Source organism: Brucella rhizosphaerae, assembly GCF_002252475.1.
Lineage (GTDB): Bacteria > Pseudomonadota > Alphaproteobacteria > Rhizobiales > Rhizobiaceae > Brucella > Brucella rhizosphaerae.
The window spans coordinates 804927-918076 of sequence record NZ_NNRK01000034.1; the positions used below are offsets into that span (position 1 = coordinate 804927).

A 113150-nucleotide genomic window follows, 5' to 3' on the forward strand; every position below is an offset into this window, starting at 1 on the left:
ATCAATTTCGGGTGTGCAGACATGGCTCGCTCTTCCGGAGCAGCTGGAAGAAATCAACCCGGAATTCTTCCACACCAATGCGCCTGATCTGCCGCTGATGGAAGATCGTGAGTTTAAAGGGCGTCTGATCATCGGTTCGATGCATGGTGTTAATTCGCCCGTTATCCAGCACGCAGAAACGCTTTACGCGGATATTGAAGTGTTGCCCGGCGGGCGGTTCCATATTCCGCCAACCACGGAAGAACGCGCAATTTACACGCTGCGCGGCAATGTTGGTATTGCTGGTGACGTGTTTCCGTCTGATCGACTTCTGGCTTTCCGACCTGGCGACGATATTGTGGTTGAAGCCGGACCGGAAGGCGCGCATTTTATGCTTTTTGGCGGCGCAGCACTTGGTTCAAAGCGCTATATCTGGTGGAATTTTGTCTCGTCTTCCAAAGAACGCATTGAGCAGGCAAAAGAAGAATGGCGCACGGGCCGCTTCGATATCGTGCCGGGTGACGAGGAAGAATTCGTACCTTTGCCTGAATGATGTCGCATAGGACACGATGTCCCGCCCGGCTTGATCTGAGGCTTGATACTGTTATACCGACCACGCTTGGAGCGCATCGCGAAAAGTGTGAAACGGTTTTCGGACTAAGATGTGCGCTAAAACATATGACCAGGGTGTCGATCCGATAAAATCAGATTGAAACGCGCTCTGAACACCCAACCGGATAGATAGGGTAAGCAATGTCCCGACCCATAACCCCGCTGCTCGACAAGGCACCGACACCGGACGCTTTGCGCGCGTTGCCGGAAGCGGACCTGCCGCAGCTTGCGCAGGAATTGCGCGCTGAGATGATCGATGCCGTTTCTACAACCGGCGGGCATCTGGGTGCAGGTTTGGGTGTGGTTGAACTGACAGTAGCTCTGCATCATGTCTTCGATACACCGCATGATCGCATCATCTGGGACGTTGGACATCAGACATATCCACACAAGATTCTAACCGGCCGCCGCGACAGGATTCGTACCTTGCGCCAGGAAGGCGGTCTTTCCGGCTTCACCAAGCGCGCCGAGAGTGAATATGATCCATTTGGTGCGGCGCATTCTTCAACGTCTATTTCTGCCGGTCTTGGCATGGCGGTCGCGGCTGACCTGTCTGGCGAAAAGCGCAATGTGATTGCCGTCATCGGCGACGGCTCCATGTCGGCTGGTATGGCTTATGAAGCGATGAACAATGCTGGCGCCCTCGATGCGCGCCTCATCGTCATTCTCAACGACAATGACATGTCGATTGCGCCGCCAACTGGCGCGATGAGCGCCTATCTGGCGCGCCTTGTTTCTGGCAAGACTTATCGCAGCGTGCGCGAAGCCGCAAAGCAGATCGCCAAAAAACTGCCTAAATTTTTGCAGGACAAGGCTCGCAAATCGGAAGAGTTCACACGTGCCTTCTTCACCGGCGGCACGATGTTTGAAGAGCTGGGCTTTTACTATGTCGGTCCAATCGATGGCCATAATCTTGACCACCTGTTGCCAATCCTGAAAAATGTTCGCGACGCACAGGAAGGTCCTGTGCTGATCCATGTGGTTACACAGAAGGGCAAGGGCTATGCGCCCGCCGAAGCCGCTGCCGACAAATATCACGGCGTCAATAAGTTTGATGTGATTACCGGCAAGCAGTCGAAGCCGCCCGCAAATGCGCCAAGCTATACCAAGATTTTCGGCACCAGCCTGATTGAAGAAGCGCGTCACGACGACAAGATCATTGCGGTTACAGCTGCGATGCCAACAGGCACGGGGCTGGATCTGTTTGGCGAAGTGTTTCCGCAGCGTACTTTCGATGTCGGTATTGCCGAACAGCACGCAGTGACCTTTGCGGCAGGCCTGGCCTCCGAAGGCTACAAGCCGTTTTGCGCGATCTATTCGACCTTCCTTCAGCGCGGCTATGATCAGGTCGTGCATGATGTGTCGATCCAGAACCTGCCAGTGCGTTTCCCGATCGACCGCGCCGGTCTGGTTGGAGCCGATGGCCCGACCCATGCTGGTTCCTTCGATACCGGCTTCCTCGCAGCCCTTCCGGGCTTCGTGGTGATGGCTGCATCTGACGAGGCGGAATTGCGCCATATGGTGCGCACGGCTGCGGACTATGATGAAGGCCCGATCTCTTTCCGCTATCCGCGTGGCGATGGTGTTGGCGTCGAACTGCCCGAACGCGGAACCGCGCTTGAAATTGGCAAGGGCCGTATCGTGCGTGAAGGCACAAAGGTTGCACTTCTCTCCTTTGGTACGCGTTTGCAGGAATGCCTGAGTGCGGCTGATGAACTGGCTGCCTCCGGTCTTTCCACAACTGTTGCCGATGCGCGTTTTGCCAAGCCGCTTGATCACGATCTCATCCGCCGTCTCGCGCGCGAGCACGAAGTGCTGGTGACTGTTGAGGAAGGGGCTGTTGGTGGCTTTGCTGCGCATGTCCTGCAATTCCTTGCAACCGATGGCCTGCTGGACCGAGGGCTTAAAGTTCGCGTGCTGACGCTGCCTGATGTCTATCAGGATCATGCCAAGCCGGAAGTCATGTATGCCAATGCTGGTCTCGACCGCGCGGGCATAGTGCATACTGTCTTTGCTGCTTTGGGTCGCGAAGAGCTGACCGCATCCTTCCGTGCCTGATATTTCGCCCGATAAGAGCTTGCGGCTTGATCAATTGCTGGCCGAGCTTGGACTATTTGCGACGCGCTCACGTGCGCGCGATGCGATCCAGCGCGGTACGGTGAAGGTTGACGGCAAGCCCGTCACCAAACCGGGGCAGAACGTCGCGCGCACGGCGAAAATCGCGGTCGATGATCCGGCCAGCGCCTATGTTTCTCGTGGCGCACTAAAGCTCATAGCGGCGCTCGATCACTTCAATCTTGATGTGCGGGGCCGGACTGCACTGGATATCGGCGCATCGACTGGCGGCTTTACGCAAGTGTTGCTCGAACGCGGCAGCAGCCATGTCATCGCTATTGATGTCGGTCACGACCAACTGCATGAAAGCCTGCGCAAGGATGCTCGCGTCACCAACAAGGAAGGTATCAACGCGCGTGCGCTGGAGCTTTCGCACCTTGATGAACGCGATATCGATTGCGTGGTGTCAGATGTCAGTTTCATTTCGCTGAAACTCGCTTTGCCCCCGGCATTGGCCTTTGCGCAAAAAGGTGCTATCTGCGCGCTTCTCGTAAAGCCGCAATTTGAAGCTGGCCGCGAGGCTATCGGCAAGGGCGGCATTTTGCGTGACCCGGCAGATGGCGAACGCATAGCAGAAGAACTGAGATCATGGCTTGAGACGCAGCCCGGTTGGCGAGCGCTCGGTCTTTGCCCATCGCCCATTGAGGGCGGTGACGGCAATCGTGAATATTTATTGGCAGGAAAGAAGGACTAATGACGACGCAAATTACAATCCGCTCGATAGGTGCGGGCGGCGATGGCGTCGCCAATCTTCCCGATGGTCAGCTCTTTGTGCCTTTCACACTGCCGGGCGAAGTGGCTAATGTGGCGCGTGACAAGAACCGCGCGACAGTTATAGCCCTTCTTGAAGCCTCGGATGAGCGGCAAGATCCCGCTTGCCAGCATTTTGAAGATTGTGGTGGTTGCGCTTTGCAGCATTGGCAGGATGAGCCTTATCGCTTGTGGAAGCGTGAGCTTGTCGTCTCAGCGCTGAGAGGCAAAGGGCTGGATGTTGAAGTTGATCCACTGGTCACATGCGAGCCGCGCTCGCGTCGCCGTGCGACCTTTGCTGCCCGCAAGACGGAAAAAGGTGTGCTGTTAGGCTTCAACCGCCACCAGAGCCATGAGATTATCGATATCGTCGAATGCGCCGTCACTGTGCCGGAAATCATTGCACGGCTTGATGAGCTGCGCGAAGTGGGTGCGCTGATTGCTCCCGGTTCTAAGCCATTCAAGCTCGCTGCAACTGTGACGGAGTCCGGGCTTGATCTCGCAGCAAGTGGCTGCGGCAAGCTGAGCGATGAGCAGCGCCGTGCGCTCACAGCCCTTATGATGAAAAAGGACTTTGCGCGGCTTTCGCACGAAGGCGAAATCATCGTAGAGCCGAAAAAGCCGGTCATTCAGTTCGGCAAAGTGCCAGTTCCGGTTCCGCCCGGTTGCTTTCTGCAAGCAACGGTCGAGGCTGAAGAAGTGATGGTGTCGCTGGTCCTTTCGCATCTTGGCAAAGCCAAGCGTGTTGCCGACCTCTTCTGCGGTGTTGGAACATTTGCACTGCGGATTGCGGAAAAGAGTGCGGTCCACGCGATTGAGAACGATGCCCCGGCTCTTGCAGCGCTGGATCGTGGCGTGCGCCACGTGCAGGGACTGAAGCCTGTTTCGATCGAACGGCGTGATCTTTTCCGCCGTCCACTGATGCCAAAAGAATTGCTGCCTTACAATGCCGTGGTATTTGATCCGCCACGCGCAGGTGCTGAAGAACAAGCACAGGAACTGGCAAAATCCAAAGTGGAGAAGGTGGTTGCAATCTCGTGCAACCCCGTAACGCTCGCCCGCGATCTCGCCATTCTGGTGAATGGCGGCTATCGCATCACCCGCGTCACGCCGATTGACCAGTTTCTCTGGTCATCGCATGTCGAAGCTGTGGTGACGTTGGTGAAGAAGTAATCTTAAGTGAAAATGCCGGGCCTTAAGCCCGGCATTTTTTTAAAATCAGCCTGCTAATTCGTCAAAATTGGCGAGAATAGCCGTCCAGCCCTTGATGTGGCCATCGCGTGAATCAGGGTTGCGGAATTTCACCTGTTTCAGAGTGATGTCTGTTGTTTTCGGATCAATTTCCGTCAAATCGACCGTCACCACACTATCGTCGAGTGAATGGGGAGACCCCCATGTAAACGATAGCCGTGAATGAGGATCAATCTCCAGATATGTGCCCGAATGCATCACGTCGCGGTCGACCGTGTGCATCAGAATGGAAAAACGTCCGCCTTTCACCGCATCCGTCTGGACATCTGACGGCTTGGTGCTGTCGGTTGGTACGCGCATGAATTGCGCAAGGGTAGATGGCGAGAGCCATGCATTGAAGACCGTTTCACGGGGGGCGGCAATCCTGCGATTGACTGTCAGTTCGAGCTCACTCATTTTCTTGTTCCTTCGAAACGAGTATATCGTCCAGCGCCTCAAGGCGCAGTTCCCAGACAGACTTCAGCTCCGCGAACCATGCTTCCACCTCTCGCACTGGTTCAAGTTCGGCAGCGATGAAATGCTCGCGGCCCAAAGTCTTGCGGGTGACCAATCCTGCCTCTTCCAACACCTTGATGTGCTTGGAGACTGAGTTGAGCGACATGTCGAAATGAGCGGCGAGTGCAGTCACTCTTGAAGCACCTTCCTGAACCAGAAGTGTCAAGATATGCCGACGTGTAACGTCTCCGACGGCCTTGAGAATATGTGACAGAGCATCATCGTTCATTATTCACCCGTAAGGTTGAATATACAGTATTCCAAATGATAGTCAACCGTATGGTTGAATATTGTGAATCTTTGCCATAGCTGCTCGTTGGAAGCAACTCAAGCTTGCCGATGTGGCGAATATGCGCGGTCAATTTTATCACTGAGTGGATAAGGCGAGATCCACTGCCGCTTCCGCATGTAACCGCGTTGTGTCGAAAACTGGCACTGGGCTGTCCTGCTGACGGACAAGCAGCATAATTTCTGTGCAGCCAAGGATAATGGCTTCGGCGCCACGCTCGACCAGACGATGGATGACCGCGCGGTATTTTTCGCGTGATGCATCGCGCACTTCACCCACTACCAGCTCCTGATAAATAATGTCATGCACAGTCTTACGGTCGGCATCATCCGGCACAAGGACTTCAAGCCCATGTTTGGAGATGAGGCGGCCTTTGTAGAAATCCTGCTCCATCGTGAAGGCGGTGCCAAGAAGTCCTGCTTTTGAAAAGTCGGCGGCCTTGATCTTCTCGGCAGTCGGATCGGCAATATGAATGAGCGGGATCGATGTGGCGCTTTCAACGTCAGCAGCCATTTTGTGCATGGTGTTGGTGCAAATCAGAATAAAATCTGCACCACCTTTTTCGAGGTTCTGTGCGGCCTCGATCATAAGCTCTTTCAGCTCATCCCATTTGCCTGCATGCTGAAGCTGTTCGATCTCACCAAAATCCATCGACCACATCAGGCTTTTTGCCGAATGCGTGCCGCCAAGCCGGGCGCGCATTTCCTGATTGATGATGCGATAATATTCCTGCGAGCTCTCCCAGCTCATGCCGCCGATCAATCCGATTGTCTTCATCAGTGCCTCCCGGATACAGTTAAGGGCGGATTGCTCCGCCCTTGTCATTTAATCACGCATTGTGGGTAATCACGCATTGTGGGTAATCGCGCATTGCGGGCCAGAGCCGCGCTTACATCTTTTCGATGATCTTCGGATCGCCCTCATGCGCTTTGCCATTGGCGGCGAGGATCGCCGGGACGATGTCTTTGGCCTGATCGATAACCAGAGGCTTCACCTGATGTGCGGTGTGAAGGAAGCCTTCGTTTGTCATATGCTCAAGAAGTGTGAGCATTGGCTGCCAGAAATTGTTGATGTTCGCGAAGACCATCGGCTTGCGATGCTTGCCGAGCTGCGCCCAGGTCATCATTTCCACGATTTCTTCAACCGTGCCGATGCCGCCGGGAAGGGTGACGAAAGCATCAGACTTCTGGAACATCAGATGTTTGCGCTCGTGCATGTCGCCGACAATGATGAGCTCGGTCAGCTCCTGCGCCTTTTCAAGGCTTGCTTCCTTGTCGAGCAGGAAGGTCGGGATGATACCGGTGACTTCACCGCCAGCTTCCATCACGCCTTGCGCGACCGCGCCCATGATGCCGCGCGTGCCGCCGCCATAAACAAGGCGAATGCCATGTTCGGCAAGCGAGCGACCAAGCGTCAGGCCTGCCTCACGATAGATGGGGTTCAGGCCCGTTGAAGAGCCGCAATAAACACAAATGGATCGAATCTCAGACATGATTTCTTGTGCTCTTTTGCTGTTTCAGCGTCAAGCTTTGGTGTGGGTGAAATGGTCGGATTGGCTGGACATTTTCAAGCATCACTATATCTCTTGAGGGGTAGAATTTTGACAAGGAGTTGAATTGTTCATGCGCAAATGGATTTTATTGTTTGGTCTTTCGCTGGCGGCGTCCAGCGCATCAGCGGGTGAAATCAATATAACGTTGCCCGACAATATCGAGGTGACGACCAACTCCGTCCTCTACACTTGCGGCGATAAGAATGTCTCGGCCACTTACTATAATGCTGGTGATGTTTCCTTGGCCGAATTGGAGATGGAGGACCATACAGTGGTGGCTGCCAACGTAATTTCTGGCTCCGGTGCCAAATATGCAGGTGGCATTTACATCTGGTGGACCAAGGGTGAAACCGCAGATTTATATAATTTGATGGACGATCCTGAGCAGGAAAAGCCAATCAGCTGTGTTGAACAGTAATTTTTCTGCAATAAACACCTCATAACTTGCGCAATTCTGCTCGGATTTCTTGTAGGTCAAAGCAAAAGGCGATAAACCCATTGATTAATTTATCTCATGTGGGTCCCGGGCCGAAATGCAAAACTACAGATATGGGGTTATCGGTGTTCTTCTCGTCCTCGTTCTAGGCGGGGGCGCTTATTATTGGAATTCTCTGAAAGAGCATGGCGCAACGTCAGGTGCAGGCATAGTAGCGACGGCTCCCGAAACGGGTGCCGCGCAAAAATCAGCCGAGGCGCAAGCGCCTGCAGCTCAGCCGGAACAGCAGAAGCCCACGGAAGTTCAGCCGCAACAGGCGGCTGAACAGACTGCACCAGACGCTCCCAGGGAGACGCCGAAAGACGCAAAGGTCCCAGCTTTCGATATTCTGCGCGTCGAACCTGATGGCTCTGTTGTTATTGCAGGGCAGGCTGCAGCCAATGCTGATGTCGAGGTTATCTCCGGCTCCAAAGTACTGGGCACGACCAAGGCCGGCGAAAACGGTGACTTTGCAATTGTTCTCGATCAGCCACTTGATCCGGGCGACCATCAGCTGGTGCTCCGCGCAGGTGGTTCAGGTGCCAATGTTGCAACATCTGCGCAGACTGCAATCGTCTCTGTGCCCGACAGCAATAGCGGTCAGGTTCTGGCTCTTGTTGAAGAGCCGGGTCAGGCAAGCCGTCTGATCACCAAGCCGGAAGCGCCTGCGCAGCAGACGACGTCTTCACCAGCGGCGGGCACAACGACGACGGAACAGGCGCCGCAGGCGAAATCTGATCCAGATGCGCCGATTGCCATTGAGGCCGTAGAAATCGAAGGCGATAAGGTTTTCGTTGCAGGCAACGCGAAGGGTTCCAAAGAGGGAGCCAGCGTTGTTGTGAACGCCAATGACATCATGCTGGGCTCCAGCGCGATCTCGCCGGAAGGTCGTTTTCTGGTGCAAAGCCAGAAGTTGCTGGCAGTTGGTGATTATATCATCCGCGCCGATCTGGTTGATAGGAGCGGACGGGTGATCGCAACTGCACGCGTCCCTTTCCGTCGCGAAGCTGGCGAGAATATCTCAGCAGTGGCCTCGGGAACGAGCAACCAGAATAGCGGTACAGAAGACGCATCTGCGAGTGCACCATTGCAGAAGGTGGAAGGCTCGGTGATTATCCGCAAGGGTGATAATCTCTGGACCATCTCAAAGCGCACTTACGGCAAAGGCACACGCTATACGACAATCTATCTTGCCAATCGCGACCAGATCCGTAATCCGGATCTAATTTTGCCTGGACAGGTCTTCGTGATGCCGCAGCAGCCGCTGGGCGATGATGAAGTGCAACGCCGTCTGCAGGATTCCCCAAACTGACCTAAAGCGGCAATATCTGTTTTGTGAACGCAGTGTCCACCTTAACGCGTCTCGAAAATGTGCAACGTTTTCGGATAATGCGTGCATGAAAACAAACAATTTCAGCATCTGAACCGCCCCAGGAAATCGATTTCGACTTTCGAGGGGCGTTTTAGAATGGACGCTTCGGAATCTTGCCTTTTTGGGTATAATCGTATATCGTCGATTTACGATGAATATTTCCATAGAGATGGTGCCCGATGTTATGATGTCGGGTGTAGATGACGATGCCGCAGCGCGCATATATGCAGCGTTGGGGCATCCTGTGCGTATCCACATTCTCCGGCAGTTGATCCTCGAGAATGCCTGTTGCTGCAAGGATATCGTGTGCAGGCTCGACCTTGCCCAATCGACTGTCTCGCAGCATCTCAAAGTTCTCGTGCAGGCGGGACTGATTGATTACCGGCCAGATCGCCAGACATCGCGTTACAGCGTCAACGGGCAGCAACTGACTGCCATTCGTTCGCATCTCGCAGCCTTCCTCAATGGCTGTTGCGACCAAATAGTCTGATTTGAAAGAAACATCATGAGTGCCCCCAAAACTGTTTCTGCCGATTCCGGCGAAACGTTCAAAACACTGCGAAATCTCTGGCCTTATATGTGGCCGTCTGAGCGACCGGACCTGCGAATGCTCGTGGTCTGGGCGACATTTTATCTGGTGATTTCCAAGATCGTACTGATCCTCGTTCCCTACTTTTTCAAATGGGTAACGAATGCGCTGAACGGTCAGCTTGATGCGCCAAATTACGTTCCCATTATCCTGACCGGCGCAGTCATGCTGGTGCTGGCCTATAATGCGGCGAAGATCATACAGGCAGGTTTGAACCAGCTTCGTGATGCGTTATTTGCCAGCGTTGGCCAATATGCAGTGCGCCAGCTTGCCTACAAGACCTTTGTGCATATGCATCAGCTCTCGCTGCGCTTTCATCTGGAGCGACGTACCGGCGGGCTTTCGCGGGTCATCGAACGCGGTACCAAAGGCATTGAAACGATTGTACGTTTCACAATCCTCAACACGCTGCCGACCATTCTGGAATTTGCGCTGACGGCAGTGATTTTTGCCTTCGCTTACGGCTTTTCCTATCTCTTTGTAGTTGCAGCTACGGTCGTGGCTTATACCTGGTTCACAATCAAGGCGAGCGACTGGCGTATCAATATTCGCCGGGAGATGAACGACTCCGATACCGATGCCAACACCAAGGCCATCGACTCGCTGCTCAATTTCGAAACCGTGAAGTATTTCGGCAACGAGACCATGGAGGCCAAGCGGTTTGATGCGTCCATGGCGCGCTATGAAGATGCAGCAACCAAGACATGGACCTCGCTCGGCTGGCTAAACTTCGGTCAAGCGGTGATCTTTGGTGTTGGCATGGCGATCGTCATGGTGATGTCCGCACGTGAAGTGCAGGCTGGCACCCAGTCGTTAGGCGATTTCGTCTTCATTAATGCCATGCTGATGCAGCTTTCCATTCCGCTCAATTTCATCGGCTTCATCTATCGGGAAATCCGTCAGGGTCTGACCGATATTGAGCAGATGTTCGATCTCCTCGATGTGCAGCAGGAGGTTCAGGATAAGCCTGATGCACGTCCTCTCGACGTAGACAAAGGCGCTATCCGTTTCAATGATGTGCATTTTGCCTATGACGCCAACCGCCCAATCCTTAAAGGCATCAGCTTTGATGTACCGGCGGGTAAGACGGTGGCGATTGTCGGCCCATCGGGTGCGGGCAAGTCCACGATTTCGCGACTACTGTTTCGCTTTTACGATGTACAGTCGGGTTCTGTTACGATTGATGGGCAGAATGTCCGTGATGTGACGCAGGAAAGCCTGCGCAAGGTCATCGGTATGGTGCCGCAGGACACGGTGCTGTTCAATGATACCATCGCCTACAATATCCGCTATGGGCGCCCGGATGCGACAGAAGAGGAAGTGGAAAAGGCTGCAGAGATGGCGCAGATTTCCGGCTTCATCAGGCATCTGCCGGAAGGCTATCAAGCCATGGTGGGCGAGCGTGGTCTGAAACTTTCAGGTGGTGAAAAGCAGCGTGTTGCGATCGCTCGGACGATCCTGAAAGCCCCCCCGATCCTTATCCTCGATGAGGCGACATCGGCGCTTGATACGGCAACTGAGCAGGAAATTCAGTCCGCACTTGATATCGTCAGCCGTGGCCGCACCACGCTTGTCATTGCTCACCGTCTCTCAACGGTAATTGGTGCAGATGAAATCATCGTTCTCAAAGACGGTCTGATCGCCGAGCGAGGCACACATCGTGTCTTGCTCAAGGCGGATGGCCTCTACGCTTCAATGTGGAACCGCCAACGTGAAGCCGATGAGGCAGAAGAACGCCTGCGTCAGGTGCGTGAAAGCGATGACATGGGTGTGGTCATACGCGGCGTTCCCGCAGCCGAATAAGCAAACGACTGTCAGGGTGCGATCACGAACCCTGACAGTCGTGAATAAATTGCGAAATACGTTTCGATTTTGAACAGGATGAGTTAAAACCGGGCCAAGCTATCGCATCGTGCCGTTGATCAGGGGAGATTTTCGGCAGGGCGATGCGCATATAATTCACTAGAGCGTATGGTGCGTTATTACGTGTGCCGCGCTCCAGAAGGAAAAGCGATGAGCCTGTCTGATACTATTCGTAACACTTTCGTGCCCATCCATCGTGAAGGTTATCCGTTTATTGCGGCCTTTTTCGTGGTCTCGCTCATTCTGGGCTGGTTGTGGAATCCGCTATTCTGGATTGGTCTGGTTCTCACCATCTGGTGCATCTATTTCTATCGCGATCCTGAACGCGTCACGCCGATTGCCGATGATCTCGTCATCAGCCCGGCTGATGGCAAAGTTTCTTTCGTTGGTCCGGCAATCCCGCCTGCTGAACTGGATCTTGGTGCCGAACCGTTAATGCGTGTTTCGGTTTTCATGAACGTGTTCTCGGTTCATATCAATCGCGCACCGGTCCGTGGTCGCATCGAAAAGATTTTCCACCGTCCGGGAAAATTTCTCAATGCAGAGCTTGATAAGGCCAGCACTGAGAATGAGCGTAACTCTGTTCTGATCGACAGTGCAAACGGCAAGGTCGGCGTTGTGCAGATCGCGGGTCTGGTCGCACGCCGTATCGTCTGCTGGTCGCGCGAAAGTGACAGTCTTTCAGTGGGTGAGCGCTTTGGTTTGATCCGCTTTGGCTCGCGTGTCGACGTGTATCTGCCAGCAGGCGCTTCCGTGCGCGTCGCTGTCGGCCAGACCGCCGTTGCTGGCGAAACCGTTCTTGCTGAATTCGGTAGCGAGCGCGTTGAACCTGTGGTGCGGATCGCCTGAGCCGATGGAAACACCGTTCCCACCCTTCGAGCCTAATGGCCGCGTGGATTCATCCCGCGGCCCAAGACTTTCGCAGATCCCTCTGCGTATCGTAATTCCGAATGTCATTACCGTCCTCGCCATTTGTGCGGGCCTGACTGGTATTCGTCTTGCGTTTGAGCATCGCTTTGAACTTGCTGTGGCGATGGTGCTGATTGCTGCTTTTCTTGATGGTATCGATGGCCGTGTGGCCCGCATGATGAAGGGCTCGTCCAAGTTTGGCGAGCAGATGGATTCACTGGCCGATATCGTCAATTTTGGCGTCGCACCAGCATTGGTTCTCTATGTCTATGTGCTTGATCAGGCCCGGTCTTTCGGCTGGATCGCAGCACTTCTCTACGCAATTGCCTGCTGCTTGCGTCTTGCACGCTTCAATGTGATGCTGGAGGACCCGAACCGTCCCGCATGGCAGAGCAATTACTTCATAGGTGTTCCTGCACCCGCTGGCGCCATGCTGGTGCTGCTGCCAGTCTATCTGGGCTTTCTTGGTTTAACGCCAAGTAAGGGGCTGGCTTTCGGCGTTGCAATTTACACGGTTGCAATTGCTTTCCTGTTGGTGAGCCGTCTCCCGGTCTATAATGGCAAGTCTGCGGGAAGCCTTGTGCGTCGCGATATTGTCATGCCGCTTATTCTGACCGTGGTCATTTATGTGGCTTTCCTGATGAGCTTTACCTGGCACACACTGACACTGACTGCTCTGAGTTATGTCGCATTCCTGCCGCTCAGCCTGCTCGCATGGAACCGCCGTGAGGCTGCTGATCGCAAGGCTGCGCTTGAGAAAGAGCTTTCAGAAGAGACCTGATCGCAGGTATTCGCAGATGAAATTCACGCGCTCCTGCACCGATGACTTCGGCAGGAGCGCGATTTCATATCCCAGCTCCGTATAGATTTGCTCCATAGCGTCGAATGTGCGCAGGGCTTCGTCGAAGTCCTGTTTGCGCTCGGCATCCTGTCCGAAAATTTCCGACCACGGCGGAGCCAGAAACACTGTTCTGTTATATTGAATCACTTTAGCAGCTTCATACATATGTGGCGGTACGGGCAATTCGCAAAGCCTCAAATAGCCGATGACATCCGGTATACCGCGATCAAAAAAGACCTGACTTACAAGAGCTTGCGCAGCTTTATGAGAACGCATTTCCCACGATAACATTAACTCGGCAAAGAGTACGCGATCATCCCAGGGCAGCGCTTTGCCGTCAATTGCGACCTGATCCTGAATAATAGCGCGGCCAGCTTCCATCGTACGGGAGAAGCCTAGTTGTTCAAGCGCATCAATGAGCGTGCTTTTGCCCGATCCAGGACCGCCACTGATAATAATGAAATGCTGATTGTCGTGAGACATTTGTCCTCCTTGTGAAGATGCACAAAAGCGCGCGCAGAAGCACGCAGCGGAGCAGTTTTGTCGGGTGGGGGCGTCCGCTTTAAAAAAGGGCCGAAAGATACGGCGAGAGCGGAAATGTATAAAAAAGAGTAGCTCCGGCCCTGGTGTTGCGCAAGGCCGGAAAAGTAAAAATCAGGATGGCATGTGATAGTCGAGGAAGCGGTCTTCACGAACGTCAAACAGCTTGCCGGTAACATCGAGCGCCGGATCGGCAAGCTTGACGATTCTCTCAGCAACAGACTGCGGGGTCGGCAGGGTATCGGGGTCTTCACCCGGCATTGCCTGCGCACGCATGGCAGTACGGGTCGCGCCCGGATTGACCGAGTTGACGTTCAGCTTCATCTGCCTGGTTTCTTCTGCCCAGCTCCGCGCCATCACTTCGACTGCAGCCTTGGAAGCCGCATACGGCCCCCAGAAAGCACGGCACGAATGGGCGACGCCCGATGAAAGCAGGATTGCGCGTCCTGCATCTGACGCACGCAACAGCGGGTCAGTTGTGCGGATCAAGCGCCATACGCTGGTCACATTGACATTCATGACCTTGTCGAAAGTTTTGGCTTCAACATGGCCGATAGGAGAAATCGTGCCGAGAACACCGGCATTTGCGACCATGATGTCGAGCTTGCCCCAGCGCTCATGAATAGAGCCACCAAGACGATCAATTGCTTCCATGTCGGTGATGTCGAGCGGTACGAGCGTAGAGCTGCCGCCAAGCTTGCGAATATCGTCGTCGAGTTCTTCCAGTCCCCCAACGGTACGTGCAACAGCGATCACATGTGCGCCGCGTTTTGCCAGTTCAAGTGAAAGAAAATAGCCAATGCCGCGCGATGCGCCCGTTACTAAAGCCAGACGGCCTGTAAGGTCGATGCTCATTCCAGTCCCCAATTTCAGTCATGAGATTAGCATAAAAGCGAGGCGGCCTTTGGGGCCGCCTGCATGAAGGATGTCTGATCAGCCGTTGCTGGCGAGCAGAGACAACGTATGAACGTTGCTTTCGCCTTCCTGATCCAGAAGGCGGGTTGGGTATTCACCCGTGAAATAGTGATCGGTGAAGGCGGGCGCCTTTGGATCACGTGCTTCACCGCCAACGGCCTTGTAAAGACCGTCAATAGAAAGGAACGCAAGCGAATCCGCACCGATATAACGGCACATGGATTCAAGGCTGTCATGCTGGTTTGCGAGCAGCTTTTCACCATCAGGCGTATCAATGCCGTAGAAGTCCGGATGAAAGATCATCGGGCTTGCAACGCGGATATGCACTTCCTTCGCACCTGCATCGCGGATCATCTGCACGATCTTGACCGAAGTGGTGCCGCGCACGATGGAATCATCCACCAGAACGACACGCTTGCCTTCAATCATCGCACGATTGGCCGAATGCTTGAGCTTTACACCAAGGGCACGGATCTGCTGTGTTGGCTCGATAAAGGTGCGGCCAACATAGTGATTGCGGATGATGCCATATTCGAACGGGATGCCGCTGGCTTGCGCAAAGCCCAGTGCGGCAGGTGTGCCGCCATCGGGCACTGGCACGACAACATCGGCCTCGACACTGGCTTCAGCGGCCAGGTTGATACCCATATTCTTGCGCGCGACATAGACACTACGTCCGCCAACAACTGAATCCGGGCGTGCGAAATACACATATTCAAACAAGCAAAGCCGTTCAGGCTGTGGATTGTCTGCCTTGATGCAATCGGTAGTGATCGAGCCATCTTTCTGGATTTCGCAGATGATGACTTCGCCGTTTTCCACGTCACGAATATATTTTGCACCGATAATATCGAGCGCACAGGTTTCGGAGCAGAAGATCGGCTTGCCGTCGAGTTCGCCCATGACGAGAGGACGAATGCCGACTGCATCACGAGCAGCAATCAGCTTCGTGCGGGTCAGCGCCACCATGGCATAGCCGCCTTCAACCTGACGGATTGCATCGACAAAGCGTGCGCTGGATGAGACCTGACGCGAGCGCGCGATCATGTGCAGCACGACTTCTGTGTCGGACGTTGCCTGAAAGATTGCGCCGGAGGCAATCAGCTGCTTGCGCAGTGTAATGCCGTTGGTGAAGTTGCCGTTATGGGCAATCGCGATGCCGCCAACTTCCAGCTCTGCGAACAAAGGCTGCACATTGCGCAGGATCGTTTCGCCAGTCGTGGAATAACGCACATGACCGATAGCGCGATCGCCGGGCAAGCGGTTCAGTGTGGAAGCATCGGTAAAGTGGTCGCCCACCAGTCCCATATGCCGTTCAGAATGAAAACGACGGTTGTGGTAGGAAACGATACCAGCAGCTTCCTGTCCGCGATGCTGAAGGGCATGCAGGCCCAGAGCGGTCAACGCTGCGGCGTCCTCATGGCCAAGAATGCCAAATACACCGCACTCTTCATGCAACGTATCATCGTCCAGCATAAAGGAGTTTTCGTCATGCGATTGTTGGAACATTGTCCGCAAGGCCTTTCGATTGCGGTTACTAAAAGCAACATTTACAGGAAAAGGCCGCGTTTTAAAAGCGATCCCTTGCATGCTGTGCGTTTCAGCCGCTGATATAGGGTAGGACTTTGGCTAAAAACAGATGAAACCGACAGCTTTATGCTGCCGGTTTCAAAAAAGGTTCATTCCGGATCAGTTTGCAGCCGGTGTATCGTCCGGCACAGGCGTCTCGCTTGGATCGCCAGTCTGGCCACCTGCTGGTGCCGGAGTTTCCTGTCCGGGCCTGAACTTTTTGATTGCTGATTCTGGATCGGCGGGCAGAAGATCGATCAGCTGTTGGCCGAAGGAATCAAGCATCGGTTTGGATTTGGCGTTGTTGACCCATGCAGGCTGGTTGGTTGGAACAAGCCAGTTGAAGAAAAGCATCGCAACAACAACAAGAAGCACGCCGCGTGCGGCACCGAACAGAAAGCCGAGCGTGCGGTCGAGCGCACCGATGCGGCTGTCAATGATGAAGTCTGCTATCTTCATGGTAATCAGTGAAACAACGATCAGAACCACAAGGAAAACTGCGCCAGCGGCTGCGATCTTTGCGATGGTTTCATTGTTGATATAGGGCTGAAGGAAAGGCAGTACCGGCATATAGAACAAATATGCCGCTGCGGCCGCAGCTGCCCAGGAAACCAGCGAAAGCACTTCGCGAGAAAAACCGCGGACCATCGCAAGAACGGCCGAAACCAGCGTTATTCCGAGTAGAATTCCATCAAGTAACGTAATCGGCATTCTGGCCTGTCCTTAATTTATACGCAGCGTGGCTTTTGTTTGCGGGCACCTGCGGGGCAGTCAAACTTGCGGGAGCATAACATTGGAAAGTTGACGAAATCTTCCGCCGTTAAATCCCATTAAATTCAATGGTCTGCAACCTGATGTTTGCAGATGAAGGTTATTTTTTACCCGGACCCGATGCTGCGATACGTGCAACGAGATCGGGCAGGGCCGTTGTTTCCATAAGTCCGAAGTTGCGATCTTTCCAGAGTTCGCTACTTCCACCGGGCACAACTGCTTGTCGGAAGCCGAGTTTTTCGGCTTCCTTCAGCCTCTGTACTGCATGTGACACGGCACGAACAGCGCCAGAAAGACTGATTTCGCCGAAATAAACACTATCTGGCGGGAGAGCAATACCGGCAATGGAGGAAACGAGTGCTGCAGCCACCGCAAGATCGGCTGCGGGCTCGCTGATACGATAGCCACCAGCAACATTGAGATAGACATCATGCTGGCCAAAACGAACGCCGCAATGCGATTCGAGCACGGCCAAAATCATGGCGAGACGGCTTCCATCCCACCCGACAACGGCGCGACGCGGCGTACCAAGTGAGGAGGGAGACACAAGCGCCTGTATCTCGACCAGAACCGGGCGAGTGCCTTCCATTCCAGCAAAGACTGCCGCACCCGGCGATTTTGCATTGCGCTCGCCAAGGAACAATTCGGATGGGTTCGAGACTTCGCGCAAGCCGCCATCCGACATTTCAAACACGCCGATTTCATCGGTCGGGCCGAAGCGGTTTTTGACGGTGCGCAAAATCCGATACTGATGTCCGCCTTCGCCTTCAAAATACAGAACCCCATCAACCATGTGTTCGACAACGCGTGGTCCGGCAATCTGGCCTTCTTTGGTGACGTGACCAACAAGAACGACTGCTGCGCCTGTCTGCTTGGCATAACGGATCATCGCCTGTGCGGAAGACCGTACTTGAGTGACCGTTCCGGGGGCAGAGTCTGCCATGTCGGTCCAGAGGGTCTGAATGGAATCGATAATGACCAGATCAGGTCGCTTGCCGTCGGAAACGGTGGCAAGAATGTCTTCGACATTTGTTTCAGCTGCAAGTTCAACGGCACTGGAAGCAACGCCAAGTCGCTGGGCGCGCAGACGTATCTGTGCAACCGCCTCTTCGCCCGATACATAGACAATGCGATGGCCGTGGTTTGCAAGAGCGGCAGCAGCTTGCGTCAGCAGTGTTGATTTGCCGATACCCGGATCGCCGCCGATCAGGACTGCGGAACCACGCACGAACCCGCCGCCCGTTACACGGTCCAGTTCGCTGATACCGGAGATGATGCGTGGTGCATCCTCGATGTCGCCCGAAAGCGAGGTGAGAGCGACTGCACGGCCCTTGCGTTTTGAAAGCATGGAACCGGGACCGGAACCAATGCCGCTATTGGTGCCTTCTTCGACAAGCGTATTCCACTCGCCGCATGAGTCGCACTTACCCGCCCAGCGCGTGTGAACCGCGCCGCAATTCTGGCAGATGAACTGTACGCGTGCCTTGGCCATCAGGCACGCTCCGTCTTGATCGCGATTTTATTCATATTGCTCCGGGATATAAGATCCCTCGGCCAGATCTGCAAATCGCGTAAACTCAGCCTGGAAGGCGAGTTTGACAGTGCCGGTCGGTCCGTGACGCTGCTTGGCGATAATCACGTCAGCAGTACCGCGCACTTTCTCGAAGTGCTGCTTCCACTCTTCATATTTAGGGTCGAACTCGTCACGCGGTTCGAGGTTCTTGACGTAGTATTCTTCGCGGAACACGAAAAGAACCACGTCGGCGTCCTGCTCGATCGAACCCGATTCACGAAGATCGGAAAGCTGCGGACGCTTGTCTTCCCGGCTTTCTACCTGACGCGAGAGCTGCGACAGAGCGATGATTGGAACATTGAGTTCCTTGCCCAGTGCCTTGAGGCCCGTGGTGATTTCAGTGATTTCCTGCACGCGGTTTTGTGACGAGGATTTTGATGAACCCGTCATCAACTGAATATAGTCGATAACAAGAACGTCAAGCCCGCGCTGGCGTTTCAAGCGGCGAGCGCGCGCTGCAAGCTGCGCAATCGAAATACCACCGGTCTGATCGATAAAGAGCGGGATTTTCTGCATAACCTGCGAACAGGCAACGAGCTTTTCGAAGTCTGTCTCGGTAATGTCACCACGACGAATTTTCGACGACGACACTTCCGTTTGTTCGGAAATGATACGCGTTGCGAGCTGTTCTGCCGACATTTCGAGCGAGAAGAAGCCAATAACGCCGCCATTTTTGGCCTTCATGGTGCCATCGGCCTGTTGCTCGGCTTCATAAGCATTGGCGATGTTGAACGCGATATTGGTGGCAAGCGACGTCTTGCCCATGCCAGGACGACCGGCGAGGATGATCAAGTCGGAAGGCTGCAAGCCGCCCATCTTGCCATCAAGCATGTGAATCCCGGTGGAGACGCCGGAGAGGTGGCCATCGCGCATGAAAGCGGCGTTCGCCATATCCACGGCGGTTGTAACCGCATCCTTGAATGCCTGAAAGCCACCGTCGTAGCGCCCTGTTTCAGCAAGCTCGAAAAGGCGGCGTTCTGCGTCTTCAATCTGCTCCTGCGGGGCGTTGTCGACGGGCGCATCATAGGCGACATTGACCATATCTTCGCCAATGCCGATGAGTGCGCGGCGCGTCGCAAGATCATAAATCGCGCGGCCATAATCTTCGGCATTGATGATGGTCACGGCTTCTGTCGCCAGACGCGCAACATACTGGAATACGGTCAGATCACCGATCTTGCCCTCATTGGGCAGGAAGGTCTTCATCGTCACCGGATTGGCCATCTTGCCAACACGGATCAGGTCCGTTGAAATTTCGTAGATACGACGATGCAGAGGCTCAAAGAAATGAGTGGGCTTCAGGAAGTCCGAAACCCGATAAAAAGCGTCGTTGTTGATCAGAATGGCGCCAAGCAGTGCCTGTTCCGCTTCAATATTGTGGGGTGCCTCACGATAAAGCGCATCTTTTTGCTCGCGCGCATCATCAAGTTTGCGTACCGCCGCTTCCGCCATGATTCTCTGGTCCTGTCTCTGATCTTTCCAGCTAGACCTGAAGTGAAGCCAAACGCAACGCAGCCTCAAGGTGATTCCTGCTGGAAGTCATAAGCTATACCATGATTCACAGGCATCCACAGTTTGCGGTTCAATCTTTTGCACGGGGGTTGACGTGTGTTGTGATGCATAAAGGCTGCTGCTACGAAACCAGAAACCGACCTCAGAGGGATTCTTTTATGCGTTTTCGCTTCTTATCGGCATGGCTGGCCGCCATCGCCTCTTTGTCATTCCTGTCTTTGCCGGCGACAGCAGCTGAACCGATCAAGGTAAAAGTTTTCATCGCTGCCATGTTTGAAATTGGTGAGAATAGCGGTGACAGGGCAGGCGAATTTCAAAACTGGTATGAGCGCTATTGGAAAGACGCGAAGCCTATTGAAGTCAAAGGCGCTTTGAAGCCGGTTTATTGCAACGAAGATGGGGTGTGCGGCGCAGTTCTTGGTATGGGTAAGGTCAACTCATCCGCCAGCATGCAAGCCATTTTGCTCGACCCGGCCTTCGATTTCTCGAAAAGCTATTATGTTCTGTCAGGCGTGGCCGGAACTCCACCGTCGCGCGGAACGATCGGCGATGTGAGCTGGGCGACCTGGCTTGTCGATTATGACCTCGGACATCGCTGGGCGCCTGAAGAGGGAAAGCCGGGTGAGCCAGTTTTCATGCCGCGCAAGGGCTATGAGGATTATCGCGTCTTCAAACTCAATCCAGACCTGATCGCCACAGCCATGCGCCTTGGCAAAGACGTGAAGCTGGAGGATTCGAAAGAAGCCCAAGCCTATCGCATGCGTTATCCCGACAAGGCTGCACAGGCAGCCCCATCCCTGAAAGAGGGCACCCATGTAACAGGTGATACCTTCTTCCACGGTCCCGGATTGTCAAAGGAAGCACAGTACATTTCAAAGCTGTATGGTGCCGACGATTATCTGATCACGGAAATGGAAGCGGCTTCGATTACGCTCGTTATCAAACGCCAGTTTGGCACAGACCGTATCCTCAGCCTTCGTGGCGCAGTGAATTTTGATCAGGGAAACCCGAACGAAACGACCTTGCAGCATCTTGATCCAGCGCCCGGCGAAACCGCTGGCGGCTTTGCTGAAACCGTCAGGAACATCTATCTGGTCGGTTCTCCGGTGGTTGATGAAATCGCCAGTCATTGGGACACGTGGGAAGCAGGCGTCCCCAAAGCCGAGTAAGCAAAAAAGGGCTGTCTGGTTCACTCAGGCAGCCCTTTCTGGTTGTGCTGACTGTTATTAGGCCTTTACGCGCTTGTTTTGTGCCTGCGTTTCGCTGTTGGCTCCTTTAGGTGCGCTGTCGAGCCGCTTCAATCGCTTTTCTTCCGCCTCGATGTAATTACGCGTTAGCGGCACAGCCTCTTGTTTGTGGGCAATCTGGATGTGAAAGACCATCATGTTCTGCCAGCGGAAAGCACTTTCCGACGCAGCCAGATAAAACTCCCACATACGGCAGAAACGTTCGTCATAGAGTGCCTTTGCCTCGTCCCGCCGCTCCATGAAGGCAAGCCGCCATTCTTTCAGCGTTTCAGCATAATGAAGACGCAGGATTTCGATGTCAGTGACGTAAAGCCCAGCCTTTTCGATATGCGGCAGCACTTCGGACAGAGCCGGAATATAGCCACCGGGGAATATGTACTTGCGGATGAATGGATTGGTCGCTCCCGGTCCGTCAGCCCGGCCGATGGCATGCAGCAGGAACACACCGTCTTTCTTGAGAAGCCGCGCGGCATGTTGGAAATATTCGGCAAAGTGGCCGACGCCGACATGCTCAAACATGCCGACTGAAACCAGTCGATCAAACGTATCGTCGATATTGCGATAGTCGGTCAGTTCAAATTTTGCGCGTGCATCGAGCCCTTCGTCCACGGCGCGTTTGTTGGCGATGGCGTGCTGTTCTGCCGACAATGTAACGCCGGTTACATTGGCTTTGAGAAAGCGGGCAAGGTAGAGGCCCATGCCGCCCCAACCGCAGCCGATATCAAGCACCTTATGATCTTCCTTGACGAGCAGCTTGGCTGCGATATGCCGCTTTTTGGCAAGCTGTGCTTCAGCAAGTGTTGCATTGGGTGGATCAAAATAAGCACAGGAATACTGCTTGTCGGGATCCAGAAACAGATCATAAAGCGCGCCCGAAAGATCATAATGGCTTTTGATATTGCTTGATGACCGGGCAATCGTGTTCATCTGCTGGAATCGACGAAACAGTATCCGGAACTTTCCTGCAGCCTTCATCCACGGTTCTGTTGCGGCTGAAGGGCCGGTGTTCTCAAAGACGATCCTGAGCAGCGTATAGATATCGCCTTCGACGAAATCGATCTCGCTATCCATGAAGCATTCTGCAAGCTTCAGTTCAGGGTTGAGCGCTACGGCGCGCTCGGCATGGCGGGTATTAAAACGGATATGAACCGGTTGTCCGGTTTTGTCTCCATACTGAGAAGCAGACCCATCAGAATCGGTAACCGTCAGGTCACCTATTTTGATCATATGCAAAAGAACAGTACGCAGCATTCCATACATCGGCCCCATCTCCTTTTAGAGATTGAAGCAGAAAGCAGGCGTAAACGTCCATGCGGTTGCATGGCAGACGGCTTGTTGCCTTTAAAGCCGCGCTGTCATCAGATTTTCAGGCAATATCCCTTTGGTCAGTCTCTCTTTGGCCGGCCTCTGGCTGTTCGCCTGAGCAAACGCGGACGTTTCCGTCAGCACCCTCTCCAATCCAATACTAATACAGAGAATAGGCAAAATTTCTGATCTGAAAAGAGAAAATGCCCGACGGAGACCGCCGGGCATGATCATAAAAAGTTTACCACCATTGGAAACATCGCTGAAGAGCGTTGCTTCCGTGGTGATTGAACCGGGCAGATTAAGCCTCGTCTTCGCCTTCTTCGTCTTCGTCGAAGACTTCATCAGCAAGTGGGGCTTCTTCGATGCCGTAGATGGCTTCGATCGAAGTCAGGTCTTCACCCTTTGCCTGACGTTCGGCTTCTTCAGTCGAGCGGGCGATGTTTACGGAAACCGTAACTTCGACTTCAGGATGCAGGGAAATAACAATGTCATGCACGCCAATTGCCTTGATTGGCTGCTTCAGCTCAACCTGATTGCGGTGCAGCGAGAAGCCGTTTGCAGTGATGATATCAGCGATGTCGCGGGTCGAAACCGAACCGTAAAGCTGACCGGTTTCACCAGCCGAACGAACAACGATAAACGATTCGCCGTTGAGCTTGGTTGCAACTGCTTCAGCTTCGCTCTTACGCTCAAGGTTCTGAGCTTCGAGCTGTGCGCGCTGGCCTTCAAACTTCTTGCGGTTGGCTTCGTTGGCACGAAGAGCCTTGCCCTGTGGGAGAAGGAAGTTACGGGCAAAGCCGTCCTTGACCTTAACGGTGTCGCCCATCTGACCGAGGCGGCTAATGCGTTCCAGAAGAATAACGTCCATTTGAGTTTCCTTTCGAGTGTATCAATTGGTTTATTGGTTATCGGCGTTCGGAATTTTCGAGATTGGCGCGCCGCGCGATGTATCGAAAAGACCAAAAACCATGAAGACAAAAAGCAGAAATGCGAAAAGCACGATCGCCACATAGACTAACCACAGCACTACGGGTCGCCATGCTTTGCCGCGCGAGCGGTGATGGAAAGTTGCAAGACCTGCGATCATGAAGCCAAAGCTCAGCGCACCAACAACAACGGTTGCAACGAGACCAGCAACGCCGGGCAAAAACGCAACCGCAAGAGCCACGGCAAAAACAAGCAATGCCTGACGCGGCATGCGCATTGTTGCAGGCCAGTCATCACGTGGACGGCGCAGACGACCCGAGAGGGCTGTCAGACGCAGAGCCAGATAGAGGTTGCCGACGAGAATGGCGAGACATGTCGCTGGCTGAATTGCAGGGAGCGCCACCATCAGAAGTGCGCTGACGCTCTGGCGCATTTCATCGCTGGCGGTAAATTGCGGGTCAGCTTCGGCAAGGCGGTCGATCAGCGTGTTTGCAAGTTCTCGCGCCATGTCCGGCCCGAAACCCACAATGAAACCGATAATGATGAAGCTTGCAGCCACCATCAATGCCAGACGGAAGACGATATCCGAAAGTGGATACCAGACCATCACGTCTTTGGGGCCGCCGAGTTCAGAAGCGGGCCGGGCAAGGCCTGAAAGATAAGCACCGATTGCAGCAGGCGCGTAACTTGTGAGCGCCATGAGCAGTGCTGCCATAGGGGCGGCAAAAATGCCGACGGCAACGGTGGCAGCAGCAGCAGCTACAAGCCCTGCGCTCGAACCCCAGCCAAGAGCGGCAACAAAAATAGGCAACGGTGTCAGGAAATACAGAACCACGGCCATTCCCGACTGGGCAATGACGCCAGACGACATCAATGCCGAGGCAAGCCCCGCCAGAATGCCGACACCAATGATGGTTCCATTGAATTTCATAAACTCGCTGTCCTGCTCCGGCTATTCCGGTTTTGCAGTTAGAGGTGCCGACAAAGTCGCGTTCACCCCAACTTGGGATTTAATTACTTCGCTTGTGCCCTTCACAAGAACGAAGATCGGGAGACGGCGAACCGTCTCCCAAAAGTCTTACTTCACAACGTATGGGAGCAGGCCGAGGAAACGGGCACGCTTGATCGCCTTGGCGAGTTCGCGCTGCTTCTTCTGGCTGACAGCCGTAATACGGGAAGGAACGATCTTGCCGCGTTCAGAAATGTAACGCTGCAGGAGCTTGATGTCCTTGTAGTCGATCTTCGGTGCGTTTGCGCCGGAGAACGGGCACGTCTTGCGACGGCGATGGAAAGGACGACGGGTCGGGATCTGATTGATATCAACCATGATTATGCTCCTTCACCAGCTTCGTTGTCACGTGGACGGCGTGGGCCACGATCACCGCGGTCGCCGCGATCACCACGGTCGAAACCGCCTTCGCGTGGACGGCGTGGGCCGCGGTCGTCACCATCGCGTTCACGACGATCGTCGCGGCGCGCAAGCATAGCCGACTGGCCTTCTTCGTGTTCTTCAACGCGAATGGTAAGGAAGCGCAGAACGTCTTCGTTGATGCGCATCTGGCGTTCCATTTCAGCAACGGCAGCAGCCGGAGCGTCAATGTTTACGAGCGTGTAATACGCCTTGCGATTCTTCTTGATACGGTAGGTGAGGGGACGAAGACCCCAGTTTTCTACCTTACCGACCTTGCCGCCATTAGCTTCGAGGACACCCTTGTACTGTTCGACGAGAGCGTCGACCTGCTGCTGGGAAATGTCTTGGCGGGCAAGAAGCACATGTTCATAAAGAGCCATTGGCTTTGCCTTTCTTCTGTTACATCATGCTGGCACTAACGGCTAAGCCTCTGCGACTTCTCTTTTGCCGGAAAACCGGAGAAGAAAGGACGCTTGGGTAAAGACAATCGAGAGCGGGGACACGGGAAGCAGAAGCACTTACGACTTCCACGGAAAGTTCAACAAATAGTTGAAGAACAGACCGCTCCTCCGTTCAGCCCCCAGCTAATGCCAGCAACGAACGGGCGGCTAATACGTGTTTTTCCCCGGGTTTGCAAGCCGCATAACCTCGAAAAACCGACAATTACTTGACTTTTCAACGCATGATGGGGCACATCGCGCAAAATTGTCAGATCAAGTGAGGCATTCATGGCAGTAGCATTCACCTTTCCCGGACAGGGTAGCCAGGCAGTAGGCATGGGCAAGGCTCTTGCCGAACAGTTTGCTGAGGCACGCGCCGTTTTCGAGGAAGTGGACGCGGCACTGGGCGAAAAACTCTCTGCCACAATGTTTGAAGGTCCTGAAGACGTTCTCACGCTGACAGCCAATGCGCAACCCGCACTTATGGCGGTCTCCATTGCCACATTGCGCGTCCTGGAAGCGCGCGGATTTTCGCTGAAAGACAAGGTTGCTTATGTCGCCGGTCATTCACTCGGTGAATATTCCGCACTTTGCGCAGCCGGTACATTCTCTCTGGCAGATACCGCTCGTCTCCTGCGCATTCGCGGCAATGCGATGCAAAAGGCTGTTCCGGTCGGTGAAGGCGCAATGGCTGCTATTATCGGCCTTGAGCACAGCGACGTTGAAGCCATCTGTGCAGAAGCAAAAGCTTCTGGTTCGGTGCAGATCGCCAATGACAATGGCGGCGGCCAGCTGGTTATCTCGGGTTCCAAAGCTGCGGTGGAGCTGGCCGCAAAGCTAGCGTCCGAAAAGGGTGCCAAGCGCGCAATCATGCTGCCGGTTTCTGCCCCCTTTCATTCAAGCCTGATGGCACCAGCGGCAGAAGCCATGCGCGAAGCACTCGCAAGCGTTGAAAAGCACAACCCTATCGTACCACTCATTGCAAATGTGCGTGCGGCACCTGTGACAGATGCCAATGAAATTGCCGATCTGCTGGTAGAGCAGGTCACAGGTCAGGTTCGCTGGCGTGAAACCGTTGAATGGTTCGCGGCCAATGGTGTGACTACGCTTTATGAAGTAGGGTCGGGCAAAGTGCTGACCGGTCTTGCGCGCCGCATCTCCAAGGATGTTGCTGGCGTAACCGTTGGCTCAGCCGAAGAAATCGATGCAGCACTCGCTGCACTTAATGCATAAGAGGATCTGAGATGTTTGATCTGACTGGCCGCAAGGCTCTCGTAACCGGTGCGACTGGCGGTCTGGGCGAAGCGATTGCTCGCGCTCTTCATGCACAGGGTGCCATCGTTGGCCTGCACGGCACGCGCGAAGAGAAGCTGAAAGAACTTGCTGCTGAGCTCGGCGATCGCACTTTCGTCTTTCCGGCCAATCTTTCTGACCGCGAAGCTGTCAAGGCGCTTGGCCAGAAAGCTGAAGATGAAATGGGCGGCGTTGACATTCTCGTTAACAATGCCGGCATCACCCGTGATGGCCTTTTCGTGCGCATGAGCGATGAAGATTGGGATGCGGTTCTCAATGTCAATCTGACATCGGTTTTCAACCTGACGCGTGAGCTGACCCACCCGATGATGCGCCGCCGCAATGGACGTATCATTAACATTACGTCGATCGTCGGCGTGACTGGCAATCCGGGTCAGGCCAATTATTGTGCTTCCAAGGCCGGTCTCATTGGCTTCTCGAAGTCTCTTGCACAGGAAATCGCAAGCCGTAATGTCACAGTCAACTGCGTGGCGCCGGGCTTTATCGAATCGGCGATGACGGACAAGCTGAACGAAAAGCAGAAGGAAGCGATCATGGGTAGCATCCCCATGAAGCGGATGGGCGTGGGTGGCGATATTGCTGCGGCTGTGCTTTATCTGGCAAGCAACGAGGCTGCATACGTCACAGGTCAGACCTTGCACGTTAATGGCGGTATGGCTATGATTTAAAAGCCTTTTAAGGGCTCTTGAATCGGTATTTTACGGTATATAAAGTCTTAAAGTCGGGCTCTGAAAAGCAAAATGCGCTTTGCCTTGTTCAAGAAGCATGGTAATGCGCCCGACGAGAGTTTCGGCATTTCGATTGCGAGGTGCCGTTTTCCTGTTCCGTAAGGAATATCCACAGGGTGATTGTCAGGGTGAGTGAACTCAAAACTTGGCAGGCATCTTATAACTTGATTACAATCATGCATGCCGCTAACCAAGGCAGAGCAAGTTAACAACAGGTCGAGGTTCCGACATGAGCGATACCGCAGAGCGCGTCAAGAAAATCGTTGTTGAGCATCTGGGTGTAGATGCAGACAAGGTCACCGAAGGCGCAAGCTTCATTGATGATCTTGGTGCAGACAGCCTCGACACCGTCGAGCTCGTCATGGCTTTCGAAGAAGAATTTGGCGTTGAAATTCCTGACGACGCTGCAGAAACGATCCTCACGGTCGGCGACGCTGTGAAGTTCATCGATAAGGCTTCTGCCTAATCTGAGCTTTCGGGGCTGGGATTCTACCGAATCCCGGCCCTGCTTGTCTTCTGGTGGGCGACTGTAAGCAGCCCATCCAGAAAACACCGACTGCCAATAGCCGGTTGTGGCTGCGGCAAATTACGGCCGGTAATGTGCCGGTAATTCAGATTGAGCATCGTCCGTATGAGGCACTGTTTGCCTGCGGGATGGCTCCAACGAAGTTTATCAAATTTAAGGGGTGGATATGAGGCGTGTCGTCATCACCGGTCTTGGTCTGGTGTCGCCGCTTGCTAGCGGTGTCGAAGAGACTTGGAAGCGTCTTATTGCCGGTCAAAGCGGTGCTCGCCGCGTCACGGAATTTGAAGTTGATGATCTGCCTTGCCAGATCGCCTGCCGCATTCCCCTTGGTGATGGCACCAATGGCACCTTCAATCCCGACCTCCACATGGAGCCGAAGGAACAGCGCAAGGTTGATCCGTTCATCGTTTATGCCGTTGGCGCTGCCGATCAGGCATTGGACGATGCCAACTGGCATCCTGAAAGCGATGAAGATCAGGTGCGCACAGGCGTTCTGATCGGTTCGGGCATCGGCGGTATCGAGGGTATCGTTGAGGCTGGCCTTACGCTGCGTGACAAAGGTCCGCGCCGCATTTCACCATTCTTCATCCCTGGTCGTCTGATCAATCTGGCCTCTGGCCATGTTTCGATCAAGCACGGACTTCGCGGTCCAAATCATTCGGTCGTCACAGCTTGCGCAACCGGCACACACGCCATTGGCGACGCTGCCCGTCTGATCGCTTTTGACGACGCAGACGTTATGGTCGCCGGTGGCACGGAATCGGCGGTCAGCCGCATTTCACTCGCAGGTTTTGCTGCGTGCAAGGCGCTTTCCACTAAGCGTAATGACGACCCGACCGCAGCTTCGCGCCCTTATGACACTGACCGCGATGGTTTCGTTATGGGTGAAGGCGCTGGCGTTGTCGTTCTTGAAGAGCTGGAACATGCTTTGGCGCGTGGCGCTAAGATCTATGCCGAAGTCATCGGCTACGGTCTGTCGGGTGATGCGTACCACATCACTGCGCCAACCGAGAGTGGTGAGGGCGCAGAACGCTGTATGATCGCCGCGATCAAGCGTGCGGAAATCACGCCTGACCAGATCGATTATATCAATGCCCATGGCACATCGACCATGGCGGATACGATTGAACTTGGTGCAGTCGAGCGCGTTATAGGCGATGCAGCCTCGAAGGTTTCGATGTCTTCAACCAAGTCGTCTATCGGTCACTTGCTGGGCGCTGCGGGCGCTGCGGAAGCGATCTTCTCGACGCTCGCAATTCGTGACAACATTGCGCCTGCGACGCTTAATCTGGACAATCCAGCGGTTGAAACCAAAATCGATCTGGTTCCGCACAAACCGCGCGAACGGAAGATTGACATTGTCCTGTCGAACTCTTTCGGCTTCGGCGGCACCAATGCTTCGCTGGTTCTGCGCCGTTATTCTTGAGCGATTGAGCTTTAAAAAACGGATCTGTTCAAAAACGCGGGGATTTCTCCGCGTTTTTGCCAAAATATAACCCAATGCGATGTTTAAACTTGCTAATTGCGTTTAGTGTGATCAGACAGAATTGTTTGATTTGTATGCCCTTTCGCACGGGTTTCAGGACGAGGTGATGGTGTGAGTTCAGAAGAAAAGCCCGGAACCAATCCTGCTGAGCAGCAGCCGCAAGCTGCAGCCACGCCCGAGCAAGCCGCGGCAAGCAAGCCCTTCGTGCCAAAATCTGCCTCTGAAGCTCTGCGTCCGGAACCGGGTACGCCACCGCCGCGTAAGCGTTCACGTCATGCGCGCAGCCAGATCGTCGTCTTCATGAACTTCATGCTGTCGCTGATCGTGCTGGTATTGTTGGGCGCTTCGGCGCTGTTTTACTTCGGGAAAGTTCAGTTCGATTCCAAGGGTCCGCTGACGGCTGAAACGACGTTCCTCGTCAAGCGTGGAGCAGGTGTTTCGGAAGTCTCCAACAGCCTTGAAGGTCGCGAAATTGTCAGTGATGCGCGTATTTTCCGCTACGGCATGCGCGCTTACGGTCATGAGAACGATCTGAAGGCAGGCGAATATGCGATTCCCGCCGGTGCGACTATGCGCGATGTGATGGAGCTCCTCATCAGCGGCAAGTCGATCATGTATCCGCTGACCATTCCTGAAGGTCTGACCGTCAAGCAGGTATTTGACCGCATTTCGGTCGATCCAACTCTGCTTGGTGACATGCCAAAAGATATGCCGCCAGAAGGTGGATTGTTTACAGATACGCTCAATTTCACGCGCGGAACGACGCGTGAGGAGATCATCAACCGCATGATCTCCTCGCAGCAGAAACTGATCGATGACACATGGGCGAAACGCCGAGCTGACCTGCCGGTCAAGGACAAGAATGAATTTGTGACGCTGGCGTCGATCGTCGAGAAGGAAACAGGCATTGCATCGGAGCGTCCGCATGTGGCGTCCGTCTTCGTGAATCGTCTCAACAAGGGTATGCGCATCCAGTCCGACCCGACTATCATTTATGGTCTGTTCGGCGGTGCGGGCAAGCCATCCGACCGTCCGATCTTCAAGTCGGACATCGAAAAGCCAACGCCATACAACACTTATGTCATCAACGGCCTGCCGCCGACACCGATTGCCAATCCGGGACGGGCAGCGCTCGAGGCCGTGGCCAATCCACTTGATACGGAAGATCTGTACTTCGTGGCAGATGGTACCGGCGGTCACGTCTTCTCCAAAACCTTGGCCGAACACAATGCCAATGTGCGTAAATGGCGCGCGGTTGAGCAGGAAAAGAACCAGCTACAGCAGCAAAATACCGCCCAATAATTGGGCGGTTTCCCGATTTGTGAATGCCTAAAAAAGGAATGTAAGCATGGCGCTCCAGAGCATGACAGGATTTGCGCGCCACGCGATGCAGTATGGCGCGGCTGATAGTGAAGCGCGTATCGTGTGGGAAGTACGCTCTGTGAACGGCAAGGGGCTGGATTTGCGCCTGCGTCTGCCGCAAGGCCTGGAAGGCGCTGAGCATGCCGTTCGGTCGCTTCTGGCGCGCTATTTTTCGCGTGGCAATTTTCAGGCTAGTCTCAATATTGAGCGCTCAGAAGCACAGGCTGGCTTTGTAATTAATCAAGCCATGCTCGATGAAGTGCTGAAGCTAGGCGCAGAATTGCAAGCCAGACACGGCCTTGCACCGGCAAGTGTCGATGGTGTTCTGTCGTTGCGCGGCATTATCGATCAGGCACAGGTGTCGGAAGACGACAATGCGCGCGCTGGCCTTGAGGCTGCAATTATCGCGGCGTTTGAAGCTTCACTCAAGGCAATCACCGACGCCCGATCGCATGAAGGTCAGTCACTTTTCACTATTCTGTCCGGTCATGTCGATGCAATTGAGCGGCTGACACTGGCGGCGCGGAATGATCCGTCGCGCAGCGTTGAAGCGATCCGCACCCGATTGGCAGGACAGGTATCGTTGTTGATGGATACGGGGCGCGATCTTGATGAGACGCGGCTTTATCAGGAAGCGGCATTCCTGGCGACCAAAGCGGACATTCAGGAAGAGCTGGATCGGCTGGAAACGCATGTGACATCTGCGCGCAAGCTGCTTGCAGATGGCGGACCGATTGGGCGCAAGCTTGACTTTCTTTCACAGGAATTTAATCGCGAAGCGAATACATTGTGTTCGAAATCGAATGCAGCATCGATTACGGCAATCGGCCTTGAGCTGAAGGCAGTCGTTGATCAGTTTCGCGAACAGGTACAGAATCTGGAGTAACGGAAAATGGCCATCTCTTCGGTTGAACATGGCATTGCACGCAGAGGCCTTATGGTGGTCATCTCTTCGCCTTCGGGCGCGGGGAAATCCACAATTGCGCGGCAGTTGCTCAACGATCCGGATATGAAGCTTTCGCTGTCAATTTCCGTTACGACACGCGAACGCCGCCCGAGCGAAATCAATGGCGTGCATTATCACTTCATCACCAAACGTGAATTCGAGCGGCTGCGCGACAATGACCAGCTGATCGAATGGGCGGAAGTGCATGGCAATTTCTACGGCACGCTGCGTCAGACGGCTGAGGAAGCACTTGCCGATGGTCAGGACATGTTGTTCGATATCGACTGGCAGGGCGCTGAACAGTTGCAGGCCAAGATGCCTGCCGACGTTGTTTCGATCTTCATTCTACCGCCGACCATGCGCGAATTGCAAAACCGTCTCAACCGCCGCGCGGAAGATACGGCGGACGTGATCGAAACACGGTTGCAAAATGCGCGTTTTGAAATCCAGAAATGGGTGAAGTACGACTATATCGTCATCAATGAAGACCTTGAGCGTTCCTATGCAGGCATCAAGGGTATCATTGTTGCCGAACGCCTGCGCCGCGACCGTCGTCCGGGTCTCTTTGATTTCGTCACCGGACTTCTGGAAGAAAACCCTGCGGCTTAAAGCATCTGAGCCAAAAGTGCGAAGCGATTTTGCGTAGGATAATGCTGAAAAACAAATAGATAGAGCGGTTCCAACTGTTCAGTCTTAGCTGGAGCCGCTATCAAAGTGGGGAGGGCGGGGATTTGAGGCCAGTCGTTATTGTTACAGGTGGCAGCAGAGGCATTGGCGCTGCCACTGCAAGCCTCTTTGCCCGCGAAGGTTATGATGTCTGCATCAGTTATCTAAGCGATGCAGGCGCAGCGCTTAGCATCGTAAAAACCTGCGAGGGTTTTGGGGCGAAAGCAATTGCCGTTCAGAGTGATGTGGCGAACCGCCAAGACGTTGAAGCATTGTTTTTGGCCTGCGATGAGGCACTCGGGCCAGTTTCCTGCCTTGTGAATAATGCGGGCGTCATCGGACAGAATACCCGCATCCAGGGGCTTCAGGACGATGCACTCGAGCAGACCTTCAGAACCAATGTTTTTGGGTTGTTGTATTGCACGCAGGAAGCGACGCGCCGCATGTCGACCATTGATGGTGGTGCTGGCGGAACGATTATCAATATCTCATCTGTGGCGGCGGTTTTGGGAAGTCCGGGCGAGTACGTGCATTATGCTGCATCGAAAGGTGCTGTTGAAACTATCTCGATAGGGGCGGGAAAAGAGCTGGCATCGGAAGGTATCCGCGTGAATGCCATTCGGGTCGGAACAACCAATACGTCCATTCATGCATTGAGCGGAAACCCGGATCGACCAGCAAAGATCGCCGCAATGACACCCATGGGGCGAATTGCCGAGCCGGAAGATATCGCGCAAACAGCTCTCTGGCTGGCTTCTGATAAATCAGGATTCGTAACTGGAACCGTTGTTACAGTTGCGGGTGGCTTAAGCGCTTAATTTCGCTGATAATATCCGCTGATGTTGTCGCCGGTAACTTCTGGTCACAACTGGATGGGTCTTGGGGCATTTCGAGAAGAACGGCCCCACAAGTTTCTGGAAAGTTATAGAAGCCGTGTCTTTCGTAAGTCTTCCCGCCAAGCACTGGTCTGTTGTCGAACTCCTGCATAAAACGGTCAAAAACCCGAACATCCATGTGCGAGGAAAACATAGCTATTACAGCAATGCATGGACGGGCTCATTTGAGGACAGCGTCGTTCGTTACTTGTACGGTGACGAATACAGCCTGAATGCCTGGCAATCCCAATGGCCAGTCGACCAGCTTTATATTGGTGACTACGTTTGTATTGGGGCAGAAGCTGTCATTCTGATGGGTGGAAATCACACGCACCGCACAGATTGGTTCAGTCTGTATCCATTTCCCGACGTGATTCTGGATGCATATAAAGGCAAGGGTGACACCCATATCGGCGATGGCGCGTGGATTGGAATGCGCGCGATGATCATGCCGGGGATTACAATTGGGGAAGGCTCTATCATTGCGTCCGGCGCAATCGTTACCAAAGATGTTGCGCCTTATGAAATCGTTGCGGGTAATCCCGCTGTTCCTATTCGGTCTCGTTTTCCGGTGGCTATCGTTGATGCCCTTGTTAATCTGGAAATTTATAAGTGGAGTGAGACAAAATTTGAAGCAATGAGAGCGTTTCTTTGTGCCGATGACATTGATGCACTTGTCGCAGCTTCAACGAAGTATGACGAGGCTCTTCGCGTTATGGAGTAGACTTTTTAATAGAATCAGTCTGTTCGTGTTGTTTATGGATCGTTTCAAGCTATCAAAAGCTCTCATGAAAACGTTGTTCGTCAAGCATCGTTGCTACACAATCGGACAATAGTGTCACGTGATGATGAGCGCGAATAAGACCTTCGATATCTACTTCGACTTCTGGAAAGACTTTACGATTTAACGCTTCTGGATAACGAAAATTTTCACCGTTTGGATCGGCTTTGTTAAGGTGCACAATAATTTTGTGACAGTGAATACTCCATTGTTCATCGCTTACACCATTGTCTTTGAGGACTTTTAGAAGTTCATCATATAGCGTCAAGAGATTATGTCCCTCTGCTTTAACAGCTTGGATACCACTATCAGAAAATCCAAGTAAAGTTTCTTTGAGCGCCAATTCCATACTGTGTCTGGCTAAATAGAAAAGTGGAATGGTGACGCATTGGTTTCTAATGGGATTTTCAAGCATATGGCGTGCCATCACCTCAAATGCTCGATGATAGGCATGAACGTAATTTCCCCATGACTGACCAAAGCGGTTGTGTTGATTGTTGATCGAAAGAAAACGTTTAAAACTTAAGGGGAGATCAAAATTCTCTTGGTTGATGATTTCATCGTATTTCATTCTACTGTTCCAGCCTGATCTTCACGCGAACCGTATCGGCCGCTAATTGCCGAAATGCTTCCAGAAATGGTTTGCCGCCGAGGGTCTTCAGCTCGCTCAGGGCTTCGGCATTTTTGAACACCAGTTCGCATTCGCCGGGCGAGCCGGGGCCACCCCACTGCACACCATCCCAGAATGAATCGAGGGTATAACCGAAGGATTCAGGATCCAGCACGGGCACCGTGTCGAGATATCGCTGCCAAAGCTCGTTGGGGGATTGTATTCCGGAGCAGTCAATCTCATAGACCGGCAGCATCAGTCGACCAGAATGAGAATTGCGTCTACGACAGCGAGTGTGAAGAGCAGGGCGATCATGCTGACGGCTGCAATGACCATCATGCGCTTTTGCCGGGAGCGTTTTTGAGGCTGCTTTCCGCTCCAGTCATATGGCGTCTCAGGCATTATCTCCTCCGACGGGTTATTTCCTTTGAGTTTGCACTTTACACGTTCTGGATTGCAATAGGATTGCCTTCGCTATGCATGATTTCGACATGGGCGATGATATTTATGCAGGTTTTCCGGATCGTATGAATGCCTTCTCACTGGCCTTCTTGATGGAATGAAGGATTCGGTTCCGGATCAGGCCGCTGACAGGTCGGATCAGATACCAGTATGGCAGAAAACGGAGATGGCTGGCACGATCGGGGCAGAATACACGCGTCTCGGTGACAAGACGCGTTTTCCCGCCTTGTTCGGATACGGTGAAGGTCAGTGCCAGCTTTGCAACGCCCGGTGTGCTGAAAGCCAGATAGGCTTCAGCGTTTTCGATTTGGAAGAGGCCGAAATCAGCCTTCCAGAATTGCCCTATAAGCCCATAAACCAGCGCCCGACCGGGTTCATGTTCAAGCAAGGTAAACTCATGCAGACCGAAGGGTTGTGTAACAGAGCTTTCGCGCCCGCGCAGACGTGCGATTGCTCGCATTGGCAATTCTCGCAAGCCTATCATGCTGCGGAAAAACGCGTCTGTTTCAGGCCGATAAGCAATGGCTGCCAGCAAAACGGCATCGGGCGAGGTGTTCACATCGCAGCCATGGACTTCGTTGAAGCCATAATCTGGTAGGTACTTTTCGATCAGCTGCATGGCGGAATTTTAAACCGCTGTGCCGCCTACCGTAACCTGATCCATGCGCAGATGTGGCTGACCCACGCCCACAGGCACCCACTGTCCGCCTTTGCCGCAATTGCCGCTGCCGGTATCGAGCTTCATGTCGTTACCGATCATCGAAATGCGTTGCATGGCGTCGGGGCCATTGCCGATCAGCATGGCACCCTTGATTGGCGCGCCGATCTTGCCATCCTCGATCATGTAGGCTTCGGTGCAGCCGAACACGAATTTACCAGACGTGATATCCACCTGACCGCCGCCAAATGAAACGGCATAGATGCCCTTCTTCATGGATGCGATGATCTCTTCCGGTGTCTTGTCGCCTGAAAGCATATAGGTGTTGGTCATGCGTGGCATGGGCGCATGAGCATAGGATTCGCGGCGACCATTGCCGGTTGCTTCCATGCCCATCAGACGCGCATTCTGCCGATCCTGCATGTAATTGACGAGCTTGCCATCATCGATCAGCACCGTGCGATTGGTTGGGGTGCCTTCATCATCGATGGTCAGCGAACCGCGACGTTCAGAAATCGTGCCATCATCGACAACGGTGACACCCTTGGATGCCACTTGCTGTCCGAGCAGGCCCGCAAAGGCTGAAGTCTTCTTGCGATTGAAATCACCCTCAAGCCCATGGCCTACAGCTTCATGCAACATCACACCGGGCCAGCCATTGCCGAGAACGATGTCATAAGTGCCAGCAGGAGCTGGGATCGCATCAAGATTGACGAGCGCCTGACGCAGTGCTTCATCGGCCACATGCTGCCAGCTTTCGGTGGTGATGAAATCGCCAAAGCCCTTGCGTCCGCCAAGCGTGTGCGAGCCGGATTCCTGACGGTCGCCATTACCCGCCACGACTGAAACGCTGAGCCGCACCATTGGGCGGATATCGCGGACAAAATGCCCGTCGGCGCGCAGAATTTCGACTTGCTGCCATGAGCCAGCAATCGAGACAGATACCTGCCGCACCTTTGGATCTTTGGCGCGCAGATAAGCATCGATCTTTTGGAGCAGCTGGACCTTGGCATCGAAGCTGGGCGAACCGATTGGGTTCTCGTCGGTATAAAGATGGCGATTGGTACCGGCGGGGGCTGCCGCATAAGCACCGCTATGACCAGTCAGCGTTGCAGAAACCGCATCCGAAGCACGCTTGAGGGCAGCAAGCGACAAATCGCCTGCGTGAGCATAGCCGATGGCTTCGCCGGCAACAGCGCGCAGGCCGAACCCCTGATCCTGATTGAACGAGCCAGTCTTGAGGCGGCCATTATCGAAGACAAGGGCTTCCGCTTCGCGATACTCCATGAAGAGTTCGCCGTCGTCGCTGCCTTTCAGGCTCTGCGAAACAAGGCGTTCAATATCGTCACGGTTGGCGTCGAAGCTATCGATCAGGCTCTTCATAAAAATAATCCTGCGGCATGTGTTTGCCACAGGATGTAAGCGCTAAATCGGTTGAGAACAACCTTGAGATTAAGAAGTGCTGTAATTCTCGCGATGGCGAGGCGAAAAGCGCAGATCGCGAGAACCGAAGCGCAGCGTTAAAGGTGCATACGCACCGGAAGCACTGCGGAATGTGATTGCAGTCCGCCAGCGCCGAAATCTCATTAAGGCAAGGCGTCGAAGCCTTCACCAAACCCTTTCAGATCCACTGGAATGCCAACGCCTTCTTCTGGTGTCTGGAAGACAATGAAAGTCGCAGACTTGCCGTTACGGAAGGTGTTGAGCAGCTCATCCTCAAGAATGACTTCTGCATAGCAACCATCTTCAAAGCAGCGAACGAAATAAGCGCGACCAATGTCCTTGCCATCCACATTCAGACCGAGGCCGTTTGGCAGCAATACCCCAAGTGGGGCCAGAACACGCAGGATACGGGCTTTATTGTCGGCAGTCTTGAGGACAACAACCGAAAGGCCGAGTTCGGGACGCTTGGCAGCAACAACATTCTGGATGAGCGCGCATTGCTCGGTTTTGGCTCCGGCAGGCGTGTCGCACAGGATTGCCCAGGCGCCATGCTGCGACTTGAGCGTACCGCTTTGCTGCGGTGTTGTTGAAGTTTGCGACTGCGATGGCGCCTGAGTTGGCGCTGGAAGCTGCGTCGGTGTTTCCTGCGCGACAGACGGCATTGTTGCAGCTGCGAATACCACGGCTGCACCTGTTGCAAGGATTGCAAGGCGCTGGAAAATCGAGCGGCGGGCGGATGTACGGAAAATCATGAAATCTCCAGATCGAATCACCGGGACGTTACCCTCCGAAAGAGACGGTGAAAAGCTATTGTCGCTTCCGAGCCATCATCGCAAAGGTGATACCGGTATTGCATCCCAGATGCGTACCCGGCAGTTGCATCCATTATCACGCGGCACGTTAGAGGAAACCTCCTGCTAAATCATGGCTTCATTATGTGTTTCTGCGGTTTTCCCAAGTTTTCGTAGGCTTGTGACGCTTTATTGAATGATCGGGATGCGGGGCTCTGACGCAGGGTTGCGCGCAAAAATGCCGCACAGGAACATATTCGCCTTCCTTGCGGTGTGCGTTAAGGTGTGTTTGAACGCTGACGGGGGATACGGCCGTCTAAACGTCCGGCGTCCAGCCTGAAAGGGCGAAAAGGGAGAGAGTTCTGGTGGATAAAATTGTTGCCACAACGCGGGGTGCCGCCGTTGGTGCTTTCGCATTGCTGTGGACGAGCGGTGCCGCTTTTGCGGATCAGCCGCGTCCATGGGAGATAAGATTTCAAGAAGCTGCGACGGGTATTGCCGAGCAGATTCATTGGTTTGAGCGTTATACGCTCTGGTTTATCATTCCGATCACATTGCTGGTTCTGGCTTTGCTCATTTGGTGTGCGATTAAGTTCCGCGCGAGCGCAAATCCAGACCCATCCAAGACCAGCCACAATACGGCTGTCGAAGTGGTCTGGACCGTGGGTCCGGTGATCATTCTGCTTTTCTTGGCAGTGCCGTCATTTCAGCTTTTGACAGCGCAGTATTCACCTGAGGATCCGACACTGACGGTCAAGGCAACCGGCTATCAGTGGTATTGGGGTTACGAGTATCAGACCGAAACACCGGTCAGTTTTGATTCGCTCCTTCTCAAGGATGCCGATCGTGCCGCAGCTGGCAAAGAAGACCGCGCTCGTTATCCGCGCCTTTTGGCAGTCGATAACGAAGTTGTCGTGCCAATTGGCGAGACAGTGCGTCTTCTGGTAACAGCTGCCGATGTGATCCATTCCTGGACTATTCCTGCTTTCGGCGTGAAAATGGACGCGGTGCCGGGCCGTATCAATGAGGCTTGGTTCAAAGCTGACAAGGAAGGCCTTTATTACGGCCAGTGCTCCGAGCTTTGCGGCAAAGATCATGCCTTTATGCCGATCGCCGTTCGTGTCGTTTCGAAAGAACGATATGATACCTGGTTGACGGCCGCGGCCTCGGATGTTCCGGGTGCGAACAAGGCGCTTCAGGCCGAGCTTGAAGGCGATGCAAACGATAAAGTGGCTGCGGCGGGTCTTTAAAGACTTCGATACGCAAGACTGTTGAAAAACGGGAGCGAATTCCATGGCTGGCACAGCAGCTCACGAGCATGGAGCCCATGACGACCACAAGCCAAAAGGCTGGGTACGCTGGGTTTACTCGACTAATCATAAAGACATCGGTACTCTGTACCTGATCTTTGCTATCATTTCCGGCATTATCGGCGGCGCGCTGTCTATCGCGATGCGCGCGGAGCTGCAGGAGCCGGGCATCCAGATTTTCCATGGTCTGGCACAAATGGTTTATGGTGTTGAGGGCGATGCTGCTCTCGATGCTGGCAAGCATATGTTCAACGTGTTCACTTCGGCGCATGCTCTGGTCATGATCTTCTTCATGGTCATGCCTGCGCTGATCGGTGGTTTCGCCAATTGGATGATTCCACTGATGATTGGCGCGCCTGATATGGCGTTTCCGCGTATGAACAATATTTCGTTCTGGCTTCTGCCACCAGCACTCACGCTTCTCCTGATCTCGCTGTTCATGCCGGGTCCGGCAGGCGGTTGGGGGCCGGGTGGTGGCTGGACGCTTTATCCGCCGCTTTCGACATCCGGTCAGCCCGGACCTGCGGTGGATTTCGCCATTCTGGCGCTGCACATTTCAGGTGCATCGTCGATCCTTGGTGCGATCAACTTCATCACGACGATCCTCAACATGCGCGCTCCGGGCATGACGCTGCACAAGATGCCGCTTTTCGCCTGGGCTGTGCTTGTAACGGCGTTTCTGCTGCTGTTGTCGCTTCCGGTTCTGGCGGGTGGCATCACCATGCTGCTTACCGATCGTAACTTCGGAACGACGTTCTTCTCGCCAGATGGTGGCGGTGATCCGATTCTTTACCAGCATCTGTTCTGGTTCTTTGGTCACCCTGAAGTGTATATTCTGATCCTGCCGGGCTTCGGCATTGTCAGCCACATCATTTCGACCTTCTCGCGCAAGCCGGTATTCGGTTATCTCGGCATGGCATATGCCATGGTTGCGATTGGCGTCGTTGGCTTCGTCGTCTGGGCGCACCACATGTACACGGTCGGCCTGTCGCTTGACACGCAGCGCTACTTCGTCTTCGCGACGATGGTTATTGCGGTTCCGACGGGTATCAAGATTTTCTCCTGGATTGCGACGATGTGGGGCGGGTCTCTGACCTTCCGTGCACCGATGCTGTGGGCGATTGGCTTCATCTTCCTGTTCACCGTTGGTGGTGTTACCGGCGTTCAGCTCGCCAATGCCGGTCTCGACCGCGCACTGCATGACACCTATTACGTAGTGGCACACTTCCATTACGTGCTGTCGCTGGGTGCGGTGTTCGCGATCTTCGCAGGCTGGTATTACTGGTTCCCGAAGATGAGCGGCTATATGTATGACGAATTCACCGCGAAGCTGCACTTCTGGGTCACCTTCATCGGCGTCAATCTCGTCTTCTTCCCGCAGCACTTCCTCGGTCTCGCAGGTATGCCACGTCGCTATATCGACTATCCGGATGCCTATGCGGGCTGGAACATGGTGTCTTCTTACGGCTCCTACATTTCGGGCTTTGCCGTGCTGATCTTCCTCTACAATGTCTTTGAGGCATTCGCGAAGAAGCGTGAAGCGGGTGCAAACCCATGGGGTGAGGGCGCAACGACACTGGAATGGCAGCTTTCTTCGCCTCCGCCGTTCCACCAGTGGGAACAGCTGCCGCGTATAAAGTAATTGTGCAAAGGGCGAGCGCCGGAAAGGGGTTCGCCCTTGAACAAAACTATGATATGTGCGGGCGGCATTCAGATCCGTCCGTAGCCGGTTGACGTTCAAGAACGACGCTTCCGATCGGAGTGAATGCATCTCCGGGAGGTATAGTCATATTGAATTGCTGGTGTGCACTCAGGGCAGAGTGCAGCATCGGCCCGGTGAATTCGAGGTTATTGAAGTTAATGTCTCTGGTGGAAAAAAACACGGTTTCCGACGATGCATTCGCTCTTTCAGAGGCGACTGCACGGGATTACCTCGTCCTGCTGAAGCCGCGCGTCATGTCGCTGGTGGTGTTCACAGGGCTTGTTGGCCTGGTGCTGGCACCGGGCCATATGAACCCGGTACTGGCAGCGATCAGCATTCTTTGCATTGCAGTCGGTGCTGGTGCATCTGGCGCACTCAATATGTGGTACGATGCCGATATCGATGCAGTGATGAAGCGTACGCGCAATCGTCCGATCCCTGCTGGCCTGATTGCGCCCAATCAGGTTCTGGCTTTTGGCCTGACGCTGTCGGTCTTCTCCGTGATCACGCTGGGCCTGATGGTCAACTGGCTCTCCGCAGCCCTTCTTGCGTTCACCATTTTCTTCTATGCCGTCATTTACACAATGTGGCTCAAGCGCTCGACACCGCAGAACATCGTCATCGGTGGCGCGGCTGGCGCTTTCCCGCCGATGATCGGCTGGGCTGCAGCAACAGGCGAGATCACATGGGACAGCGTCGTTCTGTTCATGATCATCTTCCTGTGGACGCCGCCGCACTTCTGGGCATTGTCGTTGTTTTCGAGCAATGATTACGAAGCGGCACGCATTCCGATGATGCCGAACGTGAAGGGCGAACTTTCGACCCGCCGACAGGCGATGTTCTATGCCGTGATTATGGCGCCGGTTGGCGTGCTGCCCTATGTGCTGGGCTTTGCCGGTATTACTTATGGCGTGATCTCGGCGCTGCTCGGTCTGGCATTTGTTTATTATGCATGGCGCATGTGGGTTGCAGAAAGCCATACGCAGATGCTGCTTGCAGCGCGCAAACTGTTCCGCTTCTCGCTGATGTATCTGTCGGGCGTCTTTGCGGTTCTGCTTGTGGAAGCGCTGGTAATCAGGCTGCTGACAGCCTTTGGAGTGATTTGATGGAAAATTCCGTACAGAAGCCGCATAGCGAAGAATTGGAACTGGTTACCCCGACTGCGCAGCAGCGAAAAGCTCAGCGTAACCGTTCCTGGGGTCTCGCAATTGCCTTGGCTCTGTTCGTTGTCCTTGTTTACGTGGGCACAATGGCCAAGCTGGGAGCGAATGCTCTGGTGCGTCCGTTTTAACTTGTAAGTGGACTGATAAAGGGTTCGATCTGGGAGGATAGAATGGCAGATCAGCAGAAGGTTGACGAAAAGCAGAAACGCCTCAATCGCTCCAATCGTACGGTTGCGATCGCGTGCCTGTCTTTCTTTGTCTGCATGATCGGCGCAGCTTACGCTTCTGTGCCGCTCTATCGTATTTTCTGCCAGGTGACTGGTTACGGTGGTACGACGCAACGCGTCGAACAGTATTCCGACACCATTCTCGACAAGACAATGAAGGTGCGTTTCGACGCCAATACGGCCAATGGCCTGCCTTGGGATTTCAAGCCGGTTGAGCGCGAAGTCACCGTGCGCATTGGTGAAACCACCATGATCAAGTATGAAGCGCGTAACCTCTTTGACGAGCCCACTTATGGCCGCGCAAGTTTCAATGTCGCACCGGGTCGTGCAGGAGCCTATTTTAACAAGGTCGAGTGTTTCTGCTTCACCGATACGACTTTGCAACCGGGTGAAGACATGGAAATGCCGGTTGTTTTCTTCGTTGATCCGGAGATCGTCAATGATCCGGACCTGAAGGACGTGAAGACAATCACGTTATCCTATACGTTCTTCCCGATCGACAAGCCAAAGCCCGTCGCAAACGCGAAGGTGGCACCAACGGGCAGCAACGGTAGCTGAGCTTAGATAACTGGAGCATTTCCAGCAAATTTGCGTCGGATAATGCGCAAAAAGAACGGTTAAAGCGGCACACAATGCCGCAAAGACAAAAGCGCCAAGCGGCTCTATTGTTGCAATGATTAGGGAATTACCTGATGTTCTAAATGAACTCAGGTATGAAGGCATAGAGAGGAGCCTTGGGGAGAGACATGGCGGACGTTCACGAGAAGAATCACGATTATCACATCATAGCGCCGAGCCCCTGGCCGTTCCTGAGTTCGATGGGCGCATTCGTGCTTGCTATCGGCGGTATTGCCTGGATGCGTTATATCAATTCCGGCGAACTCAAGTTCTTCGGTTTGAACATTGTTACGCCATGGATTTTCTTCATTGGCCTCGCAATCATTCTTTACTGCATGTACGCTTGGTGGTCAGATACCATCAAGGAAGGTCATGAAGGCCATCACACGCGCGTCGTGTCGCTGCACCTGCGCTATGGCATGATCATGTTCATCGCCTCGGAAGTCATGTTCTTCGCAGCATGGTTCTGGGCTTTCTTTGATGCGAGCCTTTTCCCGAACGAAGTGCATCAGGTTGCCCGTGCTGAGTTCACGGGTGGTCAGTGGCCTCCGAAGGGCATTGAGGTGCTCGATCCGCTGCATCTGCCGCTTTACAACACGGTTATCCTGCTGCTCTCGGGCACAACGCTGACCTGGGCGCATCATGCATTGCTGCACAAAGATCGCAAAGGCATGATCACAGGCCTTGCGCTGACGGTTGTGTTGGGCGTGCTGTTCTCATTCGTGCAGGCTTATGAATACATCCACGCACCATTCGAGTTCAAAGACTCGATCTATGGCGCGACGTTCTTCATGGCAACCGGCTTCCACGGCTTCCACGTTATCATTGGAACGATTTTCCTTTTGGTTATTCTCTTCCGTTCCATGAGTGGCGATTTCACACCTGAACGCCATTTCGGTTTTGAAGCGGCTGCATGGTACTGGCACTTCGTGGACGTTGTCTGGCTGTTCCTGTTCTTCACCATCTATGTGTGGGGCGGTTGGGGTGCACCAATGCACGCTGGCTGATTGATCGGCTGGTAAGATTGCAGGGCGGCCCTGGTAACATGGCCGCCTTTTGCTTGTCTGGTAAACAGAACTGGGCCGCTTTTGTGCCTGAAAATGCGCAGAAATTAAGAGTTGATATAGTTTCAATGCGACATTCTTAGTTGAAACTGCTCCAACATGAGGGGGAGTGGTTAGGAAATGGGAGCGTACAATGTCGGATCATAATCTTTATCCGCCGGTTGATCCGGTCAAAAGCGGGATTACCGGACATTGTCCTCGCTGCGGCGAGGGGAAGCTGTTTAATGGTTTTCTGACGGTCGCGCCTAAGTGCCGGGTCTGCGGACTTGATTATTCCTTCGCCGATTCAGGCGATGGTCCAGCCGCTTTCGTTATTCTCATCATCGGTTTTATCGTGGTTGGGTCGGCCTTATGGATGGAGGTCAATTACGGACCACCGCTTTGGGTCCATTTCATCTTGTGGGTACCACTGGCTATCATTCTAAGTCTTGTTGCCATGCGCAGCATCAAGGGTATTCTGATCAATATGCAATATCGCAATAAGGCGTCTCAGGGACGTCTGGATGATGGTAAATGATCCAAGTTCAAAAGCCGCGCCGGTTTCCGTGGGGCATACTGATTGCATCCCTGATCGCATTTGTGATCTTACTGGCGCTTGGGACATGGCAGGTTGAGCGGTTGCAGTGGAAAGAAGCACTGCTTGCTTCTACGCAGGAGCGTGTTCATGAAGCGCCACTTCCTTTATCCGAAATGGAAAAAATCTACCGCGAAAAGGGAACGGTTGAATACCGGCCCGTGACAGTCTCGGGCACGTTCATGCATCAGGGAGAACGGCATTTTCTAGCGACTTTTGACGGCAAGCCGGGCTTCAATGTCTACACGCCGTTAATGCTTGAAGATGGCCGGTTCGTGCTCGTTAATCGTGGGTTTGTGCCTTACGAGAAAAAGGATGCCGAAACTCGACTCGACGGACAATTGGATGGACCTGTTACGATCACGGGATTGGCCCGCGACCCGTTGACCTCCAAGCCTGGCTATTTTCTTCCTGATAATGACCTAGCCAAGAATATCTTCTTTTGGAAGGATTGGTCAGCGATGGCCGAAAGTGCGGATATCCCATCGCTAGATGATGCCGTTCCTTTCTTTATCGATGCGGATAACAAACCGAATTTCGGAGGTTTGCCGATTGGCGGGGTAACGATCATCGATTTCCCCAATAACCATCTGCAATATGCCGTCACCTGGTATGGTCTTGCTTTGGCGCTGCTAGGGGTTGCCGGAACGTGGTTCTGGCGGTATCGAAAGATGGATAAGGGTTGACAAAGGTCTCGTTGCAGCCCAACTCCGGCCCTATATAACTCTTCGCGTCTCATGCCTGAAGCACGTCTCCCAAAAGTGGGAACCGGTTTTGGGATATGGACATGCGTAAAAACAAAAGATTAAAGCGTGTCGTACGGCTATGATAAAACGCGACACGCTTTAATTCAGCGAGCACGATTCATGACTGATAAACGCCCCCCTCTGGAAATACGTCTTTGCGGCCCGCGTGGCTTTTGTGCAGGCGTTGATCGGGCCATCCAGATCGTCGTGCTGGCATTGAAGAAATATGGTGCACCGGTCTACGTGCGCCATGAAATCGTCCATAATCGTTATGTCGTTGAAGGCCTGCAATCGCGCGGCGCAATTTTTGTCGAAGAGCTCGATGAAATTCCGGCAGAACATCGTGATCAGCCGGTCGTCTTCTCTGCCCATGGCGTACCAAAATCGGTGCCTGCTGATGCGGAAGCCAAGAACCTTTTTTATCTCGATGCAACCTGTCCATTGGTTTCCAAGGTTCACAAGCAGGCGATGCGCCATCAGCGCCTTGGCCGTCATGTGATCCTGATTGGCCACTCTGGACATCCGGAAGTCATCGGCACGATGGGGCAGTTGCCGGATGGCACAGTGACCCTCATTGAGACAGTGGAAGATGCGCGCAAGATCGAGTTTGAGGACCCGGATAATCTGGGTTTCGTGACACAGACTACGCTTTCAGTCGATGACACGGCCGGTATTATTGAAGAATTGCTGCAGCGCTTTCCCAATCTGACCGCACCGGCTGCAGAATCTATCTGTTATGCTACGACGAACCGTCAGGATGCAGTACGCGCAGCCGCTCCCGGTTGTGATCTCTTTCTCATCGTGGGCGCTCCGAACTCATCGAATTCCAAGCGGCTTGTCGAAGTGGCTGAGAAGGCTGGAGCGGGTATGTCGATGCTTGTTCAGCGCGCTTCGGACATTGAGTGGGACAAAGTCGGCGATATTTCGGTGGTTGGTCTTTCGGCAGGCGCATCAGCACCGGAAATTATCGTCGATGAAATCATGGACGCCTTCAAAGCACGCTTCACTGTCAAAATCGAACTGGCAGAAACGACAATTGAAACCGAGAATTTCCTCGTGAATCGTGAAATCCGCGATGTGGAGCTGACGGTGCAGGATATGGCATTCGTCAACGGCGAAAACCGGGTTGTCGGTATTCCTAAATTCATGCAGGGGAAATAAGCGGCATGGCCGTCTATACAGATATCAATGAAATCGAGCTTGGTTCTTTTCTTGAACAATATGACATCGGTGCTCTGACTTCGTACAAAGGCATCGCGGAAGGGGTGGAGAATACCAATTACCTTCTGCACACGACGATAGGCTCCTTCATTCTCACACTTTATGAGAAGCGCGTTAATCGCGACGATCTGCCATTTTTCCTGAATTTGATGCAGCATCTGTCCAAGCGCGGTCTGGAATGCCCGCAACCGGTTGTGCGCCGCGACGGCGCTACCATCGGTGAACTTGCAGGACGCCCGGCAGCAATCGTGACCTTCCTTGAAGGCATGTGGATGCGCAAACCCACCGTTGCTCATTGTGAAGAAGTCGGTCGTGGATTGGCTGAAATGCATCTGGCTGGTGAAGATTTCACTATGCGTCGCCGCAATGGTCTCACATTAACCGACTGGCGCCCGTTATGGAATCTTTCAAAGCAACGTGCTGACAATGTTGAGCAGGGACTGGTTGCTGAGGCTGAGAGTGATCTCGATTATCTGGAAAAGAACTGGCCGGTGGGATTGCCGGAAGGTGTCATTCACGCGGATCTGTTCCCGGATAACGTGTTCTTTCTCAGTGATCGGCTGTCGGGTTTCATCGATTTCTATTTCGCCTGCACGGACATTCTCGCCTATGACGTTGCAGTCTGCCTGAACGCTTGGTGTTTTGAGAAGGATTTCTCGTTCAATCTTACCAAGGGTGCCGCATTCTTGCGCGGCTATAATTCTGTGCGTCCGCTTTCGGTCGCTGAGATCGATGCCCTGCCAGTTCTGGCGCGAGGTGCCGCAGTTCGCTTCATGCTGACGCGTCTTTACGATTGGCTGACTGTTCCCGATGGCAGTTTCGTGATGAAAAAAGATCCGATGGAATATGTGCGTCGTATGCGCTTCCATCGTCAGGTTACGTCCGCGACCGAATATGGGCTTGAACTGGCGGGAGCTGCCGCGTGAAGCAGATTGAAGTTTTCACGGATGGTGCGTGCTCTGGCAATCCCGGTCCCGGCGGGTGGGGCGCTATCGTGCGCTGGAATGGCCATGTGAAAGAGTTGAAAGGCGGCGAAGCCGATACCACCAACAATCGCATGGAACTGATGGCAGCAATTTCGGCGTTATCGGCGTTGAAGGAACCTTGTGAAGTCGATCTTTATACCGACAGTGTTTATGTGCGTGATGGTATTTCTGGCTGGATTGAGGGCTGGAAGCGCAATGGCTGGAAAACGGCAGCCAAGAAGCCGGTGAAGAACGCTGAGCTCTGGCAGGCGCTTGATGAGGCGCGCAAGCCCCATAAGGTGACCTGGCACTGGGTTAAAGGCCATGCGGGGCATCCAGAAAATGAACGCGCAGACGAGCTTGCACGTGAAGGCATGGAGCCCTTCAAATATAACGGATACAAATCGCTTCAGGTGAAGTAGCGACTTCAGAGTTTATGAATAAGGAAAAGCCGCGCTGGAACACAGCGCGGCTATTTATATGGAGGGGCTATTTGCCCCGCTAAAACTCTGAGGGTTACTGAAGGTGACCACTCAGAGAAAATGCAAGCATATGGCGTTGCACCACAAAGGGCAGGGTAACGTCACACTTTTTGGGGCGCGCGCGCTTTTATTAAAGCTGCTCGATCAGTGTGGCAGCGCTTGAAGTAACGGCCTGCCCAGCCTGTTCTTCGATGTTGAGGGTCTTCACGACACCGTCTTCAACGATTGCAGAGTAACGCTTTGAACGAATGCCGAGGCCACCAGCCGTTGCATCAAGCTCAAGGCCAAGGGCTTTTGTGAAAAGCGCTGACCCGTCCGCAAGGTACAGGATCTTGCCGTCGCCACCGGTGCTCTGTGCCCATGCACCCATAACAAACGGGTCGTTGACCGAAACAACAGCGATCTGGTCGACGCCTTTTGCAAGGATAGTGTCGCGGTTTTCAAGATAACCCGGCAGGTGGTTGAGGCTGCAGGTTGGCGTGAAAGCACCGGGAACCGCAAACAGAACGACCTTCTTGCCAGCAAACACTTCGTCGGTTGTCACTTCCTTGACGCCGTCTGCGGTCTTCACCTTGAAGGTTGCTGTGGGCAGCTTGTCACCAACTTTGATCGTCATCGTTTTTCTCCTGAAAGTGAGCTTCTGCCGTTAAGGCTCACCTGTATGAATTTCGGAACTTCGATTGCCAGTGATTTGATTCCGACATTTGCTCCCTGGTACAGGACCCGAGCAAATATCTGCATCTGAACAACCACCAGCAAGTTTATGCATCTCGTGGATTTTTGGAATTTGACGTTTGCAACAGCGTATATGTCAGTCGGGATTCAACCATCAAATTCAATCCACCAGTGCATGACACACGGCGACGACACTTAAGCCGATATTGATCCGCCCGACAATTTCAAATTACTGATTACCAAGGTTAAAGCGCTCTAATCGAGCCGAACCTGTCCTGAAACGGCTTTGTCGTTTTGCACAAGCGTATAATCGATCAAAGCGCCTTCGCTGACTTTGCTATGAAGCGTGGCTGTGAAGCGTGGCTTGCTTGAAGTTTTATCGGCCACTGCCTCGGAAAGGCTGATTTTCTCACTCCCCACAAAAAGCATGGTGGGTGCCCGGGCGTCCGGTACTGCAATGTCGAACACGGCTTTATCTGCCTGACGTTTTGCATCACTTACGCCGAAGTCTGCCGAGGCAGATGCAGGCAGACGATCAAAGGCAGTTTCGACTATTGTGCGGGCGGCAATGGCTTGTGGCGATGGGGTTGTATCTTCAGCCGTCAACGGAAAATCGAATTGCGCTTGCACCGGAATGCATATTTTTTGGCAGACACCAAGAAATACATGGCCTTTCAGGTGTTCGGCATTGGGCATGACGGTAAATGTCAGCGGCAGCAGGACGGGATGCGTGTAGCCGATGCCGCCTTCGTCGCCTGCGCCAAAATTGACGGGGGCGGGGAAATCAATTCGGGCAGAACTGTTTCCCTCAATATTGAGCTGTGGCGGCACGCCCGCATCACCGGGATTGCGCCAATAAGTTTTCCATCCGGGATTAAGATCGATCTGTAACGCGCCGCGCAATTCACCGGCATGTTTGTTCTCTTCCAGAACAACGCGGACTTTGCCACCCGGCGTCTCCACCCAGTCAGACGAGGCTGCCAGCGCAGGCGAAGCCCCAGTCATAACAAAAGAAATGATCAGTAAATCGCGTAATCTCATGAGGCGAGATTGATGGAAAATCATGTTTGTATCAAGGCTCAGTTTGTGCAGGCAAAATATGGTTCAGAGTTTCAGGATCAGGTTTATTATAACGGTCAGGCCGATCATTACGCCCATCGCGACATGGAGAAAGAGTGCAATGTTGGACGTGGTGCGCAACTGGCTATAATCGGCAAATTGCATTTCTATTTCAGTTGGTGGCACGGGAGTTCGCGAAAGATAACGGGCGAAGCCGTAATTACCGCGCGTCATCGTAAAAATATAATAGAGATCTGAAACATCACCGATTGTCTTTGTCATGGACGGGCTTTGCCTGATGAAATCGATCAACGGAGAGAGTTTGACTTGCGCATAGATCGAATAAAGACAGAAAATAAATGCAAGAATTATCATTAAGTACATGAGCAACATGGCAATTCGTTCAATCTTCAATTGTGGTTTTTAGAAACCAGATTGCTTCAGTTTGTAAGCCAGAATCAAGTTCGTCTGACCTTTACAGAAACATTGCACGAATTTCATTGTCATTTGCCGCAGGCTTGCTACCTTCATAGGTATGACCATTCTCAGGAAGCCAAACCAGGAGCAGGGTTTCTTGAACGGGCAATTCCTGCTCGCAATGCCCGGAATGAGCGACGAGCGTTTCGCCCGCGCAGTGGTCTATATTTGCGCCCATTCGGAAGAGGGTGCGATGGGCTTTATCATCAATCAGGTTCAGCCAGTTGGCTTTCCCGATCTCCTTCGCCAGATTGGTGTCATTGATGACGAAGATCTGATCATGCTTCCGCCGCGCGCGCAGCATATGGTTGTTCGCGATGGTGGGCCTGTCGACAGAACCCGTGGTTTCGTTCTGCATAGCGACGATTACATGGTTGATTCCACGATGCCGGTTACGGAAGACGTGTGTCTAACGGCAACGGTCGATATTTTGCGTGCTATATATGGCGGTAGCGGACCGATGCAGGCCTTGATGACGCTCGGTTACTCCGGCTGGGCACCCGGGCAGCTTGATCTGGAATTTGCGGAAAATGGTTGGCTGACATGCCCCGCACCGATGGATATGCTGTTTGATAGCGACATTGTGGGAAAATACGACCGACTGATGACCCGCATGGGGATCGACATGACGCGGCTCGTTTCCGAAGCCGGCCACGCCTGAATAATTACCCTACAAAATCTAAATTCAAGCTGCAGCTGCGTCCAGCTGTTCTCTGATCATGCGTGTTGCGTCTTCCCGGCTGGATGGTTCGCCAAACATGAAGCTCTGAACATATTCACAGCCCATTTGACGCAATTGAAGAGCGTCGCTTTCGCTGTCGACACCTTCTGTTACGACAGCAAGGCCCAGATCATGCGCCATGCTGACGATAGAGCGCAGGAGCGTCGTCTTTTGCGGTTGGTCGCCTTTGACGAAAGAACGGTCGATCTTGATGATATCGAACGGGAACCGCGTCAGATAGGCAAGTGAAGAATAACCGGTGCCGAAATCATCCAGTGACAGACCCACGCCCATAGTTTTGAGGCGTGCAAGAACATGTGCCGACTGTTCCGGGTTCTCCATCAACACGGACTCGGTCAGTTCCAGCTTGAGGCTGCCCGGGGTGAGATGAATACGTGAGAGAACTGAACGCACATCGTTGATCAGATCCTGCCGGATAAGCTGTGTGCTTGACAGATTAACGGACACAAACAGATCAAGCTTGGGGAAAAGTTCCTGCCAGGAGAACAGGTCTTCTGCCGCACGCTGAATGGCGAACAGACCAAGCTGCACGATCAGGCCAGAGCTCTCCGCAATCGGAATGAACTCGGACGGAGAAATACCACCACGGCGTGGATGTTCCCAGCGCATCAGCGCTTCAAAGCCCGCAATTGTTCCTTCATCAAGTCGAACAATTGGCTGATAAACCAGACTGATTTCATCGCGTTCAAGTGCACGACGCAAATCGGATTCCAGTTGCAGCTTGTCACTGCCAATGGCGCGGAATGCAGGGCGGAACGGCTCAATGCGGTCGCCACCAAAGCGCTTGGCCTGATGCATGGCCAGTTCCGCATCTTTAACAAAATCTTCCGCAGAGGCTGCCGTTTTCGTCCACGTGATCAAGCCGACTGAGGCGGTTAACACGATTTCGCGCTTGGCATAGGCAATCGGCGAACGGACTGCCTGACGAAGCGCTTCAGCAAAAGATGCAATGCGTCCCGGATCACTTTCAGATGCAAGCAGCAGGCCGAACTGATCAGAGGACAAACGAGAAAGCGTATCCTGTGGCTGCATAAGGCGCGACAGGCGGCGTGAGATGGTCAGCAGGATTGTATCGCCAGCTGACATGCCGAGGCTGTCATTGACCTGTTTGAAACGATCGATGTCAATGATGAAAACAGTTGGATGCAGCCTGCTTTCGCCACGTGCCATGTTCATTACATTGCTGAGGCGATCAAGGAAAAGCTCACGATTTGGCAGGCCGGTAAGATTGTCGTGCACAGCGTCGTGCAGCAGGCGTTCTTCTGCCTTTTTCTGCTCAGTCACATTGATCAGTGTGCCCACACAACGAACGATTTCACCATCAGACCCGATGACAGGGCGCGCGCGCAGCGCATACCAGTGATAATGGCCATCATTGGCACGGAGGCGGAAAATCTGGCCAATACGACCGCGTCGATTTTCCAGAATGGCATCAAGCGTGGAACGGAAGCGATCGCGATCATCGGCATGCATGGCTGGCAACCAGTTGCGGACGGGTCCCTGAAGTGAACTTGCGGTACTGCCAAGGTAATTCGCAATGTCAGGGGTCGTGACGACGCGGTCACGCGGGACGTCCCAGTCCCAGACGATATCTCCAGCGCCAATGACCGCCAGCGCCTGACGCTCCATATCTGATAGCAGACCCTGTTGTAGCGCACCGCCGGAAAAAGCGTGCTGCATGACAGTGAAGCCGATCAGAAGCACAATGAGCACCAGACCACCGCCCAGAGCGGGTTGGACGATGTCATTATCGAGCTGGCCCGAAACAGCCATCCAGGCACCAAGCAACCATATGAGCGTAAGCAACCAGGCCGGTATGAGCATCACCGCTCGGTCGTAGCCTTTGACCGCCAGATAACCGATGATGAAGATGCCGGAAGCAACCGTCAGCGCCAGCGACATGCGCGCGATGCCCGAAGCGACCGGCGGATCAAATACCGCAACGCCTGCAAGTGCGATGAGCCCCAGCACCCATGTTACAGCACCGTAGCTGAAATGATCATGCCATCGGTTTAGATTGAGATAGGTGAACAGAAAAATCACCAAAGACGCAGCAAGTGCCACTTCCGTGCCCGCTCGCCACACTTGCTCATTTCCGGGCGTAATCTCCATCAGCTTGTTCCAGAAGCCGAAGTCGACACAGATATAAGCCAGCACAGCCCATGCGAGTGCCGCAGTCGCAGGGAACAGTGACGTTCCTTTAACAACGAAGAGGATCGTTAAAAACAGCGCGAGAAGGCCGGAAATACCGAGCAGAATTCCACGATAAAGCGTGTATGAATTGACCGCATCCTTGTACGCTTCAGGCTCCCACAGATAAAGCTGCGGGAGATTATGCGATGAAAGTTCGGCAACAAACGTTACGACAGTGCCCGGATTGAGCGTAATGCGAAAAACGTCGGCGTCAGCACTTGGCTGCCGGTCAAGCGCAAAGCCCTCACTGGGCGTGATGGATGAAACACGTTGCGACCCCAGATCAGGCCAGATCACGCCCGAGCCGACGAGGCGAAAATGTGGAGCTACGATCAGGCGGTCAATCTGTTGGTCTGTCGGGTTGGCGATGGAAAAAGCTGCCCAATCGCCGGACGCGTTGGAATTCGGATCGGCCTGCACTTCGATACGACGCACAATGCCATCTGCCCCGGGCGCAGTAGAAACCTGTACGCTCTCACCCTGATTGCGCAGCAGCTCAACCGCGCGCGAAAGATCGAGAGCAGTGTCTTCTTTCGATATTTTTATTGGCTCAATAGCAAAAGCATGAATCGTTGAAAAAATCACAATGACAATCAGCGCGAGAAAACGCGTGAAGGCTGAAAAAAACCTGTCTTGAAGACCATTCACGAGCGTTCAACCTTGCCATTGGTCATGCGTATGTCGCTTTCTAAAAGGGCGAACAACAGGTGGTCCTGCCAGAAGCCGTTTATCTTGAGATAGGAGCGCAACAGTCCTTCTCTCTGAAATCCGGCTTTTTCGAGAAGCCGTATCGAACGTACATTATGGGGAATACAGGCAGCTTCAATCCGGTGCAACCTTAGTTCCCCGAATGCAAAGGGGATAACCATTGATAAGGCTTCGGTCATATAACCCTTGCCCGCGACGGACACACCGCTCCAATAGCCGATCATACCGTTTTGGCCGACACCACGTCTGATATTACCAAGCGTAATGCCACCTAAAAGCCGGTTGTCGCTGTTGCGGAAAACGAAAAACGGATAACCGGTGCCATCAGACATTTCTTCCTGCACACGTCGCAGCCGGTGACGGAATGCGTTTTTGGTCAGGTCATCATCAGCCCAGGTCGGTTCCCATGGGGTGAGAAAGGCGCGGCTTTGCTCGCGCACATTGGCCCAACTTGCAAAATCGGTCATCAATGGCTCGCGCAAATAAATGCGCTGCCCACGGAGAACTGTCGGATTGCTGCGCCGGAATGGCAGGCCGATCATGCGGGTTCCTGTTTTGAGCCGGGTGGGCAGTAAAGCAGTCAGGCAATAGGGAAATATGTTTCTTGCCTATAGCATCGCTCCAAAAATCGTAATCCGTTTTCGGAAAACACGATGCACATATTCAGAAAGCCAGAGCGTCTTTTGTGCATCCGGAAAGAAGCACGAAGCTCTGGAATTATAAGAACCCTTTGCACTATTCCGCGTTGCCAGCACCTTTATATTTTACTGCCTTACTGCTTTAAACGGCAATCTTCCTGGTATGTGCACTGGTGGAGAGAGCGTCGGTGAGCCCTTCAAAGCTCATCAGACGTCCAACAGGACCAACACCTGCAATGGTCGGCTTGCTGTCAAGGAACAGACGTCCTGCAAGATCGCTCAGGCGTTCCGGAGTAATCAGCGAGAGGCGATCCATCAGTTCGCTGTTTGCGACCGGGCGGCCATAGAGCAAGAACTGACGAGCAATCTGTCCTGCGCGACTTGCAGCACTTTCCTGCGACATGAGCAGGCTTGCGCTGTACTGCGCACGGGCACGATCGACTTCCTCAAGGCTGATGGAATCCGCTGCCTTGTGCAATTCGTCGATAATGACTGGGAGCAGTTCTACAAGCTCATCGCGACCTGTGGCGGCATGGATGCCGAACAGACCAGTATCGGAGAAACCCCAATGGAAAGCGTAAACCGAATAACACAGACCGCGCTTTTCACGAACTTCCTGAAACAGGCGGGAGGACATACCGCCGCCGAGGATCATCGAGAGTAGCTGTGAGGCATAGAAGTCGCGCACATGATAAGCGCGGCCTTCAAAGCCGATCAGCACCTGTGCATCCATCAGTTCGCGATTTTCGCGGAAATCACCACCGACATAGGTGGCAAGATCAAGTGTTGGTGCGGTATTGTGTGCGCGGAAACCGCCCAGACGCTTTTCAACTTCCTTCACGAATTGGTCGTGATCTATGCCACCCGCTGCCGTCACGACCATGCGGTCGGCACTATATTGTTCATCAATATACTGGCGCAGATCGTTCGACGTGAAGGACATGACCGTATCGGGTTCACCAAGAATGGCGCGTCCGATTGGCTGATGGCGATAAGCGGCTTCTGTAAAACGGTCGAAAACGATATCGTCAGGCGTATCGTGCGCAGCGCCGATCTCCTGCATGATAACCTGCTTTTCACGCTCAAGCTCAGCTTCATCAAATTTGGAAGCTGTCAGAATATCCGAGAGAATATCGATCGCCAAAGGCATGTCATTGCGCAGGACGCGCGCATAGTAAGATGTGGTTTCCACGCTGGTGGCAGCATTGATCTCACCACCTACATTTTCAATGTCCGAGGCTATCTGCCAGGCAGTCCGCTTCTCGGTGCCCTTGAAAGCCATGTGCTCCAGCAGATGGGCGATGCCGTGCCGATCCGGAGCTTCGTTTCGTGCGCCTGCCTTGACCCAGATACCCAACGCGACACTTTCCACATGCGGCATGTTATCTGTAGCAATGGTCAAGCCATTGGAAAGACGCGTTACTTCAACACCCATAAGCAAAATGCTCCCATAGTCCCATTCGGGTTCCCGTTCTTATTCTCTGTCAGAGCACGTAAATTTTATGCCCGAGAATGACGGCGAACGTATTCTTCCACGATTTTCAGCTCGTTGTGAAGAACTGTGAAACTTTCTTTTCGTTGCATCAAGTCCGAAAGCCACGCCGGAAGTTCCGGGTTGACCCCACTCGCAGCCTTTACGGCATCGGGGAATTTCGCCGGATGGGCTGTCGCCAGAACCACCATTGGGGCGTTACCGGACACTTTTTCGCGAGCGACCTTAACCGCGATGGCAGAGTGCGGATCGAGCAGATAACCATCTGCTTCAAGCACGGATTTAATGGTTTGCGCAGTCTCCTCGACCGTAGAACGCCCTGCCGAAAACTCATTGCGAATGGCAGAAAGCGGCTTTTCGGAGATAGTAAAACCACCTGATTGCTTAAGGCTCTGCATCAGACCGCGCACCGCAGCCGCATCGCGACCATGTGCTTCAAACAATAAACGCTCAAAATTGGACGAAATCTGGATGTCCATCGAAGGCGATGTTGTTTGTTCCACGCCGCGCATCTCGTAAGCACCGCTTTCCAGCGTGCGTGAAAGAATGTCGTTGTCGTTGGTGGCAATGATGAGCTGGTCGATTGGAAGGCCCATTTTTTTGGCAACAAAGCCTGCAAAAATATCGCCGAAATTACCGGTTGGAACTGTAAACGATATGGCCCGGTCAGGCGCACCAAGGCTCAGCGCTGCCGTGAAATAATAGACCACCTGTGGCATGATGCGCGCCCAGTTGATCGAGTTCACACCAGAGAGCGAAATCGCATCACGAAATTCGAGATCGTTGAACATGCCTTTGACGAGGTTCTGGCAATCATCGAAATTGCCTTCAATGGAAAGGGCATGAACATTGGAAAAGCCGGAGCTGGTCATCTGACGCTGCTGCACGGGTGATACACGGCCATTCGGGAACAGGATGAAAATATCTGTATTGTCACGACCGCCAAACGCCTCGATCGCCGCACCACCTGTGTCGCCGGAGGTGGCGCCGACAATTGTGGCGCGCTCGCCTCGTTGGGCCAGTACATAATCCATCATGCGAGCGAGAAGCTGCATAGCGACATCTTTGAAGGCAAGAGTCGGGCCGTGGAACAGTTCAAGAATGAACTCGTTCGAGCCCGTCTGAACCAGCGGGCAGACCGCGTCCTGACGGAACGAACCATAGGCTTCGCGCACCATCTGCTCGAAATCTGTCTGCGGAATCTCGCCATCGATGAAAGGTGTCAGCACGGCCAGCGCGATATCCACATAGGATTTTCCGCGTAAAGCGCGAATTTGATCCGGTGTGAATTGCGGGTATTCCTGAGGAAGATAGAGGCCGCCATCACGGGCAAGTCCTGCGAGCAAAGCGTCGCTAAACCCCAGAACAGGTGCTTCGCCGCGTGTGCTGATATATTTCATCTCAAAGGCCTTCATTTCGTATCGAGGCGGATTTTAGCCGCACAATGCAATAGAGCGTCCCTAAAAAAGCCGCAAGAATTAAAGCATCTTTGAAGCGATGGGGTTGCTCTTGACGACAAAAAACAGGACAACACCCTCACGCTACGCATCGCATAGTGGTATAGAACAGGTCGATCAGTGCAGGGAAGCCCGGTTTATGCAGAAAGCATTACAGAATCGTTCATCGTTGTTTCCAGTCTTTGCAACGGTTTTGCTCGCAGCGCTCGCAGGCTGCACAACAAGTGGCACGCAGAAATCTGCGGATGGCTCACTGACAGATGCCGGACAGACACGTATCAAGGAATCGGAGTTGCGTGCTTTTTGCCCAACTGTTTCGCTGCGTGACGGCACTGCCTATTTCAACACCTATGAAAAAGGTGGCGACAAGGATGCAAGCCGCGTCATTTATCAAGCGGCGTTGACCGATACGACACGTTCTTGCCAGTACACTGACGGGATCATCAGTCTCGACGTTGCCGCTGCAGGCAAGGTCGTGCCAGGTCCGAAATACAAGAGCGGCAATATTACCATGCCGGTCCGCGTTGCAGTACTTCAGGGCGACAAGGTCATCTATTCCAAGCTGCACAAGCAGAGTGTGACTGTGACGAGTGGTGGTGGCGCAACGCAATTTGTCTTCAACGACAAGGGAATCTCAATTCCGTCGGAAAGCGCTCGCAGTGTTCAGATTTTCGTGGGATTTGATGAAGGTCCGTACAACACGAAATAAGTATTGAGCCTGAGCGCCTGTTTCGGCCCGGATTTTGGGCTTGAAATTTAAACCATAAGAGGTGTACGCAGATGTTGCGCGCACCTCTTTTTTCTTTGCACTTTAATTACACTTGCAGTTTATGGCGCTTCTGAGTTTTACAGCTTTGTATTATATATTATTTAAGTACGGTCTTTGAGAGTGTTACTGTGATATTTTACTAAGAATATAGTAAATAGTAGATATTGCCTTTATTTGACTTTATGCACCATAGTGGCGTGAAAAAGATATTTTAAACTGGATTTTCGGTTGTCGATATTGGAACGGCAGGTTTTATGATGGGGCTTCAGTATAGGTCTTTTGTTTCGCCTGTTTATGTTCTGATCATCGTTATGTTGCTGCTCGGTGCCATTGCTGGCAAATGGGCTGGAAGCAGGTTTCAGCTTCTGGACGAAGAACGGGATATGGACGCCTATATGTCGGTGCTCATGTCGCAGGCCAATCGCATAGTGACCTCCGCTAAGAAAACGTTGGAGCAGGCCAACCGTTCCCCCTATGTAATGTGCTCTGACGAAGACAAACGTTATCTACGTGAACTGCTCTTTAGCGGGTATCATGTTAAGGATATAGGTCGTCTCGTAAACGATCGGCTTCAGTGCTCGACCCTTCTGAATGATATTGACATTGATGTGGTGCGCTCACCTGAAGATGTGCGGCTGAATGATGGCACATATGTTTATGGGGATCATGAACTGATCACGCCCGGTAGCCACGGCCCAGTCATGGGGCGGGGCGAAGCCAATGTGGTATTGAGCTCAGTTGCTTTTGATGCCTTGCACGTCTCTCAATATAAATTCGCCATCTTCCTGACAAATGCAGAAAAGACGCAACATGCACAACTTTACGGCTTCCCAGCAGCTTTTCCCGGAAATGTTGTAAACAGTTTTGTGCCAACAAACAGCAGTCGTTTATTCGGTGTTACGGATGATATTCTGCGTGAAAAGGCCTGCGATCCCGTTACTGGTATCTGTATTTCGGTCGTGACATCGCAGAGTTGGCGGGTCTCGGCGGACCGGCTTTTACCTTTTGTTTTTACCATCCTGGGAATGTTTGTTGGCGGCGCGCTTGGCGCGGCCTGGATCTATTATCGAAATCGCGATAGGTCTTTGATTTCACTTTTGAAAAAGGCGTTGGCAGCAAAGAGCCTCACGCTGGTTTATCAGCCTGTCGTCAATATTGGGAATGGCAAGATTACGGGTTTTGAGGCGTTGATTCGCTGGGAGATAACCAAAGGCGACTTCGTTCCACCTGATTTATTTATTGCACGAGCGGAAACGGCAGGTATCGCAAATCGCATCACCTTATATGTCATTGACCACGTGATTTTGGAAATGGGAGAGTTTTTACGGCAGCAACGGTCTTTGCGGATTAACATCAATATGACAGCTGCGGACGTGCAAAACCCTGACTTTAGGGCTGAGCTTGAACAACGCCTGAGCGCATTTGATATCCTGCCGCAACAGATTGGATTGGAACTGACGGAGCGCACAGCTGTCGATTTTGCGAAGGCTACCGAAGGCATCAAGCAACTGCGTGAGCGTGGTCATCGGATATATATTGATGACTTTGGCACAGGTTATTCAAGTCTTGCCTATTTGGGCGAGCTGCAAGTCGATGCAATCAAGATAGACAAGGCTTTTACGCGGACAGTCGGGGATGAATGTGGAACGGTTTCAATTGTGCCGCAGATTATTTCGATGGCACACGAACATGGTCTGGATATTGTTGTAGAGGGTATCGAGACCGAAGCTCAGGTCAATTATTTCCGTGGTATTTGCGGCAAGCTGTCAGGGCAGGGCTGGTTCTTCGGAAGGCCTGTTGATGCAGCATTGGCTCAAGCGCTGGTTGGCAACATTACCCCAACCAAAAGACGCGGACGTCAAAGAACCCCGACTGCGAAATAGATATTTAACTATAGAACCAATCTGTAAGATTCTAATTAAATTAGACTGCTTCTGTGAAGTGAAAAGCAAGAGGTTTGCACTACAACATTTTCAGAAGAGATGATTGCGTCCGATGAAGGTCTGGTCGTCTCCGATTGAAACTGCAACGAACCAAGAGGATAGGGCGGTCTACAGAAACCGCTCGGGTCTATGCTCATGAAACCAAAATATGAACGTGTTCTTGAACCGACAGATACCTGGGCGATCTTCGACGTCGCCACGGGTGAGCCTGCATCAATCGGTGACAGGCTGATGATAGGTTTGAGCGAAAGCGAATCGGAAGAACTGTTCGCTACGCTCAATGCAGCGGCGAAGAGCAAGAACAAGCGCAGCGCTGCCTAGCGCTGCTTTGTAATCGGCTCTGACGAGCGGACGCTCGACGCTTTGAAATCAAGAAGCAGAAAAGCGCTGGATCAGCGCTTTCGCATTGATATTTCTCCCGAAAGAGGTTGTTTCGGGAAATCTGGTGGGTCTCAGGCATCAGTCCAGATTGACAGAGCCTCGATTACGCCGGGCAGATCTTTATGGCGATGGATGACGGTCTCGGCACCTGCATCTGTAAGCTTGTCAGCATGTCCGGGATAGGTATGTGCACCACCGGTAAAGCCTATGACACGCATTCCGGCTGCGCGTGCGCCATGAATTCCATGTGCTGAATCTTCAATCACAATGACATCTGCTGGGTCGACATTGAAATGCTTTGCAGCATAGAGGAAAACGTCTGGCGCAGGCTTCGGCTTTTTAGAACCGACTTCGCGCGACGAAAAGATATTCGGTTCGAAGAGATCATAGAGACCGACGCGCTTCAACATGAGTTCAAGGCGCGCATTGGTCGAGTTCGAACAGATGCACTTTGGTAACCCAAGTGCAGAAACAACTTCAACGATATCTTCAATCGCCTGAACTTCGTTTTTGAGGCGCTCATCAAGCAGCTTCTCCGACTTGTCGAGCAGCGACGCGGAAATCGGAATGCCTGCTTCGCGTTCGACGGTCAGAAGAATGTCCTGCCATGTGAGGCCAGCGAAGCGTTCGCCTACTTCTTCCGCTTCAATCGGGTATCCGGCTTCTGTCAGAAGAACGGCATCGACTTGCGCCGCAATGACTTCGGAATCCACCAACACGCCATCGCAGTCAAAAATAATCAGGGAAGGAGCCGCCATGTTACAAGCCTTTTAGAGCGCATACCGAAGTGTGAAACGATTTTCGGGTAAGATGCGCGTTACATCAGAATGTTAGAACGATGATTTTGTCCACTCAGATCAAAATGCGCTCTAATGGGAGAATAGGGGGATGTTATCCGCCGAAATACCGCCGATGAGCTACACTTTTATGACTTGCGCGTCAAATTCCAGACGTTCAGCTGGTCGTATTTGTCGGAACGATATGCCGGGCTGACCGTTTCCTTCCTCCATTGAAGGAGAAGTTTATGCGAAAGTCCGTTGTGCTGTTTATTCTCGCAATTGTCGTTGTTCTGGCATTCATTCTTGCAACACCATACTATTACAGCGTGACGCCTGAGAACCGCGGAACCGAGCCTGTGACTGACACGTCACAATAAGGCATTATCTCATTCCGATGAGCGGTAATCAGCCCCGGAAGATGAACCGGGATATACGGCTTACACTTCCCCTGAAACCTCGCGTCTGCGGCGATCCAGCTCTTCGCTATAACGGCGCAATGTGTGCGCCTCACTCAAAAGCCCAAGCACCTTGCGCTCCTGCGCGTTGTTGATGACCGCAAGCGCTTCTGCTTCTGCCCGGTCGAAGCGTGCAACAGCTTCCTTGGCATTCATCTGCGGTAACAGGAATTGATCCTGATAGCGAAGCAGGTCGCTGATGCCGCGAGTGCCATCTGACGTATCAAAACTTTCCGAATAGGCCTCCGGAACCGGGATCATGCCAACATAGTGGCCTTCGCTATCCACTGCGATAACGCGCTGGGTTGAGCCGAGAGGGAAGTCGTGACGGAATGTCTCGATATCTGTGTCAATCGGGACGGTGCGTACATCGTGGCGCATCATGCGGTTAACGGTAAGATTGCGAACCCAGCCAATATCGTGCGCTGACCGGATGGCTTCGCCACGCAGATGGAAGCGCCAGGTTGCAAACGAGTAGCCGAAAGTCTTTCTGACCATAAGTGACGACGAGACGACTGCTCCGAGAACCAGCATGGCAATCGGAAAATCGCCAGTTAGTTCAAGCGCGAGAAAGGCCATGGTGAGGGGGCCGCCGACAATTGCCACAGCCATCGAACTCATGCCGATCACCGCATAGACCTCAGGCTCCAGCGAAAGTGGTAACACCATGCCTGTCACGGCTGCAAAAAGCTTGCCTGTTAGCGCACCTAGAAACAGTGATGCAAAGAACAGACCACCACGAAAGCCTGAGCCGATGGAGATGGCCGAGGCAAGTGATTTGCTGAATATCAGGAGCAACAGCACTGGAATGGTGAGATTGGCATTCAGATCCAGGTGCAATGCACCGTGGCCGGAAGCCAGAACTTGCGGCGACACGAGGGCGATCATGCCGACAATTGCCCCACCGATGGCCGGAGCCATCACGGTCGGCACAATGCTTTTTCGCGCAATGCGTTCAACCGTTGTTACGCCCCGCATTATGAGAATGCCTATGCCCGCGGTCAGAAAGCCAAGTACCAGTGCGGGTACATAATCTCGCGCTGCAATGCCGTCGAGCGGTCCGATCTGGATAACGAACGGAGCTCCGCCGATTGCCTGTGTAACCAGCATGCCGACAATGGCGGCGACCACGACAGGTGCCAGCGTTGCAATGGAATATACGCCGATAATGAGTTCGAACGCGTAGAAAGCACCGGTAAGTGGAGCGTTAAACGCGCTGGCAATAGCTGCGGCTGCACCGCAGCCCACCAAAGTGCGCAAGTCGGCGCGTCGCAGTTTGAGCGCCCGCCCGATGCGTGATGCAAAGCCACTGGCAAGCTGCGTATAAGCCGCCTCAAGCCCGACAGAGGCGCCAAATCCATTGGAAATGAGGTTCTGTCCGACAAGAATGAAACTGTCTGTCAGCGACAGATGTCCGCCGTGAAGCGCATTGGCTTCGATGGGGTCGACGATGGGCTTTTTACGCCAGCGCGCCAGCACCCATATGACGATGCCCATCAGAATGCCGCCCGCCAGCGGGGCAATATAGCCACTTGGATTGAGTTGTGATGCTGAACTGAGCCTCTCACCTTCTGCAAGCCCGAAAAGCGCCTGATGCATCCATTGAGAAATGCCGCCAATGGCGGCGACCGCAAGAGCCGAAATGACGCCGATGGCTGCACCGGCAATGGCGAGGCCGATTTCGCTGCCGCGCACCAGAGCGCGCATGCGGAACGGCACAAAAAGCACCCGCAAATACCGGTTGTGACGCAGTTCATTGATATTCATGTCAGACACATAGAAGGGTACGCAAATCAGTTGAGGTTGTTAGCGCAATCATAGGAGCAAACGAATAACCAAGCCTTATTATTTGCGCCATTTAGCAGCTCCGAACTGCAATTTGTTGACGGCTTTAATATGGCCGGAACAAAACTGTCAAAGCGACTTGGTTATGCAAAGTGCCAGAAAAGCGGGCTTTTTGGCGGAAATTAAGAAAAGGTTTACAATTTCAATCACTTGGCGTTAACCGCATATTTACCCTACTCAGTAACCATAAGGACAAGTTTTTAGCGTTCACAGGTAATCGAGTATCCCATGTCCCTAGTACGTCTTGCACATGAGTTGCCTATTGAGGCCCCGCGTACCGCTTGGCTCGACTCTATCATCAAGGGTGATTGCGTTGCCGCACTGGAACGCCTTCCGGATCACTCGGTGGACGTCATCTTTGCCGATCCTCCTTACAATCTCCAGCTTGGTGGTGATCTCCATCGTCCCGATCAGACAATGGTTAGTGCAGTTGACGACCATTGGGATCAGTTTGAAAGCTTCCAGGCCTATGATGCTTTCACCCGCGCATGGCTTCTGGCCTGTCGCCGTGTGCTGAAGCCAAATGGCACTATCTGGGTCATTGGTTCTTACCACAATATTTTCCGCGTCGGCACGCAGCTCCAGGACATCGGCTTCTGGCTTTTGAACGACATTGTTTGGCGCAAGACCAATCCGATGCCGAATTTCCGTGGCCGCCGCTTCCAGAACGCGCATGAAACGCTGATCTGGGCCTCACGTGATGCAAAGGGAAAAGGCTACACATTCAACTACGATGCGATGAAAGCGGCTAATGACGACGTGCAGATGCGCTCTGACTGGTTGTTCCCAATTTGCACTGGCTCGGAACGTCTGAAAGATGAAAACGGCGACAAAGTTCATCCGACACAGAAGCCGGAAGCTCTGCTTGCACGCATCATGATGGCATCAAGCAAGCCGGGCGATGTCATTCTGGACCCGTTCTTTGGTTCAGGCACAACGGGTGCTGTTGCAAAGCGTCTTGGCCGTCACTTCGTCGGCATTGAACGCGAGCAGGCCTATATTGATGCGGCCACCGCTCGCATTGATGCAGTTGAGCCGCTTGGTAAGGCTGAACTGACTGTGATGACTGGCAAGCGCGCAGAACCACGCGTGGCTTTCACCTCGGTCATGGAAGCCGGTCTTTTGCGTCCAGGCACTGTTCTTTCTGACGTGCGTCGCCGCCATGCCGCTATCGTCCGTGCTGATGGTACACTGGCTGCCAATGGTGACGCAGGTTCCATTCATCGTATGGGTGCGAAAGTGCAGGGCTTTGACGCCTGCAATGGTTGGACGTTCTGGCATTTTGAAGAAAACGGCGTCTTGAAGCCAATTGATGAACTGCGCACGATTATTCGTGATCAGATGGCAGCTGCAGGCGCATAAATCTGACGTCGAGCATTTCCAGCAAAAGTGCATAGCGGTTTTGCGCAGGATAATACGATCAAACAAATACGTAGAGCGTTTCTCCTCATTCAATCAAAGTAGGAAACGCTCTGGAAATACCCTACTACTATCGGACGACCTCCAACAAAGTCTGATGAAAAGACCCCCGAAGTGGATTGCTTCGGGGGTCTTTTTCGTCATAGGAGATGTTCTGATCAGAAAGAGAGGCCGAGACCTCTGAGATCACTCGCAAGTTTCGGAGCGCCGGTGAAATGTACGGCCTGCCAGCCAGCGGTCTTTGCACCTTCGACGTTGGCAGGACTGTCGTCGATGAAAAGCGTTGCAGCTGGATCGAGATCAAAGCTCGCTACATGATGGTCATAAATTTCACGGTCCGGTTTCAACATACGAATGTCGCCGGAAACAGTCACGCCGCGGCTTTCGGTTAGAAACGGAAAGCGGCTTTGGGCCTCACGCAGTGTGTCAGAGGCAAAATTTGTCAGCATGGTCACATCATGGCCCTCGGCAATAAGCCCGCGCAGTATGGCAACACTGTCGTCGTAGGAATGCGGTACCATCAGGTTCCAGTTTTGGCGGAATGCACGAATATGGTCACTGCGATCTGGATGGGCTTCCACAAGCAGGGCTTCAGCCTCTTCCCAACTGCGGCCACGATCCTGCTCGATATTCCAGGCACCTGTGCAAATATTCTCCAGAAACCACCGTCGTTCTGATACCTCGGGAATGACATCAAGGTAAGCCAACTCGGGATCATAGTGCAGAAGCACTTTACCAATATCGAAAACGACGTGTTTGACTGGACTATTCAACGGTTTTTCCTCCCCCGTTTGAAAGCATCTGGAATAGCGGCTGTAATTGCTTTTTTCATGACAGTTGGCAGAGCTTCATCCTCTAATTCTGAGGGAGAAGACCACCAGCCGTCATTGGTCGTATGCTTGGCAATATCGCTGACTGTGTAGACAGAAAGACGCAACTCGAAGTGTGTGAACACATGCGTGATGCTCCCTGATGGTGCCCAGTCTGCAATGAAAGGCGCTGCATTTATACTGGCGTCGCCGTCAATGCGTGCAGTCCAGCCGGATCCGGGCACTTCAGTCATGCCGGCAAGGAGGCCTGCACGCTCCCGTTTACGCAGCAAAACCGAACCATCGTCTGCGACCGCAATAAAAGCGGCGCCTGTTCGTATTGGTTTCTGGGCTTTCGGTGCTTTGACGGGAAACTCTTCGGGGTCGCGGCTTGCAAGCGCTTCACAGTTATCATTGACGGGGCAGATTGCGCATGCAGGACGGCGCGGTGTGCAGATGGTTGCTCCCAAATCCATCATAGCCTGCGCAAAGTCGCCGGGTCTGTCTGCTGGAGTCATTTGCCCCATATGGGCGCGAATCTCTGGCTTGGCAGCTGGGAGGGGTGTGTCGATTGTAAATAATCGTGAAATAACCCGTTCCACATTGCCATCGACAACAGCCGCAGGTTCACCAAAAGCGATAGCTGCGATGGCTGCTGACGTGTAATCACCAATGCCCGGCAGCTCTTTCAGAGCCGCAGCAGTTGATGGAAACTTTCCACAGTAATTTGCAGCAATGAGGTCCGCGCATTTCTTGAGATTGCGCGCGCGCGAATAGTAACCAAGCCCTGCCCATGCTCGCAGAATATCGTCTTCGCTCGCGTCAGCCATGGCTGCAACATCCGGCCAACGTTCAACAAATTTCGTGAAATAGGATTTGACCGCTTCAACAGTGGTCTGTTGCAACATAATTTCGGAAAGCCAAACCCGGTAGGGGTCCGACACCATGCCGCGCGATTGTTCGTCTGGTGTTACACGCCAGGGTAGAATGCGATGATGCCGGTCATACCAGTCAAGAATTTGTCCAGTTCTACTACTATCGGGTGTGTGGAGCATTTGATCGGCATGATTTAAACGTTGGGAAACAGTCTCCAATTTGATTAAAGACCTTTGTTTAGAATTGATAGAAATTAATGCGTGGTGTGGCTTTCTTGTGTTTTTATGCACATGCGATAGATCTCATTGAAGTGAGACGGGAAGCAGACGTGAAATAAGGAGAGTCCGTGGCTAATTCTGTCCCGGTATATGTTATCAATCTCGCACGCTCCCAGGACCGATGGGATGCATTGCGGGCAAGTGCCGATAAATTTTCAGTTGATCTCCACCGTGTCGAAGCTGTTGAAGGCAAATTGTTGGCCGATGACGAGTTGGGAAATTTTGATGAGGCAGGCTTCCGTCGCAAGCATGGCAAAATTGCCCTTCCTGCTGAGATTGGTTGCTATTTCAGCCACATCAGGGCGCTGGAGGCGATTATCGAGGCTCAAGATCCTTATGCCGTGATTGTCGAGGATGATGTAAGTTTTACGCCTGATTTTGTGTCATTCGTTGCAAAGGCGAAGGGTTTGCGGGGATGGGACGTTATCAAACTGGTCAATCATCGTACCGCCGCGTATCGGTCTTTCTACAAAGTGAACGGCGATCTGTCTGTCGGGCGCTGTATGCATGGTCCGCTGGGAAGTTCAGCCGCATACATTGTATCGAAAGAGGGTGCGCTGAAGCTGCTTGCTGCACTTCGCCCCATGTCGCTACCCTACGATGTTGCGCTGGAACGCGGATGGGCCGGAAGCTATGAAATATTCACGACAGACAGGCCGCTGGTAAACTTTTCAGAAGTCGCGATCTCCACGATTGCTCAGGGGCGCTCGGCATATGCCAAAACGCGTTTGCCTGTCTATAAAAGACTAACGACGCTCCTCTTCAGGGCGACTGACTATGTCAGACGAATCGCTTACGGTTTGAAAATCAAACAATTGGAAGAGGTTGGGGAGTGAGTTTTTTAAAGAAATCGTTCCTTGTTCGACGTAAGATTGATCCATGGGCCCTGGGTCTTGCGTCTGCAGCAATGCCTGTTCGGCTTGGTTTCGGCCCGATCCTGCTCTTTTTATTCTCATGTATTGGTATCTATCTGGCTTGTGCGCGACACAACGTGGCGCGGCTATTTGCGAAAAAATTCTACATTTTCATACTGCTTTACGCTGCTTGGTCGCTCGGCCTTATCCTTTTTCGTGGTGAACCGTTCTCTGGCAACCGGCAGATCGGCTACACATTGCTCATTGCCATCTTCGCTTTTGCCGGGACGGGCATGATGCTGATCAAGGATCCGTTGCGAGCCTATGTACTAGGCGCGCGCGTCGGTGTGGTAATGGCGGTGTTGGCGATAATATATCTTGTCCTGATGCAAGGCGGACGTATTGGTGTCGGTGGCAACGAGGCAGTTTTTGCGTTTGTTGTAGGCGTTTCGGCTATCTCTGCGGTGATCCCCATTGTTAAGGCTCCACGCTACCTTCCAAATGGACCACACTGGCTAATATTGGGGCTTGTTGCCGTTCTTGCGTCAGAAACACGTGCTGTCATCGTCGTGTTGCCCGTATTTGCAATCCTGGAGATTGTTCTTTTCCTGAGACGCTTCAGCATCAAACAGCAGGGTGCAGCCTATGCAGCACTTGCCGCAGCACTCGCAGCGCTGATTGTTGTCGGCCCCGTGGGTGAGGTCCTTTCCAAGCGTTTTGCCGGTATGGTCGAATATTATGACAGCGGAAATAGCGCAAATTGGGAAGACAAGATCTCGGCTGACATTCGCGAAGTCATGTGGAAAAGTGCGGTTCAGGTTATTGAGCGCAATCCAATTGCGGGCGTTGGGTCCTATTCAAAGATGGATATCGTCAGGGCGCAGGTGAATGAACAGGCCTCCCTGCTTCAGGGCTTCCGGCATGTTCACAATACAATCCTGGATGAACTGTTGAATGACGGCATTATCGGGTTGTTTTTTATGATGGCAGCCTTTCTTTCGATCTTTGTGTATTTGTGGCGAAATGCCGACAGCTGGGGTATGCGACGTGCCCTGATTTACTTCGCTGTAATATGCGGAAGTTACGGCATGTTACATAATCCGCTCTTGCACGAAGTGACCATTTCTTCGGTCATGTTCTTTATCGCGGCATTAAACGCAGCTGCATCGCGTCGCATCATGGCTTTGCGTCGAGCAGGCCTCTCAAACTACATTCGCGGGAACTAGGTCTTATGAAAGCAATCGTGACAGGCGCCGCTGGCTTCATCGGCTTTCATACGGCTGCCCGTCTCCTCGATGAGGGTTGGGAAGTTATCGGCATCGATAATCTCAACGATTATTATCAGGTTGATCTCAAGGAAACACGCCTCGCAAAACTGCAATTGCGCAACGGTTTCCGGTTCGCGCAGGCTGATATTTCGGATGCGGAAGCTTTCAACACAGCTATTGGCCTGGACCGCGATGCGGATGTGATTGTGCATCTCGCGGCACAGGCAGGCGTTCGTTATTCGATCGAAAATCCGGCAGCCTACATATCGGCTAATGTCATGGGACAGGTTACCGTTTTTGAGACTGCGCTCAAACTCGAAAAGCGGCCACCGGTGGTCTATGCCAGCTCATCGTCGGTCTATGGCGCAAATGAGAAAATCCCATTTTCCGAAAGCGATCCGGTGGATCATCCCGTTTCGGTTTATGCAGCAACCAAGCGCTCGGGCGAGCTGCTGGCTGTATCTTATAAGCATGTTCACGGTCTTCACACGACCGGCCTGCGTTTTTTCACCGTGTATGGTCCATTCGGACGCCCCGACATGGCGCCATGGCTGTTTACATCAGCAATTTTGAAGGGCGAGCCGATTCGTGTTTTCAATAATGGTGAAATGCAGCGCGACTTCACCTTCGTAGATGATATTGTCAGTGGTGTATTGGGTGCGATCAGCCGGATTCTGGAGCAACCCGAAGACACCGCACCAGTCTATAATCTCGGCAATAATCGTCCAGTCATGCTCAATGATTTTATCGCAGCAATTGAAAAAGCATGCGGAAAAGAGGCGATCCGAAAGCTGGAGCCAATGCCCGCAGCCGACGTCCCGCGTACCTATGCAGACATTGAACTTGCGGCCCGCGATCTCGGTTTTAGCCCTCGAACCACGCTCGATGAAGGTATCCCTTTGTTTGTTGAGTGGTTTCGAGGCTATAATGGGACGCGATGAGCGAACCAAAATCAAAACGGGGCTTTCGCCCACTGGCTGACATGACTTCGCGTCTGATGGACCCGATGTTGCAGAAACGTGCTGGTATCAATCTATCGCTGCTGCAATCGTGGGAGGATATCGTCGGTCCGGCAATCGGAGCGTCATCCAGACCCTTGCGGATATTATGGCCAAGACGGCTGCACGAGGACGATCCTTTCAGTCCTGCTACCCTGATTATCGCCTGCGAAGGTTTCGCAGCCTTGCAGATTCAGCATGAGACGGGGGAGATCATCAGCCGTGTAAACGGTTTTCTTGGCTTTTCCGCTATCGGCCGTATCAAGATCGAACAAAAACCTCCTGCCCTGGATTTCAAACGGCGTCCAAAACGCCTGGCGCCTTTGGCTCCGTCTGAAGAGCGTCGGATCGACAAGGCAACAGACGGCATTGAGGACGACGCACTGCGCGCGGCCCTCGCACGGCTTGGCAAAAATATTCTGGCCGAGAAGCGCACAGGCAAGAAATAGGCGGTCTGCCTTAAATTTGATTCAAGATTGTTGCTGAACTTCATTTGATCACAACAGGGCTGGTGATTAGTGACCCGCCACCCTAAATTGTACCTGAGTGTCAACATTGAAACAGGACTGGATGATTCGTATGCCTGCACCGCTTAACCGCAGACATGTTATTTCCCTTGCAGGCGTTGCCGCTGCAGGGCTCGCTTTTGCTGGCAATGCGAGCGCACAGTCACGCAGCGCCGAGGCGACTGTTGACGCTGCAAAGGTTGCCGAGCCCGGCAAACTCAAGGACATGGTTTATGGTAAGGCCGATGCGCCTGTCACCATCGTTGAATATGCGTCGTTGACCTGCTCGCATTGCGCTGATTTCGCAGTCAATACGTTGCCGACGATCAAGGAAAAGTACATCGATACGGGCAAGGCCCGTTTGATTTTCCGCGAATTTCCGTTTGATCCACGGGCGACTGCAGCCTTTATGCTTGCTCGTTGTGCTCCCGAAGACCGCTATTTCCCGATGGTTGAAGTCTTCTTCAAGCAGCAGCAGCAGTGGGCTGGTGCTGCCGATGGTGAAGCTGCACTGCTCCAAATTGCGAAACTTGCAGGTTTTACACAGGAGTCGTTCAAGGCTTGCTTGACGAACCAGCAAGTTCTCGATGATGTGAGAGCAACCATGGAACGCGGATCGACTGAATTTGGTGTGAACGCCACACCAACATTCTTCATCAACGGTCAAAAATACGCTGGAGCCCTTTCGATTGACGAGATGTCGGCAATCATTGACAAGTTGCTCTAAGCCGCCTTTCGGCACGAAAAGCGGACGCTTTATTGCGTCCGCTTTTTGTGTTTCTGGCGGAGGAGCCTGCTGATGCGCTTTTCCAAGCTACGTCTTGTCGGTTTCAAGTCTTTTGTCGAACCAATGGAATTCGTCATTGAGGGCGGACTGACAGGTGTCGTCGGTCCAAATGGTTGCGGCAAATCCAATCTCGTTGAAGCGCTGCGCTGGGTGATGGGTGAAAACTCATACAAGAATATGCGCGCTTCCGGCATGGATGATGTGATTTTCTCTGGTTCTGCTACGCGTCCGGCACGCAACACAGCGGAAGTAACACTGTTCCTCGACAACTCTGATCGTTCTGCACCGGCTGCCTATAATGATCAGGACGAATTGCAGGTCTCTCGCCGCATTGAGCGTGAATCCGGTTCCGTCTATCGGATCAATGGCAAGGAAGCCCGCGCCAAAGACGTACAGCTTCTTTTTGCCGATCAGTCGACCGGTGCCCGCTCGCCTTCAATGGTGGGGCAGGGGCGTATCGGTGAGCTAATTCAGGCGAAACCGCAGGCCCGTCGTGCGCTTCTGGAAGAAGCCGCCGGTATTTCGGGTCTCCATACGCGACGCCATGAGGCAGAGCTCCGTCTGCGCGCTGCTGAAGGTAATCTTGAGCGCCTCGAAGATGTAGTGGGTGAGCTGGGCAGCCAGATCGAAAGCCTGAAGCGACAGGCGCGACAGGCAAATCGCTTCAAGGCGCTTTCCGCTGATATTCGCCGCGCCGAAGCATCTCTTCTGCATTTGCGTTGGTCACAGGCCAAGGCACAGGAGGGCGAAGCGCAAAGTGCGCTGGCGCAGGCAACCTCCGTGGTTGGAGATATGGCGCAAGCGCAAATGAACGCTGCGCGGGGCCAGGCTGTAAGCGCTCTTAAATTACCTGAAATGCGTGAGGCTGAAGCAAAGGCCGCAGCGGCGCTGCAACGGCTCTCGATAGCCCGCACGCAGCTTGATGAGGAAGATGGCCGTATTCGTGTCCGCCGGGCCGAACTTATGAAGCGGCTCGAACAGCTGACGGCTGATATTGCCCGTGAAGAGCAGATGGTGCGTGAGAACGCGGATATTCTGGCGCGCCTTGATGAGGAAGAGCAGGAACTGATTGCTTCGAATGAAGCATCTGGTGAGCGCGATGAAGAATTGCGTGCGATCTTTGAGGAAACTGAAATCCGCCTGCAGGATAGCGAAAACGCGCTGGCGCGGGTTACCGCAGAACGTGCTGAAGCGGCTGCCGAGCGTGCACAGATCGAGCGCGCGTTACAAGAAATACTGGCTCGCCGCGATCGTCTGACCAGCCAGATGGATGGCATTGAGCGCGATATTGCGTCAGTCGCTGACCAGATCGGCGGCTTGTTTGATCCATCTGAAAAACGTATTCTCGTGGAAGGAGCAGCTGAGGCGCTGGCTGCTGCCGAAGAAGCTGTGATCGCTGCTGAAGAACTTGTGGGTGCGGCACGCGAGCAGGAAACAGCCAGCCGGCAACCGCTGAACGAGGCTCGTACGGAACTCAGCCGTATAGAGACCGAAGCACAAACGCTGGCACGTATTCTCAATGCTGGTGAGACAGGCCAGTTTCCGCCTGTTGTCGAGGAATTGAGGGTAGAGAAGGGCTATGAAATTGCCCTTGGTGCTGCCCTTGGCGAAGATCTTGATGCGGCCAGCGATGATCATGCCCCTGTCTACTGGGCTTACAATCCGGCTTCAGACGCCGATCCCGAATTGCCAGCAGGCGCAACGCCACTTGATCAGCTGGTTGAAGGGCCGCAGCAATTGCGCCGTCGGCTTGCTCAGGTGGGGGTGGTTGCCGATAGCGATGGTCGGCGTTTGCAGGGTGCACTCCGTCCTGGTCAGCGATTGGTGAGCAAGGCTGGCGCTTTATGGCGCTGGGATGGCTATACGGCAAGCGCTGATGCGCCTACGCCCGCCGCACAGCGGCTCGCACAAAAGAACAGGCTGGCCGAACTTGAGCAGGAAGCGATAACTGCTGCTCGGCGCGCGCAGGATGCTGAGCAAAGCGTGCAACGCCTTGAAATGGCTGTACGTGAGGCTGTTGAGCATGAGCGTGTCGCTCGTGATGCATGGCGTGCAAATCAGCGCAAGCTTGATGAAGCTCGTGAGGCTCTGGCTGCTGTTGAGCGCGCTGCGGGTCAACTGGCAACCAAACGCTCCGGGTTAGAAGAAGCCAAATCACGTCTTGAGGAAAGTCTTGAAGAAGCACAAATCCGGGTAGTTGAAGCCGAAGATCGGCTTAATGAAATGCCGGATCTCGGGGCTATTGCTGAGCGGCATTCGGCTCTGAGCGCGGAAGTGCAGTCTGATCGCGTAACACTTGCAGAAGCGCGCGCTGCCTATGAAGGTCAGCGACGCGAAGCGGATAGCCGTGGAAGACGGCTGGCGATGATCGGCATGGAACGGCGCAATTGGGCATCGCGTGCGCAGAATGCAGAACAGCAAATTGCAGCCTTGAATGATCGCCGCGCGGAAACTGCGGATGAAGCCGAAGTTCTGGCTGAAGCCCCGGAAGAAATCGAGAGCCGTCGCCGCGCGCTTTTGAACGAATTGTCTGACGCCGATGAGCGTCGCAAGCAGGCTGCCGATATTTTGACTGAGGCGGAAGCTGTGCAGGCCGAACTTGATAAGGCCGCGACACTGGCAATCCAGCAGCTTGCAACCAGCCGCGAGCAACGCGCTCGCGCCGAGGAGCGGCTGACAGCCGCAGAAGAGCGCCGCAAGGATACGGAAGCGCGTATTGCAGATGCGCTCAATTGCGCGCCGCATGAGGCTATTCGTCATACGGGTCTTAAGCCTGAAGATCGCATGCCGGACCCCGAACAGCTCGAGCGTCAGCTTGAGCGGCTCAGGATTGAGCGGGAACGGCTTGGCGCGGTAAACCTTCGCGCTGAAGAAGAGAGCCAGGAACTGACAGCACGCCTCGACGCAATCATCTCGGAACGTGAAGACGTCATTGAGGCGATAAAGAAACTGCGTCAGGCGATCCAAAGTCTGAACCGTGAAGGCCGCGAGCGCCTGTTGGCTGCTTTCGATGTAGTGAATGTGCAGTTCCAACGCCTGTTCACGCATCTTTTCGGTGGCGGCACCGCCGAGTTGCAGCTGATTGAAAGCGATGATCCGCTGGATGCAGGGTTGGAAATCCTTGCTCGCCCTCCGGGCAAGAAACCGCAGACAATGACCCTTCTATCGGGTGGTGAGCAGGCATTGACCGCAATGGCGCTGATCTTTGCTGTGTTCCTGACCAACCCGGCTCCGATCTGTGTGCTGGACGAAGTGGATGCCCCCCTCGACGATCATAATGTCGAGCGCTACTGCAATCTGATGGATGAAATGGCCGCTTCGACTGAAACACGTTTCGTGGTCATCACGCACAATCCGATTACTATGGCCCGCATGAATCGCCTGTTTGGAGTGACTATGGGCGAGCAGGGCGTCAGCCAGCTGGTCTCCGTTGATCTGCACACCGCAGAGCGGCTGCGCGAGGCAAGCTAAAGTGCGTGGCGTTTAGAGTGCGTCCCGAAAAGTGTGTAACGGTTTTCGGAGAAGATGGGGGATCTGAAACGCATCTTGAAAAGTGCAGGACGTTCTCGTTGGATAGCGCTCAAGAAAAATAGTTGGTTCGGTTAAGCAGATCCGGTGTTGGCGGAATCTGCTTAACGGCTTCGCTGCCGACTAACGTGCCGTATAGCTCACGTTGATTGTTGCATCTGACAAAGCACGCTGGACGAGCTTTTCGGGCGCCAAATCGTTGAGGCCGATTGGCAGTGGTTTTTCAAAGCTCAGATCCAGTGCGAAATAGCCGGTTGGATGGGGCATGTCCCAAATGAAGCGCATCAATGCCCTCTTCGATTCTGCATCGATCCGACTTTCCGGTATCGCATTTATTGCAGTACTTGCGGTATTGATGAACTGCGTGATTGCTTTTTCAGGATCGGTGTCACTGTTTGAGAAAGCCTGAAAAGCGAAGTTGGCGAGGGACGGCATAATGAGGCTTTCCCATATGCCTTGATTATCGAGGCGCAGGCGCACACGGGAAAGGGTTGCTGTCGGATTGACCGCGAGATCAGCGAGGGAAGATTCTGTCGGCAGGTTGAACTCGCCTGACACGGAGATCTTGCCCAGTCTGACGCTGCTCATCTCGGCATTCTGTATGTGCAGATATCCATCTTTCGGATCGAAGCGATACGAAGCTGCAAAGTCTGATGGGGTTTGCTGTACAGAATTTATAAATTTGGTCAGCTTATCGTCGATTTTGAGAGAAAGCCTGACGCCGTCAATTGCTACGCGGGCCCATTGTGGCGGACCTGAGGCCATATCTGGTGTCTCTGACATAAAGTCCCGAAAACGATCACCTTCAATTTCCACCCTGTCAAACGACCAACCCATCAGATTGCCGGTGCCGAACAATGCGTCTGAGATCACGCAACCGTCGTGACTATCCCGGACGTCAAAATTCTTGCCTTTCTCGAAAACGCTCATACCGTTTAAAAACTCCCCACAGCGACTGAGGGGCGCGTCTTCTTTCAAAGGTGGTGTGGTTTCAGCAAAGGCGGGTGCTGCGATAAACGACAGCAAGACTGAGGGCAGAATGAAACGCATTGCACCAATTTCTGTCAGTGTGAATCGTATTGAATGCGTTTCATCATTGTCATGGAGCCCGTTCTGTCAACCTTGCAGGTCTTCTCAGTAGCGATTGTTACTTGTCGCTCCAGACCGCAAGCTCGTTGCCCGCAGGGTCGGTGAAATGAAAGCGACGACCGCCCGGAAAGGCAAAGATAGGCTTTACAATCGTTCCACCAGCCTCGGTCACGGATGCAAGCGTTTCTTCGATTTTTGCCGAATAGAGCACGGGCAAAGGCTTTGCAGTGGCTTGCGGATCGGCATCGAAGCCACCGTCGAGCCCTTCGGCAAAAGCCGAATAAGTCGGGCCATAATCAACGAATGACCAGCCGAACGCACGTGCGTAAAAACTTTTCGCAGTGTCGAGGGACCCATTGGCTGCAGGCATTTCAAGATAATCGAGCTTGCCGGTAATACGCATGTCTAACTCCAAACGTTCTAGTTTTGTTCTTATATTGGGAGAAGATGCACTAATTTGTCAAGCGATATCGCATTTTGGTTAACCGACTGGTTTGATTATTAAAAATTAAGCCGCCCCATCATAATGCAATCGACAAACTCTCCGTCTCGAAAGGCATTGGACCGCAAAATGCCTTCGCGTTCGAAGCCGAAGTTTTCATAAAGTCGAATAGCATGAAGATTGTCTGCAAAGACGGTCAGGTCCAATCGGTGGAGATTAAGCCAGTTATCCGCCACCTCAATGATCTGGCGCATAAGGCCAGTGCCGATACCTTGACCCTGATAGTCGTCATGCACTCCGATACCAATGGTTCCACAGTGTATCTGCCGGCCATTTGCGCGATGAATATTGCAGCTTCCAACAATTTTACTATTGAGAACCGCTAGTATGACGGTGTTGCGCTCTGTGAGCGTCGAAAGCCATTGGCGGGTATTTTCAGCACGCGTGAAGGGCAAACGGGAAGTACCCGCTCGAAACTTGGGCATGTTGGTCATTGCACATATTTCTTCCGCATCCTCTACGCCTGGAGCACGATACGTCAGTGAATCTGGTGCTGAAATCATGGGGCCTCCGGCAAATAGGGTTACGGAGCCTAACTGTTCCCCACGCAGCCAGCCATCGCAAGAAACTAATCGCTATTTGTCTGGTTTTGCAATTAAAATTACCCGACACGGCTAAGCCGAGAAGTCTAATCGATTCTATTACGGTGCTTTGTCTTTTTTGATTGGCACGCGGCGACCTGATCGCATAAGCACGAAGATAGTTTCTGCAAGTCTGTGGAAAAGCACAGACATTGCGGACCGTTACCTGCGCAAGGGAGGTCAGCATGGCGAAGTGGGTGTACGCATTCGGTGATGGTAAGGCAGAGGGCGCTGCGAGTGATCGCAACCTTCTCGGTGGCAAAGGAGCGAACCTGGCTGAAATGAGCAGCCTTGGTTTGCCAGTGCCGCCCGGTTTTACGATCACGACTGAAGTGTGCACTTCCTATTATGACCATGAGCGCTCCTATCCGGATGAACTTGATCAACAGGTGCAATCGGCACTCAACCAGGTTGCGAAGCTGACCGACCGCACATTTGGTGGCACGGAAAAGCCGTTGCTGGTTTCTGTTCGTTCTGGTGCGCGTGCCTCCATGCCAGGCATGATGGATACAGTTCTGAACCTCGGCCTCAATGATGAGACTGTTCAGGCCATTGCACGTGAGGCGGGCGACGAGCGTTTTGCCTATGATAGCTATCGCCGTTTCATCCAGATGTATTCGGATGTGGTGTTAGGTGTTGATCACGGTTTCTTTGAAGAAATTCTGGAAGACAAAAAGGCCGATCTTGGTGTCGAAGTCGATACGGCATTGAGCGCAGACGACTGGAAGGAAGTCATTGCGCTATACAAGGCAAAGGTTGAGGAAGAACTGGGCGAGCCATTTCCGCAAGATCCACGCGAGCAGCTGTGGGGCGCAATCAGTGCCGTCTTCTCAAGCTGGATGAATGCGCGCGCCATCACCTATCGCCGTTTGCATAATATCCCCGCTCAATGGGGCACCGCCGTCAATGTTCAGGCAATGGTGTTCGGCAATATGGGCGAAACCTCTGCAACCGGCGTAGCCTTCACCCGCAACCCTTCTACAGGCGAAAAGAAGCTCTATGGTGAGTTTCTGGTCAATGCACAGGGCGAAGATGTGGTTGCTGGCATTCGCACGCCGCAGAACATTACCGAGGAAGCGCGAATTGCCGCTGGTTCCGACAAGCCGTCGCTTGAGAAGGTAATGCCGGAAGCGTTTGGCGAATTTCTGAAAGTCGCAGATCGGCTTGAGCGCCACTATCGCGATATGCAGGACCTTGAATTCACCATTGAACGAGGCAAGCTCTGGATGCTGCAAACCCGTTCGGGTAAGCGTACGGCCAAAGCAGCTCTCAAAATGGCTGTTGAAATGGCTGCGGAAGGGCTGATTACCGAAGAAGAAGCCGTGCTGCGTATTGATCCGGCAGCGCTTGACCAGCTTTTGCACCCGACCATTGACCCCCGTGCCCAGCGCATTGTCATCGGGCAAGGCCTGCCAGCTTCTCCGGGGGCTGCGACTGGTGAGATCGTGTTCTCATCAGAGGATGCAGAGCAGGCTAAATCTGAGGGCCGCAGCGTTATTCTCGTGCGCGTTGAAACAAGCCCGGAAGATATTCACGGTATGCATGCAGCCGAAGGTATTTTGACGACACGCGGGGGCATGACCAGCCATGCCGCTGTTGTGGCGCGCGGTATGGGTAAGCCTTGCGTTTCTGGTGCGGGGTCGCTGCGTGTTGATTATCGCAACGGCACGATGCTGGCCGCAGGGCAGACTTTCAAGAAGGGCGATATTATCACCGTCGATGGCGGCAGTGGCCAGGTGCTGAAAGGTGCGGTTGCCATGTTGCAGCCGGAGCTTTCCGGTGATTTTGGTCATCTGATGCAATGGGCTGATAAGACGCGACGCATGAAGGTTCGTGCCAATGCAGAAACACCCGCAGATGCCCGCACAGCACGTTCTTTCGGGGCAGAAGGCATCGGCCTTTGCAGAACCGAGCACATGTTTTTTGAAGGCGAACGCATTATCGCAATGCGCGAAATGATCCTGGCCGACAAAGAGGATGGTCGCCGCGCGGCTTTGGCAAAACTTCTGCCGATGCAGCGTTCCGACTTTGTCGAACTGTTCGAGATTATGAAGGGGTTACCCGTTACAATCCGTTTGCTCGATCCACCATTACACGAGTTCCTGCCACGTACAGATGAAGAAGTTGCGGAAGTGGCAGCTGCGATGGGCGTTGACGCTGATAAGTTGCGTGAGCGCTCTGATAGTCTGCACGAGTTCAATCCAATGCTGGGTCATCGCGGCTGTCGTCTGGCTGTATCTTATCCTGAGATTGCCGAAATGCAGGCACGGGCGATCTTTGAAGCGGCAGTCGAAGCCGGTAAAAAGACTGGCGAGCCGGTCGTGCCGGAAGTCATGGTTCCGCTGGTCGGCCTCAAAGCAGAGCTTGATTTTGTCAAAGCACGTATTGATGCCGTGGCAAAAGAGGTTATCAGCGAGGCCGGTGTTCAGATCGATTATATGGTTGGCACCATGATCGAACTGCCACGTGCAGCTCTGCGTGCTGCCGAGATTGCAGAGACGGCGGAATTCTTCTCGTTTGGTACGAACGATCTCACGCAAACGACATTCGGTATTTCACGCGACGACGCGGCTCCGTTTCTTTCGACTTATCAGAGCCGTGGCCTGATCGAACAGGACCCGTTTGTCTCGCTTGATTTAGAGGGTGTCGGTGAGCTGATCCAGATTGCAGCCGAGCGTGGACGCAAGACACGCGACAATCTCAAGCTTGGTATTTGTGGCGAGCATGGCGGCGATCCGACGTCGATAGCCTTCTGCGAGAAGACCGGCCTTGATTATGTGTCTTGCTCGCCCTTCCGTGTGCCGATCGCACGTCTGGCGGCAGCTCAGGCCGCAGCACGCAATAAATGAATGCCATAATTCGGCTTTGGTTCTGGCGCTGTAAACTGTAAGTCTTAATGTCAGAACGTTGTTTATCGGGGCAGATATGTTTCGTCAGTTATTTGCGGCGGGGGTCGCGCTCGTTTGTTTGCACACTGTGGCCAGCGCATATGACGCGCTGCCGCAGTCCGAAAACAACGAGAAAATCAGCATTGTGGAACCACAATTGCGTATCGCAAAGGGTGGGGCAGCTGCGCCGCAAGTGGCGCTGACGCTGGATGCCTGCATGGGGAAGACGGATCATCGTATTCTCGATGTATTGGTGCAGAACCGCATACCGGCGACGATTTTTGTTACTGGACGCTGGCTGAAACAGAATGCAGAAGCCTTTGCGGTGATGAAGGCGCATCCTGATCTCTTCGACATAGAGAACCACGGCAATATGCATGTGCCGGCCATAACCAATGTGCCGACGATGTATAATATCAAAACGGCGGGATCACTTGATGCCGTTCGGTCCGAGATTGGTGGCGGTGCCGATGCAATTGCAAAATCGGGTGCTTCAAAACCACAATGGTATCGTGATGCAACAGCCCGTTATTCGACCGATGCAGTCAAGCTCGCGGAAGGCATGGGGTACAAGATCGGTGGCTATTCATTGAATGGCGACCAGGGCGCATCGTTGCTTGCGCCCCTTGTTGCTCGCCGCATTTCGGCTGCGCGTGATGGTGACGTCATAATTTCGCATATCAACCAGCCAACCCGTTCTGCTGGTGAGGGTGTCGCCAAAGGCATTCTTGCGCTTCAGGCAAAGGGCATGAAGTTTGTGAAACTTCGGGATGTTGAGACAATCATGACGCTCAACCCGGTGCCTTCACATAATCTCCATGCGGGTTCACCTGCGGCAATTGCAACGCCGCAAGCAGGCAAATGACAATCTGAAATTCTAACTGCCGTTTGTATTGTCCTTTGGGGACAGGCTTTTCATGACTGCTGCATAATTGCGTCCAAGGCTTTCAAACAAAGCGTTTTCGCCAGTTGGTGGGGCCACGGAAAGGGTCGTGCCGTCATTGCCTAATGTGACGAAGACAACCTGATCCTGAGGGTGGCCTGCGATGGCTATAGCACCAATACGCTGCGCTTCGCTGGTGTCGAGCGCAGGCATGTTGAACAGAACTTCTCCGCCCACGCGTTCTGCTGCCTTGGCAAGGGCAGTATCAAATCCCTCGATCAGAACGTCGATGGCTCCGAGCGCGAATTCAAGCTCGACTGCTTCCAGCGTCATGACATCCTGATCGGCCTCAGCAGCGCTGGATGTAGCTGGCACATGGCCATTATGAAGGGTGCGATCCATGTCGTCCTCTCCGACGAATCCGAAAAAAGCCCCCATATACCCGATCATGCCCTTCGTTAGAAGTTGCTGCAATAGCTTTTATATTGATTTCACTCTATTTTTCCCGCTCATTTTGTATAGCTGGCTGAATTGACAGCATACGAGCTGCCTTTTCCTTTTGCGTTGGGGTACTCTCTGTTATGCATGGATGCGGCTTTTAGAGCGCATCCTGAAAAGTGTAAGACAGTTTTCGGGGAAGATGTGCGTAAAACAAATAATTAGCGCGCGATCTGATTCAACAAGATTCAAACGCGCTCTGAATGCTTCCGGGAACTCGCATGAGAAAACTTCGCTATCAACGCCGACAGTCGCGCGCAGCTATTTGGGCTTTGCGATTTGGCGTATTTGCAGCGGTTCTGTCAGCGCTTGGCCTTCTCCTGCACAGGTTTGGAAAGCTTGAAACGCCTGACTTCGTTCACGTTGCGGCTCTCAGTGGCATTGTTGCGATACTCGCGCTTGTATGTGCCGCAATAGGGCTGCGTAATCTGTGGGTGAGTGGTGATAAGGGCGGCGCGCGCTCCTTTTGGGCCAGCTTTCTGGCATTTTCAGTTTTGCTACCGCTCTGTTTTGCCGGTTCCCTTTGGTATGGCTCGCCACAGCTTTATGATCTGACGACTGACTTTGAGACGCCTCCGCAGTTTCCATCAACAATGCCCCCGCGCTTACCACGAATGAACCCGCTATCGGTTGATGTAAGCGGGGATATGTTGGGACAAATGTCGGCCTATCCTGATGTGATGGGGCGTCGTTATCCGGCAGCTCCAGATCGGGTTGCGCAAGGGGTAGAAAATACGCTCAAAGCCTTTGGCTGGACGAAAGTCAGCCGCGATATTCCATTGCCTGTGCAGAATGCAATGCGGTTCGCAGCAACGGCACACAGCTCTATTCTTGGTTTGAAGAGCGATGTGGTTATTCGTCTGCTTGATGAGGGCGAAACGACTTATGTGGATATGCGGTCTTTGTCGCGGTATGGCCACCACGATATGGGGCTGAATGCCGCCTTCATCACCGAGTTTCTGTCTGCGCTCGAAGGTGAGGTCAACAAAGCGCCAGCCGATGTCGAGTGATTAGCGCGGCTGATAGATACCGTTTAGCGATGGATTGCCATCGGTGATGATTTCGCCACGTCCGACGAGATCTTCGAGATGCGCTAATACGGATAGGGCCGCAGCGCCATGCAGGCGGGGATCGGTATCGCGATAGATGGCTTTGACCATATCTGGAATGGTACGGTCGCCTTGCACAATCCGTTCCAGTATCGCGCGCTCACGCATTTTACGATGCGCGCGCAGTCCCCTTACGAAAGCAGCAGGTTTGGTGACAGCACCGCCGTGGCCCGGTAGATAGACGCTATCATCGCGTTCAAGCAGCTTTTCAAGTGAGGCCATATAGTCACTCATTGAACCGTCCGGTGGTGCAACGATGGACGTTGCCCATGCCATCACGTGATCGGCAGAAAACAGAATACCAGTGTCTTCGAGGCCAAAAGCCATATGGTTGGCCGCGTGACCCGGTGTGTGAATGCCGCGCAGGGCCCAGCCGTCTCCATCTATCTTCTCGCCATCAGGCAGAGCCAGGTCGGGTGAAAAATCAGTATCAGCGCTGGCCTCAAGAAAGTTTACCTCGCCACTATAATAAGGGCGGGCGGGGCGATGTGGGCCTTCGGCAACGACAAGAGCGCCGGTCCGTTCCTTCAGTCGCTTTGCAAGAGGGGAATGATCCCTATGGGTATGGCTTACAAAAATATGGCTCACTGGACGTCCGGAGATAGCAGCGAGAAGAGCCTGAAAATGCGCTTCATCCTCTGGGCCAGGATCGATGACGGCAAGCGTATCTGTCCCTATGATATAGCTGTTTGTGCCATGAAATGTAAAAGCGCTCGGATTATTCGCAGTCAGGCGGAGCAGGTCTTTACGCAAGGCAACCGGCGCCCCATATTCCGGGGAGAAGCTGCCGTCGAAATCAAGCGCCATTGAATAATCCAACTCGTTCTGGTTTGCCGGTTTATGTTTGTTGCAATTCTTCGAACGGCTTAGGACGAATATAGTCCGGTTTCAAATGATTATCTGGTGAAGCGATACTCACAGCGCCGATTTTAGGAGTGAGATAAAGATGCGTCAGAGAAATAAATCAAAAATTGCCGTGGCGTCTCTTCCAGCTGGCTACTTGCAAACCAAGCAACTGACACGGGCTTTCCGGTTTGTTGTGCTGGCAATTCTTGGTAGCGCTGTTCTCACGATCGCGGCGAATATCAAGGTTGATCTTCACTACGTCAATGTGACGATGCAGACCGCAGCACTCTTTGCAATCTCGGCGCTTTACGGTTCACGTCTCGCTGTTGCCACCGTCGCACTTTATCTGCTTGAGGGCGCTCTCGGCATGCCCGTTTTCACCGGAACGCCTGAAAAGGGCGTCGGCCTTGCCTATATGATGGGGCCGACTGGTGGTTATCTTCTTTCTTATCTCTTTGCCGCGTGGATGATTGGTCGGGCTGCGGATAAGGGGCTCGCACACAAGCCGCTTGCGCTTGGCGGCGTCATGCTGCTTGCCGAGGCCGTCGTGCTCGTCATGGGCGCAGGCTGGATGGCTTATTTGTATGGTCTTGAAAAAAGCATCGCCTTTGGCTTTGGTGCCTTCATTATCGCCGACCTGGTCAAGCTTGCACTCGCGGCCTGCGGTGTTCCGGCAGCGTTGGCTCTATTCAAACGTTGATCAGCACAAACCATTGATAAATTTCAAAGGTCGAGTTTATTGCTCGGCCTTTTTCATAACTTTGTTGAAACTGCTTTGCGATTGACAATCCATGGGCTGCAAAGCTTTGTATGAGCGGGTCCCGAAAATTGTGAACAGGTTTTCGGAGCTGCATGAAATTGACTTGTGGGGAGGGAAGCGTGAAGTTTGAAGTGCTGGAAGTTGAGCCGCTGACAAAAGCAGCTTTTGTGCCGTTTGGGGATGTTATCGAGGTGGATGGCGCTGAACGGCGTCTTATCAACAATGGCACGACGGAGCGCTTTCATGATCTTGCCCATGTCGAGGCTGCCGGTACTGACGCACGGGTTCTGATCAATATCTTTCGCGGTCAGTCTTTTGCAGCGCCCATCGATATTGTGATGATGGAGCGGCATCCATTCGGATCGCAGGCTTTCATTCCTTTGAATGGCAGATCTTTCCTGGTTGTCGTTGCAGAAGATGCGGAAGGTAAACCTGCCCGACCAAGAGCATTTCTTGCGCGAGGTGATCAGGGTGTCAATTATTGGCGCAATGTCTGGCATCATCCGCTTGTATCCCTTGAGCAGACGTCAGATTTTCTTATTGTTGACCGGGCGGGCATTGAGGATAATCTGGAGGAATATTTCCTTCTGGATGTCGCCTATCGTATTGAGACAATCCCGGCTTTTGAAACGCAAATCTGAGGATCAAAATGGGCAAGCTATCCACACATGTTCTTGACACTGCGCATGGTAGCCCGGCGGCCGCGATGCGGATTGAGCTTTATCGGCTTGGAGCATTGGGAAAGACTGAGCTGCTCAAACGCACCGTAACTAATCTCGACGGTCGCACGGATGAACCGCTGCTGAGCGGTATTGAAATGCAGGAAGGTACTTATGAGCTGCAATTTCATGTCGCCGAATATTTTGAAGCGCGTGGTGCCGACGTTGCCAACCCTCCGTTTCTCGACCTGATTCCAATCCGGTTCGCAATTGCCGACGAGGACGGCAATTATCATGTGCCGCTTCTGGTCAGCCCCTGGTCCTATTCGACCTATCGCGGAAGCTGACTTATCCCCCTTTGATTGAGAGCCGTTAAGCTCCCCGCATTATCAACGCGAGGAGCTTTTCTATGGATCAAACGCCTAATCTCAAACTTCCCTACATCATGCCCAGTCAGGCGCAGAAGCACGTCACGCATAATGAGGCGTTGCGATTGCTTGATGCGGTCGTGCATCTCAGTGTGAAATCGCGGGTACAGACTGGCGCACCCGTCACACCCGAATCTGGTGAACGACATATCATTGCAAGCCCCGCCACCGGGCTGTGGGCCGGAAAAGACGGAATGATAGCCTTCTTTGTTGATGACGGCTGGTCGTTCGTTGCCGTCGCAAAAGGCTGGTTAGCCTATGTCGAGGATGAAGGCAGGCTGCTGGTATTCAATGGCACGCAGTGGGAGGTCACAGGCTCTGTACCCGCTAGCCTGTCATTGTCAATGCTTGGTGTGCAAGCAACAGCGGATGCAATCAACCGCTTTGCAATATCATCAGAAGCAAGCCTTTTTAACAATGCCGGTGCGGGTCATCAGATCAAAGTCAACAAACAGGCGGCAACACATACAGCCAGCCTTTTGTTCCAGTCAGGCTGGACCGGGCACGCGGAGATGGGGCTGAATGGCGACAACAATTTCAGTGTCAAGGTTGGCGATGATGTCGGCAATTGGCGGGAAGCAGTTAAAGTCGACCGCGCAACCGGAAACGTCGCTGTCGGCTCCATATGGCCTGAGACACGGCTTCATGTCGACGGTCCCATTCGCCCTGCATCGTTTACGGTCGCAGGCTTGCCGTCAGCCGCAGTCCACGGAGCAGGGGCGATGGTTTTTGTAAGCAATGCCAGTACAGGTCCGCAAATGGCCTACTCAAATGGCGCTGGTTGGCTGAGTATGCGCACGGGCACAGCGATCACCTAATGTTCTGATTGTTTTTTACCACCGCATCTCTGCCGAAAGTTATCTCACATTTTGAGGGGTGCGCTATCAGTCCGACACGGCGGTTTTGCGGTGTCCTCTGACCGCAATTTACCAAATTCACTCAGACAACGGCAATTTCAGATAATACCAGCCTTTTTGGCCTGTAATGACAGATGCTCATGAATAATCATGGTGCCGCCGCTTCCTTGCAGTGGTGCGGGATCCTGAGTCGCACGCGCCTCCTTGGGTGTAAGTCCGAAGCGGACTTTAAAAGCCTTGGTCAGCTGTGTGCCATCGTGGAATCCACAACGATAGGCAACTTCCTTCAAGGAAATAGCTTTGCCTTTCTGATCGACGACAATTCGGTAGGCGAGATCCAGTCTCTTGTCGCGGATCACTTTGGCGACGCCTTCGTCCGGTTCAAATGCGCGATAAAGATGCGAGCGCGACATACGGAAATGCTGTTGTATCGAATAAGGACCGAGAAGTGGGTTTGTGATGTTCTTGTCGATATAAGCGAGAATGCGGTTGCGTATAGGCAGGTTGGTCGTGTCACTTTCAACCGAACCGTTATCTGTACCCTTGATGCATGATGCCAACAGCACCATCATCGCGTCCTTGGCGGCAATGGAGTCCATAGCAGAAAGCTCCTGAACGACGTCATACAAGTCTCGCAGATATTCAAACAGGAGCCGGGTCGCTGGAGCTTCGGCTGTGAGCACGATGCCATGCAGGTTACGCCAGCCAACAAGCTTCTCGACCTCCTGACGTGGCATGATGACAGTCAGACGAGCGCCTGTCTCGGCTTGACTGGATATAACTTGTGCCATGTCGATGACGAAAATATCACCGGGCTTCGCAGAGACAGCGATGCCATTGAAGTCACCGACCAGAGTGCCAGCCAACATGACTTGGAGCACATAATGATCAAGCCCACCACGAGCGATAATGTTCGTTGTACGCTCATAGTGCTGGTTGTTGAAGGTCGTGGAGCCAATCAGCATGTTGCCAAAGGGATAAGAGCGCACCGTGCCGGTAAAGCCTCTTCCCGCGTCATCTTTTATGGATGATACCTCATAGAACAATTTGACTGCATCACGCCAGAAATCGTCGCGAATTTCAGTCCCGACCATATCAGTCGATAAAAAAAGTTCTTCGGTCATCGGTCCCTCGTCGTGGGAAGCTATTATCATGTTTCCGACGCAGGTTGTTCGATAAAAGCAATCAATTAATTGTTAAAATTCAATATAATTAGAAGGTATACATAATAATTTTGAGAAGTGTCAGGTTATCGACTGATATTGTGTTGTAAATATAATAAAAATTGATAAATAAAAAATTCCCGCAATATTAGAGACATCTAATATTGCGGGAATTTCAAATAAATGCAGAACAAATCTTAGTACGGGCTGTCGACCTTGCCCATTTCTACATACACAGTCTTGATCTGGCTGTAATGCGTCAGAGCTGCTATGCCGTTTTCACGTCCAATGCCGGATTGTTTGTAACCGCCGAAGGGGACTTCGACAGGTGTAAGATTATAGGCGTTGATCCAGCAGGTCCCCGCCTTGATTTGCCCTATTACACGATGACCACGTGCGATGTCGGCCGTAAAGACGCCAGCGGCCAGACCGAATTCCGTATCGTTGGCGCGTGCAATGACCTCATCCTCGTCGGAGAAGTCCAGGATGCTCATGACAGGTCCGAAGATTTCTTCCCGCGCGATCGTCATATCGTCTGTCACGTCTGTGAAGACTGTTGGCTCGATGAAACAGCCCTTGTCAAAACCCTGCAGCTTGGGAACGCCACCGCCATAGGCCAGAGTTGCACCTTCGGCCTTACCTTTTTCGATATAGGACAGAACCTTATCGCGCTGCGCGACATTGACGAGGGGCCCCATCTGGGTCGCTTCATCCAACGGATCGCCGATGCGGATTTTACGCGTGCGTTCAACAAGACGTTCCACAAAGCGTTCGCGTATAGTCTTATGAACGAACACACGGGTGCCGTTTGAACAGACCTGGCCCGTTGAATAGAAATTGCCGAGCATTGCTCCGCCGATCGCGCTTTCAAGATCGGCATCATCAAAGACGATAATTGGCGATTTGCCACCGAGTTCCATCGTGACATGCTTCAGATGTTCGCCAGCCTGTGACATGATGCGTTTGCCAGTCGGAACAGAGCCGGTCAGTGAAACTTTTGCTGTAAGACGATGGTTGACGAGAGCTGCGCCCACATCGCCAAAACCCTGCACAACATTGAACAGGCCATCGGGAAGGCCAGCTTCCTTATAGGCTTCCGCCAAAGCAAGGGCAGAGAGCGGAGTGTTTTCCGATGGCTTGAAGATGAAAGCATTGCCCATGGCGAGCGCCGGAGCAGATTTCCATGCCGCGATCTGAATAGGATAATTCCATGCCCCAATGCCGACGCAGATGCCAAGCGCTTCGCGGCGGGTATAGGCGAACGAGCCGCCAAGTTCCACAAACTCGCCATTGAAGCCAGAGATGATGCCGCCGAAGAATTCAAGCGCATCCGCAGCCGAAGCCGCGTCGGCAACAAGCGTTTCCTGAAGCGCCTTACCGGTATCGAGTGTCTCAAGCTTCGAGAGTTTCTTGTTTTTCTCGCGTAAAATATCCGCCGTGCGGCGCAGAATGCGGCCGCGCTCGACAGGCTTGAGTGCTGCCCATTCGCCCTGCGCCTTGAGTGCGGCCGCATAGGCTGCCTCAATCACGTCAGGCGTTGCCGAATAAAGCTTTGCGATTTCTTCGCCGGTTGCCGGATAGAAAACGGGAAGCGGCTTGCCCGCCTTGTCTTCTACAAATGCGCCACCGATGAAATGCGAGGCTTTGGGTTGTACTTTCATTTTATTCTCCTCGGGGTTCATTAGCGGTCAGAAACTTGCCAGCGTGGGTTAATCCAGGGTTCCTGATTGGAACGCGCTAAGGGCGTGCGGCCAAGAATGTGATCAGAGGCCTTTTCGCCGGTCATAATAGACGGCCCATTGAGATTGCCGTTCGTTATACGCGGAAAAATCGACGAATCTGCAACACGCAGACCATCAACACCGATAACACGACATTCAGGGTCAACGACTGCCATCGGATCGTCAACTGCACCCATCTTACAGGTTCCGCAAGGATGGAAAGCGCTTTCCACATGTTCGCGGAGGAAGTTGTCGATTTCATCATCGGATTGTACATTTGCGCCGGGTTGAATTTCTGCACCGCTATAGGGTGCGAAAGCATCTTGTCCGAATATTTCTCGCGTTAGCCGCACGCAATGGCGGAAATCCGACCAGTCATCTTCGTGCGACATATAGTTGAACTGAATTTGCGGCTTTTCGCGTGGATTGGCCGAGCGAAGCGTCACGCTACCGCGCGATTTGGATCGCATCGGTCCGACATGTGCCTGAAATCCGTGGGACTCCGCTGCCGCCTTACCGTCATAGCGAATGGCGACGGGCAGGAAGTGATACTGTATATCGGGGTATTCTATCCCGGCTTTCGAGCGCACGAAAGCGGCAGATTCAAAATGGTTGGTGGCACCATCTCCCGATTTGAAGAACAGCCATTGCGCGCCGATCATCGCTTTTGAGAAAAGGTTGAGCTTGGAGTAGAGCGTGATGGGCTGCGTGCATTCCTGCTGGATATAGACTTCAAGATGATCCTGCAGATTCTGTCCCACACCGGGACGATCCACCACCACATCGATGCCGTGTTCTTTCAGCTGTGTCGCAGGGCCAATGCCCGACAACATCAGAAGCTTTGGTGAGTTGATCGACGATGCCGCTATGATGACTTCACGGCGCGCACGAATGGTCGAGAATGTGCGGCCTGCTTCAATTTCAACGCCCACAGCGCGCTTGCCCTCGATCACGATCTTGCGTGCCAGGCCCTTGACGAGCTTTACATTGGGACGTTTTAAAGCCGGCTTCAGATAGGCATTGGCAGCCGACCAGCGTCGTCCATTATGGATTGTCTGCTCCATCGGGCCAAAGCCTTCCTGCTTTTGCCCGTTATAGTCTTCTGTGACTTCAAAACCCGCCTGATGTCCTGCATCCACGAAGGCTTTAAACAGCGGATTATCGCGTCGCCCACGCTGAATATGCAACGGGCCATCCGTTCCGCGCCAGCCATCCTGTCCGCCATGGGAGTTTTCCATGCGCTTGAAATAGGGCAGTACGTCAGCATAGGACCAGCCGCGTGCCCCGCTTTCTGACCAATGGTCGTAATCCCGTGCATGACCGCGCACATAGACCATACCGTTGATCGAAGACGATCCGCCAACCACTTTGCCACGTGGCGTGACTAAGCTGCGTCCGCCGATATGCGGTTCGGGCTCAGTGGAAAAGCCCCAATCATAAGTTTCCATATTCATGGGGAAGGAGAGTGCAGCAGGCATCTGGATCAGCGGCCCGATGTCTGGGCCCCCAAATTCGATCACGATAACCGAATGTCTGCCGTCTTCCGAAAGGCGATAGGCCATGGCTGAACCGGCAGAGCCAGAGCCAATAATAACGAAGTCCGCTTCCATACTCATTTCTCCACCGAAAGCTGAACGGCAATGTAATCTTCCACAAGAGCAATCGCTGATGCTGCATCGGGCGCGTCAGCGCCCAGTGCATGCCGGATGTAAAGCCCGTCAATCAGTGCACCTGCACCTTCGGCAATGCGATTGGCGCGTTCTCGGCTCGTCAATTGTTCAAGTGCAAAGACCAGATTTGATTGCAGGCGGCGCGCGTAAATGCGCAGAAGCCGCTTGGTGTCTTCTGACTGTTGTGCGTGCACATAAAAGGTGAGCCAGGCGGCAATTGTTTCCTGTGCGAACTGCGAAGCGGAAAAGTTGACCGCAATAATTGTTGCAATGCGCTCACTCGGTGTTTCTGCGAGCTTTATTGCGGCATTCAGGTCACTTCCGAGTTCGCGCAACAGATGACGCATGGTCGCGAGGATGAGTTTGTCCTTGCCGCCGAAATAATGATGCGCGAGCGCAGGCGAGACGCCTGCTTCATGGGCGATCTGCGCAACGGTGACATCCAGCGAACCACGCTGGCCTATTGTGCGGATGGCGGCATCGATTAATTCGCGCCGCCGTAAAGGTTCCATCCCGATTTTGGGCATAATGGTTGTCCCGGTTTAGTGCATGCCCAGCAAAAGTGCGAAGCGGTTTTGCTTAGGACAATGCGTAAGAACAAATAGCTAGAGCGGTTCCAGCGATTCAGCCTTAACCGGAACCGCTGTTTATGCGCATTTTATCTTTGATTGACTGATCAATCAATAAAAACTCGAAAAATTGGGATTGCGTAGTTGGGGGCAACAGAAACATCGAGCAGATCAGGTTGCGGGCTTGCAGCTATTGGCCGCTCTGCATACATTTGAGGGATGAGCAGAGCATTTACCAAGGAACAGGATGACGCTCCGACCGATCTCGGTGAACGTCCCATTAGCCCGCACCGCAATCTCGTCACGCCTGAAGGCCTGAAGCTGATTGAGGGTGAGTTATCAAGGCTGCAACGCGAATTGGCTGAAGCCAATATTGCGGGCGAACGCTCGGCAATCGCGCGCCTTTCGCGCGATTTACGCTACTGGGCGGCGCGACGTGAAACGGCTGAATTATCCGTGCCGGAGGCGGAGAGCGATGTCGTGCGGTTTGGAATGACCGTCGAACTGGAAGACCTCGACGGTGTGGGACGTATTTGGACCATTGTGGGCGAAGACGAGGCTGATCCGTCCAAAGGTAAAATATCCCACATGTCGCCGGTCGCAATCATGCTCTTCGGCAGACCTGTAGGTGAGGTCGTGATAATCAACGGCAAAGAGTGGGAGATCGTGGCTGTTTCGGTCTGAACTATAGCCAGCCTTTCCGGCGGAAATAGAAAAGTGGAAGCAGTGCCGAGGCGACCATCATGCCAAGCGCCATTGGATAACCCCAGGGAGAGTTCAGCTCCGGCATGAAGGAGAAATTCATGCCGTAGATGGATGCAACCAATGTCGGCGGCATGAAGCCCACCGCGGCGACCGAGAAAATCTTGATGATGGCGTTTTGCTCGACGGAGATGAGGCCCACGATCGTATCGAGCAAAAATGTGACCTTATTGGACAGAAAGTCCACATAGGCGACGAGTGATTGCGCATCGCGTTCGAGAGACTTGATCCAGGATCGGGTATCTTTCTTTGTGGCAACAGGACTGTTGATTGCAGAAAGATAAACCAGCATGCGGCTGACGCCAGCGAGACTTTCACGCATTCGGGAGAGGAACGTACCCTGTCCACCGATCTGTGTGAGAATGTGCCGGAAATCTTCGGTTGTCATTGGTCGGGCTTTTGGCTGACGGCGATAGATGGAATGCGAAGCCGCATCGATCTTACCCGCAACACCTTCCAGAATATCCGCAAGCCGGTTGGTGGTCGCCTCGATGATCCCCAGCATGATGGACAGGCCAGAGCATTTGGGAGTAATTAGTCCGTTACCCGGCTTGGTTGCGCGCGTAATATACATACTGACAGATTTCGGATTGGCATAACGCACCGTTACGAGCCGCGACCCATGCACAATAAAAGTGACTGGCGCCAGTTCACGATGATCGAGATCGACCGCATGCAGGATCGGAACGGTCAGATACTGCGCACCGCTTTCCATATAGAAGCGACTCGATTCTTCAATCTCAGTCATGTCTTCACGTGTAGGAATGGAAATACCAGTCCATGCCTCGACGATGTGATCCTCATTGACGCCCGGCGCGAGCAGGTCGATCCATATAACATTGTCTGGCAGAGGGTTGCCCGGTTCCACCTCGACGCTTTCGAGATGGTCTCCGTTAAGGCAGTAAAGCGTAATCATGCGGCACCCGGTTAAACAGTCTCAATTTTAGCCTGCCACATTGCGCGATAATTGTTAACGTAATGCGGCAGATACGGTTAAAGCAGATTAAGTGCCGCCTGTAATCCACATTGACATGCGAGATTATGACAGATAATTCATCAAGTCATCCGATGACTTTGGTGAATTATGGAAACGCTATCAAGAAAAAGCCTGGCGGATGCGGCCGAGCAGTCCATTCGGGCCGAAATTACAGCCGGCAATTGGCGCGTTGGCGAACAGTTGCCGAATGAAGCAAGCCTTTCTGCCAGACTTGGTGTTAGTCGTGGAACGATACGGGAAGCCGTAAGAACGCTTGTTGCTCAAGGGATGCTGGAAACGAGGCAAGGTTCAGGAACCTATGTGTTGTCCGCTACCGATACGACCCGCAGTCTTGATCGGATTCGCCATACCAGCTTGCGCGATCGTTTTGAAACGCGCGCCGCCCTTGAAGTTGAAGCAGCACGGCTTGCAGCTCAGAGGATAACACCTGAAACGATCCGCCATCTCGAAATAAAGCTTGAGCAGCGCAACAAGCGTCCGGAAGCAAGCCGAACCGATTTTGTTTCGCGGGATTTCGCGTTTCATGAAGCCATTGTCGCAGCATCAGGCAACAGTGCGCTGATTGAGGTCTATGCGTTCTTTTCCCAGTCCATCCGGGAATCGATTGAAGCAACTCTCGATGGCGAGTTGCCCGAACCAGGCCACGAAGAACATCGCGCCATTGTTAACGCTATAGCGGCTGGCAATCCCGATCTGGCCGGTGCTGCAGTGCGTCGGTTTATGACGCCATTGATTGAAGAACTTGAAAGGCTGCTGGCATCATGAGCCACACAAAGGATGTTCCGTCGGGTGCTGTGACGGCAGAAGAACTGGCGCACCATGCAGAGCCATTTGTCGATGCGGAAGCCGATAGTGTGCCGCAACCCGCTGCACAGCGCCTGCCCAGCCCCGCGTTGCGTGTGCTGCTTGGCCTGAGCCTTGTGCTGATTGCCGCCAATCTTCGCCCTGTCTTTTCGAGCGTTTCGGTGCTTCTGCCGGAAATCATCGAAGCGACCGGCATGTCGGCAACTGCTGCAGGTATTTTGACAACCTTGCCGGTTGTCTGCCTGGGTCTGTTTGCACCCTTTGCACCTCGTCTTGCACAACGGTTCGGTGCGGAACGCGTATTGCTTTTTGTTCTTATCGTTTTGAGCATAGGCACAGCGATCCGGGGTATCGGCAATTCGGCTTCCCTTTACATAGGCGCTGTTCTGGCTGGCGCTGCTATCGCAACGGGCAACGTTTTGCTGCCCGGGGTGGTGAAGCGTGATTTCCCAAAAACGGCTGCGATCATGACCGGCTTTTATACGATGGCACTGTGTGGTGGCGCCGCTGCCGCCGCAGGCTTCACAATTCCGATCGAGCATATGCTCGGTGGTTCATGGAATCTGGCGCTGGCGTTCTGGGCTATCCCGGCGGTCCTCGTGCTCGCGCTCTGGTTGCCGCAGGCGCTGCGGGCAAAGCACAATGTCGCGCATTCAGGATTCAAGGTCATCGGGCTCTGGAAAGATAAGCTTGCCTGGCAGGTCACGCTGTTTATGGGGCTGCAATCCTCTATGGCCTATGTTGTTTTCGGCTGGCTCGCGCCGATCTTGCGTGAGCAGGGCTTGAGTGCGACCGCAGCCGGAGGCCTGGTTTCATTTTCGATCATGGTTCAGGTCGTCACCTGCCTTGCTATCCCGTCGATTGCTATTCGACAGAAGAGTCAGAGCTTACTCAATGCGATGCTTTGCATTTGCGCGGCTTTGCCATTGATCGGCTTTCTCTATCTGCCGCAATGGAGCTTCTGGATATTGGCGGCCATTCAAGGGATCGGGCAGGGCGGTCTGATTGCGGCTGCGATGATGGTGATTGTGCTGCGTTCGCCCGATTCGCATACCGCCGCACACCTGTCGGGTATGGCGCAATGTGTGGGCTATACACTGGCCTCCATCGGACCGCTGGTCGTGGGTATGATCCATGGTGCCACAGGCAGTTTTGCCGCTTGCGGTATTTTCTTCGCATTGCTGGGAGCAGGGGCAGCCATAAACGGCTGGGGCGCTGGGCGCGCACGACATGTCGGCGTGACTGTCGTAAAAGAAGCATAAGAAAAAGCCCCGGAAAACCGGGGCTTTTGTCTTTATAAAGTAGACTTACACGAACTGGCCGAGACCAGGGATCGATCCGACCACTGCATCGACAGGCTCGTCGCCAGCTTTTTCCTTGGCAAAGCGGATGGTTTCTTTGGCAACGCCAGAGATTTCACCCATACCAAGACCGGCACCCATCAACTGAGTTCCAAGGCCCATCACGCCGCCCATAAGGCCGGAAAGCAGACCGCCGCCCTTGACCTGCGAAATGGCTTCTTCTGCGCCCGGAAAAGCTGCTATCAGCTGCTGCACCTTGTCGGCAGGGCCTTCCTTTTGCAGAAACGCCAAAATCATGCCAACGGCTTTCTGCGCCGTTGCGGCATCGATGCCAACATTGGAGGTGATGCGCGCGATCAGTTCATCCATGAGAGTCTCCCAAATTTCTTACGTTTACGTAATATGCATTCCCGTTGACGCTTTGCAAGCTTTCCTAATTCAAAATATAGGGAAATTCCTGCGCTACTATGACGGCGAATTAAGCATTGAAGCCAAAATTCAGCTTTATCGTTGTTGTGTGATGGCGGTGCTAGTATATCGTAACGGTAGCAAACCTTTTACGGAGCGACCTGCCTGATGACCGCCGATGATGCAATTTTCCTTGGCGCAAGCCGCAAGCCAGACGATTCCTTTCAGCAGCCCGAATATTTAGCGCTGAAATATGGGAATAGGCATGGGCTTGTAACGGGTGCAACGGGCACTGGTAAGACGGTGACATTGCAGGTGTTGGCTGAGAGTTTTTCGGCCGCAGGGGTTCCTGTTTTCTGTGCCGACATCAAGGGTGACCTCTCAGGCATTGCGGCAACTGGCATCGTTAATGATAACCTGACCAAGCGTGCAGCTGAGGTGGGACTTGAGCCTTATGAAATGCGGGCGTCTCCGGTCATTTTCTGGGATATCTTCGGCGAGCAGGGACATCCGGTTCGTGCGACTATATCCGAAATGGGTCCGCTGCTTCTCTCGCGCCTGATGAACCTCACGGATGCGCAGGAAGGCGTGCTTAACGTGGCCTTCCGTCTTGCAGATGAAGAAGGTCTGCTTCTGCTGGATCTGAAAGACCTGCAGTCAATGCTTACGGAAATGGCAGAGCGTTCGGCGGAGCTTTCCGCAAAATATGGCAACGTAAACAAGGCTTCTGTTGGCGCAATCCAGCGTTCGCTGCTTGTGCTTGATCAGCAGGGTGGATCAAAGTTCTTCGGCGAACCGGCGCTGCGCATTGCTGATCTGATGCGCACCACGACCGACGGACGTGGTGTGATAAGTGTGCTTGCAGCAGACAAGCTGATGATGAGCCCGCGCCTCTATTCGACATTTCTGCTGTGGCTGATGTCTGAATTGTTCGAGGAAATGCCAGAAGTCGGCGATCCTGATAAGCCGAAGCTCGTTTTCTTCTTCGATGAAGCACATTTGCTGTTTGATGAAGCGCCGAAGGCGCTGGTCGATCGCGTGGAGCAGGTGGTTCGTCTGATCCGCTCGAAGGGTGTCGGTGTATATTTCGTGACACAGAACCCGCTTGATGTGCCGGAAACGGTCCTTGCCCAGCTTGGTAACCGTGTGCAGCATGCGCTCCGTGCTTACACGCCGCGCGAAACCAATGCGGTGAAGACGGCAGCCGATACGTTTCGGCCAAACCCCGATTTCAAGACATTTGAGGCGATCACCAATCTTGCGACCGGTGAAGCACTGGTTTCGACATTGCAGGCCAAAGGTGTTCCGTCGATGGTGCAGCGCACATTGATCCGCCCACCATCATCGCGGATTGGTCCGTTGACACCAGATGAGCGTGCAAAGGTTATCGCAGCGAGCCCGGTTTCCGGGCAATATGATCAGACTGTCGATCGTGATTCAGCTTTTGAAATGCTGGCCAGAAAAGCACAGGCCGCCACTGCGGCACAGCAGAAGACCAAGGAAGAAGAATCCGGAGAAGGTGGCAGTATTCTGGGTGATCTGGTTGGAACTGCGCTGGGAACTGGCCGTCGTACAGGACGTCAGACTGTTGCCGAAACTGCAATGAAGTCGGTGGTTCGGTCCGTCAGTAACTCACTTGGGCGCGCACTGGTTCGCGGTATTCTGGGTAGTTTCAAACGCTAAAATCTTAGTATGTGATAAAAAAAGCCCCCATGATGGGGGCTTTTTTATTTGTTCATTGAGAAGCCAATTCAGATTACATAACCAGAATAGGCGACTTCGCAGGTACACGATTATAAAGGTCGATAACGTCCTGGTTCATCAGGCGTACACAGCCCGAAGAAACGGCCTTACCAATTGACCACCATTCAGGATTGCCGTGCAGGCGATAGATGGTGTCTTTGCCATCTTTGAAGATGTAGAGCGCGCGCGCGCCGAGCGGGTTTTTGAGGCCAGGGGCCATGCCGCCATTGCGTGAGCTATATGGCTCGAGCTCTGGCTGACGGGCGACCATCTCATCCGGTGGCGTCCAACGTGGCCATTCGCGCTTGTACTGGATGACAGCGCGACCGGACCATGCGAAGCCGTCGCGGCCAATGCCGACGCCGTAACGCATTGCCTGACCGTTACCGAGTACCAGATAGAGGAAACGGTTGGTGGTGTCGACGACGATCGTGCCCGGCATTTCGCCTGTCGGATCCTGAACGACCTGACGCAAATAGCGCTTGTCCATCTTCTGGATCGGAATGGCAGGAAGCTGAAAGCCATTATCTTCCACTGCGGCATACATTGATGCCCAGCTTCCGTATGAGGCATCGACATTCGCCTGTGGCGTCCTGTTAATAGGATTGCCCGAAGCATCCACATCGACAATTGGAACATTCTGCCCCAACTGAGCACAACCGGCCAGGCCGGCGGCCGCTGTTGCTGTCATGGCCGTAAGAAAGGAACGGCGGGTAAGGGTTGTGTGCATATGAAAACCAGATTAGTGACGGGAGGAGCTACAGATACAACGGTTAGAGTTAATGAAATGCAACCAATCCGTTGTTGTGATCACAAGTTGCAGTGTAATAGCGATGCTGAACTGTTTTTGTTCGGCGATTTGTGGGAGCAAAACGCCCCATAAATGTGGCTGTCAGCCGGTCGTAATAAGGCCTAAACATGGCCGATACGCCGCGATATGCTTCGTGTTGCCGTTGCGACACAATTTTGGCCGCAACAGATGGTTGTCGCATAGAATTGCCCGTTCAAGTTTTGGTGATACTCAGTCGAGGAGCTGCAGGCTCGGCAGAATAAGGGTGGGCGCGTGCTGCTTATACTCGTCAGGCTGGTTGGATCGATTGATCCAGACCGCGCGCATGCCGAATCGTGCAGCGCCTGCAACATCCCATCGATTGGATGACTGAAACGATATTGCGGATGGGTAGAGCCGCCATTGTGTGGTGACAAGCTCATAGACGCTAGGCGCCGTTTTGTAGCGCTGCACAGCATCTACGGAGATCACGTCGTCCAGCAGAACATCAAGTGCCGCTGATTTAACCGCAGCCTCCAACATGGCTGGCGAGCCATTGGAGAGAATGGCCAGACGTGCGCCGCGGCTCTTGAGGCTTTTGAGTGCCGCTGGCACTTCAGGATAACAATCCAGTTTCCAGTAGGCATCAAGAAGATCGCTGCGAAGGGCATGGTCTACGGAAGGATAGCGCGCGAAGGCGAAATCCAGAGCATCTTCTGTCAGGGCCCAGAAATCTTTGTAAGCTCCCATGAGGCTGAGGACCCACGAATATTCCAACTGCTTGGCTCGCCACAGTTCCGAGAATAAGCGCCCATCTGGGCCAGCTTTATTCTCATGTTTACGCACGGCCGAGTGCACATCGAACAATGTGCCATAAGCGTCGAAAACATAGGAACTATAAGGCACTGATTTTCTCCATTCGTGCATCGATCTTAAAAAAAGTAAAGTGGACCTTATCCTTATGCAATTTCAATAAAAATTCATTGCTTTGGGCTGCAAATTTAGAATATGCGCCATTGCCGCCCGAAGCGTTGCGGCCTATGTAAGTTGCGCACGCAAGTTTCCGGGTATGCATTCGCTCTGCCCACCGCAAGCTGAAAGACAAAGAGGAGAGTTCCAATGGCTTTTGAACTGCCCGCCCTTCCGTACGATTATGACGCACTTGCTCCGTTCATGTCGCGCGAAACCCTCGAATTCCACCACGACAAGCACCATCAGGCTTATGTTACCAATGGTAACAAGCTGCTTGAAGGTTCAGGTCTTGAAGGCAAGAGCCTTGAAGAAATCGTCAAGGAAAGCTTTGGCAAAAACCAGGCGCTCTTCAACAATGCTGGCCAGCACTACAACCATCTTCATTTCTGGAAGTGGCTGAAGAAAGACGGCGGCGGCAAGAAGCTGCCAGGCAAGCTCGAAAAGGCAATTGAGTCTGATCTTGGCGGTTACGACAAGTTCCGTGAAGACTTTATGGCTGCCGGTGCAGGCCAGTTCGGTTCGGGCTGGGCGTGGCTGTCGGTAAAGAACGGTAAGCTGGAAATTTCTAAGACCCCGAACGGCGAAAATCCGCTGGTTCATGGCGCAACGCCAATTCTGGGCGTCGATGTGTGGGAACATTCCTACTACATCGATTACCGTAATGCGCGTCCGAAGTATCTTGAAGCTTTCGTTGATAGCCTCATCAACTGGGATTACGTACTCGAGTTGTACGAAAAGGCATAATTTGCCGCTTCAGTATTTGATCTGGAAAGCCCCGCGTAAGCGGGGTTTTTCTTTGCCGTCGGTCATTAATCCAGCAAAACATGATTATTAATATCAAGAATTAATTGATCCGAAAATATGGACAGGAAAGAATATCAGAGAAACTAAACAATAGTATTTTTATCATGTTTTTCACGTTGTCGTGAACTATTTGTAATAATCGATATAATATCCGCATGTTACTTTTGATTGTCAGAATTTATTCGATGCATTTGTTGCAAAGGTGGGAATTGTATCGGATATTTATACCAAGGGACGAATTTTGTTCAATTTTTAGATGCGGAGGATCGCATGCGTTCTTTTTTTCTAGCTTTCAGTTCAGTGGCTCTTTTGGCTGCCGGTGTGGCTCATGCTGATGTTATTGCGGATCGCCAGGCGATCATGAAGGACATGGGACGTTCCGTTGGACAGCTCGCGCCGATGGTCAAAGGCGAGAAGCCTTTTGATGCTGCCGCTGCGATGGCCGCGCTTGAGAAGCTCGATGCGGACGCGAAGAAATTAGACGTCGATACGCTTTTCCCGGCCGGTTCCGATCAAGGTGATACCGAAGCCTCGCCCAAGATTTGGGAAAATAAGGAAGACTTCGTCAAACACATTGAAAAGTTCCGCTCCGATGCTGCCGCTGCACTTGCGGCAAATCCACAGGACCTTGATGCGTTGAAGCCGGCATTCCAGCAGGTCGCCGCCAATTGCGGCTCATGCCATCAAGTCTATCGCGTAAAGAAGAACTAATTTAGCAAAACAATGGTCCGTAAACTCGCATATGCCGCCGGTGCTGTAATCATCATAGGTGCTGCCGCTTTCTGGGTGCTGACAACACCTCAGACGGTGGAGCAATCAGTGATCGCATCCTTGCAGCCAGGCGATGCGACGAAGGGCGAGCAGGTGTTTTGGGCAGGGGGATGCGCTTCCTGTCACGCCGCTCCCGGTGCTTCGGGCGATACCCGTAAGGTACTGGCCGGAGGACATGAGCTGGTTTCGGATTTTGGCACATTCATCGCGCCAAATATCTCTCCATCAGAGCAGGGCATAGGTAATTGGACCTTGCATGATTTTGCCAATGCTATGCTGAAGGGTGTTGGAAGGACGGGAGAACATCTTTATCCGTCTTTCCCTTATACGTCCTACGCTAAAATGCAGCCGCAAGACGTTGCTGACCTCTTCGCCTACATGAAAACCCTACCGACTTCAGATAATGTGGCAGCTCCGCATAAGCTCGGATTTCCATTTAATATCCGTCGGGGATTGGGACTCTGGAAGCAATTGTATCTCTCGGACAAACCCGTGGTGGAACTTGCAAACGCATCCGATCAATTGAAGCGTGGCCAATATCTGACCGAAGCTCTCGGCCATTGCGGAGAATGTCATACCCCGCGTAATATCATTGGTGGGCTCGATACCAGGCAATGGATGGCTGGTGCTGTGTCGCCTGAAACTGGCAGTGATGGCCGTAAAGGCATCGTTCCCAATATTACCTCCGGTGAAGGCGGTATTGGTGAATGGGGTGAGAACGATATTGCCTATGCTTTGCAAAGCGGTTTCACGCCGGACTTCGATTCACTGGGCGGATCAATGGCGGATGTCGTGGCCAATATGGCGCATCTGACGGATGCGGATCGTGCGGCAATAGCTGCATATCTCAAGTCTATTCCAGCGCATAAGAACGGTTATCCGCCAAGGTAAATCAAAAAGATCAGGCCGTCTTTATCTCTTCCAGTCCAAGCTCTTTGATCATCGCTTGTCGCATGACGAATTTCTGGATTTTGCCTGTTACAGTCATCGGAAATTCATTGACGAAGCGAATGTGCGCCGGGATTTTGTAATGGGCAACACGGGGCTTGCAGAACGCGAGCAGATCATTTTCGCTCAGTTCAAAATCCCGATGCAGCTTGATCCATACGCAGATTATCTCGCCGAACCTGTTGTCAGGAATACCGAAAACCTGTGCATCGCTGATGGCGGGATGAGTGAACAAAAACTCTTCGATCTCGCGTGGGTAGATATTCTCGCCTCCGCGAATAATCAGATCTTTGATGCGTCCGACAATGTTGCAATAGCCTTCCGCATCAATAGTCGCCAGATCACCTGTATGCATCCATCCAGCGTCGTCAATGGCCTCAGCGGAGGCAGCTGCATCCGCCCAATAGCCACGCATGACGCTGTATCCGCGGGTTAGCAATTCGCCTTTCACTCCACGTGGCACAATCTTTCCATCTGGATTGATGATCTTTACTTCGAGATGTGGATGTATGCGACCGACTGTCGAGACCCGCCTTTCCAGCGGGTCGGCCGTGGCACTCTGAAAACTGACCGGGCTTGTTTCGGTCATCCCATAGGCAATGGTAATTTCGCTTTGATGCATTTCGCTGACCACCCGGCGCATGATTTCAATTGGGCATGGAGAGCCTGCCATGATGCCAGTGCGCAAGCTGGTGAGGTCAAAACGTGCAAATTCCGGATGGTCCAGCATTGAAATGAACATTGTGGGAACACCATGCAGGCCGGTGCATTTCTCGTCTTCAACGGTTTGCAGAGTCAGCAAGGGATCGAAACTGTCATTGGGTATGACCATACAAGCGCCGTGTGTCACGCAGGCCAGATTGCCCAGCACCATGCCAAAGCAGTGATAGAAAGGGACCGGGATACAGAGCCGGTCTTGTTCACTGAGCCGCATAGCCTCTCCAACGAAGAAGCCGTTATTGAGAATGTTGTGGTGGGTTAGGGTTGCGCCCTTGGGGCTACCCGTGGTGCCGCTGGTGAACTGGATATTAATGGGGTCGTCAAATTGCAGGTCGTCTGCAAGCTGTAACCGCTGTTTAATCGTGGTTGCATTGCCGGAGACTGCCACTTCATCGAAATTGAACATGCCAGACGTCTGTTCTTCGCCCAGACGAATGACATAACGCAGGCTCGGCAGCTGCTCCGAGTTTAGATAGCCGGGCCGCGACCGACCAAGTTCCGGAACGACGGAATGCAGGATTTCAATATAATTGCTGGTTTTGAGTGAAGGCGCGAGGATGAGCGCTGCACATTCCACCTTTGCCAGAACATGCTTGAGTTCATGTGCACGATAGGCCGGGTTTATATTAACAAGAACAAGACCCGCTTTGGCGCTCGCGAATTGTGTGAGCAGCCATTCCAAATTGTTGGGTGACCAGATGCCTAAGCGCTCACCGGGTTGAAGGCCGATCGCAAGCAAGCCTTCGGCGAGTGCATCAGCACGGCTCTTCAATTCGGCATAGTTCAGCCTGATATTCTGGTGACGAACTACAAGTGCAGGGCGGTTCGGATGCTTCTGCGCGATCAGATCAAGATGATTGCCGATGGTGTCGCCGATCAGAGGCGTTTCGCTGGCGCCGTGGACGTAGCTTGTCTGCTGCATATATCCAATACTCCTAATCGATACGTTAGGCGCCTCTGGTGGTTTAATTCCGGCATTTGCATCCCTCGGGATTCAAACATCAAATTCGATCCACCAGGACAGCATGACATTAAGATGGAGGGCGGAAAATCACAGTTTTGTCGATACAAAGGTTCCGGGTAAGATTGAATCGCCGGAAATGTTGTAACTATTTGTTTTTACGCATTATCCTACGAAAAATTCTTCGCATTTTTCTGGAAATGCTTATCGTTTCGTGCAGCGCACTACTGTTGGAAGTCCGGCGTTAGTATATTTGCTTTGCATTGTATAAAGCCAGCCTTTGCATTCCGACATAGTTTGGAAGCAGCGGAAGCGATCAATCGGCACCAGTCCGTCACCATCGCTGACAAATGGGGAATCGTCCACGCCGCTGAACTGGCCAACAATAATACCGCTGCCGCGCGGTGGTGTATTGCAACGCTGGCCCGCAAATTCGCTGACATTCTTGCGGACTTGTGCATTGGCGGTCGTAACGGATGGCAGAGCAATAAGGGCAGAAACTATCAAACTCACTGAAGCAATTGAAACGGTGATGCCGGGACGTAACATGGGGCTCTCCCTTGATCCGGAAGTTTTCAACTCAGATGATTATACGACATCCGGAGAGATTTTCTAAGCTCAAGTTTTCTTAGAAGTCCTGATGGTTATTCGCTAAATTAGTACCATTATTTATTCTTGAGCTTTCTATGAAATCAGTAGTTGTTGACAGAATAGGGTATTTGCCACTAAAGAGCAGAAGGTTCCGGCACCTGCCGCCTGCAGACTGATGTCTCGGTGAAGCCCGGCTATTTGATTTGTTCACCCTCGAAGCATTTCGTTGGTGGTAACGCAGGCACCCATCGCAATTGAAATGTGATTTGAGGAGTTTGTGATGCCTTCGGGACAATCACTGGATAATCGTTTTCTGTACGATTCTCCGGGACGCGTTTTCATAGCCAATGTGCTGCCTATGCTACTCATTATGATTATGAACGGCCTATTGAGCATCGTTGATGCTATTTTTCTTGGCCATTTTATTGGGGCAAGTGCAATGGCGGCAGTTAGCCTGGTCTTTCCGGCGGTAATGCTGACCATTGCGATGTCAACGCTTGTGAGTGGCGGAATGTCGAGCCAACTGGCGCGACATTTGGGCGGCGGCAGAATAGTCGAAGCAGAAGCTACCTTTGCCCGCGCACATGGTCTGGCAATCATCATTGCCCTTATCCTGATGGCGATCTTTTTTCTCGTCGGACGAACGCTCATCAACGATATGGCTGATGGAGATACAAGATTGTCAGAAATGGCCTATCTGTTTCTGCTGATCACCATTCTGGCTCTGCCAGTTCAGTTCATACTTGGACTTCATGCTGATGCTTGGCGCAATGAGGGGCGGGCGAGCCTGATAGCTTTCATGTCCGTTGGAGTAACACTCGCAAACATCGCATTGAACTATATTCTCATTGCACAGTTTGAGCTTGGTATAGCGGGATCGGCGCTGGGCACAGCAGTTGCTCAAGCGCTGGGGCTGGCGATGCTGCTTGGTTTCAGGCAATTCGGGCGAGGTGCAATATCGTTGGACGCTTTGCGACGTAATTCCTGGATGGGAGGCTGGGGGCGTATTGCCGCGTTAGGTGCGCCGTTGAGCTTGAGTTTTATTGGCATCGCGTTGAGCGCTGCATTTGTGATTAGCGCACTGCGCTTTTCAGAGGGTGCGGATTATGGGGTGCATGTCGCCGCCTATGGCATTGTAATGCGAATATTCGGTTTCACATTCCTGCCTTTAATGGCTGTCGCATTAGCTATGCAGAGTATTGTCGGAAACAATGTGGGTGCCGGGTTTTATAAACGCTCGGATACCGTTTTATGCATAGCCCTCATCACCGTGTTCATCTATTGCCTGATTATCGAAATACTCATTTTGAGTGTAGGCAATTTCATTGGCTCGGTTTTTGTTGATGACCCAGTGGTTATTCACGCCGTTGATCAGATCATCCAGCCGATGAGCTATGTTTATCTCTTCACCGGCCCTGTTCTGGTTTTCGCACTTTATTTTCAGGCAATTGGCAGGCCTGTCCGAGCGGCACTTTTGACGCTGACCAAACCGTTTTTGCTCATCCCTGCTTTTGTTACGACACTCACAATGTTCTGGAGTGAAAAGGCGATCTGGCTTGCCTTCCCGTTAGCGGACAGCGTGATTGCACTCATAGCGATTATGGTGCTGATCATGGTTTCGAAGAAACGCACAGCCAGCGGCGGCCTCGGCATTATTGCTAATCCTGAGCCTGCCGCGGCAGGCTGAAAATGAGAACCCCCGCCTGACAAGATCAGGCGGGGGTTCTCGATGTTTTCTGCTCTAAAGCTGAAATCAGGCCTTGCCAATCACTTTAAGGGCAAAAGCGTAGGTGTAGGCGACTTCTTCCAGTCGGGAAAAACGTCCCGATGCACCGGCATGGCCTGCATCCATATTAATACGGAAAAGAACCGGGTGATCATCAGTCTTGAGCTCCCGCAGCTTGGCAACCCATTTGGCTGGTTCCCAATAGGTAACGCGTGGATCAGTCAGGCCAGCAACAGCGAGAATGCGCGGATAGGCTTGTGCACTTACATTGTCATATGGCGAATAGGCTGCAATATTTCGATAATCAGCTTCTGACGTGATTGGATTGCCCCATTCAGGCCATTCCGGCGGTGTTAGCGGCAATGTGTCGTCAAGCATGGTGTTGAGCACATCGACAAACGGAACTTCCGCGATAATACCACCGAATGCCTCAGGAGCCATATTGGCAATTGCACCCATCAGCATGCCGCCCGCCGAACCACCATGCGCAACAATGCGGTCGTGGCTTGTGAAGCCTTCCTTCACGAGGTGCTTTGCTGCCGCAATGAAATCCTTGAATGTGTTGGTTTTCTTTTCTCGCTTACCGTTTTCGTACCAGGCAAAGCCTTTGTCTTTTCCGCCGCGAATATGTGCGACGGCATAAACAAAACCGCGATCAACAAGCGAAAGCCGTGATGTGCTGAAACTCGCCGGAATGGTGATGCCATAGGAGCCATAGCCATAAAGCAGGCACGGTGCTGATCCATCGAGCTTTGTGTCTTTATGATAGATCAGCGAGACAGGTACCAGTTCACCGTCAGCGGCGGGCGCAAGAATACGGCGCGTTACATAGTCTTCAATATTATGACCGGAAGGCACTTCCTGCGTTTTAAGCAGAACGCGCTCACGCGTGCGCATGTTATAATCGAAGAGTTGCTCTGGTGTCGTCATCGAAGAATATGAGAACCGGATGACTTCGGTATCATATTCAGCACTGCCATGCAGACCGAGAGAATAGGCTTCCTCATCGAATGCGATGGCATGTTGTTCGCCGGTTTTCCGATCGCGGATAACAATTCGCGGCAAGCCATTATCCCGCTCCATCCAGATCAGATGATGCTTGAAAGCGCCGTGTGAAAGAATGAGACGTCCGGGAACTTCAGCGACAACCTCCTGCCAGTTTTCTGGTTGAGGCGCAGACGCCGGCGCACGCATGATTTTGAAGTCTTTGGCGCCATCGACATTGGTCAGAATGAAAAATTCATCGCCACCGGGCGCAAGGTCGTATTCAACACCTGTCTTGCGTGCCATGACGAGCTGAGGCTTGGCCGTGGGGCTATTCGCGGGTAACAGCCAGCATTCCGAGGTCTCATGGTCGTGAATGTCTATGAAGACATAATCGTCGAGTGAGGAGCCGCCAACGCCCAGAAAGAAGCCCGGATCTTGTTCCTCATAGATCAGCTTATCGTGCGCCTGTTCTGTGCCGATCTCGTGATAGAACACCTTTGACGGCCGATGGTTCTCGTCCAATAAAGTATAAAAGAAACCTTTGCTGTCGGCATCCCAGACGCCACCTCCATTGGTGTCAGTGAGTATATCCTCGAGGTCTGACATGGAGCCCAGTTCGCGAACTTTAAGCTTATAAAACTCAGATCCTTTGTCGTCGTAGCCCCAGATCAAACGATTGTGATCGGGCGAGTGATCGGCTGAGGCGAGGCGGAAATACGCTTTGCCTTTGCCTTCCTTGTCGCCGTCAAGAAGAATGGTTTCAGCGCCGCCGTCGCGTGGCGTACGAATGAAATACGGTTGCTCACCGCCGGTGCGGTAAGAGACGCCATAAGCAAATGGTCCGTCCTTGGACGGTATAGATGAATCATCTTCCTTGATGCGGCCACGCATCTCGGCAAACAATGACTTCTGAAGCGCTTCCGTGTCCTGCATCAATAGCGTTTGATAGGCATTTTCGGCTTCAAGGTGCTTGCGAATTTCAGGCGCGAGAACAGATGGATCTTTGAAGACTTCCTGCCAGTTATCCGCGCGCAGCCATGCATAATCATCGGTGCGGGTAATGCCGTGGCGGGTGTCCGTTGCTGGGTGCTTTGGGGCTTTGGGCGGCTGAGGGACGTTCGACTCGTGCGGCATGTATAATCCATAAAAAGTGAATGAAATCAGTCCGGACCGTCGTAACGGCCCGGTTGGTCCAGAATAAGAAATCAATCCTGATCGAAGATCAGTGCGTTCCCGTTCATGCAATAACGGAGACCCGTCGGTGCAGGGCCATCAGGGAAAACGTGGCCGAGATGGGCATCGCAGTCGGTGCAGCGAATTTCAGTGCGTGTCATACCGTAGGAATGATCTTCAAAGGCTGCCACGGCATCGGGTTCTATTGGTTGATAGAAGCTCGGCCAGCCGGTGCCAGATTCGTATTTTGCTTCTGATTTATACAGCGGACGATCACAGCAAACGCAACGATAAGTACCATGCAGGGAGCCGTCGAAGTTCGGGCTGGAGAATGCGCGCTCGGTGCCGTGCTGACGGGTAATCTGGTACTGGATCGGCGTAAGTTGCTCGCGCCATTCCGCATCCGTCTTTATGACCTTTAGTGTGCGGGTCTGTTCGGTAGAGTTAGACATTTATATCTCCTCTTTTTTGCGAGGCCGTATGAATGGGAAACACGTGCAGTGCAAATTTGGCATAAACTATTCAATACACTACTAAATTGCTTGTGCATCTGAATGCCGGCATGTGCTCTGTGGTTCGTTGACATTATATAGTTGGTGGATAAGCCAAATGCGAGCGGATCTGAGTGAAATATATTCTGATTATGCCTTTTTGCTGCCTGACTCCTTATCCAATGTCGCAATCAATAAATTGTGTTTGCAGTGGCAGTGGTAAATAGACTTGGCGGAAAAAAACTATTGCTTATGTGTGAGCTACAAATTAAGGAAGCGACGGACAAGAGATGCTAATCCCCCCATCGTTGAGAATAAATGACAGAGCTGACAACAGCGCCGAACACTTTTGGTTAGTTTGAATAGCGCTTGAAGTTTTGTGTTTAAGTACACTGTATTTGCATATCCAAGAAGAATTAAATTCTTTTAATGTAATGTGGTTTGACAATTCTATTGCAAATGGCACTATTCATTGTTATTCGCAACGCGAAATGAGTTGGGCAGGGCATAAGAATTTCGCGTAGACGGCAATTGGTTCCCAGAGTCGCAGTCTGCTTGAGCTAAAGCAAAGACAAAAAAAGGAAAAATAATGGAAAACCCTGAAATTTTCGACGAGAGTGCAGAACTGCTTCTCAGCCTTACTGCTGATGTTGTTGCTGCCTATGTCGGAAACAACTCCATTCGTGCCAGCGAACTGCCTCTCCTGATTTCGGAAGTGCATTCTGCTTTCAAGCGTCACGTTGAGCGTGAAGAAGCTCCGGTCGTTGTTGAAAAGCCGAAGCCAGCCGTCAATCCAAAGAAGTCGGTTACCGATGATTATATCATCTGCCTGGAAGACGGTAAGAAGTTCAAATCGCTTAAGCGTCACTTGATGACTCACTATAGCATGACCCCTGAACAGTACCGTGAAAAGTGGGACCTCGATCCTAACTATCCAATGGTTGCTCCTAACTACGCAGCAGCACGTTCGCGTCTTGCTAAGAAGATGGGCTTGGGCCGTAAGCCTAAGGACGCATAATTTAAATGTAGCTCGATCATGAAAGCCTCGCTTTCGATATCGCTGCATTGATATTTTAATGATGGCCCGGAGCGAATGAGATTGTTCTCATGCGTTCCGGGCCATTATTTTAAGTTTAGAGCATATCCCGAAAAGTGGGAACCGGTTTTCGGAAAAAGATGTGCGTAAAAACAAAAAGATAGAGCATCTCTAATGATTTAACTTAGCCCAGAACTGCTCTAGTTATTTTGCTGGCATGCGCCGCATATTTCCTCCACCGAGACGATCAAATGCCTGCTTTAGGGCGATATGGCGGTTGAGATCATAGCTCCAGTGACTATTGACGCCTTTTAGGCGCTCGCGTTCAATCAGACGGCTGAGTTTGGTCTGTGCCTGCACGCGCTCTGCTGCCGATGCGTTTAGCAGCTGATCGATATCGATCCCGGCTATGATTTGCAGTGCCACACGCTGCATTGCGCACATATGTTCTTCTTTTCGAGCAGCAATAAAATTTACGCTCGCTTGCTTCAGTGCAACTTCAATCATTTTGATCCTCATCAGTTCATGGCTGGTTCTGATGACAGGATCGCTCACATTCGAGCTTGTTGGATAAAATTCCTATTAAATATAATTGCAGTGGATATCTGCCCCAATACGCGTTGTAAAAAACTTATCCCCGCTTGCAATTTCCTCACTATAAGAAGATATTCCTATTACGGTGAGGAAAGATGAATGTCTTTGGAACTAACAGATATCATCCATACCCGGGCTGAGGCTCTTGAGGTTTTAAAGGTGATCGCAGCGCGACACGGGCGGGTACTCAGGATTGACAATTCTGGTCCTGCGCTGGGGCGAAGACGTCAAGAAAAAAGCGTGGAACTCTGCGATGCTCTGATCGATCTGTTGTCCGCATATTTTGCGGTTAGCGGTACAGAACTACGTTCACCCTTGCGATGCAGAAGGGAGGTGGCGCAAGTCAGACAGTTGGGGATGTATCTTGCGCACACGTCGTTCGGAATGGTGATGAGCGAAGTAGCTGTCGGGTTTGCGCGTGATCGAACCACAGTCATGTATGCCTGTCATCTCGTAGAGGACCGGCGCGATGACGACGATTTCGATGCTGTTGTTGCCAGGCTTGAAAAATTGGTCAGTTTGGGATTCTCGGCATGGAGGATTGCGGCATGAGTGATGTGTTTTCAGCTGCTGAAACAAGAATCCTTCGCTTTCTGAGACAGGGCGGATGTGACATTCAGGATTCTGTACGCGAAACGCACGTACTGCTCGTGGGAGAACAGGGGACCATTGCCGCAACGCGCGCAGAGCTGGACGCCATGCAGAAACGCGGCATTCTGCTTTGCGAAGCGCAGCGACTGGTGGTTGCTGGCCGCGCCCGAAAGGCTGCAACTAAAAATGTGAGAACTGCGCGAAAGACTGAAACGATAGAGTTTGAGCACGGTGAAAAGATCGAAATCAATCCATCTGAATCTCCTCTCGCCAAGCTTTATCGTTTGCGCAATGGCGACGGTAGCAGCTTCATTTCTGACGATGAGTTTCGCGCAGGGGAGCGGTTACGTGCCGATTTTACTCGCGGTTCGATGATGCCATCGATTTCAGCGCGCTGGGATGTCGGTGTCGGCAACTCCACGCGTTCGGGGCCAGGGGGAATGGCGGAACTTACCGATATTGCGCTTGCAAGCCGGATGCGGGTAGAGCGCGCGCTGGAAAATGTTGGACCCGAATTGAGCGGTGTCCTGATCGATGTGTGTTGCTTTCTGAAAGGACTTGAGACTGTTGAGCGGGAACGTCAATGGCCGGTTCGTTCGGGGAAGATGTTGCTCAAGACTGGCCTGGCGATGCTGCACAGGCATTATAATCCACCGCAGGAAAAGGAACGTCGATCTCCCGCCGTTCTTCATTGGGGAGCGAGCGACTATCGTCCAACTGCTTATCCCGGCCAAGGCTGAAACAGGATGCGCGGATTGACTGCATTGACCTGATCAACAGTTTGAACAACAAAGCATTCAAAAACGGGGGTAAGAATGCAAAACGGTCGGCAAAATCTCGAAAAAGTTCTGTCAATTCTGAAGGCGCGTACTGGGGATGAGCGGACCTTCAGTATGGTCTATGCGGATGGGGCACGTGCTGAGGCTGATGCATCAGACAAGCGATTGAGAGAAGGGCGTTCACTCGGTCCGCTCGATGGACGAATTGTTTCAATCAAGGATTTGTTTGATGTGAAAGGGGAGCCGACATTGGCGGGGTCCGTCATTCGTAAAACGGCTTCCCCAGTCAAAAGTGATGCAGTCATCGTGCAGAGGCTGAGAGATGCTGGCGCAGTCATTGTCGGAAAGACGCATATGACTGAATTTGCTTTTACTGCGGTCGGATTGAATCCGCATTATGGTGTACCGGGTAATACGTTTGATTCAAGCAGGGTCCCCGGCGGTTCTTCCTCTGGAGCTGCGGTTTCTGCGGCTGAAGGCACCTGCGAGATCGCTATCGGTTCCGATACTGGTGGCTCGGTTCGCATCCCTGCGGCTCTGAATGGCTTGGTAGGATTTAAACCCACAGCTAGCCGTATTCCGCTGGATGGTGCTTTTCCACTCACGCCTGCGCTTGATTCAATCGGGCCGCTCGCAAAAACGGTCGCTGAATGTTTTCTCGCGGATGCTGTCATGGCTGGCGAAGCCCCCATCTTACCAACCGCCACGACGCTAAGTGAGCTGACCATAGGATTGCCCAAAGGCTTACTTTTATCTGAGATCAGTCCCGAAGTGGCGCTTGCGTTCAACTCAGCCATCTCGGCTCTGGGGAGTGCTGGTGTGCGGATCGTCGAGCTGGAGCTGGACGATCTGATTCTTCAACTGCGCGATGCAACGCGTATTGGTTCTATCGTTGGCATCGCCGCCAGTCGTATTCACGCTGACACATGGCTTAAGGATCCTGATGCCAACGTCGATGGCAGGGTAAAACACACGCTTGTAAAGCGATTGAGCGTCCCGGACGAAGACTTTGCTGCGTTGATGCAAACGAGAACAAGGCTCGTATATGAAATGGAACAACGACTTGCTGGCGTTGATTTTTTTGTGACGCCGACCACACCGATTGTTGCGCCAACGATTGCATCCGTCAGTGATGATCCGGACGAATATGATCGTGTTGAAGGTCTTTTGTTACGCAATACGCAGATCGCCAATCAGTTCGATCTTTGTAGCATAACGCTGCCGCTGCCAGTTACTGGAATGCCGGTTGGTCTGATGATGACCGCGCGCAATGGCACCGACAGGCAATTGCTGTCAGCGGCACTTTCGGTAGAGCGTTTGTTAAGCTGAAACCCTCAGCGCTTCGGCATCACGGCGGATACGCGCTACCATTGAACGCAAACCATTGGAGCGTTGCGGTGTAAGGTGCTCATCAAGTCCCAGCTTTTTGAGCACTTCTTCCGGATCAGAGGCAACGATTTCTGAAGCCTTACGGCCCGAATAGAAGGCGAGCACAATCGCGACAAGACCGCGCACGATGTGCGCATCGGAATCACCCAGAAATTCAATAACTGGGTCATTTCCTTCGTGTGGAATAGTTTTGAGCCACACCTGGCTGACACAGCCTTGCACTTTGTGCGCTGCATCTCGGGCATCGTCGGGATAGGCTGGTAATTCTTTGCCGAGATCAATCACATAGCGATAGCGGTCTTCCCAATCGTCGAGAAATTCGAAGTCGGAGATGATGCTGTCTATAGTGGTGGTCATGATACTCGCCCGGAATACGTATGGTATATGCGGCCTATATAGGGACAAAAGCCGCAAACGTCACGGAAAATTGTTAGTGCTTTGCAGGAACTGCGCCCGTTGGCGAATGATCGAGCGCCCGTAGCGCCTCTGCACGCGGAGTAGGAATCGGTACCGACTGCAATGAGCTGTGTGTTGGGTCTGCTGGCAGTGCCTGTTTGGCAACAACGGGGGTGTCCGGGGTAGGAGCCTGTTGTTTCGTACCGAAACGATCGCTTAGATATTCCAGTATGCCACCGCTACGCTCAAGCAT

Annotated in this window: 114 protein-coding genes (2 of these 114 cut by a window edge); 62 read left to right on the plus strand and 52 right to left on the minus strand. The window is 53.0% G+C overall.

The window, feature by feature from the left end:
* The 4 genes from CEV32_RS20900 to CEV32_RS20915 all read left to right on the plus strand — a co-directional run.
* A protein-coding gene (locus CEV32_RS20900; protein WP_094578991.1) for a pirin family protein crosses the window boundary here: on the plus strand, window positions 1-532 show its 3' portion. Its footprint begins 389 nt before the window's first position; only the last 532 of its 921 coding nucleotides appear in the window; the start codon falls outside the window, past its left edge; its stop codon occupies window positions 530-532.
* 200 nt (window positions 533-732) lie between these two features.
* A complete protein-coding gene (gene dxs, locus CEV32_RS20905) occupies window positions 733-2649 on the plus strand; it encodes a 1-deoxy-D-xylulose-5-phosphate synthase (protein WP_094578992.1) in 1917 nt (638 codons plus the stop codon).
* The gene (locus CEV32_RS20910; RefSeq protein ID WP_094578993.1) at window positions 2642-3400 is read left to right on the plus strand and encodes a TlyA family RNA methyltransferase; all 759 of its coding nucleotides are present in this window, start codon (window positions 2642-2644) and stop codon (window positions 3398-3400) included. Before dxs ends, CEV32_RS20910 begins: the two co-directional genes overlap by 8 nt.
* Entirely contained in the window at window positions 3400-4629 is a 1230-nt protein-coding gene (locus tag CEV32_RS20915) for a class I SAM-dependent RNA methyltransferase (RefSeq protein ID WP_094578994.1), read from the plus strand. Before CEV32_RS20910 ends, CEV32_RS20915 begins: the two co-directional genes overlap by 1 nt.
* 45 nt (window positions 4630-4674) lie before the next feature.
* Here the strand turns inward: CEV32_RS20915 and CEV32_RS20920 are convergent, their stop codons facing one another.
* The 4 genes from CEV32_RS20920 to CEV32_RS20935 form a co-directional block, all read right to left on the minus strand.
* Window positions 4675-5103 carry an SRPBCC family protein gene (locus CEV32_RS20920; protein ID WP_094578995.1) on the minus strand — a complete coding sequence of 143 codons (429 nt, stop codon included), beginning with the start codon at window positions 5101-5103 and terminating at the stop codon, window positions 4675-4677.
* A complete protein-coding gene (locus CEV32_RS20925) occupies window positions 5096-5431 on the minus strand; it encodes an ArsR/SmtB family transcription factor (protein ID WP_094578996.1) in 336 nt (111 codons plus the stop codon). Before CEV32_RS20925 ends, CEV32_RS20920 begins: the two co-directional genes overlap by 8 nt.
* A 138-nt stretch (window positions 5432-5569) precedes the next feature.
* Window positions 5570-6268: an aspartate/glutamate racemase family protein gene (locus CEV32_RS20930; RefSeq protein ID WP_094578997.1), complete on the minus strand. Its 699-nt coding sequence runs from the start codon at window positions 6266-6268 to the stop codon at window positions 5570-5572.
* Between the two features lie 112 nt (window positions 6269-6380).
* Window positions 6381-6983 carry an LOG family protein gene (locus CEV32_RS20935; protein WP_007873784.1) on the minus strand — a complete coding sequence of 201 codons (603 nt, stop codon included), beginning with the start codon at window positions 6981-6983 and terminating at the stop codon, window positions 6381-6383.
* A gap of 130 nt (window positions 6984-7113) precedes the next feature.
* Here CEV32_RS20935 and CEV32_RS20940 point away from each other — a divergent pair, with 130 nt between their 5' ends.
* From CEV32_RS20940 to pssA, 6 genes are all read left to right on the plus strand, one after another.
* A complete protein-coding gene (locus tag CEV32_RS20940) occupies window positions 7114-7461 on the plus strand; it encodes an MliC family protein (protein ID WP_094578998.1) in 348 nt (115 codons plus the stop codon).
* A 115-nt stretch (window positions 7462-7576) separates the two neighbouring features.
* Complete coding sequence (locus CEV32_RS20945; RefSeq protein ID WP_094578999.1) at window positions 7577-8830, plus strand: LysM peptidoglycan-binding domain-containing protein; 1254 nt, start codon at window positions 7577-7579, stop codon at window positions 8828-8830.
* Between the two features lie 211 nt (window positions 8831-9041).
* Window positions 9042-9380, plus strand: coding sequence for an ArsR/SmtB family transcription factor (locus CEV32_RS20950; protein WP_094579000.1), 339 nt, complete (start codon window positions 9042-9044; stop codon window positions 9378-9380).
* Window positions 9381-9395: 15 nt separating this feature from the next.
* Window positions 9396-11282, plus strand: a complete 1887-nt coding sequence (locus tag CEV32_RS20955) for an ABCB family ABC transporter ATP-binding protein/permease (RefSeq protein WP_094579001.1) — start codon at window positions 9396-9398, stop codon at window positions 11280-11282.
* A 210-nt stretch (window positions 11283-11492) separates the two neighbouring features.
* Window positions 11493-12191, plus strand: a complete 699-nt coding sequence (locus CEV32_RS20960; RefSeq protein ID WP_094579002.1) for a phosphatidylserine decarboxylase — start codon at window positions 11493-11495, stop codon at window positions 12189-12191.
* Window positions 12192-12195: 4 nt separating this feature from the next.
* Complete coding sequence (pssA, locus tag CEV32_RS20965) at window positions 12196-13032, plus strand: CDP-diacylglycerol--serine O-phosphatidyltransferase (RefSeq protein ID WP_094579003.1); 837 nt, start codon at window positions 12196-12198, stop codon at window positions 13030-13032.
* On the opposite strand, the gene CEV32_RS20970 is transcribed toward pssA, so the two are convergent.
* The 6 genes from CEV32_RS20970 to CEV32_RS20995 all read right to left on the minus strand — a co-directional run bounded on the left by CEV32_RS20970 (window position 13018) and on the right by CEV32_RS20995 (window position 19912).
* Complete coding sequence (locus CEV32_RS20970; protein ID WP_094579004.1) at window positions 13018-13575, minus strand: AAA family ATPase; 558 nt, start codon at window positions 13573-13575, stop codon at window positions 13018-13020. The genes pssA and CEV32_RS20970 overlap by 15 nt on opposite strands.
* A gap of 171 nt (window positions 13576-13746) precedes the next feature.
* Complete coding sequence (locus CEV32_RS20975) at window positions 13747-14487, minus strand: SDR family NAD(P)-dependent oxidoreductase (protein WP_094579005.1); 741 nt, start codon at window positions 14485-14487, stop codon at window positions 13747-13749.
* A 78-nt stretch (window positions 14488-14565) separates the two neighbouring features.
* The gene (gene purF / locus CEV32_RS20980; protein WP_094579207.1) at window positions 14566-16056 is read right to left on the minus strand and encodes an amidophosphoribosyltransferase; all 1491 of its coding nucleotides are present in this window, start codon (window positions 16054-16056) and stop codon (window positions 14566-14568) included.
* A 180-nt stretch (window positions 16057-16236) separates the two neighbouring features.
* On the minus strand, window positions 16237-16827 hold the full coding sequence (locus tag CEV32_RS20985) for a CvpA family protein (RefSeq protein WP_094579006.1): 591 nt from the start codon (window positions 16825-16827) through the stop codon (window positions 16237-16239).
* Between the two features lie 160 nt (window positions 16828-16987).
* Window positions 16988-18379 carry a DNA repair protein RadA gene (gene radA / locus CEV32_RS20990; RefSeq protein ID WP_094579007.1) on the minus strand — a complete coding sequence of 464 codons (1392 nt, stop codon included), beginning with the start codon at window positions 18377-18379 and terminating at the stop codon, window positions 16988-16990.
* Between the two features lie 27 nt (window positions 18380-18406).
* Window positions 18407-19912, minus strand: a complete 1506-nt coding sequence (locus tag CEV32_RS20995; RefSeq protein WP_094579008.1) for a replicative DNA helicase — start codon at window positions 19910-19912, stop codon at window positions 18407-18409.
* Window positions 19913-20130: 218 nt separating this feature from the next.
* On the opposite strand from CEV32_RS20995, the gene CEV32_RS21000 reads away from it, so the two are divergent.
* Window positions 20131-21141, plus strand: coding sequence for a purine-nucleoside phosphorylase (locus CEV32_RS21000; RefSeq protein ID WP_094579009.1), 1011 nt, complete (start codon window positions 20131-20133; stop codon window positions 21139-21141).
* Window positions 21142-21198: 57 nt separating this feature from the next.
* On the opposite strand, the gene CEV32_RS21005 is transcribed toward CEV32_RS21000, so the two are convergent.
* From CEV32_RS21005 to rpsF, 5 genes are all read right to left on the minus strand, one after another.
* On the minus strand, window positions 21199-22479 hold the full coding sequence (locus tag CEV32_RS21005) for an SAM-dependent methyltransferase (RefSeq protein WP_094579010.1): 1281 nt from the start codon (window positions 22477-22479) through the stop codon (window positions 21199-21201).
* A 346-nt stretch (window positions 22480-22825) separates the two neighbouring features.
* Entirely contained in the window at window positions 22826-23395 is a 570-nt protein-coding gene (gene rplI, locus CEV32_RS21015) for a 50S ribosomal protein L9 (RefSeq protein WP_094579012.1), read from the minus strand.
* Window positions 23396-23425: 30 nt separating this feature from the next.
* Window positions 23426-24385 (minus strand): DUF2232 domain-containing protein, encoded by a 960-nt coding sequence (locus tag CEV32_RS21020; protein ID WP_094579013.1) that lies wholly within the window; start codon window positions 24383-24385, stop codon window positions 23426-23428.
* 147 nt (window positions 24386-24532) lie between these two features.
* A complete protein-coding gene (rpsR, locus tag CEV32_RS21025) occupies window positions 24533-24781 on the minus strand; it encodes a 30S ribosomal protein S18 (RefSeq protein WP_006466219.1) in 249 nt (82 codons plus the stop codon).
* A gap of 2 nt (window positions 24782-24783) precedes the next feature.
* Window positions 24784-25245 carry a 30S ribosomal protein S6 gene (gene rpsF / locus CEV32_RS21030; RefSeq protein WP_094579014.1) on the minus strand — a complete coding sequence of 154 codons (462 nt, stop codon included), beginning with the start codon at window positions 25243-25245 and terminating at the stop codon, window positions 24784-24786.
* A gap of 348 nt (window positions 25246-25593) precedes the next feature.
* Between rpsF and fabD the strand changes: the two genes are divergently transcribed.
* From fabD to CEV32_RS21085, 9 genes are all read left to right on the plus strand, one after another.
* Window positions 25594-26538 carry an ACP S-malonyltransferase gene (gene fabD, locus CEV32_RS21040; protein ID WP_094579015.1) on the plus strand — a complete coding sequence of 315 codons (945 nt, stop codon included), beginning with the start codon at window positions 25594-25596 and terminating at the stop codon, window positions 26536-26538.
* Window positions 26539-26549: 11 nt separating this feature from the next.
* Entirely contained in the window at window positions 26550-27287 is a 738-nt protein-coding gene (fabG, locus tag CEV32_RS21045) for a 3-oxoacyl-[acyl-carrier-protein] reductase (RefSeq protein ID WP_094579016.1), read from the plus strand.
* Window positions 27288-27576: 289 nt separating this feature from the next.
* Window positions 27577-27813, plus strand: a complete 237-nt coding sequence (locus CEV32_RS21055) for an acyl carrier protein (RefSeq protein WP_002963616.1) — start codon at window positions 27577-27579, stop codon at window positions 27811-27813.
* A gap of 226 nt (window positions 27814-28039) precedes the next feature.
* Window positions 28040-29299 (plus strand): beta-ketoacyl-ACP synthase II, encoded by a 1260-nt coding sequence (gene fabF, locus CEV32_RS21060; RefSeq protein ID WP_094579018.1) that lies wholly within the window; start codon window positions 28040-28042, stop codon window positions 29297-29299.
* A 171-nt stretch (window positions 29300-29470) separates the two neighbouring features.
* Window positions 29471-30661: an endolytic transglycosylase MltG gene (gene mltG, locus CEV32_RS21065; protein ID WP_094579019.1), complete on the plus strand. Its 1191-nt coding sequence runs from the start codon at window positions 29471-29473 to the stop codon at window positions 30659-30661.
* Window positions 30662-30707: 46 nt separating this feature from the next.
* Entirely contained in the window at window positions 30708-31607 is a 900-nt protein-coding gene (locus CEV32_RS21070) for a YicC/YloC family endoribonuclease (protein ID WP_094579020.1), read from the plus strand.
* A gap of 6 nt (window positions 31608-31613) precedes the next feature.
* Entirely contained in the window at window positions 31614-32276 is a 663-nt protein-coding gene (gene gmk, locus CEV32_RS21075; protein WP_094579021.1) for a guanylate kinase, read from the plus strand.
* 122 nt (window positions 32277-32398) lie between these two features.
* Window positions 32399-33151: an SDR family oxidoreductase gene (locus CEV32_RS21080; RefSeq protein ID WP_094579022.1), complete on the plus strand. Its 753-nt coding sequence runs from the start codon at window positions 32399-32401 to the stop codon at window positions 33149-33151.
* A 61-nt stretch (window positions 33152-33212) separates the two neighbouring features.
* Window positions 33213-33932, plus strand: a complete 720-nt coding sequence (locus tag CEV32_RS21085; RefSeq protein WP_235818854.1) for a CatB-related O-acetyltransferase — start codon at window positions 33213-33215, stop codon at window positions 33930-33932.
* Between the two features lie 52 nt (window positions 33933-33984).
* On the opposite strand, the gene CEV32_RS21090 is transcribed toward CEV32_RS21085, so the two are convergent.
* The 6 genes from CEV32_RS21090 to CEV32_RS21110 form a co-directional block, all read right to left on the minus strand.
* Window positions 33985-34560, minus strand: coding sequence for a hypothetical protein (locus tag CEV32_RS21090; RefSeq protein WP_094579024.1), 576 nt, complete (start codon window positions 34558-34560; stop codon window positions 33985-33987).
* A gap of 1 nt (window position 34561) precedes the next feature.
* Window positions 34562-34855 (minus strand): hypothetical protein, encoded by a 294-nt coding sequence (locus CEV32_RS21095; protein ID WP_094579025.1) that lies wholly within the window; start codon window positions 34853-34855, stop codon window positions 34562-34564.
* Window positions 34855-35001, minus strand: a complete 147-nt coding sequence (locus CEV32_RS23770; protein ID WP_167382831.1) for a hypothetical protein — start codon at window positions 34999-35001, stop codon at window positions 34855-34857. Before CEV32_RS23770 ends, CEV32_RS21095 begins: the two co-directional genes overlap by 1 nt.
* 103 nt (window positions 35002-35104) lie before the next feature.
* Window positions 35105-35680 (minus strand): hypothetical protein, encoded by a 576-nt coding sequence (locus tag CEV32_RS21100; protein ID WP_094579026.1) that lies wholly within the window; start codon window positions 35678-35680, stop codon window positions 35105-35107.
* A 9-nt stretch (window positions 35681-35689) separates the two neighbouring features.
* Window positions 35690-37102, minus strand: a complete 1413-nt coding sequence (gene tldD / locus CEV32_RS21105) for a metalloprotease TldD (RefSeq protein WP_094579027.1) — start codon at window positions 37100-37102, stop codon at window positions 35690-35692.
* Window positions 37103-37305: 203 nt separating this feature from the next.
* Window positions 37306-37914 (minus strand): invasion associated locus B family protein, encoded by a 609-nt coding sequence (locus CEV32_RS21110; RefSeq protein ID WP_094579028.1) that lies wholly within the window; start codon window positions 37912-37914, stop codon window positions 37306-37308.
* 404 nt (window positions 37915-38318) lie between these two features.
* Here CEV32_RS21110 and coxB point away from each other — a divergent pair, with 404 nt between their 5' ends.
* The 11 genes from coxB to rnhA all read left to right on the plus strand — a co-directional run bounded on the left by coxB (window position 38319) and on the right by rnhA (window position 47965).
* Window positions 38319-39203 (plus strand): cytochrome c oxidase subunit II, encoded by an 885-nt coding sequence (coxB, locus tag CEV32_RS21115; RefSeq protein ID WP_094579029.1) that lies wholly within the window; start codon window positions 38319-38321, stop codon window positions 39201-39203.
* Window positions 39204-39246: 43 nt separating this feature from the next.
* Window positions 39247-40905, plus strand: a complete 1659-nt coding sequence (gene ctaD, locus CEV32_RS21120) for a cytochrome c oxidase subunit I (protein WP_094541608.1) — start codon at window positions 39247-39249, stop codon at window positions 40903-40905.
* Window positions 40906-41123: 218 nt separating this feature from the next.
* A complete protein-coding gene (gene cyoE / locus CEV32_RS21125; protein WP_094579030.1) occupies window positions 41124-42071 on the plus strand; it encodes a heme o synthase in 948 nt (315 codons plus the stop codon).
* Complete coding sequence (locus CEV32_RS21130; protein WP_094579031.1) at window positions 42071-42256, plus strand: hypothetical protein; 186 nt, start codon at window positions 42071-42073, stop codon at window positions 42254-42256. Before cyoE ends, CEV32_RS21130 begins: the two co-directional genes overlap by 1 nt.
* Window positions 42257-42298: 42 nt before the next feature.
* Complete coding sequence (locus CEV32_RS21135; protein WP_094579032.1) at window positions 42299-42913, plus strand: cytochrome c oxidase assembly protein; 615 nt, start codon at window positions 42299-42301, stop codon at window positions 42911-42913.
* A gap of 188 nt (window positions 42914-43101) precedes the next feature.
* Window positions 43102-43980: a cytochrome c oxidase subunit 3 gene (locus CEV32_RS21140; RefSeq protein WP_094579033.1), complete on the plus strand. Its 879-nt coding sequence runs from the start codon at window positions 43102-43104 to the stop codon at window positions 43978-43980.
* A gap of 190 nt (window positions 43981-44170) precedes the next feature.
* Window positions 44171-44554, plus strand: coding sequence for a DUF983 domain-containing protein (locus CEV32_RS21145; protein WP_094579034.1), 384 nt, complete (start codon window positions 44171-44173; stop codon window positions 44552-44554).
* Entirely contained in the window at window positions 44551-45297 is a 747-nt protein-coding gene (locus tag CEV32_RS21150; RefSeq protein ID WP_094579035.1) for an SURF1 family protein, read from the plus strand. The genes CEV32_RS21145 and CEV32_RS21150 overlap by 4 nt, the downstream gene beginning before the upstream one ends.
* Before the next feature lie 180 nt (window positions 45298-45477).
* Complete coding sequence (gene ispH, locus CEV32_RS21155; protein ID WP_094579036.1) at window positions 45478-46518, plus strand: 4-hydroxy-3-methylbut-2-enyl diphosphate reductase; 1041 nt, start codon at window positions 45478-45480, stop codon at window positions 46516-46518.
* Window positions 46519-46523: 5 nt separating this feature from the next.
* Window positions 46524-47504, plus strand: a complete 981-nt coding sequence (locus CEV32_RS21160) for a homoserine kinase (protein WP_094579037.1) — start codon at window positions 46524-46526, stop codon at window positions 47502-47504.
* Window positions 47501-47965: a ribonuclease HI gene (gene rnhA / locus CEV32_RS21165; protein WP_094579038.1), complete on the plus strand. Its 465-nt coding sequence runs from the start codon at window positions 47501-47503 to the stop codon at window positions 47963-47965. Before CEV32_RS21160 ends, rnhA begins: the two co-directional genes overlap by 4 nt.
* 190 nt (window positions 47966-48155) lie before the next feature.
* On the opposite strand, the gene CEV32_RS21170 is transcribed toward rnhA, so the two are convergent.
* The 3 genes from CEV32_RS21170 to CEV32_RS21180 form a co-directional block, all read right to left on the minus strand.
* A complete protein-coding gene (locus CEV32_RS21170; protein ID WP_094579039.1) occupies window positions 48156-48641 on the minus strand; it encodes a peroxiredoxin in 486 nt (161 codons plus the stop codon).
* 314 nt (window positions 48642-48955) lie between these two features.
* Window positions 48956-49741 (minus strand): protein-disulfide reductase DsbD domain-containing protein, encoded by a 786-nt coding sequence (locus tag CEV32_RS21175; RefSeq protein WP_094579208.1) that lies wholly within the window; start codon window positions 49739-49741, stop codon window positions 48956-48958.
* A 63-nt stretch (window positions 49742-49804) separates the two neighbouring features.
* The gene (locus CEV32_RS21180) at window positions 49805-50041 is read right to left on the minus strand and encodes a hypothetical protein (RefSeq protein ID WP_143128858.1); all 237 of its coding nucleotides are present in this window, start codon (window positions 50039-50041) and stop codon (window positions 49805-49807) included.
* A 253-nt stretch (window positions 50042-50294) separates the two neighbouring features.
* Between CEV32_RS21180 and CEV32_RS21185 the strand changes: the two genes are divergently transcribed.
* Entirely contained in the window at window positions 50295-50897 is a 603-nt protein-coding gene (locus CEV32_RS21185; protein WP_094579041.1) for a YqgE/AlgH family protein, read from the plus strand.
* A gap of 24 nt (window positions 50898-50921) precedes the next feature.
* Here CEV32_RS21185 and CEV32_RS21190 read toward each other — a convergent pair whose 3' ends face one another.
* The 4 genes from CEV32_RS21190 to thrC all read right to left on the minus strand — a co-directional run bounded on the left by CEV32_RS21190 (window position 50922) and on the right by thrC (window position 57409).
* Entirely contained in the window at window positions 50922-53819 is a 2898-nt protein-coding gene (locus CEV32_RS21190) for a sensor domain-containing phosphodiesterase (RefSeq protein WP_094579042.1), read from the minus strand.
* Window positions 53816-54421 carry a GNAT family N-acetyltransferase gene (locus CEV32_RS21195; protein WP_094579043.1) on the minus strand — a complete coding sequence of 202 codons (606 nt, stop codon included), beginning with the start codon at window positions 54419-54421 and terminating at the stop codon, window positions 53816-53818. Before CEV32_RS21195 ends, CEV32_RS21190 begins: the two co-directional genes overlap by 4 nt.
* Window positions 54422-54659: 238 nt before the next feature.
* Complete coding sequence (locus CEV32_RS21200; protein WP_094579044.1) at window positions 54660-55952, minus strand: M16 family metallopeptidase; 1293 nt, start codon at window positions 55950-55952, stop codon at window positions 54660-54662.
* A gap of 65 nt (window positions 55953-56017) precedes the next feature.
* On the minus strand, window positions 56018-57409 hold the full coding sequence (thrC, locus tag CEV32_RS21205) for a threonine synthase (RefSeq protein WP_094579045.1): 1392 nt from the start codon (window positions 57407-57409) through the stop codon (window positions 56018-56020).
* A 196-nt stretch (window positions 57410-57605) separates the two neighbouring features.
* Here thrC and CEV32_RS21210 point away from each other — a divergent pair, with 196 nt between their 5' ends.
* From CEV32_RS21210 to CEV32_RS21220, 3 genes are all read left to right on the plus strand, one after another.
* Window positions 57606-58175, plus strand: coding sequence for a hypothetical protein (locus CEV32_RS21210; protein ID WP_094579046.1), 570 nt, complete (start codon window positions 57606-57608; stop codon window positions 58173-58175).
* A 317-nt stretch (window positions 58176-58492) separates the two neighbouring features.
* On the plus strand, window positions 58493-60118 hold the full coding sequence (locus CEV32_RS21215) for an EAL domain-containing protein (RefSeq protein ID WP_167382838.1): 1626 nt from the start codon (window positions 58493-58495) through the stop codon (window positions 60116-60118).
* A gap of 195 nt (window positions 60119-60313) precedes the next feature.
* On the plus strand, window positions 60314-60499 hold the full coding sequence (locus CEV32_RS21220) for a hypothetical protein (RefSeq protein WP_094579209.1): 186 nt from the start codon (window positions 60314-60316) through the stop codon (window positions 60497-60499).
* Window positions 60500-60630: 131 nt separating this feature from the next.
* On the opposite strand, the gene CEV32_RS21225 is transcribed toward CEV32_RS21220, so the two are convergent.
* Window positions 60631-61317, minus strand: a complete 687-nt coding sequence (locus CEV32_RS21225) for an HAD family hydrolase (RefSeq protein WP_094579048.1) — start codon at window positions 61315-61317, stop codon at window positions 60631-60633.
* A gap of 266 nt (window positions 61318-61583) precedes the next feature.
* On the opposite strand from CEV32_RS21225, the gene CEV32_RS23995 reads away from it, so the two are divergent.
* Window positions 61584-61715, plus strand: a complete 132-nt coding sequence (locus tag CEV32_RS23995) for a hypothetical protein (RefSeq protein WP_268876703.1) — start codon at window positions 61584-61586, stop codon at window positions 61713-61715.
* A 60-nt stretch (window positions 61716-61775) separates the two neighbouring features.
* Here CEV32_RS23995 and CEV32_RS21230 read toward each other — a convergent pair whose 3' ends face one another.
* Window positions 61776-63560 carry a chloride channel protein gene (locus tag CEV32_RS21230; protein WP_094579049.1) on the minus strand — a complete coding sequence of 595 codons (1785 nt, stop codon included), beginning with the start codon at window positions 63558-63560 and terminating at the stop codon, window positions 61776-61778.
* A gap of 306 nt (window positions 63561-63866) precedes the next feature.
* Here CEV32_RS21230 and CEV32_RS21235 point away from each other — a divergent pair, with 306 nt between their 5' ends.
* The gene (locus CEV32_RS21235) at window positions 63867-65000 is read left to right on the plus strand and encodes a site-specific DNA-methyltransferase (protein WP_094579050.1); all 1134 of its coding nucleotides are present in this window, start codon (window positions 63867-63869) and stop codon (window positions 64998-65000) included.
* A gap of 215 nt (window positions 65001-65215) precedes the next feature.
* Here the strand turns inward: CEV32_RS21235 and CEV32_RS21240 are convergent, their stop codons facing one another.
* Window positions 65216-65830 carry an HAD family hydrolase gene (locus CEV32_RS21240; RefSeq protein ID WP_094579051.1) on the minus strand — a complete coding sequence of 205 codons (615 nt, stop codon included), beginning with the start codon at window positions 65828-65830 and terminating at the stop codon, window positions 65216-65218.
* Window positions 65827-66921 carry an A/G-specific adenine glycosylase gene (gene mutY, locus CEV32_RS21245; protein WP_094579052.1) on the minus strand — a complete coding sequence of 365 codons (1095 nt, stop codon included), beginning with the start codon at window positions 66919-66921 and terminating at the stop codon, window positions 65827-65829. The genes CEV32_RS21240 and mutY overlap by 4 nt, the downstream gene beginning before the upstream one ends.
* Window positions 66922-67088: 167 nt before the next feature.
* Here mutY and CEV32_RS21250 point away from each other — a divergent pair, with 167 nt between their 5' ends.
* The 6 genes from CEV32_RS21250 (at window position 67089) to smc (ending at window position 74904) form a co-directional block, all read left to right on the plus strand.
* The gene (locus tag CEV32_RS21250; RefSeq protein ID WP_094579053.1) at window positions 67089-67856 is read left to right on the plus strand and encodes a glycosyltransferase family 25 protein; all 768 of its coding nucleotides are present in this window, start codon (window positions 67089-67091) and stop codon (window positions 67854-67856) included.
* Window positions 67853-69100 carry an O-antigen ligase family protein gene (locus CEV32_RS21255; protein ID WP_094579054.1) on the plus strand — a complete coding sequence of 416 codons (1248 nt, stop codon included), beginning with the start codon at window positions 67853-67855 and terminating at the stop codon, window positions 69098-69100. The genes CEV32_RS21250 and CEV32_RS21255 overlap by 4 nt, the downstream gene beginning before the upstream one ends.
* A gap of 5 nt (window positions 69101-69105) precedes the next feature.
* Window positions 69106-70083 carry an NAD-dependent epimerase/dehydratase family protein gene (locus CEV32_RS21260; RefSeq protein WP_094579055.1) on the plus strand — a complete coding sequence of 326 codons (978 nt, stop codon included), beginning with the start codon at window positions 69106-69108 and terminating at the stop codon, window positions 70081-70083.
* Window positions 70080-70589 (plus strand): DUF721 domain-containing protein, encoded by a 510-nt coding sequence (locus CEV32_RS21265; RefSeq protein WP_094579056.1) that lies wholly within the window; start codon window positions 70080-70082, stop codon window positions 70587-70589. The genes CEV32_RS21260 and CEV32_RS21265 overlap by 4 nt, the downstream gene beginning before the upstream one ends.
* Window positions 70590-70719: 130 nt before the next feature.
* On the plus strand, window positions 70720-71373 hold the full coding sequence (locus tag CEV32_RS21270) for a DsbA family protein (protein ID WP_094579210.1): 654 nt from the start codon (window positions 70720-70722) through the stop codon (window positions 71371-71373).
* 72 nt (window positions 71374-71445) lie between these two features.
* A complete protein-coding gene (gene smc, locus CEV32_RS21275) occupies window positions 71446-74904 on the plus strand; it encodes a chromosome segregation protein SMC (protein ID WP_094579057.1) in 3459 nt (1152 codons plus the stop codon).
* 180 nt (window positions 74905-75084) lie between these two features.
* On the opposite strand, the gene CEV32_RS21280 is transcribed toward smc, so the two are convergent.
* The 3 genes from CEV32_RS21280 to CEV32_RS21290 form a co-directional block, all read right to left on the minus strand.
* On the minus strand, window positions 75085-76011 hold the full coding sequence (locus tag CEV32_RS21280; RefSeq protein ID WP_094579058.1) for a hypothetical protein: 927 nt from the start codon (window positions 76009-76011) through the stop codon (window positions 75085-75087).
* A 97-nt stretch (window positions 76012-76108) separates the two neighbouring features.
* Complete coding sequence (locus CEV32_RS21285; protein ID WP_094579059.1) at window positions 76109-76453, minus strand: VOC family protein; 345 nt, start codon at window positions 76451-76453, stop codon at window positions 76109-76111.
* 98 nt (window positions 76454-76551) lie between these two features.
* Window positions 76552-77055 carry a GNAT family N-acetyltransferase gene (locus CEV32_RS21290; RefSeq protein WP_094579060.1) on the minus strand — a complete coding sequence of 168 codons (504 nt, stop codon included), beginning with the start codon at window positions 77053-77055 and terminating at the stop codon, window positions 76552-76554.
* A gap of 263 nt (window positions 77056-77318) precedes the next feature.
* Here CEV32_RS21290 and ppdK point away from each other — a divergent pair, with 263 nt between their 5' ends.
* Together ppdK and CEV32_RS21300 are read left to right on the plus strand one after the other, a co-directional pair.
* Entirely contained in the window at window positions 77319-79982 is a 2664-nt protein-coding gene (ppdK, locus tag CEV32_RS21295) for a pyruvate, phosphate dikinase (protein ID WP_094579061.1), read from the plus strand.
* A gap of 76 nt (window positions 79983-80058) precedes the next feature.
* Entirely contained in the window at window positions 80059-80886 is an 828-nt protein-coding gene (locus tag CEV32_RS21300; protein WP_094579062.1) for a polysaccharide deacetylase family protein, read from the plus strand.
* 12 nt (window positions 80887-80898) lie between these two features.
* Here CEV32_RS21300 and CEV32_RS21305 read toward each other — a convergent pair whose 3' ends face one another.
* Window positions 80899-81306: a hypothetical protein gene (locus tag CEV32_RS21305; protein ID WP_094579063.1), complete on the minus strand. Its 408-nt coding sequence runs from the start codon at window positions 81304-81306 to the stop codon at window positions 80899-80901.
* 317 nt (window positions 81307-81623) lie between these two features.
* Here CEV32_RS21305 and CEV32_RS21310 point away from each other — a divergent pair, with 317 nt between their 5' ends.
* Window positions 81624-82412 (plus strand): DUF1499 domain-containing protein, encoded by a 789-nt coding sequence (locus CEV32_RS21310; protein ID WP_094579064.1) that lies wholly within the window; start codon window positions 81624-81626, stop codon window positions 82410-82412.
* Here CEV32_RS21310 and CEV32_RS21315 read toward each other — a convergent pair whose 3' ends face one another.
* On the minus strand, window positions 82413-83318 hold the full coding sequence (locus tag CEV32_RS21315; RefSeq protein WP_094579065.1) for an MBL fold metallo-hydrolase: 906 nt from the start codon (window positions 83316-83318) through the stop codon (window positions 82413-82415).
* A 139-nt stretch (window positions 83319-83457) separates the two neighbouring features.
* Here CEV32_RS21315 and CEV32_RS21320 point away from each other — a divergent pair, with 139 nt between their 5' ends.
* The 4 genes from CEV32_RS21320 (at window position 83458) to CEV32_RS21335 (ending at window position 86022) form a co-directional block, all read left to right on the plus strand.
* Entirely contained in the window at window positions 83458-84057 is a 600-nt protein-coding gene (locus CEV32_RS21320) for a biotin transporter BioY (protein ID WP_094579066.1), read from the plus strand.
* A gap of 152 nt (window positions 84058-84209) precedes the next feature.
* The gene (locus CEV32_RS21325) at window positions 84210-84758 is read left to right on the plus strand and encodes an ureidoglycolate lyase (RefSeq protein ID WP_374882552.1); all 549 of its coding nucleotides are present in this window, start codon (window positions 84210-84212) and stop codon (window positions 84756-84758) included.
* A gap of 8 nt (window positions 84759-84766) precedes the next feature.
* On the plus strand, window positions 84767-85123 hold the full coding sequence (uraH, locus tag CEV32_RS21330) for a hydroxyisourate hydrolase (protein WP_094579068.1): 357 nt from the start codon (window positions 84767-84769) through the stop codon (window positions 85121-85123).
* A gap of 62 nt (window positions 85124-85185) precedes the next feature.
* A complete protein-coding gene (locus tag CEV32_RS21335) occupies window positions 85186-86022 on the plus strand; it encodes a DUF2793 domain-containing protein (RefSeq protein WP_094579069.1) in 837 nt (278 codons plus the stop codon).
* A 137-nt stretch (window positions 86023-86159) separates the two neighbouring features.
* Here CEV32_RS21335 and CEV32_RS21340 read toward each other — a convergent pair whose 3' ends face one another.
* The 4 genes from CEV32_RS21340 to betI all read right to left on the minus strand — a co-directional run bounded on the left by CEV32_RS21340 (window position 86160) and on the right by betI (window position 91142).
* On the minus strand, window positions 86160-87185 hold the full coding sequence (locus CEV32_RS21340) for a helix-turn-helix domain-containing protein (RefSeq protein WP_094579070.1): 1026 nt from the start codon (window positions 87183-87185) through the stop codon (window positions 86160-86162).
* 236 nt (window positions 87186-87421) lie between these two features.
* Window positions 87422-88885 carry a betaine-aldehyde dehydrogenase gene (betB, locus tag CEV32_RS21345; RefSeq protein WP_094579071.1) on the minus strand — a complete coding sequence of 488 codons (1464 nt, stop codon included), beginning with the start codon at window positions 88883-88885 and terminating at the stop codon, window positions 87422-87424.
* A 20-nt stretch (window positions 88886-88905) separates the two neighbouring features.
* Window positions 88906-90555 carry a choline dehydrogenase gene (gene betA, locus CEV32_RS21350; protein WP_094579072.1) on the minus strand — a complete coding sequence of 550 codons (1650 nt, stop codon included), beginning with the start codon at window positions 90553-90555 and terminating at the stop codon, window positions 88906-88908.
* 2 nt (window positions 90556-90557) lie between these two features.
* A complete protein-coding gene (betI, locus tag CEV32_RS21355) occupies window positions 90558-91142 on the minus strand; it encodes a transcriptional regulator BetI (RefSeq protein ID WP_094579073.1) in 585 nt (194 codons plus the stop codon).
* A 261-nt stretch (window positions 91143-91403) separates the two neighbouring features.
* Here betI and CEV32_RS21360 point away from each other — a divergent pair, with 261 nt between their 5' ends.
* Window positions 91404-91868, plus strand: coding sequence for a GreA/GreB family elongation factor (locus CEV32_RS21360; RefSeq protein WP_094579074.1), 465 nt, complete (start codon window positions 91404-91406; stop codon window positions 91866-91868).
* 1 nt (window position 91869) lies between these two features.
* Here the strand turns inward: CEV32_RS21360 and CEV32_RS21365 are convergent, their stop codons facing one another.
* Window positions 91870-92862: a magnesium transporter CorA family protein gene (locus CEV32_RS21365; protein ID WP_094579075.1), complete on the minus strand. Its 993-nt coding sequence runs from the start codon at window positions 92860-92862 to the stop codon at window positions 91870-91872.
* A 168-nt stretch (window positions 92863-93030) separates the two neighbouring features.
* Here CEV32_RS21365 and CEV32_RS21370 point away from each other — a divergent pair, with 168 nt between their 5' ends.
* Both CEV32_RS21370 and CEV32_RS21375 read left to right on the plus strand, forming a co-directional pair.
* Complete coding sequence (locus CEV32_RS21370; RefSeq protein WP_094579076.1) at window positions 93031-93708, plus strand: FadR/GntR family transcriptional regulator; 678 nt, start codon at window positions 93031-93033, stop codon at window positions 93706-93708.
* Window positions 93705-95009, plus strand: a complete 1305-nt coding sequence (locus tag CEV32_RS21375; RefSeq protein WP_094579077.1) for a CynX/NimT family MFS transporter — start codon at window positions 93705-93707, stop codon at window positions 95007-95009. Before CEV32_RS21370 ends, CEV32_RS21375 begins: the two co-directional genes overlap by 4 nt.
* Window positions 95010-95054: 45 nt before the next feature.
* Here CEV32_RS21375 and CEV32_RS21380 read toward each other — a convergent pair whose 3' ends face one another.
* A complete protein-coding gene (locus tag CEV32_RS21380) occupies window positions 95055-95417 on the minus strand; it encodes a hypothetical protein (protein WP_094579078.1) in 363 nt (120 codons plus the stop codon).
* A gap of 207 nt (window positions 95418-95624) precedes the next feature.
* On the opposite strand from CEV32_RS21380, the gene CEV32_RS21390 reads away from it, so the two are divergent.
* A complete protein-coding gene (locus CEV32_RS21390) occupies window positions 95625-97139 on the plus strand; it encodes a helicase HerA-like C-terminal domain-containing protein (protein WP_094579080.1) in 1515 nt (504 codons plus the stop codon).
* A gap of 73 nt (window positions 97140-97212) precedes the next feature.
* On the opposite strand, the gene CEV32_RS21395 is transcribed toward CEV32_RS21390, so the two are convergent.
* Entirely contained in the window at window positions 97213-97929 is a 717-nt protein-coding gene (locus CEV32_RS21395) for a L,D-transpeptidase (RefSeq protein ID WP_094579081.1), read from the minus strand.
* A gap of 291 nt (window positions 97930-98220) precedes the next feature.
* Window positions 98221-98874, minus strand: a complete 654-nt coding sequence (locus CEV32_RS21400; protein ID WP_094579082.1) for a haloacid dehalogenase type II — start codon at window positions 98872-98874, stop codon at window positions 98221-98223.
* A gap of 213 nt (window positions 98875-99087) precedes the next feature.
* Here CEV32_RS21400 and CEV32_RS21410 point away from each other — a divergent pair, with 213 nt between their 5' ends.
* The 3 genes from CEV32_RS21410 (at window position 99088) to CEV32_RS21420 (ending at window position 101406) form a co-directional block, all read left to right on the plus strand.
* Entirely contained in the window at window positions 99088-99684 is a 597-nt protein-coding gene (locus CEV32_RS21410) for a superoxide dismutase (RefSeq protein WP_094579084.1), read from the plus strand.
* Between the two features lie 330 nt (window positions 99685-100014).
* Window positions 100015-100455, plus strand: a complete 441-nt coding sequence (locus CEV32_RS21415) for a c-type cytochrome (protein WP_094579085.1) — start codon at window positions 100015-100017, stop codon at window positions 100453-100455.
* A 12-nt stretch (window positions 100456-100467) separates the two neighbouring features.
* Window positions 100468-101406, plus strand: coding sequence for a cytochrome c (locus CEV32_RS21420; protein ID WP_094579086.1), 939 nt, complete (start codon window positions 100468-100470; stop codon window positions 101404-101406).
* A 10-nt stretch (window positions 101407-101416) separates the two neighbouring features.
* Here CEV32_RS21420 and CEV32_RS21425 read toward each other — a convergent pair whose 3' ends face one another.
* The gene (locus CEV32_RS21425) at window positions 101417-103105 is read right to left on the minus strand and encodes an AMP-binding protein (protein ID WP_094579087.1); all 1689 of its coding nucleotides are present in this window, start codon (window positions 103103-103105) and stop codon (window positions 101417-101419) included.
* A gap of 243 nt (window positions 103106-103348) precedes the next feature.
* Window positions 103349-103693 carry a hypothetical protein gene (locus CEV32_RS21430; protein WP_094579088.1) on the minus strand — a complete coding sequence of 115 codons (345 nt, stop codon included), beginning with the start codon at window positions 103691-103693 and terminating at the stop codon, window positions 103349-103351.
* A gap of 322 nt (window positions 103694-104015) precedes the next feature.
* On the opposite strand from CEV32_RS21430, the gene CEV32_RS21435 reads away from it, so the two are divergent.
* Complete coding sequence (locus CEV32_RS21435) at window positions 104016-105422, plus strand: MATE family efflux transporter (protein WP_094579089.1); 1407 nt, start codon at window positions 104016-104018, stop codon at window positions 105420-105422.
* A gap of 66 nt (window positions 105423-105488) precedes the next feature.
* Here the strand turns inward: CEV32_RS21435 and CEV32_RS21440 are convergent, their stop codons facing one another.
* On the minus strand, window positions 105489-107582 hold the full coding sequence (locus CEV32_RS21440; RefSeq protein WP_094579090.1) for a S9 family peptidase: 2094 nt from the start codon (window positions 107580-107582) through the stop codon (window positions 105489-105491).
* Between the two features lie 71 nt (window positions 107583-107653).
* The gene (gene msrB / locus CEV32_RS21445) at window positions 107654-108073 is read right to left on the minus strand and encodes a peptide-methionine (R)-S-oxide reductase MsrB (RefSeq protein WP_094579091.1); all 420 of its coding nucleotides are present in this window, start codon (window positions 108071-108073) and stop codon (window positions 107654-107656) included.
* Between the two features lie 628 nt (window positions 108074-108701).
* Here msrB and CEV32_RS21450 point away from each other — a divergent pair.
* Entirely contained in the window at window positions 108702-109130 is a 429-nt protein-coding gene (locus CEV32_RS21450) for a MucR family transcriptional regulator (protein WP_024897256.1), read from the plus strand.
* A 222-nt stretch (window positions 109131-109352) separates the two neighbouring features.
* Here CEV32_RS21450 and CEV32_RS21455 read toward each other — a convergent pair whose 3' ends face one another.
* Window positions 109353-109655, minus strand: coding sequence for a cytoplasmic protein (locus CEV32_RS21455; protein WP_094579092.1), 303 nt, complete (start codon window positions 109653-109655; stop codon window positions 109353-109355).
* A gap of 192 nt (window positions 109656-109847) precedes the next feature.
* Between CEV32_RS21455 and CEV32_RS21460 the strand changes: the two genes are divergently transcribed.
* The 3 genes from CEV32_RS21460 to CEV32_RS21470 all read left to right on the plus strand — a co-directional run bounded on the left by CEV32_RS21460 (window position 109848) and on the right by CEV32_RS21470 (window position 112441).
* Window positions 109848-110294, plus strand: coding sequence for a helix-turn-helix domain-containing protein (locus CEV32_RS21460; RefSeq protein ID WP_094579211.1), 447 nt, complete (start codon window positions 109848-109850; stop codon window positions 110292-110294).
* Entirely contained in the window at window positions 110291-111073 is a 783-nt protein-coding gene (locus CEV32_RS21465; protein WP_094579093.1) for a DUF6456 domain-containing protein, read from the plus strand. The genes CEV32_RS21460 and CEV32_RS21465 overlap by 4 nt, the downstream gene beginning before the upstream one ends.
* A gap of 75 nt (window positions 111074-111148) precedes the next feature.
* The gene (locus tag CEV32_RS21470) at window positions 111149-112441 is read left to right on the plus strand and encodes an amidase (RefSeq protein ID WP_094579094.1); all 1293 of its coding nucleotides are present in this window, start codon (window positions 111149-111151) and stop codon (window positions 112439-112441) included.
* On the opposite strand, the gene CEV32_RS21475 is transcribed toward CEV32_RS21470, so the two are convergent.
* Entirely contained in the window at window positions 112433-112858 is a 426-nt protein-coding gene (locus tag CEV32_RS21475; protein WP_094579095.1) for a SufE family protein, read from the minus strand. The two genes, CEV32_RS21470 and CEV32_RS21475, sit on opposite strands and share 9 nt — an antisense overlap.
* 73 nt (window positions 112859-112931) lie before the next feature.
* Window positions 112932-113150, minus strand: the 3' portion of a protein-coding gene (locus CEV32_RS21480; protein WP_094579096.1) for a hypothetical protein. It continues 252 nt past the right edge of the window; only the last 219 of its 471 coding nucleotides appear in the window; the start codon falls outside the window, past its right edge — the gene reads right to left on this strand; the stop codon is at window positions 112932-112934.

What these genes read in the sequence shown, in the direction of transcription:
- tldD (WP_094579027.1), bottom strand. Translation starts at nt 37,102, where the DNA reads ATGAAGAGCCTGATCGATAGCTTCGACGCCAACCGTGACGATATTGAA.
- betB (WP_094579071.1), bottom strand. Translation starts at nt 88,885, where the DNA reads ATGAAAGTACAACCCAAAGCCTCGCATTTCATCGGTGGCGCATTTGTA.
- CEV32_RS21170 (WP_094579039.1), bottom strand. Translation starts at nt 48,641, where the DNA reads ATGACGATCAAAGTTGGTGACAAGCTGCCCACAGCAACCTTCAAGGTG.
- ctaD (WP_094541608.1), top strand. Translation starts at nt 39,247, where the DNA reads ATGGCTGGCACAGCAGCTCACGAGCATGGAGCCCATGACGACCACAAG.
- CEV32_RS21440 (WP_094579090.1), bottom strand. Translation starts at nt 107,582, where the DNA reads ATGCCGCACGAGTCGAACGTCCCTCAGCCGCCCAAAGCCCCAAAGCAC.
- msrB (WP_094579091.1), bottom strand. Translation starts at nt 108,073, where the DNA reads ATGTCTAACTCTACCGAACAGACCCGCACACTAAAGGTCATAAAGACG.
- CEV32_RS21475 (WP_094579095.1), bottom strand. Translation starts at nt 112,858, where the DNA reads ATGACCACCACTATAGACAGCATCATCTCCGACTTCGAATTTCTCGAC.
- CEV32_RS21415 (WP_094579085.1), top strand. Translation starts at nt 100,015, where the DNA reads ATGCGTTCTTTTTTTCTAGCTTTCAGTTCAGTGGCTCTTTTGGCTGCC.
- CEV32_RS21315 (WP_094579065.1), bottom strand. Translation starts at nt 83,318, where the DNA reads ATGGCGCTTGATTTCGACGGCAGCTTCTCCCCGGAATATGGGGCGCCG.
- CEV32_RS21305 (WP_094579063.1), bottom strand. Translation starts at nt 81,306, where the DNA reads ATGGATCGCACCCTTCATAATGGCCATGTGCCAGCTACATCCAGCGCT.
- CEV32_RS21100 (WP_094579026.1), bottom strand. Translation starts at nt 35,680, where the DNA reads ATGCAGCTGATCGAAAAGTACCTACCAGATTATGGCTTCAACGAAGTC.
- CEV32_RS21230 (WP_094579049.1), bottom strand. Translation starts at nt 63,560, where the DNA reads ATGAATATCAATGAACTGCGTCACAACCGGTATTTGCGGGTGCTTTTT.
- CEV32_RS21290 (WP_094579060.1), bottom strand. Translation starts at nt 77,055, where the DNA reads ATGATTTCAGCACCAGATTCACTGACGTATCGTGCTCCAGGCGTAGAG.
- CEV32_RS21285 (WP_094579059.1), bottom strand. Translation starts at nt 76,453, where the DNA reads ATGCGTATTACCGGCAAGCTCGATTATCTTGAAATGCCTGCAGCCAAT.
- CEV32_RS21185 (WP_094579041.1), top strand. Translation starts at nt 50,295, where the DNA reads ATGACCATTCTCAGGAAGCCAAACCAGGAGCAGGGTTTCTTGAACGGG.
- CEV32_RS21270 (WP_094579210.1), top strand. Translation starts at nt 70,720, where the DNA reads ATGCCTGCACCGCTTAACCGCAGACATGTTATTTCCCTTGCAGGCGTT.
- CEV32_RS21195 (WP_094579043.1), bottom strand. Translation starts at nt 54,421, where the DNA reads ATGATCGGCCTGCCATTCCGGCGCAGCAATCCGACAGTTCTCCGTGGG.
- CEV32_RS23995 (WP_268876703.1), top strand. Translation starts at nt 61,584, where the DNA reads ATGCGAAAGTCCGTTGTGCTGTTTATTCTCGCAATTGTCGTTGTTCTG.
- CEV32_RS21095 (WP_094579025.1), bottom strand. Translation starts at nt 34,855, where the DNA reads ATGCTGCCGGTCTATGAGATTGACTGCTCCGGAATACAATCCCCCAAC.
- CEV32_RS21410 (WP_094579084.1), top strand. Translation starts at nt 99,088, where the DNA reads ATGGCTTTTGAACTGCCCGCCCTTCCGTACGATTATGACGCACTTGCT.
- CEV32_RS21425 (WP_094579087.1), bottom strand. Translation starts at nt 103,105, where the DNA reads ATGCAGCAGACAAGCTACGTCCACGGCGCCAGCGAAACGCCTCTGATC.
- CEV32_RS20995 (WP_094579008.1), bottom strand. Translation starts at nt 19,912, where the DNA reads ATGGCGGAAGCGGCGGTACGCAAACTTGATGATGCGCGCGAGCAAAAA.
- CEV32_RS21435 (WP_094579089.1), top strand. Translation starts at nt 104,016, where the DNA reads ATGCCTTCGGGACAATCACTGGATAATCGTTTTCTGTACGATTCTCCG.
- CEV32_RS21210 (WP_094579046.1), top strand. Translation starts at nt 57,606, where the DNA reads ATGCAGAAAGCATTACAGAATCGTTCATCGTTGTTTCCAGTCTTTGCA.
- gmk (WP_094579021.1), top strand. Translation starts at nt 31,614, where the DNA reads ATGGCCATCTCTTCGGTTGAACATGGCATTGCACGCAGAGGCCTTATG.
- dxs (WP_094578992.1), top strand. Translation starts at nt 733, where the DNA reads ATGTCCCGACCCATAACCCCGCTGCTCGACAAGGCACCGACACCGGAC.
- rpsF (WP_094579014.1), bottom strand. Translation starts at nt 25,245, where the DNA reads ATGGCTCTTTATGAACATGTGCTTCTTGCCCGCCAAGACATTTCCCAG.
- rplI (WP_094579012.1), bottom strand. Translation starts at nt 23,395, where the DNA reads ATGGACGTTATTCTTCTGGAACGCATTAGCCGCCTCGGTCAGATGGGC.
- CEV32_RS20920 (WP_094578995.1), bottom strand. Translation starts at nt 5,103, where the DNA reads ATGAGTGAGCTCGAACTGACAGTCAATCGCAGGATTGCCGCCCCCCGT.
- ispH (WP_094579036.1), top strand. Translation starts at nt 45,478, where the DNA reads ATGACTGATAAACGCCCCCCTCTGGAAATACGTCTTTGCGGCCCGCGT.
- CEV32_RS21395 (WP_094579081.1), bottom strand. Translation starts at nt 97,929, where the DNA reads ATGCACACAACCCTTACCCGCCGTTCCTTTCTTACGGCCATGACAGCA.
- CEV32_RS21470 (WP_094579094.1), top strand. Translation starts at nt 111,149, where the DNA reads ATGCAAAACGGTCGGCAAAATCTCGAAAAAGTTCTGTCAATTCTGAAG.
- CEV32_RS21375 (WP_094579077.1), top strand. Translation starts at nt 93,705, where the DNA reads ATGAGCCACACAAAGGATGTTCCGTCGGGTGCTGTGACGGCAGAAGAA.
- CEV32_RS21420 (WP_094579086.1), top strand. Translation starts at nt 100,468, where the DNA reads ATGGTCCGTAAACTCGCATATGCCGCCGGTGCTGTAATCATCATAGGT.
- CEV32_RS21005 (WP_094579010.1), bottom strand. Translation starts at nt 22,479, where the DNA reads ATGTATGGAATGCTGCGTACTGTTCTTTTGCATATGATCAAAATAGGT.
- CEV32_RS20950 (WP_094579000.1), top strand. Translation starts at nt 9,042, where the DNA reads ATGAATATTTCCATAGAGATGGTGCCCGATGTTATGATGTCGGGTGTA.
- fabF (WP_094579018.1), top strand. Translation starts at nt 28,040, where the DNA reads ATGAGGCGTGTCGTCATCACCGGTCTTGGTCTGGTGTCGCCGCTTGCT.
- CEV32_RS20955 (WP_094579001.1), top strand. Translation starts at nt 9,396, where the DNA reads ATGAGTGCCCCCAAAACTGTTTCTGCCGATTCCGGCGAAACGTTCAAA.
- CEV32_RS21390 (WP_094579080.1), top strand. Translation starts at nt 95,625, where the DNA reads ATGACCGCCGATGATGCAATTTTCCTTGGCGCAAGCCGCAAGCCAGAC.
- mutY (WP_094579052.1), bottom strand. Translation starts at nt 66,921, where the DNA reads ATGCTCCACACACCCGATAGTAGTAGAACTGGACAAATTCTTGACTGG.
- CEV32_RS20930 (WP_094578997.1), bottom strand. Translation starts at nt 6,268, where the DNA reads ATGAAGACAATCGGATTGATCGGCGGCATGAGCTGGGAGAGCTCGCAG.
- uraH (WP_094579068.1), top strand. Translation starts at nt 84,767, where the DNA reads ATGGGCAAGCTATCCACACATGTTCTTGACACTGCGCATGGTAGCCCG.
- CEV32_RS21450 (WP_024897256.1), top strand. Translation starts at nt 108,702, where the DNA reads ATGGAAAACCCTGAAATTTTCGACGAGAGTGCAGAACTGCTTCTCAGC.
- ppdK (WP_094579061.1), top strand. Translation starts at nt 77,319, where the DNA reads ATGGCGAAGTGGGTGTACGCATTCGGTGATGGTAAGGCAGAGGGCGCT.
- betA (WP_094579072.1), bottom strand. Translation starts at nt 90,555, where the DNA reads ATGGAAGCGGACTTCGTTATTATTGGCTCTGGCTCTGCCGGTTCAGCC.
- CEV32_RS21220 (WP_094579209.1), top strand. Translation starts at nt 60,314, where the DNA reads ATGAAACCAAAATATGAACGTGTTCTTGAACCGACAGATACCTGGGCG.
- CEV32_RS21180 (WP_143128858.1), bottom strand. Translation starts at nt 50,041, where the DNA reads ATGACAAAGACAATCGGTGATGTTTCAGATCTCTATTATATTTTTACG.
- CEV32_RS21455 (WP_094579092.1), bottom strand. Translation starts at nt 109,655, where the DNA reads ATGATTGAAGTTGCACTGAAGCAAGCGAGCGTAAATTTTATTGCTGCT.
- CEV32_RS21340 (WP_094579070.1), bottom strand. Translation starts at nt 87,185, where the DNA reads ATGACCGAAGAACTTTTTTTATCGACTGATATGGTCGGGACTGAAATT.
- purF (WP_094579207.1), bottom strand. Translation starts at nt 16,056, where the DNA reads ATGTTCCAACAATCGCATGACGAAAACTCCTTTATGCTGGACGATGAT.
- radA (WP_094579007.1), bottom strand. Translation starts at nt 18,379, where the DNA reads ATGGCCAAGGCACGCGTACAGTTCATCTGCCAGAATTGCGGCGCGGTT.
- CEV32_RS20985 (WP_094579006.1), bottom strand. Translation starts at nt 16,827, where the DNA reads ATGCCGATTACGTTACTTGATGGAATTCTACTCGGAATAACGCTGGTT.
- CEV32_RS21225 (WP_094579048.1), bottom strand. Translation starts at nt 61,317, where the DNA reads ATGGCGGCTCCTTCCCTGATTATTTTTGACTGCGATGGCGTGTTGGTG.
- CEV32_RS21335 (WP_094579069.1), top strand. Translation starts at nt 85,186, where the DNA reads ATGGATCAAACGCCTAATCTCAAACTTCCCTACATCATGCCCAGTCAG.
- CEV32_RS21320 (WP_094579066.1), top strand. Translation starts at nt 83,458, where the DNA reads ATGCGTCAGAGAAATAAATCAAAAATTGCCGTGGCGTCTCTTCCAGCT.
- CEV32_RS21020 (WP_094579013.1), bottom strand. Translation starts at nt 24,385, where the DNA reads ATGAAATTCAATGGAACCATCATTGGTGTCGGCATTCTGGCGGGGCTT.
- CEV32_RS21465 (WP_094579093.1), top strand. Translation starts at nt 110,291, where the DNA reads ATGAGTGATGTGTTTTCAGCTGCTGAAACAAGAATCCTTCGCTTTCTG.
- thrC (WP_094579045.1), bottom strand. Translation starts at nt 57,409, where the DNA reads ATGAAATATATCAGCACACGCGGCGAAGCACCTGTTCTGGGGTTTAGC.
- CEV32_RS21365 (WP_094579075.1), bottom strand. Translation starts at nt 92,862, where the DNA reads ATGATTACGCTTTACTGCCTTAACGGAGACCATCTCGAAAGCGTCGAG.
- CEV32_RS21070 (WP_094579020.1), top strand. Translation starts at nt 30,708, where the DNA reads ATGGCGCTCCAGAGCATGACAGGATTTGCGCGCCACGCGATGCAGTAT.
- CEV32_RS21160 (WP_094579037.1), top strand. Translation starts at nt 46,524, where the DNA reads ATGGCCGTCTATACAGATATCAATGAAATCGAGCTTGGTTCTTTTCTT.
- CEV32_RS21235 (WP_094579050.1), top strand. Translation starts at nt 63,867, where the DNA reads ATGTCCCTAGTACGTCTTGCACATGAGTTGCCTATTGAGGCCCCGCGT.
- CEV32_RS21265 (WP_094579056.1), top strand. Translation starts at nt 70,080, where the DNA reads ATGAGCGAACCAAAATCAAAACGGGGCTTTCGCCCACTGGCTGACATG.
- cyoE (WP_094579030.1), top strand. Translation starts at nt 41,124, where the DNA reads ATGTCTCTGGTGGAAAAAAACACGGTTTCCGACGATGCATTCGCTCTT.
- CEV32_RS21110 (WP_094579028.1), bottom strand. Translation starts at nt 37,914, where the DNA reads ATGATTTTCCGTACATCCGCCCGCCGCTCGATTTTCCAGCGCCTTGCA.
- CEV32_RS20970 (WP_094579004.1), bottom strand. Translation starts at nt 13,575, where the DNA reads ATGTCTCACGACAATCAGCATTTCATTATTATCAGTGGCGGTCCTGGA.
- CEV32_RS20915 (WP_094578994.1), top strand. Translation starts at nt 3,400, where the DNA reads ATGACGACGCAAATTACAATCCGCTCGATAGGTGCGGGCGGCGATGGC.
- CEV32_RS21360 (WP_094579074.1), top strand. Translation starts at nt 91,404, where the DNA reads ATGAGCAGAGCATTTACCAAGGAACAGGATGACGCTCCGACCGATCTC.
- fabG (WP_094579016.1), top strand. Translation starts at nt 26,550, where the DNA reads ATGTTTGATCTGACTGGCCGCAAGGCTCTCGTAACCGGTGCGACTGGC.
- CEV32_RS21090 (WP_094579024.1), bottom strand. Translation starts at nt 34,560, where the DNA reads ATGAAATACGATGAAATCATCAACCAAGAGAATTTTGATCTCCCCTTA.
- CEV32_RS21200 (WP_094579044.1), bottom strand. Translation starts at nt 55,952, where the DNA reads ATGGGTGTTGAAGTAACGCGTCTTTCCAATGGCTTGACCATTGCTACA.
- CEV32_RS21215 (WP_167382838.1), top strand. Translation starts at nt 58,493, where the DNA reads ATGGGGCTTCAGTATAGGTCTTTTGTTTCGCCTGTTTATGTTCTGATC.
- CEV32_RS20940 (WP_094578998.1), top strand. Translation starts at nt 7,114, where the DNA reads ATGCGCAAATGGATTTTATTGTTTGGTCTTTCGCTGGCGGCGTCCAGC.
- CEV32_RS21370 (WP_094579076.1), top strand. Translation starts at nt 93,031, where the DNA reads ATGGAAACGCTATCAAGAAAAAGCCTGGCGGATGCGGCCGAGCAGTCC.
- CEV32_RS21300 (WP_094579062.1), top strand. Translation starts at nt 80,059, where the DNA reads ATGTTTCGTCAGTTATTTGCGGCGGGGGTCGCGCTCGTTTGTTTGCAC.
- CEV32_RS20925 (WP_094578996.1), bottom strand. Translation starts at nt 5,431, where the DNA reads ATGAACGATGATGCTCTGTCACATATTCTCAAGGCCGTCGGAGACGTT.
- CEV32_RS21140 (WP_094579033.1), top strand. Translation starts at nt 43,102, where the DNA reads ATGGCGGACGTTCACGAGAAGAATCACGATTATCACATCATAGCGCCG.
- CEV32_RS21145 (WP_094579034.1), top strand. Translation starts at nt 44,171, where the DNA reads ATGTCGGATCATAATCTTTATCCGCCGGTTGATCCGGTCAAAAGCGGG.
- CEV32_RS21130 (WP_094579031.1), top strand. Translation starts at nt 42,071, where the DNA reads ATGGAAAATTCCGTACAGAAGCCGCATAGCGAAGAATTGGAACTGGTT.
- smc (WP_094579057.1), top strand. Translation starts at nt 71,446, where the DNA reads ATGCGCTTTTCCAAGCTACGTCTTGTCGGTTTCAAGTCTTTTGTCGAA.
- fabD (WP_094579015.1), top strand. Translation starts at nt 25,594, where the DNA reads ATGGCAGTAGCATTCACCTTTCCCGGACAGGGTAGCCAGGCAGTAGGC.
- CEV32_RS20935 (WP_007873784.1), bottom strand. Translation starts at nt 6,983, where the DNA reads ATGTCTGAGATTCGATCCATTTGTGTTTATTGCGGCTCTTCAACGGGC.
- CEV32_RS21380 (WP_094579078.1), bottom strand. Translation starts at nt 95,417, where the DNA reads ATGGATGAACTGATCGCGCGCATCACCTCCAATGTTGGCATCGATGCC.
- CEV32_RS23770 (WP_167382831.1), bottom strand. Translation starts at nt 35,001, where the DNA reads ATGCCTGAGACGCCATATGACTGGAGCGGAAAGCAGCCTCAAAAACGC.
- CEV32_RS21260 (WP_094579055.1), top strand. Translation starts at nt 69,106, where the DNA reads ATGAAAGCAATCGTGACAGGCGCCGCTGGCTTCATCGGCTTTCATACG.
- CEV32_RS20960 (WP_094579002.1), top strand. Translation starts at nt 11,493, where the DNA reads ATGAGCCTGTCTGATACTATTCGTAACACTTTCGTGCCCATCCATCGT.
- CEV32_RS21310 (WP_094579064.1), top strand. Translation starts at nt 81,624, where the DNA reads ATGAGAAAACTTCGCTATCAACGCCGACAGTCGCGCGCAGCTATTTGG.
- betI (WP_094579073.1), bottom strand. Translation starts at nt 91,142, where the DNA reads ATGCCCAAAATCGGGATGGAACCTTTACGGCGGCGCGAATTAATCGAT.
- pssA (WP_094579003.1), top strand. Translation starts at nt 12,196, where the DNA reads ATGGAAACACCGTTCCCACCCTTCGAGCCTAATGGCCGCGTGGATTCA.
- CEV32_RS21000 (WP_094579009.1), top strand. Translation starts at nt 20,131, where the DNA reads ATGCGTTTTCGCTTCTTATCGGCATGGCTGGCCGCCATCGCCTCTTTG.
- CEV32_RS21280 (WP_094579058.1), bottom strand. Translation starts at nt 76,011, where the DNA reads ATGCGTTTCATTCTGCCCTCAGTCTTGCTGTCGTTTATCGCAGCACCC.
- CEV32_RS21055 (WP_002963616.1), top strand. Translation starts at nt 27,577, where the DNA reads ATGAGCGATACCGCAGAGCGCGTCAAGAAAATCGTTGTTGAGCATCTG.
- CEV32_RS20975 (WP_094579005.1), bottom strand. Translation starts at nt 14,487, where the DNA reads ATGAGCATCGACCTTACAGGCCGTCTGGCTTTAGTAACGGGCGCATCG.
- CEV32_RS21430 (WP_094579088.1), bottom strand. Translation starts at nt 103,693, where the DNA reads ATGTTACGTCCCGGCATCACCGTTTCAATTGCTTCAGTGAGTTTGATA.
- CEV32_RS21175 (WP_094579208.1), bottom strand. Translation starts at nt 49,741, where the DNA reads ATGAGATTACGCGATTTACTGATCATTTCTTTTGTTATGACTGGGGCT.
- CEV32_RS21135 (WP_094579032.1), top strand. Translation starts at nt 42,299, where the DNA reads ATGGCAGATCAGCAGAAGGTTGACGAAAAGCAGAAACGCCTCAATCGC.
- CEV32_RS21150 (WP_094579035.1), top strand. Translation starts at nt 44,551, where the DNA reads ATGATCCAAGTTCAAAAGCCGCGCCGGTTTCCGTGGGGCATACTGATT.
- CEV32_RS20945 (WP_094578999.1), top strand. Translation starts at nt 7,577, where the DNA reads ATGCAAAACTACAGATATGGGGTTATCGGTGTTCTTCTCGTCCTCGTT.
- rpsR (WP_006466219.1), bottom strand. Translation starts at nt 24,781, where the DNA reads ATGGTTGATATCAATCAGATCCCGACCCGTCGTCCTTTCCATCGCCGT.
- CEV32_RS21325 (WP_374882552.1), top strand. Translation starts at nt 84,210, where the DNA reads ATGAAATTGACTTGTGGGGAGGGAAGCGTGAAGTTTGAAGTGCTGGAA.